The 115343-nt window shown below is 47.1% G+C and carries 105 protein-coding genes (2 of these 105 cut by a window edge); 10 read left to right on the top strand and 95 right to left on the bottom strand.

Annotation, left to right across the window (positions count from 1 at the left end; all coding sequences use genetic code 11):
- A protein-coding gene (pfkA, locus tag ACKPBX_RS13670) for a 6-phosphofructokinase (protein WP_119093024.1) crosses the window boundary here: on the bottom strand, positions 1-220 show its beginning. It extends 743 nt beyond the left edge of the window; 220 of the gene's 963 nt are visible here — the first part of the coding sequence; its start codon is at positions 218-220; its stop codon lies off the left edge, out of view.
- 322 nt (positions 221-542) lie between these two features.
- Positions 543-3881, bottom strand: a complete 3339-nt coding sequence (dnaE, locus tag ACKPBX_RS13665; protein ID WP_119093025.1) for a DNA polymerase III subunit alpha — start codon at positions 3879-3881, stop codon at positions 543-545.
- A 143-nt stretch (positions 3882-4024) separates the two neighbouring features.
- Between dnaE and ACKPBX_RS13660 the strand changes: the two genes are divergently transcribed.
- On the top strand, positions 4025-4204 hold the full coding sequence (locus ACKPBX_RS13660) for a YjzD family protein (protein ID WP_068560596.1): 180 nt from the start codon (positions 4025-4027) through the stop codon (positions 4202-4204).
- A 220-nt stretch (positions 4205-4424) separates the two neighbouring features.
- Here ACKPBX_RS13660 and queA read toward each other — a convergent pair whose 3' ends face one another.
- From queA to ACKPBX_RS13540, 24 genes are all read right to left on the bottom strand, one after another.
- Positions 4425-5453 carry a tRNA preQ1(34) S-adenosylmethionine ribosyltransferase-isomerase QueA gene (gene queA / locus ACKPBX_RS13655; RefSeq protein ID WP_319995636.1) on the bottom strand — a complete coding sequence of 343 codons (1029 nt, stop codon included), beginning with the start codon at positions 5451-5453 and terminating at the stop codon, positions 4425-4427.
- Between the two features lie 16 nt (positions 5454-5469).
- Positions 5470-6483, bottom strand: a complete 1014-nt coding sequence (gene ruvB / locus ACKPBX_RS13650; RefSeq protein ID WP_086628071.1) for a Holliday junction branch migration DNA helicase RuvB — start codon at positions 6481-6483, stop codon at positions 5470-5472.
- Positions 6484-6488: 5 nt separating this feature from the next.
- Complete coding sequence (gene ruvA, locus ACKPBX_RS13645) at positions 6489-7100, bottom strand: Holliday junction branch migration protein RuvA (RefSeq protein WP_086628072.1); 612 nt, start codon at positions 7098-7100, stop codon at positions 6489-6491.
- 169 nt (positions 7101-7269) lie between these two features.
- Positions 7270-7695: a peptide-methionine (R)-S-oxide reductase MsrB gene (gene msrB, locus ACKPBX_RS13640; protein WP_086628073.1), complete on the bottom strand. Its 426-nt coding sequence runs from the start codon at positions 7693-7695 to the stop codon at positions 7270-7272.
- A gap of 255 nt (positions 7696-7950) precedes the next feature.
- The gene (locus ACKPBX_RS13635) at positions 7951-9351 is read right to left on the bottom strand and encodes an ISLre2 family transposase (RefSeq protein ID WP_319995042.1); all 1401 of its coding nucleotides are present in this window, start codon (positions 9349-9351) and stop codon (positions 7951-7953) included.
- A 150-nt stretch (positions 9352-9501) separates the two neighbouring features.
- The gene (locus tag ACKPBX_RS13630) at positions 9502-10107 is read right to left on the bottom strand and encodes a DUF937 domain-containing protein (protein ID WP_119093027.1); all 606 of its coding nucleotides are present in this window, start codon (positions 10105-10107) and stop codon (positions 9502-9504) included.
- A gap of 74 nt (positions 10108-10181) precedes the next feature.
- Positions 10182-12212, bottom strand: coding sequence for a DNA mismatch repair endonuclease MutL (mutL, locus tag ACKPBX_RS13625; RefSeq protein WP_319995635.1), 2031 nt, complete (start codon positions 12210-12212; stop codon positions 10182-10184).
- Between the two features lie 5 nt (positions 12213-12217).
- On the bottom strand, positions 12218-14812 hold the full coding sequence (gene mutS / locus ACKPBX_RS13620) for a DNA mismatch repair protein MutS (protein ID WP_119093029.1): 2595 nt from the start codon (positions 14810-14812) through the stop codon (positions 12218-12220).
- Positions 14813-14845: 33 nt separating this feature from the next.
- Positions 14846-15220, bottom strand: a complete 375-nt coding sequence (locus ACKPBX_RS13615; RefSeq protein ID WP_319995634.1) for a YlbF family regulator — start codon at positions 15218-15220, stop codon at positions 14846-14848.
- The gene (locus tag ACKPBX_RS13610) at positions 15217-16023 is read right to left on the bottom strand and encodes a TIGR00282 family metallophosphoesterase (RefSeq protein ID WP_319995633.1); all 807 of its coding nucleotides are present in this window, start codon (positions 16021-16023) and stop codon (positions 15217-15219) included. Before ACKPBX_RS13610 ends, ACKPBX_RS13615 begins: the two co-directional genes overlap by 4 nt.
- 142 nt (positions 16024-16165) lie before the next feature.
- The gene (gene rny / locus ACKPBX_RS13605) at positions 16166-17725 is read right to left on the bottom strand and encodes a ribonuclease Y (RefSeq protein ID WP_086628079.1); all 1560 of its coding nucleotides are present in this window, start codon (positions 17723-17725) and stop codon (positions 16166-16168) included.
- A 241-nt stretch (positions 17726-17966) separates the two neighbouring features.
- The gene (gene recA, locus ACKPBX_RS13600) at positions 17967-19037 is read right to left on the bottom strand and encodes a recombinase RecA (protein ID WP_319995632.1); all 1071 of its coding nucleotides are present in this window, start codon (positions 19035-19037) and stop codon (positions 17967-17969) included.
- Positions 19038-19141: 104 nt separating this feature from the next.
- Positions 19142-20398, bottom strand: coding sequence for a competence/damage-inducible protein A (locus ACKPBX_RS13595; protein ID WP_319995631.1), 1257 nt, complete (start codon positions 20396-20398; stop codon positions 19142-19144).
- A 153-nt stretch (positions 20399-20551) separates the two neighbouring features.
- A complete protein-coding gene (gene pgsA, locus ACKPBX_RS13590) occupies positions 20552-21130 on the bottom strand; it encodes a CDP-diacylglycerol--glycerol-3-phosphate 3-phosphatidyltransferase (protein ID WP_086628082.1) in 579 nt (192 codons plus the stop codon).
- Between the two features lie 29 nt (positions 21131-21159).
- Entirely contained in the window at positions 21160-21963 is an 804-nt protein-coding gene (locus ACKPBX_RS13585) for a helix-turn-helix domain-containing protein (protein ID WP_319995630.1), read from the bottom strand.
- A 158-nt stretch (positions 21964-22121) separates the two neighbouring features.
- Positions 22122-22847 (bottom strand): elongation factor P 5-aminopentanone reductase, encoded by a 726-nt coding sequence (ymfI, locus tag ACKPBX_RS13580; protein ID WP_319995629.1) that lies wholly within the window; start codon positions 22845-22847, stop codon positions 22122-22124.
- A complete protein-coding gene (yfmH, locus tag ACKPBX_RS13575) occupies positions 22844-24145 on the bottom strand; it encodes an EF-P 5-aminopentanol modification-associated protein YfmH (protein WP_319995628.1) in 1302 nt (433 codons plus the stop codon). Before yfmH ends, ymfI begins: the two co-directional genes overlap by 4 nt.
- Entirely contained in the window at positions 24138-25406 is a 1269-nt protein-coding gene (yfmF, locus tag ACKPBX_RS13570) for an EF-P 5-aminopentanol modification-associated protein YfmF (protein WP_319995627.1), read from the bottom strand. Before yfmF ends, yfmH begins: the two co-directional genes overlap by 8 nt.
- Positions 25407-25568: 162 nt before the next feature.
- Positions 25569-26528, bottom strand: a complete 960-nt coding sequence (locus ACKPBX_RS13565) for an ABC transporter permease (RefSeq protein WP_319995626.1) — start codon at positions 26526-26528, stop codon at positions 25569-25571.
- A gap of 1 nt (position 26529) precedes the next feature.
- Positions 26530-27603 (bottom strand): ABC transporter permease, encoded by a 1074-nt coding sequence (locus tag ACKPBX_RS13560; protein ID WP_086628088.1) that lies wholly within the window; start codon positions 27601-27603, stop codon positions 26530-26532.
- Positions 27596-29170, bottom strand: a complete 1575-nt coding sequence (locus ACKPBX_RS13555) for an ABC transporter ATP-binding protein (RefSeq protein ID WP_119093038.1) — start codon at positions 29168-29170, stop codon at positions 27596-27598. Before ACKPBX_RS13555 ends, ACKPBX_RS13560 begins: the two co-directional genes overlap by 8 nt.
- Before the next feature lie 268 nt (positions 29171-29438).
- Positions 29439-30527 (bottom strand): BMP family lipoprotein, encoded by a 1089-nt coding sequence (locus tag ACKPBX_RS13550; RefSeq protein WP_319995625.1) that lies wholly within the window; start codon positions 30525-30527, stop codon positions 29439-29441.
- Positions 30528-30683: 156 nt separating this feature from the next.
- Positions 30684-33134: a DNA translocase FtsK gene (locus ACKPBX_RS13545; protein WP_319995624.1), complete on the bottom strand. Its 2451-nt coding sequence runs from the start codon at positions 33132-33134 to the stop codon at positions 30684-30686.
- Positions 33135-33343: 209 nt separating this feature from the next.
- Positions 33344-33640, bottom strand: coding sequence for a DUF1033 family protein (locus tag ACKPBX_RS13540; RefSeq protein WP_086628091.1), 297 nt, complete (start codon positions 33638-33640; stop codon positions 33344-33346).
- A gap of 150 nt (positions 33641-33790) precedes the next feature.
- On the opposite strand from ACKPBX_RS13540, the gene ACKPBX_RS13535 reads away from it, so the two are divergent.
- Positions 33791-34066 carry an acylphosphatase gene (locus tag ACKPBX_RS13535; protein ID WP_086628092.1) on the top strand — a complete coding sequence of 92 codons (276 nt, stop codon included), beginning with the start codon at positions 33791-33793 and terminating at the stop codon, positions 34064-34066.
- Positions 34067-34128: 62 nt separating this feature from the next.
- Positions 34129-35061, top strand: a complete 933-nt coding sequence (gene yidC, locus ACKPBX_RS13530) for a membrane protein insertase YidC (protein WP_086628093.1) — start codon at positions 34129-34131, stop codon at positions 35059-35061.
- 99 nt (positions 35062-35160) lie between these two features.
- On the opposite strand, the gene ACKPBX_RS13525 is transcribed toward yidC, so the two are convergent.
- From ACKPBX_RS13525 to gndA, 3 genes are all read right to left on the bottom strand, one after another.
- A complete protein-coding gene (locus ACKPBX_RS13525) occupies positions 35161-36642 on the bottom strand; it encodes a HAMP domain-containing sensor histidine kinase (protein WP_168173169.1) in 1482 nt (493 codons plus the stop codon).
- Between the two features lie 22 nt (positions 36643-36664).
- Complete coding sequence (locus ACKPBX_RS13520; protein WP_086628095.1) at positions 36665-37366, bottom strand: response regulator transcription factor; 702 nt, start codon at positions 37364-37366, stop codon at positions 36665-36667.
- A gap of 172 nt (positions 37367-37538) precedes the next feature.
- Positions 37539-38975 (bottom strand): NADP-dependent phosphogluconate dehydrogenase, encoded by a 1437-nt coding sequence (gndA, locus tag ACKPBX_RS13515; RefSeq protein WP_086628096.1) that lies wholly within the window; start codon positions 38973-38975, stop codon positions 37539-37541.
- Between the two features lie 187 nt (positions 38976-39162).
- Here gndA and ACKPBX_RS13510 point away from each other — a divergent pair, with 187 nt between their 5' ends.
- On the top strand, positions 39163-39294 hold the full coding sequence (locus ACKPBX_RS13510; protein ID WP_233436791.1) for a DUF4044 domain-containing protein: 132 nt from the start codon (positions 39163-39165) through the stop codon (positions 39292-39294).
- A 63-nt stretch (positions 39295-39357) separates the two neighbouring features.
- Here ACKPBX_RS13510 and ACKPBX_RS13505 read toward each other — a convergent pair whose 3' ends face one another.
- From ACKPBX_RS13505 to rpmG, 6 genes are all read right to left on the bottom strand, one after another.
- The gene (locus ACKPBX_RS13505) at positions 39358-39792 is read right to left on the bottom strand and encodes a rhodanese-like domain-containing protein (RefSeq protein WP_086628098.1); all 435 of its coding nucleotides are present in this window, start codon (positions 39790-39792) and stop codon (positions 39358-39360) included.
- Positions 39793-39795: 3 nt separating this feature from the next.
- Entirely contained in the window at positions 39796-40944 is a 1149-nt protein-coding gene (locus ACKPBX_RS13500) for a YqgU-like beta propeller domain-containing protein (RefSeq protein ID WP_319995623.1), read from the bottom strand.
- 48 nt (positions 40945-40992) lie between these two features.
- Complete coding sequence (locus ACKPBX_RS13495) at positions 40993-41961, bottom strand: ROK family glucokinase (RefSeq protein WP_086628100.1); 969 nt, start codon at positions 41959-41961, stop codon at positions 40993-40995.
- A gap of 29 nt (positions 41962-41990) precedes the next feature.
- A complete protein-coding gene (locus ACKPBX_RS13490) occupies positions 41991-42689 on the bottom strand; it encodes a rhomboid family intramembrane serine protease (RefSeq protein WP_319995622.1) in 699 nt (232 codons plus the stop codon).
- A 35-nt stretch (positions 42690-42724) separates the two neighbouring features.
- A complete protein-coding gene (locus ACKPBX_RS13485; RefSeq protein WP_319995621.1) occupies positions 42725-43270 on the bottom strand; it encodes a 5-formyltetrahydrofolate cyclo-ligase in 546 nt (181 codons plus the stop codon).
- Between the two features lie 100 nt (positions 43271-43370).
- A complete protein-coding gene (gene rpmG / locus ACKPBX_RS13480) occupies positions 43371-43520 on the bottom strand; it encodes a 50S ribosomal protein L33 (RefSeq protein WP_068560829.1) in 150 nt (49 codons plus the stop codon).
- 220 nt (positions 43521-43740) lie between these two features.
- Between rpmG and ACKPBX_RS13475 the strand changes: the two genes are divergently transcribed.
- Both ACKPBX_RS13475 and ACKPBX_RS13470 read left to right on the top strand, forming a co-directional pair.
- On the top strand, positions 43741-44106 hold the full coding sequence (locus ACKPBX_RS13475; protein ID WP_086941608.1) for a DUF6115 domain-containing protein: 366 nt from the start codon (positions 43741-43743) through the stop codon (positions 44104-44106).
- A 13-nt stretch (positions 44107-44119) separates the two neighbouring features.
- Positions 44120-44626, top strand: coding sequence for a hypothetical protein (locus ACKPBX_RS13470; protein ID WP_086628104.1), 507 nt, complete (start codon positions 44120-44122; stop codon positions 44624-44626).
- A 118-nt stretch (positions 44627-44744) separates the two neighbouring features.
- Here the strand turns inward: ACKPBX_RS13470 and ACKPBX_RS13465 are convergent, their stop codons facing one another.
- The gene (locus ACKPBX_RS13465) at positions 44745-46793 is read right to left on the bottom strand and encodes a peptidoglycan D,D-transpeptidase FtsI family protein (RefSeq protein WP_319995620.1); all 2049 of its coding nucleotides are present in this window, start codon (positions 46791-46793) and stop codon (positions 44745-44747) included.
- A gap of 263 nt (positions 46794-47056) precedes the next feature.
- Here ACKPBX_RS13465 and ACKPBX_RS13460 point away from each other — a divergent pair, with 263 nt between their 5' ends.
- Entirely contained in the window at positions 47057-49711 is a 2655-nt protein-coding gene (locus ACKPBX_RS13460; protein ID WP_319995619.1) for a YfhO family protein, read from the top strand.
- A 47-nt stretch (positions 49712-49758) separates the two neighbouring features.
- On the opposite strand, the gene ACKPBX_RS13455 is transcribed toward ACKPBX_RS13460, so the two are convergent.
- The 7 genes from ACKPBX_RS13455 to ACKPBX_RS13425 form a co-directional block, all read right to left on the bottom strand.
- Positions 49759-50526: a DUF1295 domain-containing protein gene (locus ACKPBX_RS13455; RefSeq protein ID WP_319995618.1), complete on the bottom strand. Its 768-nt coding sequence runs from the start codon at positions 50524-50526 to the stop codon at positions 49759-49761.
- Between the two features lies 1 nt (position 50527).
- A complete protein-coding gene (locus tag ACKPBX_RS13450) occupies positions 50528-52321 on the bottom strand; it encodes a DAK2 domain-containing protein (RefSeq protein WP_086628108.1) in 1794 nt (597 codons plus the stop codon).
- Positions 52322-52359: 38 nt separating this feature from the next.
- The gene (locus ACKPBX_RS13445; RefSeq protein ID WP_086628109.1) at positions 52360-52758 is read right to left on the bottom strand and encodes a DUF2177 family protein; all 399 of its coding nucleotides are present in this window, start codon (positions 52756-52758) and stop codon (positions 52360-52362) included.
- A 36-nt stretch (positions 52759-52794) separates the two neighbouring features.
- A complete protein-coding gene (locus tag ACKPBX_RS13440) occupies positions 52795-53472 on the bottom strand; it encodes an ABC transporter ATP-binding protein (RefSeq protein ID WP_086628110.1) in 678 nt (225 codons plus the stop codon).
- A 12-nt stretch (positions 53473-53484) separates the two neighbouring features.
- The gene (locus tag ACKPBX_RS13435) at positions 53485-54576 is read right to left on the bottom strand and encodes an ABC transporter permease (protein ID WP_086628111.1); all 1092 of its coding nucleotides are present in this window, start codon (positions 54574-54576) and stop codon (positions 53485-53487) included.
- 23 nt (positions 54577-54599) lie between these two features.
- Positions 54600-55055, bottom strand: coding sequence for a MarR family winged helix-turn-helix transcriptional regulator (locus ACKPBX_RS13430; protein ID WP_319995617.1), 456 nt, complete (start codon positions 55053-55055; stop codon positions 54600-54602).
- Positions 55056-55262: 207 nt separating this feature from the next.
- On the bottom strand, positions 55263-55871 hold the full coding sequence (locus tag ACKPBX_RS13425) for a superoxide dismutase (protein ID WP_119093065.1): 609 nt from the start codon (positions 55869-55871) through the stop codon (positions 55263-55265).
- Between the two features lie 142 nt (positions 55872-56013).
- On the opposite strand from ACKPBX_RS13425, the gene ACKPBX_RS13420 reads away from it, so the two are divergent.
- Positions 56014-56802: a DUF1189 family protein gene (locus tag ACKPBX_RS13420; protein ID WP_233436793.1), complete on the top strand. Its 789-nt coding sequence runs from the start codon at positions 56014-56016 to the stop codon at positions 56800-56802.
- A gap of 234 nt (positions 56803-57036) precedes the next feature.
- On the opposite strand, the gene ACKPBX_RS13415 is transcribed toward ACKPBX_RS13420, so the two are convergent.
- Positions 57037-58353 carry a DEAD/DEAH box helicase gene (locus tag ACKPBX_RS13415; RefSeq protein ID WP_370738852.1) on the bottom strand — a complete coding sequence of 439 codons (1317 nt, stop codon included), beginning with the start codon at positions 58351-58353 and terminating at the stop codon, positions 57037-57039.
- Positions 58354-58618: 265 nt separating this feature from the next.
- Here ACKPBX_RS13415 and zwf point away from each other — a divergent pair, with 265 nt between their 5' ends.
- A complete protein-coding gene (gene zwf, locus ACKPBX_RS13410) occupies positions 58619-60139 on the top strand; it encodes a glucose-6-phosphate dehydrogenase (RefSeq protein WP_086628116.1) in 1521 nt (506 codons plus the stop codon).
- A 65-nt stretch (positions 60140-60204) separates the two neighbouring features.
- Here zwf and ACKPBX_RS13405 read toward each other — a convergent pair whose 3' ends face one another.
- From ACKPBX_RS13405 to ACKPBX_RS13215, 39 genes are all read right to left on the bottom strand, one after another.
- Positions 60205-61167: a DHH family phosphoesterase gene (locus ACKPBX_RS13405; protein WP_319995616.1), complete on the bottom strand. Its 963-nt coding sequence runs from the start codon at positions 61165-61167 to the stop codon at positions 60205-60207.
- Between the two features lie 11 nt (positions 61168-61178).
- A complete protein-coding gene (locus ACKPBX_RS13400; protein WP_086628118.1) occupies positions 61179-62501 on the bottom strand; it encodes a DRTGG domain-containing protein in 1323 nt (440 codons plus the stop codon).
- 357 nt (positions 62502-62858) lie between these two features.
- Positions 62859-63680, bottom strand: coding sequence for a ZIP family metal transporter (locus ACKPBX_RS13395; protein ID WP_086628119.1), 822 nt, complete (start codon positions 63678-63680; stop codon positions 62859-62861).
- A gap of 43 nt (positions 63681-63723) precedes the next feature.
- Entirely contained in the window at positions 63724-64854 is a 1131-nt protein-coding gene (gene dinB, locus ACKPBX_RS13390; RefSeq protein WP_319995615.1) for a DNA polymerase IV, read from the bottom strand.
- Between the two features lie 25 nt (positions 64855-64879).
- On the bottom strand, positions 64880-65524 hold the full coding sequence (locus ACKPBX_RS13385) for a metal-dependent transcriptional regulator (protein ID WP_319995614.1): 645 nt from the start codon (positions 65522-65524) through the stop codon (positions 64880-64882).
- A 219-nt stretch (positions 65525-65743) separates the two neighbouring features.
- The gene (adhE, locus tag ACKPBX_RS13380; RefSeq protein ID WP_321381209.1) at positions 65744-68347 is read right to left on the bottom strand and encodes a bifunctional acetaldehyde-CoA/alcohol dehydrogenase; all 2604 of its coding nucleotides are present in this window, start codon (positions 68345-68347) and stop codon (positions 65744-65746) included.
- A 624-nt stretch (positions 68348-68971) separates the two neighbouring features.
- Positions 68972-69253, bottom strand: coding sequence for a post-transcriptional regulator (locus tag ACKPBX_RS13375; protein ID WP_086628123.1), 282 nt, complete (start codon positions 69251-69253; stop codon positions 68972-68974).
- Between the two features lie 34 nt (positions 69254-69287).
- Positions 69288-69635 carry a preprotein translocase subunit YajC gene (yajC, locus tag ACKPBX_RS13370; RefSeq protein ID WP_086628124.1) on the bottom strand — a complete coding sequence of 116 codons (348 nt, stop codon included), beginning with the start codon at positions 69633-69635 and terminating at the stop codon, positions 69288-69290.
- 77 nt (positions 69636-69712) lie between these two features.
- Positions 69713-70858 (bottom strand): tRNA guanosine(34) transglycosylase Tgt, encoded by a 1146-nt coding sequence (tgt, locus tag ACKPBX_RS13365; protein WP_086628206.1) that lies wholly within the window; start codon positions 70856-70858, stop codon positions 69713-69715.
- A gap of 142 nt (positions 70859-71000) precedes the next feature.
- Positions 71001-71756 (bottom strand): sugar phosphate isomerase/epimerase family protein, encoded by a 756-nt coding sequence (locus tag ACKPBX_RS13360; protein WP_319995613.1) that lies wholly within the window; start codon positions 71754-71756, stop codon positions 71001-71003.
- Positions 71757-71777: 21 nt separating this feature from the next.
- Positions 71778-72431, bottom strand: a complete 654-nt coding sequence (locus ACKPBX_RS13355; RefSeq protein WP_144339926.1) for a hypothetical protein — start codon at positions 72429-72431, stop codon at positions 71778-71780.
- Positions 72428-73414, bottom strand: coding sequence for a flotillin-like protein FloA (gene floA / locus ACKPBX_RS13350; protein WP_086628127.1), 987 nt, complete (start codon positions 73412-73414; stop codon positions 72428-72430). The genes ACKPBX_RS13355 and floA overlap by 4 nt, the downstream gene beginning before the upstream one ends.
- Positions 73411-74013, bottom strand: coding sequence for an NfeD family protein (locus ACKPBX_RS13345; RefSeq protein ID WP_086628128.1), 603 nt, complete (start codon positions 74011-74013; stop codon positions 73411-73413). Before ACKPBX_RS13345 ends, floA begins: the two co-directional genes overlap by 4 nt.
- Before the next feature lie 159 nt (positions 74014-74172).
- The gene (clpB, locus tag ACKPBX_RS13340; RefSeq protein WP_086628129.1) at positions 74173-76794 is read right to left on the bottom strand and encodes an ATP-dependent chaperone ClpB; all 2622 of its coding nucleotides are present in this window, start codon (positions 76792-76794) and stop codon (positions 74173-74175) included.
- 130 nt (positions 76795-76924) lie between these two features.
- Positions 76925-77269: a metal-sulfur cluster assembly factor gene (locus ACKPBX_RS13335; protein WP_168173172.1), complete on the bottom strand. Its 345-nt coding sequence runs from the start codon at positions 77267-77269 to the stop codon at positions 76925-76927.
- A 64-nt stretch (positions 77270-77333) separates the two neighbouring features.
- Positions 77334-78092 (bottom strand): prolyl oligopeptidase family serine peptidase, encoded by a 759-nt coding sequence (locus tag ACKPBX_RS13330; protein WP_319995612.1) that lies wholly within the window; start codon positions 78090-78092, stop codon positions 77334-77336.
- Between the two features lie 32 nt (positions 78093-78124).
- Positions 78125-78934 carry a Cof-type HAD-IIB family hydrolase gene (locus tag ACKPBX_RS13325; protein WP_319995611.1) on the bottom strand — a complete coding sequence of 270 codons (810 nt, stop codon included), beginning with the start codon at positions 78932-78934 and terminating at the stop codon, positions 78125-78127.
- A 36-nt stretch (positions 78935-78970) separates the two neighbouring features.
- Positions 78971-79405 carry a hypothetical protein gene (locus ACKPBX_RS13320; RefSeq protein WP_233442740.1) on the bottom strand — a complete coding sequence of 145 codons (435 nt, stop codon included), beginning with the start codon at positions 79403-79405 and terminating at the stop codon, positions 78971-78973.
- 126 nt (positions 79406-79531) lie between these two features.
- Positions 79532-79885: a 50S ribosomal protein L19 gene (rplS, locus tag ACKPBX_RS13315; RefSeq protein ID WP_086628133.1), complete on the bottom strand. Its 354-nt coding sequence runs from the start codon at positions 79883-79885 to the stop codon at positions 79532-79534.
- 159 nt (positions 79886-80044) lie between these two features.
- The gene (gene trmD, locus ACKPBX_RS13310) at positions 80045-80800 is read right to left on the bottom strand and encodes a tRNA (guanosine(37)-N1)-methyltransferase TrmD (RefSeq protein ID WP_140185935.1); all 756 of its coding nucleotides are present in this window, start codon (positions 80798-80800) and stop codon (positions 80045-80047) included.
- Positions 80800-81315 (bottom strand): ribosome maturation factor RimM, encoded by a 516-nt coding sequence (rimM, locus tag ACKPBX_RS13305; protein WP_140185937.1) that lies wholly within the window; start codon positions 81313-81315, stop codon positions 80800-80802. The genes trmD and rimM overlap by 1 nt, the downstream gene beginning before the upstream one ends.
- A gap of 159 nt (positions 81316-81474) precedes the next feature.
- Complete coding sequence (locus tag ACKPBX_RS13300; RefSeq protein ID WP_086628136.1) at positions 81475-81720, bottom strand: KH domain-containing protein; 246 nt, start codon at positions 81718-81720, stop codon at positions 81475-81477.
- 13 nt (positions 81721-81733) lie between these two features.
- Positions 81734-82006 carry a 30S ribosomal protein S16 gene (gene rpsP, locus ACKPBX_RS13295; RefSeq protein WP_068560440.1) on the bottom strand — a complete coding sequence of 91 codons (273 nt, stop codon included), beginning with the start codon at positions 82004-82006 and terminating at the stop codon, positions 81734-81736.
- Positions 82007-82098: 92 nt separating this feature from the next.
- Positions 82099-83511: a signal recognition particle protein gene (ffh, locus tag ACKPBX_RS13290; protein ID WP_319995610.1), complete on the bottom strand. Its 1413-nt coding sequence runs from the start codon at positions 83509-83511 to the stop codon at positions 82099-82101.
- Between the two features lie 20 nt (positions 83512-83531).
- Complete coding sequence (locus ACKPBX_RS13285) at positions 83532-83879, bottom strand: putative DNA-binding protein (protein WP_086628138.1); 348 nt, start codon at positions 83877-83879, stop codon at positions 83532-83534.
- A gap of 221 nt (positions 83880-84100) precedes the next feature.
- A complete protein-coding gene (ftsY, locus tag ACKPBX_RS13280; protein WP_219582328.1) occupies positions 84101-85114 on the bottom strand; it encodes a signal recognition particle-docking protein FtsY in 1014 nt (337 codons plus the stop codon).
- 31 nt (positions 85115-85145) lie between these two features.
- On the bottom strand, positions 85146-85958 hold the full coding sequence (yidA, locus tag ACKPBX_RS13275) for a sugar-phosphatase (RefSeq protein ID WP_086628140.1): 813 nt from the start codon (positions 85956-85958) through the stop codon (positions 85146-85148).
- 14 nt (positions 85959-85972) lie between these two features.
- Positions 85973-89533 carry a chromosome segregation protein SMC gene (gene smc, locus ACKPBX_RS13270; protein ID WP_407702555.1) on the bottom strand — a complete coding sequence of 1187 codons (3561 nt, stop codon included), beginning with the start codon at positions 89531-89533 and terminating at the stop codon, positions 85973-85975.
- A gap of 31 nt (positions 89534-89564) precedes the next feature.
- The gene (gene rnc / locus ACKPBX_RS13265; RefSeq protein WP_319995608.1) at positions 89565-90254 is read right to left on the bottom strand and encodes a ribonuclease III; all 690 of its coding nucleotides are present in this window, start codon (positions 90252-90254) and stop codon (positions 89565-89567) included.
- A 198-nt stretch (positions 90255-90452) separates the two neighbouring features.
- Positions 90453-92225: an oligopeptide ABC transporter substrate-binding protein gene (locus tag ACKPBX_RS13260; protein WP_319995607.1), complete on the bottom strand. Its 1773-nt coding sequence runs from the start codon at positions 92223-92225 to the stop codon at positions 90453-90455.
- 15 nt (positions 92226-92240) lie between these two features.
- Positions 92241-93077 (bottom strand): ABC transporter permease, encoded by an 837-nt coding sequence (locus ACKPBX_RS13255; RefSeq protein ID WP_370738856.1) that lies wholly within the window; start codon positions 93075-93077, stop codon positions 92241-92243.
- Positions 93078-93233: 156 nt separating this feature from the next.
- Entirely contained in the window at positions 93234-94196 is a 963-nt protein-coding gene (locus ACKPBX_RS13250; RefSeq protein ID WP_319995606.1) for an ABC transporter permease, read from the bottom strand.
- Between the two features lie 2 nt (positions 94197-94198).
- A complete protein-coding gene (locus ACKPBX_RS13245; protein ID WP_319995605.1) occupies positions 94199-95140 on the bottom strand; it encodes an ATP-binding cassette domain-containing protein in 942 nt (313 codons plus the stop codon).
- 1 nt (position 95141) lies between these two features.
- Positions 95142-96155, bottom strand: a complete 1014-nt coding sequence (locus ACKPBX_RS13240) for an ABC transporter ATP-binding protein (RefSeq protein WP_119093082.1) — start codon at positions 96153-96155, stop codon at positions 95142-95144.
- Positions 96156-96364: 209 nt separating this feature from the next.
- Entirely contained in the window at positions 96365-96604 is a 240-nt protein-coding gene (locus tag ACKPBX_RS13235; RefSeq protein WP_086628147.1) for an acyl carrier protein, read from the bottom strand.
- A 138-nt stretch (positions 96605-96742) separates the two neighbouring features.
- Positions 96743-97756 (bottom strand): phosphate acyltransferase PlsX, encoded by a 1014-nt coding sequence (gene plsX / locus ACKPBX_RS13230; protein WP_319995604.1) that lies wholly within the window; start codon positions 97754-97756, stop codon positions 96743-96745.
- Between the two features lie 27 nt (positions 97757-97783).
- The gene (recG, locus tag ACKPBX_RS13225; protein ID WP_319996439.1) at positions 97784-99820 is read right to left on the bottom strand and encodes an ATP-dependent DNA helicase RecG; all 2037 of its coding nucleotides are present in this window, start codon (positions 99818-99820) and stop codon (positions 97784-97786) included.
- A 122-nt stretch (positions 99821-99942) separates the two neighbouring features.
- Positions 99943-101613, bottom strand: a complete 1671-nt coding sequence (locus ACKPBX_RS13220; RefSeq protein WP_086628150.1) for a fatty acid kinase ATP-binding subunit FakA — start codon at positions 101611-101613, stop codon at positions 99943-99945.
- A gap of 43 nt (positions 101614-101656) precedes the next feature.
- Positions 101657-102019, bottom strand: a complete 363-nt coding sequence (locus tag ACKPBX_RS13215) for an Asp23/Gls24 family envelope stress response protein (RefSeq protein ID WP_086628151.1) — start codon at positions 102017-102019, stop codon at positions 101657-101659.
- A 342-nt stretch (positions 102020-102361) separates the two neighbouring features.
- Between ACKPBX_RS13215 and rpmB the strand changes: the two genes are divergently transcribed.
- Positions 102362-102550: a 50S ribosomal protein L28 gene (gene rpmB, locus ACKPBX_RS13210; RefSeq protein ID WP_068562155.1), complete on the top strand. Its 189-nt coding sequence runs from the start codon at positions 102362-102364 to the stop codon at positions 102548-102550.
- Positions 102551-102647: 97 nt separating this feature from the next.
- Here rpmB and ACKPBX_RS13205 read toward each other — a convergent pair whose 3' ends face one another.
- The 12 genes from ACKPBX_RS13205 to ACKPBX_RS13150 form a co-directional block, all read right to left on the bottom strand.
- Positions 102648-103316 (bottom strand): thiamine diphosphokinase, encoded by a 669-nt coding sequence (locus ACKPBX_RS13205; protein ID WP_168173174.1) that lies wholly within the window; start codon positions 103314-103316, stop codon positions 102648-102650.
- A complete protein-coding gene (gene rpe, locus ACKPBX_RS13200; RefSeq protein WP_119093086.1) occupies positions 103306-103965 on the bottom strand; it encodes a ribulose-phosphate 3-epimerase in 660 nt (219 codons plus the stop codon). Before rpe ends, ACKPBX_RS13205 begins: the two co-directional genes overlap by 11 nt.
- Positions 103966-103985: 20 nt before the next feature.
- Positions 103986-104882 carry a ribosome small subunit-dependent GTPase A gene (gene rsgA / locus ACKPBX_RS13195; protein WP_319995603.1) on the bottom strand — a complete coding sequence of 299 codons (897 nt, stop codon included), beginning with the start codon at positions 104880-104882 and terminating at the stop codon, positions 103986-103988.
- Positions 104883-104987: 105 nt separating this feature from the next.
- Positions 104988-107030, bottom strand: coding sequence for a Stk1 family PASTA domain-containing Ser/Thr kinase (pknB, locus tag ACKPBX_RS13190; RefSeq protein WP_319995602.1), 2043 nt, complete (start codon positions 107028-107030; stop codon positions 104988-104990).
- Entirely contained in the window at positions 107009-107776 is a 768-nt protein-coding gene (locus ACKPBX_RS13185) for a Stp1/IreP family PP2C-type Ser/Thr phosphatase (RefSeq protein ID WP_119093089.1), read from the bottom strand. Before ACKPBX_RS13185 ends, pknB begins: the two co-directional genes overlap by 22 nt.
- Positions 107777-107803: 27 nt before the next feature.
- Positions 107804-109168: a 16S rRNA (cytosine(967)-C(5))-methyltransferase RsmB gene (gene rsmB, locus ACKPBX_RS13180; protein ID WP_319995601.1), complete on the bottom strand. Its 1365-nt coding sequence runs from the start codon at positions 109166-109168 to the stop codon at positions 107804-107806.
- On the bottom strand, positions 109158-110111 hold the full coding sequence (gene fmt / locus ACKPBX_RS13175) for a methionyl-tRNA formyltransferase (protein WP_119093090.1): 954 nt from the start codon (positions 110109-110111) through the stop codon (positions 109158-109160). The genes rsmB and fmt overlap by 11 nt, the downstream gene beginning before the upstream one ends.
- Before the next feature lie 11 nt (positions 110112-110122).
- A complete protein-coding gene (priA, locus tag ACKPBX_RS13170; protein WP_319996438.1) occupies positions 110123-112492 on the bottom strand; it encodes a primosomal protein N' in 2370 nt (789 codons plus the stop codon).
- 178 nt (positions 112493-112670) lie between these two features.
- On the bottom strand, positions 112671-112886 hold the full coding sequence (rpoZ, locus tag ACKPBX_RS13165; protein WP_086628158.1) for a DNA-directed RNA polymerase subunit omega: 216 nt from the start codon (positions 112884-112886) through the stop codon (positions 112671-112673).
- A gap of 6 nt (positions 112887-112892) precedes the next feature.
- Positions 112893-113504, bottom strand: coding sequence for a guanylate kinase (gene gmk / locus ACKPBX_RS13160; protein ID WP_068562164.1), 612 nt, complete (start codon positions 113502-113504; stop codon positions 112893-112895).
- A 247-nt stretch (positions 113505-113751) separates the two neighbouring features.
- Positions 113752-114387 carry a V-type ATP synthase subunit D gene (locus ACKPBX_RS13155; RefSeq protein WP_140185961.1) on the bottom strand — a complete coding sequence of 212 codons (636 nt, stop codon included), beginning with the start codon at positions 114385-114387 and terminating at the stop codon, positions 113752-113754.
- A gap of 6 nt (positions 114388-114393) precedes the next feature.
- Positions 114394-115343: the 3' portion of a V-type ATP synthase subunit B gene (locus ACKPBX_RS13150; RefSeq protein WP_086628161.1), read on the bottom strand. The gene runs 427 nt beyond the window's last position; 950 of the gene's 1377 nt are visible here — the last part of the coding sequence; its start codon lies beyond the right edge, outside the window — the gene reads right to left on this strand; the stop codon is at positions 114394-114396.

The following is a 115343-nucleotide window of genomic DNA, read 5'->3' as shown; positions in this document are numbered from 1 at the left end:
GATAGCGGGCAGAATATAAAATTGTGCCCCCACGGCTGATTGTGTCTCCGACGTCGTCGATCGTCAAACGACGGAAATCTCCTGCTACCATACCTGCATAGCCATAATTGATGCCATATACTTCTAAACCGTCATAAATGCCTTTGCGCACAACGGCGCGAATGGCGGCATTCATTCCTGGTGCATCTCCACCACTTGTTAATACTGCAATACGTTTCATTAGACTTCACCTCATCAATAAAGTTAAAAACTCTCAATTTCCAAAAAAATCCATGCATTAAATATTTTTTGAATTTGTCCTTCACTATCTTATCATCTTTTTATGAAAATGTCTTTTAATTTCACGTTTTTTTGATTGTTAAAAAAGAAACAATGAAAAATAATGGCTTCTTGTCCGGAATATAGCCACATTTGGGCAAATTGTTATTACTACCGCCCGTATTCAACTAATCCGATACAGACAGGCTCAACCAAAACGGCTGAACTAGTCTGGGCAGCTTTGGCTTTTATGAAAACAGTATATGGATATCAACTTGTTGCTTTCATTTGACAGCAACATTCCCGCTCCCAAAAATAGCCTGCAGTGCATCAAGCAGATCGGCCGAAATGTCGACCCAGTTTTCAGCCGTCAACCGCATCGTTCGTTTTGTGGCTTCATTGTAGAGGATGACAGGATGATCCCCTGGTTGTTTGTTCAGGATCCGATACATTTTTCCGAACAATTCAGGCGTGTTGTTTTCTGCCGTCAGACGGATGAAGACATTCTCCTTTTTTTGACCCATCATTTCCTGGTAGGCTTCGGCATCCCAGATGTGCGTGACCAAAAAATTCGTTTTGTCGGCTTGTTTCGACCGCTCCAGCTTGCCTTCGATGACGAGCAACTGGTTTGCCTTCAGCAGTTTCATGAACCGTATATAGTACTCTGGGAAAATCGTGACGCTGATTTCGCCGGTGCTGTCTGTCATGTTTGCGAATGCCATTGGATCGCCTTTTTTTGTCTGGATTCTGCGGATGTCTTTGATCAATCCCATCGTGCGCATTTTTTTGTCGTATGCCAACTCGGTGACGTACACAACTGCACCTTTGTTGTACAATTTGCCGAACTGGTCGATCGGATGGCCCTTCAAAGAATGGCCCAGTGCCGCTTCCTCCAAATCGAGCAATTCCAACAGGGGCAGTTCTTCCTTTTCGACATATTTCGGTTCCAGTATCGAAAAGAGATCGATGTTGTTTCCGCTGTAATCGATGCTGTTCAGCATACCCGGCAGCGACTCCAACAGCGTCGCGCGCGAATGTCCGAAATTGTCGAACGCCCCACTGTAGATGAGCGGCGTGATGTTTTCGTTCTTCAGCCACTTCGGATGGATCCTTCTCAAAAATTGAACGAAATCCTTGTAGTGCCCATGACCTTGGCGTTCTTTGATGATTTCTTGGATAAAATCGCGTCTGAGGCCTTTGATCCCGCCCAAGCCGAATTGGATTGTCTCCTGCTGCAGTGCAAATTTCCAGTTGCTTGTGTTGATGTCCGGATAGGAAATGCTGATGTTGCGCCTTTTCAGTTCGATGAAATACTCCCTCATCTTATCCGAGTGTTGGTTGACGGAATTCAGCAAAGCGGCAAAAAATGCTTCCGGGAAATGCGCCTTCATGTAGGCAAGTTGATAGGCTATGAAAGAATAGGCGACCGAATGCGAACGGTTGAACCCGTAATTGGCGAATCGCTCGATGTAGTCGTACACTTGCTCGGCAGTCTGCTCGGAATAGCCTTGCTGCAGCGAACCTTCAATAAAGTGCCTTCTTTCTTCATCAATGGCCGATTTTTGTTTTTTGCCTATCGCTCTTCTGAGGATATCCGCCTCCCCCAAACTGAAGCCAGCCATCCGGGAAGCCACTTGCATGACCTGTTCCTGATAGACCATTACCCCGTATGTTACCTCGAGGATCGACTTCAGATCAGGATGGAGATAATCGATTGCGGCCAACCCTTTTTTCCGCGAAATGAAGAGGTCGATTTGTTCCATCGGACCCGGTCGGTAAAGCGCATTGACTGCGGCAATATCTTCGATCGATTCCGGTCCGAGCTTGCGCAACACATTTTTTATGCCGGGGGATTCAAACTGGAACACCCCGTTCGTATCCGCTCTTCGGAATATATCGAGGGTCCGCTCATCATCCATCGGTATTTCCAAAATGTTGATGCTCTCTTTGAGCGCAGCGCTGGCCAACTGCACAGCATCGTTCAGTATCGTCAGATTTTTCAGCCCCAGGAAGTCCATTTTGAGCAGGCCGATTTCTTCGATGTTGCCCATCGTGTATTGCGTCAGATACAGCTCGCTGTTTTTCTTCTGCAAAGGCACAATCTCCCTTAACGGATTGTCGCTGATGACGACGCCTGCCGCATGAGTGGAAACATGCCGCGGAACGCCTTCGATTTTTTCGGCAGTCTCATACAGGAGGCGATTCACATCGTTCGTGCTGATCAGATTCTGCAGTTCTTTCGATTTCTGTCTTGCCTCCGCCAGACTGATGCCCAATTGATTCGGGATCGCATTCGACCAGGCTTGCGCCTCCGCCACCGTGAGTCCGAATACCCGTGCAGTATCACGCAAGGACATTTTAGCCGCAAGCGTCCCAAATGTGGCTATCTGGGCGACGTGGTCCGAACCATATTTGTCCCTGACATAATGCAGAATGTCGTCCCTTCGGTTATCCGGGAAATCCAAATCGATATCCGGCAGGTTGTAGCGTTCTTTGTTCAAAAACCGCTCAAACAACAGGTTGTATTCGATGGGATCGACATGGGTGATGCGCAGGACGTATGATACGAGCGAACCGGCCGCAGATCCCCGGCCGGCTCCTGGCATGATCTTCGCTTTTCGGGAATACGCCATCACATCCCAAACGATAAGGAAGTAATCATCGAAGCCCATTTCATGGATGACTTCCAATTCGTATGCCAAGCGTTTTTCATATGCTGCATCCGGGGCAGCGATCCGCTGATGCAGCCCTTCTTCGCAGAGCCTCCTGAGGTATGCTTGGGGTGTCGTCCCGGCAGGCAGCGGGTAGCGCGGCAACAGTGACTGATGCAGCGGCAGCTCGATTTCGATTTCGTCGGCAATTTTCTGGGTCGTTTCAGCTGACTTAATCAAATCAGCTTCCTGGAATTTCCGCTCGATTTCTCCGCAGGAGGGCAAGTAATACGTACCATCCAAAGCTTCCGACTGCAGATCAACCTTTTCGTTCGCTTCGATTGCCTTCAAGACACGGCAACTGAAATTGTCGCTCGGCTCCAGATATCTGACGTCATGCATAGCTGTAGTCGGAATATTTGTCTCCTGCGATAAACGCTTCAGTCCCGGAATGATCGGTTTCATTTTCTCGTGGAGCTGAACGCCCAAATAAAAATTGCCATGGGTGAAGATTTTTTTCCAGGCCAAACTGGCTGCTTTGGCGTTCTCCTGGTCATTTCCGTTCAAAAAGCTTTCGATTTCGCCCTTTTCTCCTGGGGTGATCGCGATGATGCGGCTTGAATCATCCTCCAAAAGGGAAAGCAACTCCCTATCCGAAGCGTCCTGATTCCTGACCGTCGACAAAGCCATCAACTTTTTGTAGCCCTCAAAATCCTTTGCCAACAAAACCAACGGAAAAGTGCGATCTTTACTGATGACTCCGGGCAAATCCAGTTGGATCCCCAGAATAGGTTGGATAGCGTACTTTTTGCAAAGTTTGAAGAAGTCGACTTGGCCATAAAGGACATTTTGATCCGTCAATGCGATGGCCTGATAGCCTTTTGCCTTGGCGCTGCGCACCAAATCCTCTATTCGGGTAGTCGTCTGCAAAAGAGAATAGGCGCTGATGACCTGCAAATGCACAAAAGACATGTCTGAGACCTCCTTTTTCTAATCAATATTATCATTATAGCGTACCCGTCCTAATCCAAGAAGCGAAAAAGTCGTTGGGCAAGTAATGCTTGTCATCTCCAAAAAAAGTGATAAAATGAATTTCGAGAAGAGGTGTAAACGACATGAAATATATTGCAATCATTTTTTGGGGATTTATCTTAGGGCAAGTATCTGTTTATCTGGGCAGCGCCTTATCCGGCGGCAGCTATGACTTTATGATCGCAACCATGACGGGTATCTTTACCGCGCTGATCGTAGTTCTTGTTTCTGCGTTGATGCCGAAGACGGCCTCCCATAAATAACCGATAATTCGTTCTAAAGACGGCATCAAAAACGAAAAAACCTTCAGGGATCAATTTCCTGAAGGTTTTTTTGAATTGAAAAGTATAAAATTGATGGCCAGCTTCACGGGTTAGCCCTTCGGAAATTAGATAAATCGTACCTATTGCGCTCTACGATGCTCAGTCGGCACGATTTCCTAAATTTCTTTCAGGGCTGAACGAACCCGTTCCGCTTTTCTATTTATTTGATGAACATCGCATCTCCAAAGCTGAAGAATCGGTACTTTTCTTTGACTGCGTGCTCGTAGGCTGACAGGACGCTATCTCTGCCGGCAAAAGCACTGACCAGCATGACCAAGGTCGATTTCGGCAGATGGAAATTGGTGATGATGCCTTGGACAACCTTGAATGAATAGCCTGGCGAAATGAAAATTTTGGTCCATCCGCTGTCCGCTTTGATTTCCCCATCAAATTTCGTGCCGATCGTTTCCAGCGTCCGTACGGAAGTCGTGCCCACAGCCACTATTTTGCCTCCATTGGATCTGACCTCATTCAGCGCTTGTGCTGCTTCTTCGGTCAGTTGGTAGAATTCCGAATGCATTTCGTGGCTGGCGATATCATCGACCGATACCGGACGGAAAGTCCCCAAGCCCACATGCAAGGTCAGATAGACGATCTTGACGCCTTTATTGGCTACTTCCTCTAGCAGTTCGGCCGTGAAATGGAGCCCAGCTGTCGGGGCAGCTGCGGAGCCGACTTCTTTTGCGTAAACGGTCTGATAACGTTCCTGATCATCCAGCGTCTCCTTGATGTATGGGGGCAAAGGCATTTCGCCCAGCGATTCCAGTATTTCCAAAAATACGCCGTCATATTTGAAATTCAAAATGCGGCCACCGTGGTCCAACGATTGCGTCACTTCCGCAGTCAAGCGTCCATCCCCGAAAGAGATGACTGTCCCGACTTTGACCCGTTTTCCTGGTTTGACGAGCGTTTCCCACTCATCCCCTTGGAGATTGTTCAAAAGCAGGACTTCGATATGCCCTCCGGTATCCGGTTTGACGCCATGCAGTCGCGCAGGCAGCACACGTGTATTGTTCAGCACCAGCGCGTCGCCTTCTTGAAGCTCCTCCACCATGTCGGTGAAATGTTTGTCCGTGATTTCCCCAGTCTTGGAGTCCATGGAAAGAAGCCGGGATGATGAACGATCCAGCAGCGGTGTCTGCGCAATCAGCTCTTCCGGCAAATAAAAATCAAAATCACTTGTCCTCATTGATAAAATACCTCGCTTATTTTTCTGTATCATACTTGATCCCCAAATGGTCGTATGCCATAGGGGTCGCTACCCTGCCGCGCGGGGTGCGCTGCAGGAAGCCCAATTGGAGCAGATAGGGTTCGTACATATCTTCTATCGTTTCCATTTCTTCGCCGATGTTGGCGGCTATCGTTGAAAGACCGACGGGGCCGCCATTATAGAATCGGATCATTGTCGTCAATATTTGCCGATCCAAATCATCAAGCCCTTTGTTGTCCACGCTCAAAATGGACAAAGCTTTGTCGGCGATTTCCTTCGTGATCAGGCCATCGCGATAGACTTGGGCGAAATCGCGCACCCGGCGGAGCAGCCTGTTGGCAACACGCGGGGTGCCTCTGGATCTCAAGGCGATTTCGACAGCGCCTGACTCATCGATTTTCGTGGACAAAACATCCGAAGAGCGATGGACGATCTGCCGGAGATCCTCGAGACTGTAATATTCCATCCTCGAAACGATCCCGAACCTGTCACGCAAGGGGGCCGAAAGACTGCCGGCTTTGGTCGTGGCACCGACCAGCGTGAACGGCGGCAAGGTAAAGTGGACCGGATGGGCTGTCGGACCTTGCCCGATGATGATGTCCACATAATAATCCTCCATTGCAGAGTACAACACTTCTTCCACGATCCGCGGCAAGCGATGGATCTCATCGATGAAGAGGACATCCCCCGCTTCCAGTTCGTTGAGCAATACCATCAGATCGCCTGGCCGCTCGATTGCGGGTCCGCTCGTGCTGTGGATGCGGACATCCAATTCGTTGGCGATGACCATCGCCAGTGTCGTTTTCCCCAACCCGGGCGGTCCGTATAACAGGACGTGATCCAAGGCTTCACTACGCGCTTTCGCGGCCTGGATATACACTTTCAGTTCATTTTTCACTTTGTCTTGCCCGATATATTGCGCCATCATTTGAGGCCGCAATGTTTTTTCAATCAAATCTTCTGTTAGATCTTCCGTATTTCCGGAAACGATTCTGTTTTCAGCTGTCATCTATATCACCCTTTTAAAAGTAGCTTGAATGCCGTACGAAGCACTTCTTCGGCGCTGGAATAGTTTTCTTTTTCCAATAGCGGCAGTATTTTCTTCACTTCACGGTCCGAATATCCCAAACCGGCCAAAGCTTCCAAAGCTTCCGTCAATACAGCGGACTGTCCGCCAGCTGTTTCGTGGACCGGATGTTCTTCCATCCAATACGTATCGGGCAGCAATTCGCCGAGTTTGCCTTTCAAGTCCAAGATGATCTGCGAGGCCGTCTTTTTGCCTACCCCCGGGAATTTCACCAAATACCCCACATTATCCGTTTCGATCGCTTGGATCAGACCCAGATGATCATCGCTCGCCAATATCGACAAGCCACTCTTCGGTCCGATTCCGGAGACGCTGATCAGTTTCAAATACAACTGCTTTTCCGTGTAGTCCTTGAAACCGAAGAGTGTGATTGCATCCTCGCGGACTGCCTGATAGATGTAAAACGTCATCTCCTGGTTCAGGCTTCCGGAAAAGCGGAAAGGATTCGCGACCAGCAACTGGTAGCCGATGCCACCGTTCTCCAGCACCACATAAAGCGGCCCCACATAGACTAATTTACCTTTTATATATTCGTACATCATTTGGCTCCTACTCTTCATTTCCTGATTGTCATTCATTTTCTATCATAACATAAAACCGAACGGAAATGACAGCCGCTGCGTCATCTTCTGTGCGGGAACATTTGTTTGGTAGGTGCAAGCAAAGAAAAATCCCAGGACCGGTAGCCTTGGGACTTTTCTTTGCTGCTTATTCGAATAATTGTTTGTATTCAGAGTAGCCTTCCGCATCCAATTGATCGTAAGGGACGAAGCGCATGGCTGCCGAATTGATGCAATAGCGCAGACCGCCCAACTCTGCTGGGCCGTCCTCAAAAACATGCCCCAAGTGGGAGTCACCTTGAGGGCTCCGGACTTCCGTGCGTTTGCGCATCAGTTTGCGGTCCTCCAGCTCCTTCAGAGTGGAAATCGGTTTTGCAAAAGAAGGCCAACCGCAGCCTGCATCGTACTTGTCTGCAGAACTGAACAACGGCTCTCCGCTCACGACATCAACATAGATGCCTTTTTCATAAAAATCATCGTACTCGCCGGAAAAAGGTCTTTCCGTAGCTTCGTTCTGTGTCACTTCATATTGTAAAGGCGTCAAGCGCTTCAATTGTTCCTCTTTATTGTCCATAGTGAGATCAGACCCCTTTCTTTTCATTGCTCCAGTATATCAAAAAATGAAAAAAAGCAGAACAAAAAAGTCTTGTTCGTATGTGTCAATCTTTTCTATGCAAAGTTCAGAAACCTTACTTGTAGTGCCAATTTGAAATTGTTTTAATATTGTCCCTGAAGCTTTGGCGCGCGTCGCTTGCCCTTCCCTCCGGGAATACAGTGAATCAAAAAGCGTAATTCACTGTATTCCCGGAGGATTTGAAGAAAATTCTGATTAACTCGCAAATATTTTCTTCATCATTCCCATGCTGCAGGTCGCGTTCATCGCTGGTATACCAGCCTGTCTAGCGGGTGTCCTCTCTCTGCCAGAATGTTTCTTTAACGCATTTCTGACTGCGAATTTCAGTTTTACCGCTAAACTTTCCGGAACGGTACGTACTGGCTCCGTTAACGCTTTTTCTAGGGTTCCCATCTTCTTACCTTCAATGATGGAGACCATCGCCCGAGCGCCATCATGGCTCCAGTATTTCCCATTACCTTTCATTCGGTAGCTGTAAGGTCGATGATTACTTTCACAGCTTCCAATTCCCCGGATTCCTTTGCAGGATTCGATTTCTCTTAACGGACGAAGATACGCCCAGTTTCTTTCTAGGTAGGCTGCCAAAAGTCGTAACTCCTCTTTTTGATCTTTCTCCTGTTCTAGCGAGATTTTACTTTCAATCGTATCCAACACAATCGCAATCGAATCCCAATCATAGGACCATAGGGCCTTTTTCAGCGGCAGTTCCATCTCTGGACACCAAGAAAGACGGCTCTTAATCTTTTTGTGAACGTGATAGCGATCCACCTGATGGATATGTTCCTTACACACACCAATTGCCATGGCACAGTCCTCTGCCCGATAACCTGAGCCACCATCGGTGTTCGAAATGACTACCGTATTTTTGAGATCGTAATGACTCCCTAAATAAATCGCTGCTTTCTCCCATGCATCTTTCGCTGATTTCAACGATGACACAAATATCGGATTTTTCAGTTTCTTTCTTTTCCCGCTTGTTGTGACGCCTTCTGCTATTTGGACTCGGTGGATCTCTTCTTTTCTTTTCCCCTTGCCTTTAATGACGATCCCATCGCCTTCTACCAAGAGAAAAGGTACTTCTTTCTGTTCTTCGGGTAAGGCCACTTCGTATTCTTCTAAGTTTTGTTTCTCCCACTGCGCTTGCTTTTCTCCTACCGATTTCACAATATTGCCCACTGTTCCATGGCTCATGCTGAACGAAGTCAGTTTAGTGACGGCTTCGGCCACACCGCGGTAGACGCTGCCAGTCACAAGTTCGGCCACTTGCTTTTGTAAAAGGGTAGAGTAGCGCTCGCTTTTATTGAAGCCACAGATGTTATCCAGTGGGAAAAAGCTCTTTTCACCTTTCTTCTTTAAACGTCTACGCATAAACTCGACTGTACCGAATGTGAAAGTAATCGTGCGTGAATCCCTGTTGGCGATACGCCATCCTTCCGCTTTAAACGGAACGTACAACTCGCTATCCAAGGCCTCTAAGGCCTCCTTCATGAGTTGACTTACAAGATCTGAGAAATAAGCCTGAAGCGTAGTTTCTGCATCAAGCACATGATTTGAATCCTTTATTATGTGGTGAATTTCTGCTATAATTTTTTCCATGAAGACCTTCCTCTACACTAAATTGGCTACCAACCTTTAGTTGTATTGTAAGGTCTTCTTTTTGACTATTTCAACAAAAGAATAGTTTTGCATAGAAAAATTATACACTTAGGTCTTGTTCTGCTTCGCACGCGCTATTCCAGGTTTGGATCAGAATAGATTCCCCAAAATGCTACCCAGAATACCGCCCAATCCGCCCGTCGCTGCTGGCGTCGTCGTTCCGGACTGCTTAGGGAAAATATCGGTTATGTCGAAATTTTTCGTGGCTGCTTCTTCAGCTTGTTTCGAGAAGATGTCGGTCTGTTTGGCCACACCGTCGGCATCCAAGCCATCAGCATCCTTTTTGTCGGCCAACATGCCCAGAATCATCGGCGCCATGGAAGCCAAGACCTTGGCAACCTCGGATTTACTGATGCCTGTTTGGGCAGCAATCTGATCCACAACCTTGTCCTTGTCCCCGAAGGCATGATCCAATATTTTATCGCCATCGTCCGTATCGGCTTTCTTGACCACATCTTCGATCGAGGATACGTCTTTGGTCTGACCTTTGTGTTTTTCCAATGCATTTGATAAGGAATCTTTCCCTGCTTTTGACTCTGCGTTTTTGCTTAATGCCCGAAGGATCAAGGGAATTGCAACTACAGCCAATTTCGGCAAAATGCTTTCATCAACGCCCGTTTTGCTGCCTAAAGCCTGGATCGAACTTTCTTTGTTCAGCTCGCCCATCATTTCGGAAATGTCATTGATTTGCACCATTTTTTCCACTCCTATCTGTTATTTAACTATCCTGATTTTACAATAGATAAGCAGAAATAAGAAATGATACGCTTTCAGTGCGGGTCCTGGATCCGTTTGAACATCTTCTCCATATCCTGGTTGGAGAATTGGATCAGCACCGGTCTGCCGTGCGGGCAATTGTAGGGATTATCCGTTTTGGCAAGATCGGCCAACAGTTGGCGCGCTTCTTTATCGCTCAGGAAATGATTCGCCTTGATCGAGCGCTTGCAGCTCATCATGATGGCCGTTGCTTCACGAAGCTTTTTGATGGAGATATCGCCTTCAGCCAAAAACATCTCCACCAGTTCCTTCAGAATGTCTTCCTCTTCACCCGGAGTGAACCAGGCAGGATGCTTTTCGACGATGAAACTGTTCTGGCCAAATGGTTCGAGGAACAGGCCCATCGATTCCAACACATCCCGATTTTCCTGGATCAACTGGAATTCATTCGCCGGATAATCCAGCATGATTGGTATCAACAAACCTTGAAGATCGGTGGAAACCTTGCCGATTTCCTCACGGTAGTATTCATATTTGATGCGTTCCTGCGCAGCATGCTGATCGATGATATAGAGGCCATTTTCATTCTGCGCGAACAGGTAAGTCCCGTGCATCTGGCCAAAAAAATGCAGCTCCGGGAAAGGCCGCTTGCTCGCCTGTGCCTTCTCTGCCTCCGCTTCGACTTTCTGGACGGTTTTCATGATCGGTTCTTCATGGGCAGCCGGATTAATTGGTTCAACAGACAGGTAAGGCGCGGTTGGTTCATTGCGGTCCTGTTTTGGTTGGTCACTGAACGGAACAACGTACGCTTCTTGTTCTTCACTTGGAAGGGGAAGGTCTTCCGAAGGCGCGGTTTCTTCAGAACCCATATAAACTTGTTCGCGTTCCGCATTTTCATTATGAACCGGCCCGTTGTCCCACGACGTCTCCAAAGATCGGAAATCCTCATTTTCGCTGATCGCCGGCAGCTTCGTTTCCGTTTCTTGCACGAGCTCTTGATCGAATGACCGGAAAGAGACGCTCAATTGCTCGGTCCGGACCGGTTCAGCCGGACTCGGGCGTTTGAATTTCAGATTTTCGATGCCGCTCGGGATGCGTTCTTCCGTCCGCAAAACAGCAGCGACTGCGCTTTCGATCAATTCGCCGAGCTCTTTTTCTTTGCTGATCCTGACTTCCTTTTTCGAAGGATGCACATTCACATCCAAAAGCAGGGAATCCGCATCGATCACGATGACGGCGAGCGGATACCTTCCGACCATCAGCTTGGAGCCATAGCCATCGATGATGGCTTTGTTCAAGGCGTAATTTTTTATGAAACGCCCGTTCAGTATCAAGGTGATATAGTTGCGGCTTGCCCGCGTCGTGTCCGGCAAACTGATGTAGCCATTCACTTTGAAGTCCAGATTTTCGTTTTCGATCAGTTTCATCTTCTTGGCGGTCAATGTGCCGTAGACTCCAGCGATGGTCTGACGCAGATCGCCATTGCCTGCTGTATGCAGAAGTTGGTTGCCTTCATGATGCAAACGGAAAGCAATCTCCGGATGGCTCAATGCGATCCGGTTCATGATGTCTGTGATGTTCGACAATTCGGTCTGCAGGGAACGGATGTATTTCAGACGGGCTGGCGTATTGTAAAAAAGGTCTTCAACGATGATCGTAGTCCCTTTACGGGATTTGTTCGGCCTTTCCTCGCCGATGACGCCGCCCTTTATGGACAAGTAGGTGCCGCTTTGATCAGCGACAGCCGTTTCGATCGAAACTTTGGCGACGGAAGCGATACTGGGCAAAGCTTCACCCCGAAACCCCAGCGAGTGGATGCGGAAAAGATCATCCTGCGTGTATATTTTGCTGGTCGCGTGCCGCGTAAAGGCAAGTTTCACCTCGTCCGCCGCGATGCCGTCGCCGTTGTCGGTGACCTGCACTTTCCTTAATCCCGCCTCTTCAATGAAAACATCGATTTGCGTACTGTTCGCATCGATGGCATTCTCCACCAATTCCTTAACGACCGATGCCGGCCGTTCGATCACTTCCCCAGCAGCGATCTGGTTCGTCAATATTTGGGAAAGTTCCCTGATTTTGGCCATCGTTCTCACCTACTTTTTTGCGATTTCAGCAACTTTTTCCAACTGTCTATCATCAGCATGGCTTGCATCGGTGTGCAATCCTCCAGCGCCAAGTCCGACAATTCATCCAGTACGTGCTTCTCGTTCGGAAGCATCGCACTTTCTTGGAACAGCGCCAATTGTTCGACCGTATCATCCGGAACAGGTGCGCCCGTTCCGGAGTGCAGCACGTGCTGTTCATTCAATGAATTGAGGATGACCTGCGCTTCGGCGATCAATTCATTGGGCATTCCGGCTAATTTGGCCACATGCAAGCCATAGCTTTTGTCTGCTGGACCCTGCATCAGTTTATGCAGAAACACCAATTCTCCGTCTTTTTCGATTGCCCCTACATGAACATTTTTTGTCCCCGCCAAATCGGCTTCCAGTTGGGTCAATTCATGGTAATGCGTCGAAAACAGCGTCTTGCCTTTGATTGTGCGATCGATGTAACGCAGGATCGCTTCCGCCAAGGCCATGCCGTCATACGTCGCCGTTCCCCTGCCGATTTCGTCGAACAAAATCAGACTCTTATCGGTGGCGAATCGCAGCGCTTGGTTCGTTTCGACCATTTCGACCATGAACGTGCTCTGTCCGGAATAGAGGTCATCAGCCGCGCCTATCCGGGTAAAGATTTGGTCAAAGATAGGCAAATGGGCTTTTTCCGCCGGCACGAAACAACCCATCTGGGCCAGGATGACAATCAGCGCAACCTGACGCATGTAGGTGCTCTTGCCTGACATGTTCGGCCCAGTGATCAGCAGAATATGGTTGTCCTTGTCCATGGAAATGCTGTTGGGCACAAATTTATCTTTGCCGATGACGCGTTCCACAACCGGATGGCGCCCTTCTTTAATGGACAGATTGCGGTCGCTGTTGCTCAATTCGGGCTTGGAAAAATGATAGGCTTCGCTGACATGGGCGAACGACTGAAGGACATCGATCTCCGCCACCAGTTTGGCAAGTGCCTGCAACTGTTTGCTGTATCCTTTTATCTCTTCCCGCAAAGCGACAAACAGCTCATGCTCCAATTCGACAGACTTTTCCTCAGCTTCCAGAATAAGCGTCTCTTTTTCCTTCAATGCAGGCGTGACGAAACGTTCCGCATTGGCAAGCGTCTGTTTGCGCTCATACGTGCCCTCAGGCAGCGCCGCAAGGTTCGCCTTCGTCACCTCTATGTAATAGCCAAAAATGCGGTTGTAGCCGATTTTCAGCGTTTTGATGCCGGTCTTTTCTCTTTCCTCTTTTTGCAGCATCGCTATCCAAAGCTTCCCGTTGTTCATCGCATCGCGGTAGCGATCCAATTGCTCATGGTAGCCGTCACGGATAATGTTGCCTTCCGTGATCTGGATTGGCGGATTATCCGTGATCGCCCGCTCGATCAGTTCGATGACTTCTGGGTAAGCTTCCAATTTGTCGATGACAGCCTGCCAAACATCCGGTTCATCGATTGCAGCGATGGCTTGGACCAATCCTGGGATCTGCTGCAGAGAGGTTTTCAGCTGGATCAGATCGCGGCCGTTGATATTGCCTAGTGACACTCGGGCGACCAAACGTTCCAGATCATAAACCGATGTCAAGGCGTCATTGATGTCCATTCGTTCAAAGTAGTGGTTGACCAATGACTCCACTTTCCGTTGCCTTTCGAGTATGTCGCTCAGGTTGATCAACGGCTTTTCAAGCCATTGTTTCAGCATGCGCCCGCCCATAGCCGTTTTTGTTTCATCCAGCGTCCATAGCAGGCTGCCTTTTTTCTGCTGCGTCCGGATGGATGCGGACAACTCGAGGTTGCGCCGCGCGTAGGTATCCATCTTCAGGAAAGCGTCCGTTTGATAGGCGACGGCTTTCTGAAGATGGGACAAGCTGCGCTTTTGGGTATCCGAAAGATAGCTCAACAACAAAACAAGCACATCTTTTTCCGACTGTTGCGGCAATTCCGCAACCAGATCGTGGAAGTCCGTTTCCGGAATCAGCTTCGCCTGAATGGAAACAAGGATACCGAAATGTTTTTCCAACTTTTCCGTCAGGCCGTCAGCCGTTTTTGTGTCCAGGACGATTTCTTTGAAAGGCAAAGTCTGGAGCTCGTTGAATACGGCGTCTTCGTTGGTCAGGAGCGTGACTTTCAGCTCCCCCGTTCCGATATCGACATATCCCAGCCCATACCCGCCTGCTTCGTTTTGGATGACACTGGCCAAGTAATTATTTGTTTTGCTTTCGCTGCCGTTCTCATTCAGAAATGTACCGGGCGTAATGACCCGCACGACTTCCCGCCGCACCATGCCTTTCGTTAGCTTGGCATCCTCCATCTGTTCGCAAACGGCGACCTTGTGCCCCATTTCTACGAGTCTCCGGATGTATTCCGCTGCAGCATGATAAGGGACCCCGCACATGGGAATCGGCTCATCGGCATTTTTGTTGCGGCTCGTCAGCGTGATTTCCAGTAATTTTGCGGCCTTCATGGCATCATCATGGAATAATTCATAGAAATCGCCCAAGCGATAAAACAAAAATGCATCCGGATACTGTTCTTTTATGGATAAGTATTGCTCCATCATGGGCGTATTTTTAGTCTTCTGTGGCATTCTTTCACCTCAATTAATAGATCTCTTCAGTCTTCATGCTTCATCTTTTTCGATAGCGTCATCGACGCCGCGTTGGATGATGCTGATGACATTTTCCAATAGTTCGTTGGCATCCCATAAAGCTTCGCGGTATTGTTGGACCGCTATGCTGTCCTTCAACTGCTTGTTCAGCTCCGCTAATTCAGCGGCTGTTTTTGCTGCCGCTGCCGGCTTGGCATAATGTTCAAAAGCCGCGGCTTCTTTTTGCTTACTTTTGATTGTTTCGACCAATTGTTCCAGCGCCCGATTGTCTTTTGTGTTTTCTTCGGCCTCTTGATAGCGGACGATCACTTCATTTTTTCCCAACATTTCGATCAGTCTGTTCAATTCTGCTTCTGCCGGGCCTTCGATAGGCAGTTCTTGGGTCAATAGAATTCCCCTCCAAATGGGCGATCTTCATTGATCACGATGTTCTCGATTTTTACGCACTTGCCGGTCTGATCATTGATTTCAATATAGCAACCGGAAAGCAATTTTCTGCCTTTTTCAGGCACTTCATGCCGAATCGGCATTTGCGTCAGAAATTTCTGGATGATGATCTCTTTTTCGACGCCCAAAATGCTGTCGTAAGCCCCGGTCATTCCGGCATCCGTCAGATAGCCTGTCCCTTCCGGCAAAATACGCGCATCATTTGTCTGCACATGCGTATGCGTACCGACCACAGCAGAAACGCGACCATCCAAATACCAGCCCATCGCTTGTTTTTCGCTGGTCGTTTCGGCATGGAAATCGACAAAGATGCAATTCGTTTCTTTCCGTACCTGCTCCAGTATTTCATCCGCTTTGCGGAAAGGGTCATCCAGACTGTTCATGAAGACACGTCCGTGCAGGTTCACAACAGCCAATTTCAGTTGGTTCACTTTTATGATCGTCCAACCGATGCCAGGAGTCCCTTCCGGGAAATTAGCCGGACGGATCATCTTATTGGCTGTTCCGATGAATTCGAATATGTCACGGTTATCCCACGTATGGTTCCCCATGGTGATGACATCGACACCGGTCTGCAAAAATTCTTTGTAAATTTTTTCTGTTATCCCTCTGCCGCCTGCCGCATTCTCCCCGTTCACGATGGTCACTTGCGGACGGTAATGTTTCTTCAGTTGCGGGAGTGTGTCCTGCAGCATCTGTCTGCCGATTGAACCTACAACATCTCCAATAAATAATACTTTCATCTTCAGCCTCTTCTCTAAATTCTAGTCTTTTTATAGTAACATATTTTGTCCGTTTAGATAAGCCGTTGGGCCCTTGCCCATCAACCGGGATATCCATAAAAAGCAAAAAACGGGACAAGAAGCTGTCCCGTTTGGTTTTTAATTATTTGGCATATTCAATTACTCTTGTTTCGCGTATAACCGTAACCTTGATGTGTCCCGGATAATCTAGTTCTTCTTCGATTTTCTTTCTAATCTCGCGAGCTACACGAATAGCTTGAGAATCGTCAAGTTGGTCTGGCTTGACCATGACGCGGATCTCTCTTCCTGCTTGGATAGCAAAACTGCTTGCTACGCCTTCAAAACTGTTCGAAATTGCTTCCAGTTTCTCCAAGCGGCGGATGTAGTTTTCCAGAGATTCACTTCTTGCGCCCGGACGAGCAGCAGATAAAGCGTCAGCAGATGCGACCAATACTGATATGATTGAGTTTGCTTCAACATCGCCATGATGTGAGGCAATTGCATTGATGACAACCGGATTTTCTTTGTATTTCTGGGCGATTTCTGCGCCGATTTCAACGTGCGAACCCTCTATTTCATGATCGAGAGCTTTTCCGATGTCATGCAGCAGACCTGCACGTTTGGCCAGATTGATGTCTTCGCCTAGTTCCCCAGCCATTACGCCGCAAAGTTTTGCGACTTCGATGCTGTGGTTCAGGACATTTTGTCCATAACTAGTGCGGAAATGCAGACGTCCCAAAATTTTAATCAGATCAGGATGCAAAGAATGGATGCCAACTTCAAAAGTTGCTTGTTCGCCGATTTCTCTTATGCGTTCATCCATATCCTTACGGGCTTTCTCAACTGCTTCCTCAATTCTCGCAGGATGGATACGTCCATCTTGAATTAATTTCTCCAAAGCCATTTTCGCAATTTCTCTTCGGATAGGATCAAATCCGCTTAACACGACAGCTTCTGGCGTATCATCGATGATCAGGTCAATACCTGTCAAGGTCTCCAAAGTCCGAATGTTTCTTCCCTCGCGGCCAATGATGCGGCCTTTCATGTCATCGTTAGGCAGTGTAACAACTGAAACTGTTGCTTCCGAAACTAAATCGGCTGCACTTCTTTGGATCGCCTGCAGGATAATGTTTTTCGCATTACGATCTGCTTCATCTTTCGCTTTTTGGTCGGATTCTCTGATCATGACCGCAATTTCATGCGAAAGTTGATTTTCCGTTTCATCCATGATGATGTTTCTTGCATCTTCACGTGATAAGGTAGCGATTCTTTCCAGTTCATGTTGTTGCTCTTCCACCAATGCTTGAATGCGATTTTCCTCAGAAACTAAAGCGTTTTGTCTTTTGACAAGATTATCCTCTTTTGACTCGATAGATTGTTCACGTTTCGAAAGACTGGTATCTTTTCTATCCAAATTTTCTTCCCTTTGGATCAATCGATTTTCTTGTTTTTGAACCTCACCGCGTCGTTCGCGCAATTCATCTTCTATTTCTGAGCGGTATTTGTGGTTCTCATCCTTCGCCTCTAACATAGCTTCTCTTTTTGTTGTTTCTGCTTCTTTACGAGCATCTTCAAGAATTTGGGAAGCGGTATTTTTGGCACCAGCTATTTCTTTTTCGTGATTCGATTTTCGATATAAATATCCGACAACGACACCAAAAATTAAAGCTATGATAGCGAAGGCTAAAGTCCATATATCCATAGTTTCACCTCCGTATCTATTTAATTTTGTTGTCAAAAAAAATGAATAAAAATTAGTTTTACAATGTGCAGAATGAAGCGATACACATAAATTCATTCTAAACGTAGAATACTGACATGTCAACGATAAAACGGTAACATAACCAAAATACATTCAAACCTGTTTCGATATTGCCCTTTTTTCCGATTTTGAAAAAAGAAAGAGGCCCGGATTTTGGTCCCGGCCTCTTGAAAAATATTTTTTACTCGTCCAACAGATCGACCGATTCAACCGGCTCGCTTTTTTCTTTTTCTTTTGCCTCTACCGCTTTTTTATCGCCTATGCCGTATTCGTCACGGACAAGCTTCTCGATTTCAGCTCTCATCTCTGGATGCTCTGTCAGGAATTTTTTTGCATTTTCGCGGCCTTGGCCGATGCGTTCCCCTTTGTAGGCATACCAAGCGCCACTCTTGTTGACGATATCCTTCTCTGAGGCCATATCGATGATTTCGCCGACTTGGGAAATGCCTTCCCCGTACATGATGTCCACTTCAGCTGTCCTGAATGGCGGCGCAACTTTGTTTTTTACTACTTTGATTTTTGTGCGGTTACCCATGATTTCTGTTCCGCTCTTGATCTGTTCCGCTCTTCTGACTTCCAGACGGATAGTAGCGTAAAATTTAAGCGCTCTTCCTCCTGGCGTCGTTTCCGGATTCCCGAACATGATGCCGATTTTTTCACGGACTTGGTTGATGAAGATTGCGATCGTTTTTGTTTTGTTGATCGATCCGGATAGTTTCCGTAAAGCTTGGGACATCAGACGTGCCTGCAGACCCATATGGGAGTCTCCCATTTCGCCTTCTATTTCAGCACGCGGTACCAATGCGGCAACCGAGTCGATGACCACGATGTCGACAGCCCCTGATGAAACCAAAGCATCCGCGATTTCCAGGCCTTGTTCACCTGTATCCGGTTGGGAAAGCAACAATTCGTCGATATCCACACCCAAAGCTGCAGCATATTTTGGATCCAAAGCATGCTCAGCATCGATGAATGCAGCAACGCCACCCTTTTTTTGCACTTCGGCAATCGCATGCAGCGCAACGGTTGTTTTACCTGATGATTCAGGACCATACACTTCGATGATACGGCCTCTTGGATAGCCGCCTACGCCCAACGCAACATCAAGAGCCAACGAACCACTGGGTACAGTGGATATTTGTGTGTCCACTTTTTCGCCAAGCTTCATGACGGACCCTTTGCCATAATTTCTTTCTATCTTTTTCAGAGCCTCATCCAAGGCTTTTTGTCTATTTTCATTTAAATTAGCCATCAATTGTTTCCTCCAAGCTTTCATTTGCATGCATTAACACCACAACGTAATACTATCCTTTTCCGGACAAAAAAGCAAGAATAAAGTGAACAGATGTTCGTTTTTTATTTTTCGAAATCAGAATCCATCAAATACCGTCGAATCATATCAAACCCCTGCATGACTGCCTGTTCCCTGTTCCCAAGGCGATCGCGGGAAAATTGGAAGCCTTGGACAGCAGTCGGTCCATTTTTTTGGCTTAAAGCAATCCATACCGTCCCGGCTGGCTTGTTCTCCAGTTGATCAGGCCCGGCAACGCCCGTGAAAGAAATGGCCAACTGAGTATCAAACAACTCGCGCGCACGTTCTGCCATCGCCATCGCGCATTCCGCGCTGACCATCCCGTATGTCTCGAGAATGTGTTCCGGAACGCCAAGGACCTTTTGCTTAGCGTTTTCTTGGTAAGAAACGATGCCGCCCGCGAAAACTTCGCTTATGCCGGGAACCTTGACGAGTTCGGCTTGAAAAAGCCCTCCGGTCAAGCTCTCAGCCGCACTGATTGATTGTTTGCCCTCCAATAATTTCTTCCCCACCACTTCGGCAAGGCTGGATTCGTCACCGTCGCCGTAATAATATTCACCTACAAGCGCCAATATTTCCGCTTTTTTTTCATCCAATAGTTCACTGCAGATCGCCTCTGTTGCAGCGTTTGCGGTGATTCTCAAAGTCACTTCGTATTTCCCGGCATATGGGGCTATCGTTGGATTGGTCTGATTGCGGATCAAGTCATCCAAAAGCGTTGTCAAGCTAGACTCGCCGATTCCGAAAAAGCGGAGCGTCTGCGATGAGATGACTTGCTGATCTTCATACTTGCTGGAAAGGAACGGCTTCACAAATTGCAGGAACATCTGCTCAAGTTCTCTTGGCGGGCCCGGCAGCAGCAAATAACCTTTCCCATCCTTTTCGGTATAGGTGCCCAGCGCTTGCCCAATCGGGTTCGGGAAGACAATACCGCTCCTGAACACTAAAGCTTGAAGCTCATTGTTTTCAGTCATGCTCCTTCCCGAACGTTCGAACCATTGCCGGATATGCGCCAAACCCGCTTCATCCATGGCGAGTTCTTCCTCGAGGTGATTCGCCACAGTTTGTTTGGTCAAGTCATCCCGGGTGGGTCCGAGCCCTCCTGTGAAAATCAACAGGTCGCTTCGTGATTCAGCTATTTTGATCACGTCTTTTATTTTTCCCGGATTATCGCCGACAACTGTCTGATAATAGGAGTCTATGCCCAGACCGGTCAGTTCCTTGGCGATGAATGCCGCATCCGAATTCACTATTTGCCCCATCAACAATTCCGTTCCGACTGAAATGATTTCTGCATTCATATTTAATCCCTCACATCCATAGTATTCGCTCAAATAATACAAAAGCTTCAATCACATAAAAAAGATAAAGAAAAAAGAAGGGCACAAAAGAATCGCGTTTCCTTTTGTTCGGATTGCACCCTGATGCAACCCAGCCCTTCTTATTTATAAAAACTACATGGATCCGACAAAAACGTGTTTATTTTTGACGAAATAATCCACCCCTGAGTAGATGGTGAAAACTAAGCAAACATACAACATGATGTCCGCAACCGGAATGCCGGTTGCCTGAAAAGGAAAGTTATCCACGAACAACAAAATGATGGCTACCATTTGTGTCGCCGTTTTGATTTTCCCCGGCCACGCCGCTGCCATGACTTCGCCTTCCTTCACAAGCAAGAGGCGCAAGCCTGTGACCGCCAACTCCCGGCTGATGATGATGCTGACGACCCACGATGGAGCCAAACCTTGGCCGACAAGCACGATCAAGGCAGTGGCGACAAGCATCTTATCCGCCAAGGGATCAGCAAATTTCCCGAAGTTGGTCACCAAGCCGTCCCTTCTGGCGATATATCCATCCAGCCAATCCGTAAAACTGGCGATGGCAAAGATAGCGGCTCCGACCAGTTGATTGACAGCAATCTGTGATTGGGCAATTTCAAGCGTGCCCCAATCGAAAGGAACCAAGGTGATGATCATGAACAACGGAATCATAAAGATCCGCAACGCTGTCAATTTATTAGGTAAATTCAACTTCTGCAACTCCTTTAATGTACCCTGACTTATTCTGCACCTTTGACGGTAAAGGATAAGGTTTGGGTCTGAATCTCTTGATGATCGGCTGGCATTGTGACTACTGTGCCAGCCAGTTCGATGATCGTTGCCGGCATTACGCCGACTATCACTTCGATCTCGCTTGTGTTCAACGGCAAAGCGACCGTCAGTGGGTTTTCACTGTCCACGATGCCGGAAGGCTCTTGGACGATCCCGTTCACGCTTACGCTGATCCAGGAACTGCCTCCTGCCACCGCCGAGATTTTCAACTCTGAGGGCAGCGACAAGCTGGTGATGTCATATTCCGCATAACCATCGGCAGACGAGACCAAATTCACCTGCGCTGTTTGTTCTGCGACAACGGCACTGTCTGCCTGCTCTATGTCGCTTGAAACCGTCGCTTGCGATGCCATAGTTGTTTGGCTGATGTTCGAAGCCACTTCGATCTGAACCTGCTCATCGTCATCGTTCAATGTAGCCTGCCAGACCACAAGTACGATGGCAACTACCGCCACAACCAACAGAAAAGTCGGCAGCTGGCTTTGGACGGAGCCGCCATAATTAAAATTCGTCTTTTTTGAAGCTCTTTTAGTTTCGGAGCGACTGGGAGAAAAAGAACCGGAATCTTCCGCTTGGCTGCTCCCATGTATTTCCGGAATCACACTTGCATGGTCCCCCAATAAGCGGTCGCCATCCAAGCCCACAGTATCTGCATATTGCTTGATGAAGGCACGCACATAGAAATTGCCCGGCATAATCTCAAAATCGCCTTCTTCTATCGCAATCAGATACCGCTTCTGTATTTTAGTCATCTGCTGTAGATCATCCAATGTGTATCCCTTGGAAAGTCTAGCACTTTTTAGGATTTCCCCAATTTGAACCATTTCTTCACCTGCCTTCACTTGCAAATCCCGAAGTTACCATGGATATTATACCATAAAATTCCCTCACCAGGAGTTCCAATGCTGTTTTACCTGAGCCATCCACCGGATACGTAAATGGCCTGCCCCGTCATGTAGCGACTGTCTTCCTTCAGAAGTTGGGATACCCAGAAGCTGATTTCATTCGGTTTTCCCATCCTCCCCAGAGGGATTTCCTCAAGAAGAGCCTCTTTTTCATCGTTTTCAAGATGGGCATTCATTTGCGTGTCGATTGCTCCCGGACAAATGGCATTGACTGTTACTCCCAGTGAGGCCACTTCCTTGCTGTAGGCTTTCACGAAGGCAATCTGCGCCCCTTTGACGGTACTGTACAGCACTTCGAGCCCGCTGCCGACTTCTCCATAGACAGAGCTGATGAAGACGATGCGGCCGTTGCGCGAGCGGGCGATTTTGTCCTGTAGCGCTTGGATGATCAGGATCGGCATTTTGACGTGCATTTCCCACAAGGCATCCATTTGCTCGGAAGTCATATCCTGAAGCAACCCATATTCCGTCGTGCCGTGCGCAAAAACAATCGCTTGGAGCGAGAAAATATGGTCAGCAAGTGTCGAAACGCCTGCTTCATCGGTAAAATCCAGGCAAAGCGGATAAAATTCCTGTTCGGGATAGGCCGATTGCAGTTCTGCCAGCATCAGATTGATTTTTTCTTGATTGGAATGATAATGCAAGTAAAGCGACCAGCCTGAACCGGCCAAATCCCTTGCGATGGAAGTCCCGATGTCACCGGAAGCACCCGTCACCAAAGCGGCTTTCATTGCTGTTTTGCTCCCTTCTGGAGGATTACGTAGGTGCTCATATTTTGTTCTTTGAGATAGCCTTCGGCGAAGCTGCGGATGTCCTCCAGGCTAGTTTCTTCGATCAACGGAACAACTTCAAAAAGTTCCGCTCCGGAAAACAGCAGCGTACTGTAGTGATTTGCGATGTATTCCAGGGAATTGAAAGCCTGCAATTGTTCTCCGATCATGCTCTTCTTCAGCAAATCAAATTTCTCATTCGTCAGATTAGCATCGGTTTCCCAATCCAAGAGAATCCGTTTCAGCTTATCTTCCAGCAGTTTCGGTTCTTCCGTGTCCGATTCGATCGCCATAAAGTTGAAGGAACGATCCAAATTGAAGGAGTAGCCAAAGCTGTCATCGATCAAACCGTTGTCGTAGAGATCAATGAAATGCGTGGAGCTCCGGCCGAAAAGCAATTCCAGCAACAGCGAACCATAGATTTTGTATTTTTCGGCTTGGTTTCCGGTCACATCCGCATCCAAACCTTTCACACCAAGCATCACTTTCGGACGTTGCACATCCATTTCGATCTCTTTGTATCGAATGATGTCCTGGATCGAAGCCTGCGGCAAAGTGCGCTGGATCGGTTTAGCAGGAAGAAACGTCTTGCCTGCTTGGTTTTGTCTGATCGTTTCCATCATTTTTTCGGGAACGAAATTGCCGATCATCAATAGGTTCATGTTGGACGGATGGTAGAACGTATCATAACAGGTTTGCAGCAATTCCGGCGAGATTGCTTGGATGCTTTCCACCGTTCCAGCTATATCGACGGAAAGCGGATGTTCGGGATAAAGGTTACGGAGCAACCCATAAAAAAGTTGCCAACCCGGGTTATCTTCATACATGCGGATTTCTTGAGCGATGATGCCTTTTTCCTTTTCAGTGCCTTCCTCCGTGAAATGCGGGTCTTGAACGAAGTCAAGCAGGCTGTTCGTATTTTCTGAAATGTTGTCCGTTGCCGAAAAGAGATAGCTTGTCCGCGTGAAGGAAGTGAAAGCATTCGCTGAAGCACCGTATTTCGCGAAGTCCTCAAAAGCATCATGGTCTTCGCCTTCAAATAATTTATGTTCAAGGAAATGTGCGATGCCGTCCGGAATTTTGATTTCCTTGTCTCCGTTTATCGGCACAAACTGGTTGTCGATCGAGCCGAAATCGGTGGTGAAGATGCCATAGGTTTTTGAATACTTATTTTTCGGAATCAATACTACCTGCAAGCCGTTGTCCAATACTTCCGTATAGACGGTGTCGTTAAGTGCCTCATAATGTACTTTATTCATCTGTAGCCTCGCCTTTCAAGAAAAATATCGCCTGCAAAGTCATTTTTTCCGCAACAGCAACGATCTGTTCCTTCGTCACCGCGTTCAAACCGGCGATCCATTGCTCCTGCGAAAGAGGATTTTCTATGATCAGGAAATCCTGGTACTGTTTCGCCAAACTTCTGCCCTGATAATCATCATTTTGTTTGTAGTGGTTGATCAGCATGCTTTTTGTTTGAGCGATCAAGGCGTCCGAGAAATCCCCTGTTTGCATGTCTTGGAGTTGCGCCAGAACGATTTTCTCGACCTGCTCGCGTTTATCGAATTCGATGCCGGTACCGACAGTCATGACACCGCGCAGAAAGTCCAAGCCGCTTGAAGCCGAGTAAGCCAAGCTCTCTTTTTCACGGACATTCTGGAACAGTTTCGAATGAGGGAAGCCCCCAAACAGTCCATCAAAAACCAAGCCGGCAAAATAATGGTCATTCATGTAATAGACGGGTGAGGAAAAGCCGAAAAACAACTTGCCCTGATTGATGTCTTGAGCTTCGCTTGAAGTGACGGGTTCCGTGTTCTTTGCGCGTAAATAGAATACATCTTTTTCGATTTCTTTCCTGTCCGAAAGCTTCTGGGCAGCCAATATGTTCAATATCCTTTTAGGCGCTACATCACCCGAAACGAGTATATCCAGCTGATTCGACCCGATCATCTCCTCATAGCATTCGAACAGGCTGCTTGAGGTGATATCCTCAAGGAAGCCGGCATCACCGATGCCTTGATACGCTTGATCTGTCCCCTCGAACAGCACTTGGTTCAAGCGCGTACGCGCATAAGCCGATTTGTCTTCGATCAGAGACTCGAAATAATTATTCAGATTTTCCTTTTCCCTCATAAAAGTCTTCTCGTGGAACTTGCCGTCCTCGGCATTGGGCCTGAAGATGATTTCTTCCAGGAAAGCGAACGCCTCTTCCAAAAGTGTATCGTCTCCTCCGATGAATTTATCATTGACGACGGATAGACTCAACGTCACGACATGCTGCTTGCCGAAGCGCTGGGATTGCGTATGCAGCGTCGCACCGTAAAGGCTGGCCATTTTCAGATCCATCTCGTTTTGGCTAGGATACTGCTTGCTGTTCGTTTCAAGCATGTTCTTCACTAAAGAACGTTCGGTTGCAGTTTTTCCGCCGAAACTCGTCCTGAATTTGTACTGGATCAATACGGTTTTGTATTTGTCGGAAGGCTCGATATAAGGCGTAACACCTTGCTTTAATTTATATTCCATCCATTTCACGTCCTGTAAGCTATTTTATATGTCGATAGGGAAAACTATACTCTAGTTCGGGTGTTTTTTCAATTAAGCCATTCCTTGTCCACTCTGATCCCTTGCCTGAACCAAAAAGAAAAGGCTGACTCGTGTTGAGCCAACCCTTCTTGTCGTCAGAGATTACTTTGATTTGATGTAAGTTGTACCGTTAGCGGCTGGGCCTCTGGATTTACCGATAAAACCTACAAGCACAATGATCGTAATGACGTAAGGTGCAATCTGGAGATAGACGGAAGGGATATTCTGGATGACCGGAATATAGCTGCCGATGACCCCCAAACTCTGGGCGAACCCGAAGAAAATTGCCGCTCCCATCACTCCGATCGGATTCCACTTGCCGAAAATCATGGCAGCCATGGCGATGAAACCTTGACCGGCAATCGTTGATCCGGAAAAATTCAGGCTGATCGACTGAGAGACGATGGCGCCGCCCACACCGCCCAAAAAGCCGGAAATCGATACGCCCGCGTAGCGCATCACGTAAACATTGATCCCCAATGTATCCGCAGCTTGCGGGTGTTCCCCGACCGAACGCAGACGCAAGCCGAAAGTCGTCTTGAAGATGATGAAGTAGCAGACAAGCGCCGTTGCGATAGCTGCATAAGCTGGAGCTGATGTATTCGTGAAAAATATCTGACCGATGATCGGAATATCCTTCAATATGGGAAAACTGGTCTTCCCGAAGTTCTGGATGATGAAGGCGGTTTGGCCTTTCCCTTCATAAAGAACCTTAGTCAAAAATACCGCCAACGCAGGGGCAAGCATATTTAGTACGGTTCCGGAAACGATGTGGTTCGCTCTTAAATTGATTGTGGCCACTGCATGGAGGATCGAAAAGAAGATGCCGACTGCCCCCGCGACCAACAACGCAACCCATGGCGTCATTTTGCCAAGATTGTCGGCGTAGTTCAGATTAAAGACTATGGCTGAGAATGCTCCCATGACCATCGTGCCTTCCAAGCCTACATTGACGATACCGCTCCGTTCCGAGAAAGTTCCGCCAAGACCGGTGAAGATCAAAGGTGCTGAATAAATCAAAGCCGAAGATACGATGATCGACAGAATCGCTAGCATGTCCATCTCACGCCACCTCCTTTTTATTGACTTTGGACAGCTTGTTCAGCAAAAGTCGGATGATATAGCTCGCTCCGACGAAGAAGATGATAGATGCAATTACGATGTCCACAATTTCTACGGGCACGCCTGACATAAGTGGCATGCTCGTTCCGCCGATTTTCAGCGTGCTGAACAGAAGTGCAGCAAAGAGGATGCCGATTGGGCTACCGATGCCCAACAAGGCTACGGCCATGCCATCGAATCCAACTGCCGGCATCGCACCTTGAACAAACATGTTTTGGAAATTCCCCAGACCTTCCATCGCGCCACCCAAACCGGCCAAGCCGCCGCTGATCAACATGGCCAAAATGATGTTCTTCTTGGCGTTCATACCTGCGTAATCGGCTGCATCAGGATTCAAACCGACTGAACGGAATTCGAAGCCATATGTTGTTTTCTTCATCAGCACCCAAACCACCGCAATCATGATGAGGGCAATGAAGATGCCGGCATGCAATGTCGAATTGCGCGTTACTTCCGATAAGAACGGCACCCTTAGACTGGCATTTTCTGTGATCCTGGCCGTGGAGTCGCCGGAATCCGTCAAAACATTCCTGACAATGTGGTTGTTGATGTATAAGGCCGTATGATTCAGCATGATGGTGACGATCACTTCACTTGTATTGAAATAGGCACGCAAGACTCCGGCGATGCCCGCCCACAGAGCTCCGGCGGCTACACCAGCCAAAATGCATAATGGCAACAATGCGATTTTCGGCAATTCAGGCAGCATCTGGGCGACGCTGACGGATGCCAACCAGCCAAACAAGGTTTGACCCGCAACACCGATGTTGAAGAACCCAGCTGTGTTGGCTACCGCAAAGCCCAATGCGACCAGAATCAAAGGGGTAGCTTCACGCAATAACTCACCTACGTAAAACGGCGATCCGAACGCTCCCTTCAGCATTGCCGAATAACCCGCGATGGCATCGTAACCGAAAGACCACATGACGATTGCGCCGATCAGCAGACCTAATATGACTGAAAGTAAAGGTACGATAATCCCCTGGATGCGAGTGGCTCCTTGTTGATTACTCATGAAGGCTTCCCTCCTCTTCCTTGTTTTTTTCCAATTCTTCCCTGGCCTTTTCCAATGAAGACCCGGCCATCAGTAAGCCCAGTTCTTGTTCGGAGGTTTCCTCCGGCTTGACGTAGGCCACGATTTCACCTTCGAACATCACAGCGATGATGTCGGAGAGATTCAGGATTTCGTCCAATTCGAAGCTCATCAGGAGGATGGCTTTGTCCTTATCCCTTTGCTCGATCAAGCGTTTGTGGATAAATTCGATCGCACCCACATCCAATCCTCGGGTCGGTTGGGCTGCTATCAACAACGAAGGATTCCGATCGACTTCCCTGGCGATGATCGCTTTTTGTTGGTTCCCGCCGGACAACGAACCTGCTGTCGACTTCTCGCTTTGCGTACGTACATCAAACTCTTTGATCAGTTCGATGGCATGGTTTTCGATGGCTTTGTCGTTCAGGAAGCTGTTTTTGCTGTAAGGTTCCTGATAATAAGTCTGCAAGGCGATGTTCTCGTCCAAACGCATCGGGAGGATCAGACCGAACTTTTGTCGGTCCTCAGGGATATGTCCCAATCCTGATTCAGTAATTTTACGTGGAGCCAAGTTCGTGATGATTTCGCCGTTCAGCTTGACGGTTCCGCTCTCAGCCTTCCGCAAGCCAGTGACGGCTTGGATCAATTCGCTTTGTCCGTTCCCGTCGATCCCGGCGATGCCGACGATTTCACCCGCCCGTACCGTCAGACTCAAATTGCGCACGGCTTCCAGTCCGCGGCTCTCTTTGACCGTCAATCCTTCAATTTCCAAAACAGCCTGCTTTGGCTGGGATGGTTTTTTTACTGTGCGGAACAGAACGGAACGTCCCACCATCATATCCGCAAGTTCTTGCTGAGATGTCTGCTTCACGTCGACAGTGCCGATGCTCTTGCCTTTACGGATTACTGTGCAGCGATCCGCAACGGCTTTGATTTCATCCAGTTTATGCGTAATCAGGATGATCGACTTGCCTTCTTTCGTCAATTCCCTCATGATCGCCATCAATTCGTCGATTTCTTGCGGTGTCAATACTGCCGTTGGTTCGTCAAAAATAAGGACGTCCGCCCCACGGTACAATGTTTTCAAGATTTCGACCCTTTGTTGCATACCGACAGTGGTATCTTCGATTTTGGCTGAAGGATTGACTGCCAAGCGGTATTTGTTTGACAGATCCGTAATCACATCAGCGGCTGCCTTTTTATTTAAAACACCGAGTCTGCTCGGCTCGCTGCCTAAAATTATGTTCTCCGTAACCGTGAAGTCCTTGACCAACATAAAATGCTGGTGCACCATTCCGATACCCAATTTATCGGCAACACCCGGGGAACTGATTTTGACTTCTTGCCCTTTGACCTTAATGGTTCCGCTTGTAGGCTCCAAAAGACCGGAAAGAATATTCATCAAAGTTGACTTGCCCGCGCCATTTTCACCCAACAAAGCGTGAATTTCACCTTTTTTCAAGCTTAGAAAAATATCATCATTCGCTTTATAATTGCCGAAAGCTTTTGTTACGCCAATCATCTCAATGACATAATTTTCTTCTGTCATGCTGATTCCACCCCTTACTAATATTGAATGCATGCAATCCCTCATGCAGCAGTGAGACACGCTTATAAAATATAATACCGTAAAACACCATTTCACACCTATTATAAAGTATTTCCAAAATCCTATCCACTTTTGTTTATCACGAAAGATAAACATTTGTTCCTTTTTCGGAACAGTCTTTGTTGGGGGACTATGCGCGAAAAAAAAGAGAAGCAACTCAATATCCTTAACCGGAATCAAGTTGCTTCTTTAAAGATTTTAAAAGTGATTAATTTTCTGGAGCTTCAGGAACCACAAGCGTTCCGTCCAAAATTTCTGTTTTCGCTTTAGTAACAGCTTCCAAAGCATCTGCGTTCAATTGACCTTCAGTCAAATCGACGCCTTCTTCAGCCAACCCGAAATTCAAGACTTCTCCTGCCGGGAATTCGCCGTTCATTGTTAATGTAGCGATATCCTTAGCTGCAGTGCCTACACCCTTCAACGTTGAAGTCAAAGTAAGGTTTCTTTCAGTGCCGTCATCAAGAGTCAACAAGCCTTCTTCTGTTTGGTCACGGTCAACACCGATTACCCAGATTTCTTTTGAAGGATCAGCTTTTACGATATCCTTAGCTTCTGAGAATACGCCATTTCCGGAATCTCCAGCAGCTTGATAAATGACATCAATTCCGCTTGCGTACATTGCGGCAGCTTTAGATTTCCCGCCTGCAGCATCGCCGAACGAACCGACATATTCAACTTTTACATCTATTTCAGGATTTACTGATTGGGCACCAGCTATGAATCCAGCTTCAAAGCGATCGATTACGACGCTCTCTTGTCCGCCGATGAAGCCTAATTGGTTGGTTTTGGTTGTTTTAGCAGCAGCGACACCAGCCAAGAAAGCAGCTTCGTTGTCTTTGAATGATACTGAAACTGTGTTCTCGCCTTCGATGACATCATCGATGATGGCGAACATCGTATCCGGATTTTGTGTTGCCATATCCTGCATCGCTGACTTCAATTTATATCCGATACCGAACACAAGGTCAAAATTACTGTTTACGGCAGTGTTCAAGTTCGTCACAAATTCCGAATCGGCATTTGATTGGATATAATCATATCCATCGATCCCTTTTTCTTTGCCGTTCTCTTCGCCCCATGCAACAAGGCCTTCCCATGCGCTTTGGTTGAATGATTTATCATCCACGCCGCCGACGTCGGTAACCATCGCGATAGTAAAGTTGTCTTCCGTTCCCTCTGCTGTGCTGGAACCTGTTGCACTGCTGTCAGCCGTGTCGCCGTTGCCGCCGCAAGCTGCCAAGATTGTGCTGACACCTAAACCTAATGCCAATAAACTAACATATTTTTGCTTCTTCACCATGACCCCTCCAATAAACTTCAATTTTTTGAACTTGTAAGTACAAGCTTCTTACAAAAAATATCATATCATGTATTCCCGAAAAAATAAACGATATTGATTTTTTTGTAATCGTTTTTTCATTTAATATCCATATATTTGCCGGAATGGTTCTAGTTAAACCTCAGAATCATAGGGCATATCCGCATCATTCTCATATATCCCCTCGCTAATGTTCACCTTTCTGGGCTTGCTTCCATCAGCGGGCCCGACGATCCCTCTTGCTTCCATCTCGTCGATAAGTCGCGCTGCCCGATTATAGCCGATCCGGAATCTCCTCTGCAATTTGGAAATGCTCGCCGTTTCATCCGATCTGATGAATTCCACAGCTTCCCCGAAAAGATCATCTTCCGGCTCTTCGCTTGCAGCCGCGACAGTTTCGGTCGGCATCATTTCCTCGACATAGTTCGCTTCTTGCTGATTTTTGACGAAAGTGACAATGTGCTCGACTTCCTCGTCGGAAATGAACGCTCCTTGCACACGGATTGGTTTATTCTCCCCCATCGGACGGAAGAGCATATCGCCTCTGCCCAGCAGCTTCTCTGCCCCGGAGCCATCGATTATCGTTCTGGAATCGATTGAACTGGACACAGCGAACGCGATCCTGGAAGGGACGTTTGCTTTGATGATGCCGGTGATGACATCGACACTCGGTCGTTGTGTAGCCAAAATCATATGGATTCCCGCAGCCCGCGCCATCTGCGCCAATCTGGTGATCGCGTCCTCGACTTCGTTGCTGGCCACCATCATCAAGTCGGCCAACTCGTCAACGATGACCACTATGTATGGCAACGTAGGATTGTTTTCCCCGTTCTCCAGATTGTATTCAACAATCAGATTGTTGTAACCGTCGATGTTGCGCATGCCGGTACCGGCAAACAATTCATATCTTCTTTCCATTTCCGTAACGACTTTATGGAGCGCTTGCGCCGCCTTGCGTGGATTCGTGACAACCGGCGTAAGCAAGTGGGGAATCCCGTTATAGACGTTCAATTCCACCATTTTCGGATCGATCATCATCATCTTCACTTCGTTCGGTTTGGCTTTCATCAAGATGCTCGTGATGATGCCGTTGATGCAGACGGATTTCCCGCTGCCGGTCGCACCTGCAATCAGCAAATGGGGCATTTTCGTCAGATTCGCGCTTTGCACAACGCCAGAGATGTCCCGTCCTAACGGCACCTCCAACAGCTTGTCGGTGTGCTTTTGCCCTTCCATGACATCACGGAAGGAAACAACGCTGACTTCACTGTTTGGCACTTCTATGCCGATGAAGGATTTCCCGGGTATCGGAGCTTCGATACGGATATCCTTTGCCGCCAAGGCCAGAGCCAAATCATCACTGAGACTCACAATTTTGCTGACCTTCACCCCGACGGCTGGCTGGATTTCGTATTTTGTCACGGCAGGTCCGAGGTTCGCTTTCGTGACTTTGGCCTCCACACCGAAGCTTGCGAACGTCTCTTCCAGCTTTTTGACATTTTTTTCTATTGTCGCATATTCATTGGATTGATCGATCGCTTTGATTTCGTTCAATAAAGTGACTGGAGGCAAGTGGTAATCCCTGTTTTCCTGCTCGGCAGTGATTTCGAATTCCAGCTCGCCCGCATTGTCTTCCTCGTTGCCTCCGAACGTTGTTTTTGCAAGGCTGGCCTGTTGGGCTGAAGCGCTCTTTTCATTGTCCGCATATTTGTGTTCGGCTGCTTTTTCAAGTTGTTTCTGGAAGCTGTCGATTTTCAGCTGAACGGGTTCGCGCTCTTTTTCGGCAAGTGTCTCTTTTTCTGCTGCTTTCAAAGTTTCCGCTTCTTCCTTCATCAATTTCTTCGCTGCCGATTCGCTTTTTATTTGATTTTTGGCTTTTTCGACTATTGAAGGTTTCTTGTCTGTCGGAACGCTATTTGACCTGGTCGGTTTCTTCACTGTTTTCGAATCAATGATCGAGCTGGCCACTTTATCTTTCGTGTAAAGCACCGCTCGTTTACTATTGTGCCCGAAAATCAAGGCAACTTTGCGCACGACTTCCATGACATCATGCGTCGTGAATCCGAAGATGACCGCCACACCAAAAAATACAAGCAGGCCGATGATGATATAAGTGCCCCATTGTGAAACCAAAAAATGGGTTCCAGTATAAAAGGCTGCCCCAATCAAGCCGCCGCCCATCTCAGAAGCTGTATCTGCTTGCCTGACATCGGTCAAAAAACGTGCAAGCGTAACGGATACGACCGACGTCCCCTCCGTGACGACTGCCTCAAAAGCCTGTGAATGGAGATAAAGCAGTGCTGCCGAATAAAGCAGGATGCCGCTGATCAACCAGTTCTTTCTTATTTTTGGTTCTTTCCCTCTCAAAATCAGGTACAGACCATAGGCGCCAAATAGCGCCAGGCTGACCGGATAGGTTTCGCCGACAAAAAAACGGAAAAAATTCGCCAGCGCTATACCGGCAAACCCGAGTTGCCCGATGCCTAAGGCTGCACTGAAAAGCAACAGCACGCCGATAAGCTCATAGGATATCTTCTGCCCGGTCGCCTTCTTTTTCTTTCTTGTTGTCGTCGTTCGTTTCGCCAAACATGCCAACTCCTTTTTATCATTTACTCAAAACCACTGCCCGTCTGCATAAAACAGCGGTCCATAGATTGTTCGTTTGATTACCCGTATCGGTTCATTATACTACAAAACGAACCCTTTACGAGGCTATTTTTCAATCAATCCGCGCGGACAAAAAGCTTCTGTTTCCCGTCAACGCAGGCAACAGAAGCTTTTTGGAATTTGGTCCGTCATTCTTGAATAAGTTTTTTCCTGTCCTGCAGAAGCATCAGTCCATGATATAATTGCACATCGTCATCGCAATTCTCACAAAACCGGATTTCTCCGTCTGACCAGTAGGCAGTCAGGTAGGGTTCCTTTGATTTTTGGAATGGGTAGACTGCCGATAGTTTTTCCGCTGCCCGTTCATAGGCAGCGACTGCCTCCTGGAAATCGGCATACTCCGTCGATTCCACAATGAAATCCATCCAATCTTCAAAAAACCACCAGGGTTCATATTCTCCCTCGGTCCGTATCACCTGGTACATGCTATCACCTTCTTTGTTGCAAAAAGTATAGCACAGCCCGGAAAATTATTCCCGCACAAGGTATCGGGATTGACCCTTCTCGACCAAGACTGTAAACTGAATTAAAAAGCTAAAGCGCATGCTCAGCCTAAAATCTGGAGGGGATTTATCATGAAAAAAATCAAGATGACAGTAAGTGGCAGGGTACAGGGCGTTGGGTTCCGTTACATGACAAAAATGGTGGCTGACCAGATAGGCGTTTCGGGAATCGTCAGGAACGAGGATGATGGGAGTGTCTATATCGAAGCCGTCGGACCCAGCGATAAGATCGATGCCTTCATCGCGGCGGTCAAACGCAGTCCTTCGCCAAGCGGAAGAGTCGACACCTGCACGCTCGAAGAGGACGCCAACGTTGAGAATTACATAAGTTTTCGTGTAACCAATTGAATATATTTTTCCCTTCATGTATAGTAGTAATGTTATCGAAAAATTGTAAAGGAATGTGAATAATGAAACTTAAAAAGAAGGTATTGCTTTCCGCGGAAATGATGTCCTTGTTAGTGGTTCTGACAGGCTGCATGCAATATGATGAGAATAAAAACCCAACCGGCTTCATATATGACTATTTGGTGGTGCCTACAGGCAAATTGATCGTTATGCTGGCGGAAATGCTCAACGGCAATTACGGTCTGGCCATCATCGCCATCACAATCATTGTCCGCTTGGCCATCATGCCCTTGAACTTTAGCCAGATCAAAAAAACGATGGTGCAGCAAGAAAAGATGAAGTATATCAAACCAGAATTGGAAGACATCCAATTCCGTCAAAAAAATGCCCAAACTCCTGAAGAAAAAGCCGCGGTTTCGCAAGAAATGATGGCACTGTACAAAGACAACAACATCAGCATGACAGGCGGCGTCGGTTGCTTACCGATTCTGATCCAGATGCCGATCTTTACCGCTATGTATCAAGCCGTCAATTTGACGCCGGAAATTTCTGCAAGCACCTTCCTTGGCATCAACCTTGGTGTCAGCAGTCCGTTGCTGGCGATCCTGGCAGGTGTGGCTTATGTGATCCAAGGCTACGTTTCCACAATCGGCATGCCTCAGGAAACCAAATCACAGATGAAATCGATGATGCTGATGAACCCGATCATGATTCTGATGTTCTCGTGGTCTTCACCAGCAGGTTTGGCGCTGTACTGGCTGGCCGGCGGTATTTTCGCAGCAGCCCAGACTGCGCTTCAAAATCATATGATCAAACCTAAAATCCAGAAGCTGGTTGAAGAAGAAATGAAGGATCGTCCGGTCAAGAAGAACGTGAAAATGGCTAAGCCGTCTTCTTCTTCAGCACCTGCGCAAGCGGTTAAAGCTTTATCCGCCACGAATCAACAAACGGATGGCAAAAAAGGCCGCAACGCAGGCAAACAATCAAAATCCTAATTGAAACTACAAAAAAGCAGGAAGCAAACTCATGTGTGAGCCGCTTCCTGCTTTTTTGTAGTTCATTTTTTTGGTAAGGCGCGTTCTCCTGTTGATTTCCTACAATTCCTCATCCGGCACATAATTCTTCAGAATCGGCAACTGGATGCGGAAAACAGATCCGTGGCCCAATACGCTTTCGACGGTGATATCGCCTTTATAGCCTTCCAATAGTTCTTTCGCGATCGAGAGACCCAAGCCGTTCCCGCCCTTATTCCGCGATCTGGCTTTATCGACGCGGTAAAAACGCGAAAAAATCTTCTGCTGATCTTCCTGGGACATCCCCTCGCCAAAATCTTGGATCGCGATCTGGACATAGGACATGGATTCGGAAATAGAAAGATGGATTTCATGCCGGTCTGTCGAATATTTGACGGCGTTGTCCATCAAGATCACCAATATTTGCTCAAAATGGTTGCGATAAATGTTCACGTAAATCTCGCGATTCAAATCATCATCCAAATTGAATACGAAATCCGGATACAGCATCTTGAAATTATGGAACGTATGCAGCACGACATTCCGGATCGGGGTCACTTCATTTTTATAGTGCATTTCTACTTGTTCCGCACGGGAGAGATCCAACATCTCCTGAACCAAAGTCTTCATTCGCTGGATTTCGGTCAATGAAGCGGCAAGGGATTCATCGAGTATTTGTGGATCTTCCTTACCCCAACGGTTCAGCAATTTCAGGTGGCCTTCAACAATGGCGGTAGGAGTCCTGAGCTCGTGCGAGACATCCTCCACGAACTGCTTTTGTTGGGTGACGTACAGTGCCATCTTATCCAGCAAGCCGTTGATGTGGACGGAAAGATCGGTAAATTCGTCCTTGCTTTTGGATATTTTGATGCGGGTCTCGGATAACGTATCCTCTTCTATCGCATCCATCGTATCGACCATCTGTTTGATTGGCCTGAAGAAATAAATGGCGATGCCGTAGCCGGCTGCCGCCGACAAAACGAACACGATTGCCGTGACTAACCAGAAATACTGCGTCATCTGTGAGACGACCTTATGATAATCATTCAGTCGGAAAACGATTTGGACATAGCCCAACAGGAAGGAGTCCTCTTGGCTGAGGATCGGACTGCCTGCCACAAACGCTTCAAGATCATTCAGTTTTGTCTCGCGCAAATAAGTATCGGGATTTTTGATGAATGTCGTATAGCTCTTCTGCGTCTCATAGAGCAACTGTCCATCTGTATCAAATACGCGGATGTTCGCCCCTCTGTTCTTGAGATCCTCCAAAAACGGGTAGTTTCCTACAGATTGGAGCCCCTTCGTCACAGTGGAAACAGAAATTTTCTCGAACATGCTTTCGACGCTGTTGACTGAAAGCTTCGTATCGATCTCAGACAACGCGGATTGGACCGAAGAAAGCAGCTTCTCGGCGTCATCTTTTTGTTCGTCGTACTGATAGCCTTTGTAGACATTCAGCATCAGCAAGGCGGACAGAAAGTACAGCAGGAAGAAAGCTATACTTAAAAGAAAACCCCATTTCCACCGAATGGACTTGGGATTTCCTCTTTTTTTGGTTGGCATATAATTGATTCTGCGCATAGTATTATGAGCGCATGACGTATCCGGTGCCACGTACCGTTTGGATATAACTTTCTTGGCCGGCTACATCGATTTTATTGCGCAGATATCGGATATATACATCCACTACATTTGTTTCCACTTCCGTTTTGTATCCCCATACTTTATTCAGCAATACATCCCTTGAAAGGACAACGTTGATGTTTTCCATCAGGATCAACAATAATTCGTATTCGCGTTTGGTCAATTCGATGTGCTCGTCGCCACGGCGCACGACACGGTTTTCTTTTTCGATTGTCAAATCACGATAAGTGACGGTCGTTTGCTTCACCTTGCGTTGCTCTTCTTCGATGTCGATGCGGCGCAATAAAGCACGGACCCTTGCCAAAAGTTCTTCGATGGCAAATGGTTTCACGATATAGTCATCGGCACCGTGGTCCAAGCCGGATACACGATCGATGACGGAGTCGCGGGCGGTCATGATGATGATCGGCGTATCTTTGACCGGACGCAGACGACGGCAAACTTCGATGCCGTTCAATTCAGGAAGCATCAGATCCAAAAGGATGACATCCCAGTCCTGGTTCATGGCAGCTTCAAGGCCAGTTCTGCCGTTGTAGCAAATTTCCGTTTCGTAGCCTTCGTGTTTTAACTCAAGCTCGATGAAACGCGCCAGATTTTTTTCATCTTCGATAATCAATATTCTTTGTTTGTCTCTATTTTCCATAGAATTCTCCCCTAATGTCTCATTTGAATGATAACAACATGCCATTACAATTTCATTTTATTTTAACATACTGTCGGGAATTAGTCTTAATTAAATGATTCTGATAGTAAAATGTCATCCGAAGCACGGCTTCGGATGACATAAGTGTAGGCCAGAATGGCGCTGTATCCCTTTAGTCTTGTGGGACTTCCACTTCTTTATCCCACTCGAAGTGATAAGAACCAGCTTTGTCTGTGCGTTCATACGTATGCGCTCCAAAGTAATCGCGTTGCGCTTGAATGATGTTTGCAGGCAATACAGCTGAACGGTAAGAATCGAAATAAGCTACTGCAGATGAGAATGTCGGTACAGGCACGCCTGCAACCACAGCTGTTGCAACCACTTCACGTACAGCACCTTGATATTGTTTCGTGATTTCCACGAAGTAGTCATCCAACAACAGGTTCTGCAGGTCAGCATTCTTCTCGTAAGCATCCGTGATGTTCTGCAGGAATTGCGCACGGATGATACAGCCGGCACGCCAAATTTTAGCGATTTCGCCATAATTAAGATCCCAATCATTTTCTTCGCTGGCAACACGCATTTGAGCGAATCCTTGTGCGTAGCTCATGATTTTGCTGAAATACAATGCCTTGCGGATACTCTCCACAAATGCAGCTTTATCAAGACCCTCTTTAGCTGTAACAGCAGGGGCACTCAGAATTTCGCTGGCAGCGACACGTTCTGTCTTCAAAGCGGAAATGTAGCGGGCAAAAACGGATTCGGTGATCAACGGCAACGGAACACCCAAGTCCAACGCACTTTGGGAAGTCCATTTACCCGTGCCTTTATTGCCGGCGCGGTCCAAGATGATCTCGACCATTGGTTTGCCTGTTTCAGGATCGTATTTAGTCAAGATGTCAGCAGTGATGTCGATAAGGAAGCTGTCCAACTCGCCTTTGTTCCATTCGATGAAGACAGCAGCAATTTCTTCCACTGACATGCCAAGGTACTTGTGCATGATGTCATAGGCTTCTGCAATCAGTTGCATATCCCCGTACTCGATTCCGTTGTGGACCATCTTAACGAAATGTCCGGCGCCACCTTTGCCGATGTAAGCTACACAAGGTTCGCCATCCGGAGCTTTAGCGGAAATCTGTTCCAAAATCGGTGCAACCAGATCGTATGCGTCGCGTTGTCCGCCCGGCATGATTGATGGACCTTTCAATGCGCCTTCTTCACCACCGGAAACGCCTGTTCCGATGAAATTGATGCCTGAGTTTTCCAATTCTTTGCTGCGGCGGATCGTATCTTTGTAGAAAGTATTCCCTCCGTCGATCAGGATATCACCTTTATCCAAATGAGGCAGCAACGATTGGATCGTTTTGTCGGTTGCCTCCCCAGCTTTTACCATCATCATGATTTTTCTTGGCTTCTCCAAAGACTCGACAAATTCTTCAATCGTATAAGTAGGAACCAGTTTCTTTTCTGGATTTTCCGCGATAACTTGCTCAGTCTTTGAACCTGAACGGTTGAATACAGACACGGAATAACCTCTGCTTTCAATGTTCAATGCTAGATTTTTGCCCATTACGGCCATCCCGACAACGCCGATTTGCTGTTTTGACATAAATAAATTCTCCCTTCATGATAAACACATCATTCTATAATCTTAATCCTAACAAAAATCCGCCTAAATGGAAAGCAAACAATTGAAAATAATGGCTTTCTTTTCTTTTACCGGATTCCCCAACGTTTACTTTTAGATGTTATTGTTGTAAACTATGCCATGTAAATTACAAAAGGTGGGAATAATATTGACTAAGAAAACTGGTACTACCTCATCAAAAATCAATAAATTCAGTAAATTCATCATTTGGATCATGCTTTTGGCCATGGTCGGCGGATCGATCCTTTCAGTCCTGTACTCTTTGTTCATAAATATGTGAGAAACAACATTCAAAAAGGTTCCCGGAATCCACTAGCTGATTCCGGGAACCTTTTTAATTGACTCAGATGCCTTTTTTGACTTTTCCGTCCCAGCCGGCATAGCCGCCCTTCAGGATGAAAATGTTTTTGTAGCCATTTTTTTTCAGAATAGCTGCACAGCGTCCGCTCAACATGGAATTTTGATCATACAGATAAATCGGTTGATCTTTGCGGATTTCTTGGTAGCGTTGTTTGAAAGCCGAATAAGCGATATTTCTCGCTCCTAATATGTGGCCTGCATCGAACTCGGTTTTTTCGCGGACATCGATCAATTGCGCTTTCCGCAGATCTTTTTTGAAATCCTCTGCAGTCAGCGTCGTCGCTGCATTCTTTCTTTGGAAATAAAAATAAGCTTGATAAATGGCATATCCGATGATGAATATCCATAATGCGATATTAAAAATATCAATTCCTGTTAAGTTCAAATAAATCCACCCTTTCCATACTCTTACTCTCATATTTTACACTTGTGGAAGGCGCATTGCTACAGTTTTAACGACTTTTTTCTGTTCCGTCAATTGTATCCAGCCATTGCGTTCCACATCGTACAGATGCTCATAACGCTTCCCGTAAAGCAAGTAGCTCCCATCCGGCGATGCCAAAATCGGATCCATTCGCTCGACCTCAGTCAGCATCTCTGAAACGTTGCCGGAAAAATCGACCTTCGCAAGTTCGAAGCTGATGCCAGCAACGCTCTCCGGCTCCTGTTTTGGGATGACCGCAAACGTTTCATCCGAGTCATTTCCTTTTGTAAATTCCGGGATGACAAGTCCGCTTCCATCGATGATGTGCGGAAGGCTAATATAACCCTGGGTAATCAAAAGCGGATAGTAGGAAATGACAAGCAACTCTTTCTCATTGAAATCTGAAGGGGTCACTACCCATACTGATTCGCCTTCCAGTCCATAAGCGAGGATTTCCCGATCGATGACCGTATCTTTGCCAGGAAGCCGGATGTCACTCAATACCAACGCAGAAATGCCATCAGTCCCAGTTTTTTTGTGGAGGTACATATTTTCTGAATACCAAACCGGCATTTCTTCTGTATCCGGCATTTCTTCTGTATCCGGCATTTCAATCCATTCGCCATTCGACATATCCCACAGGTAATTGATGGGCCTGTCTACTGTTTTTTGGACGGAAACGAACAACTGCCCTTCGTTTGTCGGATTCCAGGAAACACCCTTCAAAATCCCTTCAGAAAAATGAAACTCAGCCAGTGATTTCCCTGACTTGTCGATCATCATGATATTATTTCCTTGTTGCGTTGCGACCTGGACCAGCATCCGCTGACCGTTTGCGGAAAGCGCAGCAAAAACAAGCCGATCTGAAAAAGCCCGGATCAGCTGTTCTTCCCCCGTGAGCAGGTCATGGCTGTACAAACCGTATTCTCCATTTGATTCCAACGCGACAAGAATAGTCCTTTCGTCCAGCCAACCCACAGCATAAAGGAATTCATCCTTGGAAATCGTTGAAAAGCTACTGCCGGAGGAAAGGTCCGGCTCACTTGCGTCAGGCCGATCAGGATACGTCAATCGTTGTGCACAGGCCGCCAGAATCAGAACACTTGAGAGTGAGAGAATGAGCCATGCTAATCGCCTTTTTCCCATGCCATCCTCCATCCTCCTGCATTTCCTTTTCCCGAAAATGTTCAGGCCCTATTTGCTGATCTCCGTCAGTGCAAGATAAGCTGCGCCAACTATTCCGGCATCGTTTCCAAGCGCAGCTAATTTTATATGCGTAGTCTTCTTGACGTTCGGGAATGAGAATTCAGCAAAATAAGTTCTTACTTGCTCCAAAAGGTATTCCCCGGCTGCTGATACACCGCCACCGATGACGATATAAGCCGGATTCAAAAGATTGCCGATATGGCTGCAGGCCAAACCCAGATAATAGGCAGCGCGATCGACTACTAGTACAGCCAACTCGTCTCCCTCTTTTGCCAAATCAAAAATCATTTTGGAAGTAATCTCCTGGCCATCGTCGATGATGAATTTCAGCTGCGCGTTGCCGGCATATTCTTCAGCATGCTTGCGGGCCAATTTGACGACGCCTGTTGCGCTGGCGACGGTCTCCAAACAGCCTTTCTTTCCGCACGTACAGTCAAATCCGCCTGGTTCTACAGTCATGTGGCCGATTTCGCCGCCGGAACCTGCAGTACCATGGATCAGATTGCCTTCCGCTATGATTCCCCCGCCGACACCTGTGCCAAGTGTCACAAATACGACGTCACGATCATCAGCACCGGCGCCTCGCCATTTTTCCCCAAGCGCGGCAACGTTTGCATCATTGTCAATAAAAATAGGGATGCCGATTTCACGCTCGATCGCTTCACGTACAGGCTGAGGCGTTTTCCAGTTCAGGTTGAAGGCGCCCTCGACAGTACCCGCTTCACGGTCCACTGCTCCCGGAGATCCCATGCCGATGCCCTGAAAATCCTCAGCAGTCATTTGGTAGAGATCCAGATGGTGTTTGATTGAAGCTATGATATCAGTTACGATGTGCGTCCCCTCATCATTTATGTTCGTAGGGATGCTCCATTTTTGCTGGATATCCCCTTCTGCTGTTAAGATAGCCAATTTCACTGAAGTGCCGCCTAAATCAATACCGATAAATTTTTTATACACGTCATTTCCTCCAATTGTTCAATTTGTATCTAGTATAACGCAAAACCGGTCCGAATTAAACCCGAATAAGCAAAGAATATAGCGCTCACAAAATAAAGGACCAGAAAAAGAAGCCTCAATCCATTTTGGCTTTTGGCAGTGCGCGGCATCGCGATGAACACGGCCGAAAGCGCCCCGCCAAGTGCCCCACCAAGATGCCCGAAATTATCGACTGCTGAGGAAAAAAATCCGAAGAAGAAATTCAGGAAAATCAACATCGTAAAATTCCGGGCCATTAACTGGATCCCAGCGTTGTGCGGAAACTGACGGCCCAGAACGATGGCTGCGGCAAACAACCCGAACAGTGAGGTGCTTGCGCCGGCTGAAATCGAGTCATTGAAGGCAAAACTCATGAGATTCCCCATCAATCCGCTCAGGAGATAGATGAGCGCAAAACGCAAAGAGCCATAGAGACTTTCCATCTGTGTGCCCAAATAATACAGGGTGATGCTGTTCACCAGAATGTGCGTGAAGCCTATATGGATGAACATGGGCGCAATCAAACGCCACCATTCCCCTTGCGCGATGGCTGGGTTGAATTTGGCGCCGAACAGGATAAGCGTCAGTACGTTGGTGCTTCCCCCGTTCACGGTCATCAGCAGGAAAATGACGATCTGAATGGCCAAGAACAAGTGTGTTACAGAGAATTGATCCGGTAAATAGGATCTTTTGGTATTATATGCCCGCATCGTGACACTCCCTTCCATTATTATCCTATTTTATACTAGAATGCTGTCGTCAACAACTTTTGGACCGGCACATCAAATGCCTCGATTTCCCAATGAGGATCCTTGAACAATTGGAATGGGAACAGCACAGACAAGGTGCGCCAGTTGTATGCAGCCAGATAGCGGTCGTAGTAGCCGCCGCCGAACCCGATGCGGTAACCCGTTTCCGAAAATGCCAATCCGGGAACAAGCAGCAGATCGATTTCTTCGGACGGTACCGGGTTTCGCTTATCGACAGGTTCCATGATGCCGAATCGGCTCCTCGCCATGGCGGTATCCGGCAAGTATTCATGAAAAGTCATGATGCGGTTCTTACCGGAATAAGGAACGACCATCCGCTTGCCTTCTTCAAGCCCCTTTTGGATGATTTTGTGCGTATCGATTTCCGGAAAATTCGACCATGTGACGCCTATCGTCTTTGCATCATGCCACTCCTCGCTGCTGCAGACTGCTGTCGTCAGCTCTTGCTCCATCCGGATCCGATTTTGGGAGGGCAAATCCCTCAATCTCCCCAGCATCTCTTTTCTTATTTGTTCTTTCATCAGAATCCCTCCTTAAGCGGTCTCTCTCACCGTTTCTACTCTGTAAAACATCCTTCCGGATAAAATAAAAAAACAACAGGATATCCTGTTGTCGTTTTAATTATTTTGTTTCACGATGCAAAGTCACGCGTCTTTCACGTGGACAATATTTTTTCACTTCAAGACGGTCCGGGTTGTTACGTTTGTTTTTCTTTGATAAGTAATTACGTTCTTTACACTCCGTACATTCCAATGTAATATTTAACCGCATATTCTTCCCTCCAAACATAAAAAAATTGAAGATCGAATCATCTTCTGCGTTTCTCATTGTATCACTTATGGAAAAATTATGCCACTATTTTTTGAACAACTTCTGCGCAAGTCCATTTTTTTGAGCATTGAGCCAATTAAATCCCAGATAAGGTTGCAGAAACAAGCGAATTTCATTAGAATGTTATCAGGCGTCAAAAAGAAGAATCGAGGTGACAAAGATGGAACAATGGACCATCGTGATTGTCTTACTGACAATCGCAATCATATTGCTGTTTGCATCATTTTTCGTCAAGGATAATGATCGCAAATTCGCCGATGAGATGAGTGAATACACTTTACAATTAACGGAAGAAATCCATGAATTGAAGCAAAGACTCATCGCTGTGGAGGAAGAATTGGGAAAAGAAGTACCCGTTTCCGAAGATTCGCAGACCGTCAAAAAAGTACACAACCTGACTAAGCAACACATCATCACTTTGTATACAAGCGGAAGAACATTTGATGAGATTGCAGAGCAACTGTCCGTCCCTATCACCACCGTGCAACTCGTTGTCGATAACTACATAGAGCAATCAATCGTATAGAGGAGAAAATAAAGTGAATAAACAAAAACTGCGTTTTTTATCCATCGGTTTTTTGTTGTCTGCCGTACTGTTGGCCGGCTTCCAGCTCTTCTATCCGGAAGCACTCCCCGGCAGCACATTCAACGGAGAAGCAACTGCCGATTCAACGGATTATCAAGAGAAATATGAAAGTACTTTGGCGGAATTGGAATTGCAGAAGCAAATTAATGAAGCTTCAATAAGCAGCGCCCCTGCCGAAGGAACTGCAGTGGCCTCCAGTGCTCCAGCTGAAACAGCGAGCATTGCCGAAAGTTCAGCTGCCCCTGCACCAAATACACCAGTCACGTTTGTCATCACTTCCGGACAACCGACGTCAGTCGTCATCGACAATCTGGTCAGCGCGGGACTCATTACCGATCGGGCTGTATTTGAACAGTACCTGAATGACCGGAATCTTGTCATGAAAATCAATATCGGAGAGTACCAATTGTCCCAAGACATGGGCTATGAAGTCATCGCCGATATGATCACACTGGAATAATAACCCAGCCTACAAAAAAAAGAAGGTGCCTGAACAAGGATATTAAAATCCTTGTTCAGGCACCTTTTTTGTGTATGTTTGGCGATAATCAGCAGTTAGTCACTTCCCAGTTGACAGGTTATTCGGCTTTAATTGCGTAATCCCCAGTGTTGAAATAAGCATCAAAAACTTTCTTGGCTATCGGTGTAGCCCGGCCCGTATCCGTGCTGAGATAAGGAACAACTACGGTTACGGTGATTTCCGGATTGTCGAATGGCGCATATCCGACGAAAGTTGAGTTGAAGACACTCTCACCCTTCAGATTATCATTGGTGCCACCATAGATGGCCTCCGCGGTCCCTGTTTTGGCGGCGACGTCGTTCGGATCTTTCCCGAATGTCGAATAAGCCGTCCCGTTCGCGCTGTGGGTTACTTGGTAAAACCCTTGCTGGACACGCTCCATCGCTTGCGCATCGACATCAACCAGATTCATCACTTTTGTCTCCAGAGTCGTTTCCAAAGCCCCCAGCGCTCCGTTCGCATCCGTACTGCGGATTTCTGAAACCAATTGAGGAGCGTATCGGGTACCGCCGTTGGCGATGGTATTGATGTATTGCGACAATTGCAGGGTCGTGTAGAGATCGTACTGTCCGAATGCTTGGTCGACAACGTTAACTGCTGTTTGATCGAACCCCACCAATCCGCTGCCTTCATTCGGAAGGTCAATCCCCGTCTTCACACCCAAACCGAACTGGGCGAAGTAGCTGCGCAGCTCATCGATCAGGTCTGCGGAAATATTCAAGGTGTCTCCTGATTCATAGTTTACTTGTCCCCCCATCATCATCGCCAATTTGACCATGTAAATATTCGACGAGCGGGCCAATGCCTCGATATCGTTTATGGCCACTTGGCTGCCGACGTTCGGGTTGAAAACAGATTTTTTCAATTTCGAACCTGGGAATTGCAGCGGTTCGTCGACGATGACATTGTTATCCGTACTGATGACACCGCTCATGTATCCGGTCAGCACCATCGCGCCCTTAATGGCCGACCCCATTCCGTAACTGGCATTAATGACACCCAATGCATCATCCACAATTTCGTTTGAGGTCGAGCGCTGTTTGCCGGTCATGCCCAGAATCTCGCCTGTATTCGGATCCGATGCCACTATATACACCCGGTCGTTGTAAGAATCGACATTGCTGTTCAGGAAATCGGTAGCGATCTGTTCGATTTCCTTTTGAAAATCGATATCGATGGTCAAGACCAGATTATCCCCGGCTTTTCCTTCATAGGATTCCTCCCGCGTCACTACTTCACCTGATTGATCCGTGATCGTTTCCCACTGTGATTTCGTGCCTGAGAGCACCGATTCGTATTCTTGCTCCAAATAGGAGTTTCCGACGCGGTCATTCCTGGCGTAGCCTTTTGCTAAATAGGTGGACACTTGATCGCTCGGCAAACCAATCTTTTCGCTGGTCACCCCACCCAAAATACTCTTCAGCAAGTCGGATTCTGGATAGATCCTGACCCAATCTGTCGCGACATCCACGCCGGACAAGCCGGACAGATTTTCGCTCACCTGTGCCAATTCTTCATCCGAGACATCCTTGTTTTTGATGCTGGTGGTCGACAAGGCATACGCGCTGTTCATCCGCTTGAAAATGGCGGCGATTTCTTTCTCTTCATCCGAATAAGCGACGTCCTCTGCCGTTATTTTTTCCAGCTCCACTTCGTACAATTCGGAACCCGGCAACAGTTTTTCGTCATCCGATAGGCGTTCCAACATGATATCGTTGTTTATGGCCATCCAATAATCCTTCAAATCACGTTCCGTCAGTTCTTCAATGCTGACGTTTATCAGACCCGCCAATGACGAGGCGACCTTCGCCATTTCCTCGGCCGTTGTATTTGCTCCTCGGGTGTAGGTTATGGAATGCTGCGGTTCATTGCCTACAAGGATGTTGCCGTCTCTGTCATATATCAAACCGCGCGGTACGGATTCCGTCACAAGTGTCGTTTCTGTACGTTTCACGATGGCTTCGAATTCATCTCCGCGAACGATCTGCAGGTATCCCAACCGGAATATCACTGCGGAAAACAGCGAAAACACGATAAAAAAGAGCAGGTTCAGGCGAAACGGGATATGCGACTTTCTCTTTCTTTTACTTTGGGTATTATCTTCCAATTTTACACCTTCCTAAAACCATAGTTCGACAACCTATTATAGCAAAAAAAGCAGGCATTACAAACGACGCAACAAATTTTTAAAGATGTGCCTTCGCTGGCTGTGCCCAGACAACCTCGGATTCTTCATAAAACCAGCTGGATATGCTAAAATAGCAGAAGCACTTGTGAAATTTTCGCTTCAACTATCCCGAGCGTTCATTCATGGTCAGGTGACTCTGCAGCAACGTCAAAAAAATTTCATTTTAAGGAGGAATGTGCAGCATGCTGAAGCGTTTCACAACCCTATCCCCACAAAAAAATATGCTTTTCCTTTCGTTCTTACTGCCCTTGTTTGTGATGATGACCATTTATGCCACCATGGGCGTTTATCCTTTCGGCAACAGCAGCTTGCTGACTGTGGATCTCGGCCAGCAATATGTGGATTTTTTCAGTTATTATCGCACTACCTTATTGTCCGATCCTTCCGCCCTTTTCTTTTCTTTCACAAAATCATTCGGCGGCGAGATGTTGGGGCTGTGGGCTTACTATCTGATGAGTCCGTTCAATCTCATTTTTCTGCTTTTCCCGCAGTCTCAGTTGCCCTTGGCGGTGACCATCTTGATCCTGATGAAGATTTCGGCGTCAGGACTGACTTTTGCTCATCTGTTGATTTCCCGGTTCGAAGGCAAAGGCTTGTTGGTCCCGTCCTTCGCCTTGAGTTATGCCTTGATGGGTTACGTCATCGTCAATCAATTGAATGTCATGTGGCTGGACGGGCTCGTTTTCCTGCCTCTGATCATTCTTGGTTTGGAGAAACTGGTGTCGGGTGAAAGTGGTCTGTCTTACAGCCTGTTTCTCGGAGTGATGCTGATTTCCAACTATTACATCGGATTCATGATCTGTGTTTTCTTGGTCTTCTATTATGTGTTCGCATTTTCCAGACAAGAAGTTGTCGGTATGAACAACCTGAAGGCGCATCTGAAGCACTTCTTCACCCAATCAGCCCGATTCATCGGTTATTCCTTGTTGGGAGCTGGCTTTGCCGCCGTCCTGCTGCTGCCCACCTTTTATTCGCTCTTGGGAAGCAAGGCAAGCTATGCCAACATGCTAATCGATTGGAGTTTCGCCTATGATCCCTTCGAAGTCGTTTCGAAGTTTTATATCGGAGCGTTCAATTTTGACCAGATGCCCAGCGGACACCCCAATCTCTTTATCGGAACTGTCGCGCTGACAGCCTACATCTATTATTTTTTCCATCCCGCCTTCTCAAAAAAAGAACGGTTCACCTCGCTTGCGTTGACCGCCCTCTTTTTTCTGGCGATGAACGTCCAGTTTCTGAATAAAATTTGGCATGCTGGACAATATCCGATCTGGTACCCTTACCGTTTTTCGTTCACCGTTTGTTTCTTTTTCCTGTTGAACGGTTTTCGGGCGTTGCGTTCCTATCGTCCTTTTCCCTTTTCGCTGGCCTGCTGTCTTTTGATCGCGAATGCGGCCACTGCCATCTATGTCCTGAAAAAGGATTTTGAATTTCTGGAGCCTGTCCAAGTACTGATAACGGCAGTCGTTTCTGTCCTCGTGCTGGTATTGCTGATGCTTAGGGACCAGCCCCGAAAATGGCTGACCTACGCTTTGCTTTTCGTGGCCACCGCAGAGATGACGGCAAATGCAGCCATCGACCTGTTTCGGTTGGGCTACGTCAAGCAGGACGAATTCGCCGATTACCAAACGAATCTGAATACGATGTTGGCGGATGTGCGGCCATCCAAGGATACATTCTACCGGATCGAAAAAACGTTCCAACGCTCCAAAAACGACAGTTTCCAAGCCAATTATGCAGGAATCAATCATTTCAGTTCCACTTTTGAAAAGGAGATTCCTGCCTTGTTCGGCTCACTGGGCTTTCCTGACGGGAACGGCTTCATCGTATACTCAACCGGGACATTATTCACGGATGCTCTGTTCGGTGTGAAGTATTTCATTCAGGACAAGAAGTTGCCGGAAACCTTTTATGACCTCAATGACGGCATATACCGTTTGAACCGCAACTCCACCCGCCCGGATTTGACCCAGTACAGTTTCTATTCAGAAACGGATAGATCCACCACCTTTGAAAATCCCTACGCGTTGTCATTGGCATTCGGGGTTTCGGAAAGCGTTTTGGATCTCGAATTGATCGAGGATCAGCCCATATTGATGCAGGAACAGTTGTTGGATGCCTTCAACAATCAAGAAAGCATCGAACCTTATTTCTCGTTGCGTCCGTTCGATTCCAACGTCTTCCAGAATGTTACATCCGCTGCCGGGGATGCACAGAACACAACCTACTATCGGTCTGTGGATGGGGCAATCTCGAGGATCGAATTCCAGTTCACCCCTACCAGCGACAATCCTTATTATCTGATTCTGGATGCGGGCATCGACGACGATGACGCAACCCTTTATGTGAATAATGTGAAGTTGGATTATTATACGACCTTCCGGAACGATCAGGTCGTCAACATCGCAAGCAACCAGCAGGGTGAAAACATCACCTTTACGATCGAACTGCGCGAGGACTCGATTCGGGTTCAGGACCTGAAACTTTATGAATTGAACAAAGCTCTGTTCAAGGAAACCATTTCAGATCGTCAGGCTGAAGGCATGACAATCACTTCTTTCAACCAGACGCACATCACGGGTTCGGTCACGATCACGGATGAAGATGAAATATTGTTGACGACGATTCCCTACAGCGAAGGCTGGGAAGTGACGATTGATGGGGCAACTGCAGAAACAACCACCGCTCTGAACGGCCTGCTGGCGGTGCCGATCAGCTCAGGTAAGCATACAATCGCGTTTACGTACCGCACCCCCTATCTGATGTCCGGCTTGTCCATCAGCGGGGGTTCAATCGCGGGTGCCTTGCTATTCAGAAAATATCGTAAAAATAAATAAGAAAAGCGGTTGGGATTTTGATCCCAACCGCTTTTCTCATTTGTCCGTTATTTAGGGAACCAAGGGAAAAATTTATTTGTCCGTTTGGAATAAGCTGCGAAATCATCGCGGTCTGCATACTTCTTCTCAAGCAGCGGGACACCTGATACGAACAACAGCAGTAACGTCATGACGATCGGACTGATGATCATGTACAGGCTGCCCCATCCATCCAAAGCTACGATGAAAATGCCCCACCACATCGCGGCCTCTCCAAAGTAATTCGGATGGCGCGTGTACTGCCACAGACCCTCCATCATCAGCTTGCCCTTGTTGCTTGGATCGGATTTGAACCGTTTGAGTTGCGCGTCCCCGATCGTCTCGAAGAGAAAACCGACAATCCATAACCCGATGCCCACAAAATGGAACGGCGCCAACTCCTGATTTGCCGAAGTGTTCGTAACGATGATCGGCAAAGATACTGCAAAAGCCAAAACCCCTTGCAAAATAAAGACATTCGCGTAAGCTTTCAGACGCACAAAAGATGTTCCCCATTGTTTCCGCATGTTGATGTATCGGTAATCTTCAGGTTTGTTCCAATTGCGGACCGTGATGTACAAAAAGAGACGCAAAGCCCATACCGCAACCATCGTAAACAACACGATCGCCCGCAGACCGATGACATCCGATGTCAGGAAGGTCACGATTGCGACCAGCAGGAAAGCCGGTCCCCAAAAACTGTCCACTATCGAATTATTATTCAGGTACTGCGCACCGATGAACACAATCGAAAAAAATATCCAAAGCGCCAGAGCACTTAACAGAAAAGCACTCATTTTATGATTCCTCCTCACACATGTAGGAAATTGCCACAGTCCCTACCCCCGCGCTCATTCCAACAATCGTAGAAATATTCATGATATATTCCGGTTCCTTGCCGAATAAGGCGACGCTGCGCTTACGGTACGCTTCTGCTTTTTCGGGATTATTGGCATGCACAATCGCATACCTTGAAACCTTCTGCTGTTCATTTACTTTTTCCAGCAGTCTGAATAGTTTCTTTTCATTGCCCTTTTCGCTGAAGGCCTTCTCGGCTATCGAACCTTTGCCTTTTGCGTCGATGGATACGACAGGCTTCAGATTGATCGACATTGCGGCCATCCCCGAAACTTTGCTTAAACGTCCGGATCTCACCATGTATTTCAGGTTGTTGACGCTGACGAAGATGTTTGTCCGGTCCCTCAAGCGCTCAATCGTTGAAACAACGTCATCAAAAGGCGTTTCCGCCGCGATCATTTCCGCAGCTTTCATGACAAGCAACCCCTCCGCACCGGAATTCCGTTTCGAATCGATCACGGCGATTTTTTTGCCTTCATGCAGTTTTTTTGAAACGGCATTCTGGAACACGCTGTTGGTTCCGCTCTGCTCTTTCGCGACAGTCAAAATGATGACCTCATCGTAATGGGAGAGCACCGTTTCCAGATATTTCTCGACAACGCTCGGATTCGGCTGTGAACTTTTCGGGTATTCAATGGCTTCTTCCAACAAAGGATAGAAAAGTTCTGGCGTCATCGTCACTTTGTCGAGATAGGAAGTGTTGTCAAAATTCAGATTGAGCGGCAACATATGCACTTGATAGCGATCAAGCATTGTCTGCGGAATATCCGCAATCGAGTCCGTGATCAGTGCGGTGGCGTATTTTCGATCAAAAGCTGATTCGTTCTGTCTGACCATATCATCCGCCTTCTGCTGCAGAATGACGCCTTTTTTTCGCAAAACTTGGAATACCTGCTCCGGCGCATTGGCATGGATATGGATCCTGGCTTTGTGGTCGTTGCCTGCCACAATCAAGGAATCCCCGTAGAGTGCCAGTTCCGCTTTCAATGCTTCCAGATCAATCGCATCCCCTGACAACAGCGCTTCGGTGCAATAACGGTGGTGTATCTCCCCTTGGCTATGGATCAATTCCTCATTGAAGGCAAGGTCTACCGGTTCATCGCTGACCTCCAAATCCACCTTTCCGGTGCGCAAAAACGTCGCAAATCCTTGCAGAAAGTAGACAAAACCCTTCGCGCCGGAATCGACGACTCTGGAATCCTGGAGCACTTTCAGTCTCGATGTCGTCGCTTCCAAAGATTTGTTGGCCGTAACCAGCGATTTTGAAAACAATTCGGAAAATGTAGCTGAAAGATCTCTATGGCTGTATACCGCATCCGCCCATTCCCGGATGACGGTGATGATTGTCCCTTCCACCGGATCGGAAATAGCCTGATAGGCATAAGGGACCGCCTTTTTGACTGTTTCTGCAAATGAAGGGATTGTTATCATCTCCTCATCCATCAGGCTCAGGAAGATCCCATTGATGTACTGGGCAATGATGATGCCGGAATTCCCCCTGGCCCCAGTCAAAGCAGCATCGGCTATGCTGCTCATCGTTTCCTTGACTGATCCGGAAATTTTCGCCTCCAGGATGATCGCATGCATGGTTGAAGAAAGGTTACTCCCGGTATCCCCGTCAGCGACCGGAAATACGTTGATTTCATTCAGGTTGTTTTTGTTCTTGATGACCTCCTGCGCACCTGACACAAAAGAATAGTAAAGCTTTTCGCTGTCCAATTTTGAAATGTCCATTGGTCTTCCCCAATCCGCTCGTAGGCTATTTTGGTAGCTCAAAGAAATCTTTGGGCTGCAATATACGTTATGCCGGCAGTTGCCGCATTCAAGAAAGTCCCCCAAACCAAATCGATCACTGTGATCATGATCGGCCAATCCTTCAAAGTCGCCAGATTGGTCAAGTCATATGTCCCATATGCGATCAAACCGAAAAACCCGCCAACCAAAATGGCATATTGCAGACTTTCCTTCAAAAGGGCCGGTTGGATCACAAAAAATACGAGGCCCCCTATGAATAGCAGATAAAATACGATTGCCGCAACCCAGTTGACATTCGGGGACATGAGATGACCCAAATACTTGCTGTAAATATTTTTGGATACCACACCCAACCAGACAATATCCACCAAAAAAAACACAAAAAATGTCAGTAAATACAATTTGATGCTGTCCATCTTTTCTTCCTCCCTTTCCATGATCCGTCGCTGAATTTAGTCGCTTGTTCTTTCGGATAAAATGCCATCTTCCATCACATATACTTTATCACAATATTCAATCAAACGCTCATCGTGGGTCACCATGATGGTCGCCTTTTTCTTTAATTTTGTTTCTCGGGCAAGAATTTCAACCACTTCGAATGCCTTCTGTGTGTCCAGACTGGCGGTCGGTTCGTCAGCAAGTATGACTGATGGGTCATGGTAAAGGGCACGGGCGATGGCAACACGCTGCCTCTGCCCGCCGGAGAGATCGCTCGGGAATTTGTCCTTCAATTCGAAGATGCCCAATTCTTTCAACAATTCATCCCGTTTTTGTTTGTCCACTTTGCTTCGCTCGACTTTATTGGCCAAATGCAGTTGATCCTGAACCGTCAGAAACGGGACCAGATTCGAGGCTTGCAGAATAAACCCGATCTCTTCAAATCTTAGTTTGGCGCGTTTTTTCTCGGTCACCTCACTGAATGGTTTCCCATTGATCAAGACCTTTCCGGAAGACGGTGTCTGAAGACCTCCTGTGATGGTCAAGAAAGTGCTCTTGCCTGATCCGCTCGGGCCGATGACGGCTACAAACTCACCGGCCTTTATGGAAATATTCGTTGTTTTAAGCGCTTCTATCTTAAGTTCCCCTTCCCCGAATGACCGGGAAACATCTATCATTTCAATTAATTTCATCTGCTGACTCTCCTATCCGATTGCCTTTAATGGGTCTATTTTTACAACTGCCCTTACGGAAAATACTCCACCGATCATGGCCATGATGACCAGCAAGCCGGCTATGCCACTCAAAAAATATAAGTTTGTGCGGTAAGGAACAGCGGCCGGCAAGACTAACGCTGTCACACCTGTCAATATCAACCCGATGCCGACTCCAATAGCCGCCAACAGGAACGTTTGGATGACGACTGATTTTGCGATATAACCGCTTGAAATCCCTTGTGCTTTCATGACCCCAAACATGCTCGATTTCTGCATGGTAAGGACATAGATGAAAATACCGATCACTACTGACGCAATGACGACCAAAAATCCGATCATCAAACCGAATGTCAACACCTGAGCAGTGTATCCTGGAATTTCATTGATGTAATCCGCAATCGGATATACGTTCAGATCTTCGTTTCCAGTGTCCACCGCTTCAATCGTGTCATCGATTCCCCGCACTACGATTGCACTGATGCGCCCTTCCTCAGACTCATCAATCTGTTCAAAACGCACATCCTGATAGGAAGATACAGTCGTGTACAAAACCGGCGCGACACTGAACTTAGCGTCTTCAGTGAACCCGACTACTTCTACTTCCTTGTCCGATCCCGCCAACTGGAGCGTGTCGCCAATGACTACGCCCTCTTCTTCCTTCAGACTGATGTCTGCAACGACTTCATCATCATTTTGGAAAGCTCTTCCCTCGATCACTTCAGGCATCAGGAATTGATCCGATTCGATACCAAAAAAAGTTGTATTTATTTTTGCATCATCGCCTGACGTCCCTTTTTTCCTGATGACATTAGGAGCTATTCCGATTACAGCCGCTTCGTCAGCATCCACTTCATCAATGGCTCCTCTTGGCATCATGGACATATTGATATTCGTGTTCGACTCGTCAGTCAGAATGATGCCGTCCGCATCCCATTTATCAATGCTGGTCCGATTATCCTGTGCCAACCCATAGGCAAGGCCAACCAAGAAGAACACCAAATACGATACCAGCACCATTACTCCAATTATCAAAGAAAATCTTGTTTTTGAATGTTTAATTTCTTTCCAAGCTAAAAACATTACTCCACCCCTTTATTTTTGTTTTACAGACTGTTCTGGTCTATGCCGCCCATTGATTTGTTCAATATTTTCAACTGTTTCATCAACAACAGTCCATCGATGCCTTCCAGGCTACAGGCGTTCACTTCCGACAAAATAGCCAAATTGATTGCTTTCTTTGAAGTGATGCCTTTTTCACTCAAGGTAACGATCGTAGCGCGCTTGTCCAAAAGGGACGGTTCCTTCGTGATCCACCCCTGTTTCTCGAGGCGGTTCAAAATGGGGTTCAACGTTCCGATACCCATCCCTAACCGCTCCCCGATGTGTTTGATCAATATATTGTCCTCATCCCATAAGGCCAGCAAGACCAAATACTGCGGGAATGTCAAATGGAAATCTTTCAATGCACGGTTATACATTTTGCCGAAACCATTTGCAGCCCGATAGACCTCGAAACAAAGCTGATCCTCAAGCGGCCTTTCAAAAATAGATTCATCCATCCTGATACCGCCTCCTTTCCAAATTCGCCTCAACGACCAATATACATCTTACAAGATATATATTAATCGATAAAATCTGGAAAGTAAAACAATCGCACTTGGAAGTGCCGCAAACCGAAAAAACTAGAACAGCAATATTACGATAGCAAAAAAAGGACTCAGAGCGGGTGCCCTGAATCCTTTAAGTGGATTGCAATAACTTTATGCTTATTTTGCCGCAGCTAAACGACTGTTGACTTCATCCCAGTTCACAAGGTTCCAGAATGCTTTGATGTACTCCGGACGCACGTTCTTGTAGTTCAGGTAATAAGCATGTTCCCATACATCAAGACCCAAAATCGGCGTTTTGCCTTCGCTGATAGGCGAATCTTGGTTTGGTGTGGAGGTGATTTCCAATTTACCATCGGAAACTACCAGCCAAGCCCATCCGGATCCGAAACGACCTACTGCTGCTGCTGTGAATTTTTCTTTCATGGCATCAAAGCTGCCGAAAGCCTCTTCGATTCCGTCTTTGACAGCTCCTGTAGGTTCTCCGCCCGCATTAGGCGCCAAAACTGTCCAGAATAAGCTGTGGTTTGCATGTCCGCCGCCGTTGTTGCGGACAGCCGTACGGATGTCCTCCGGAACGCTGTTCAAGTCAGCCAATAATTCCTCGATCGTTTTTTCAGCCAGCTCAGGGTGTTTCTCCAATGCTGCGTTCACATTCGTAATGTAAGTATTATGATGTTTCTCATGATGCAAATGCATCGTTTCCTCATCGATGTATGGTGTCAAAGCGTCGTACGCGTAAGGTAATGCTGGTAATGTAAAAGCCATGTTAAATTCCTCCTAAAATAGTTTAGTGATTCCTGACTGATTTCACTGTATCATCAATCGCTCACTTTATCAAAAATAAAGCCTCGAAGCCGTAGCAATTTTTGATTGCTAAATGAATCCATTTTCGATAGACTGGACAAGTATGATGCAGAAAGCGGTGATCAAAATCTCAATCGTTAGTTTAGTCAAAGACAGTTTTATGGATCCAAAGCAATTGTTGGGTGCCAAGACATTAAAAAAAGGCCCTGCCTTTTTGCTCTTCATCTTGCTCTCACTGACCGTCAGCATCCCCCTGTTTTTGGATGGATATGCTACGCTTCAAAAATTTTCGGCAGATGCGGGCGTGATAGCGGATAATATACCTGCATTCACCATTTCGGACAGCGCATTGCGGTTGGAGGATCCCACGGAAAAAGGTTTCATTTATAAAACCGACACAGTCCTATTGGCTTTCGATAGTCAGGAAATTTACACGCAGAGAGAAATCGAAAAAGAAATGTCATCCCCTGTTTTGATTTTGAGCCTCGTATTTTCAAAGGATGCCTTCACCCTCTACGCTCAAGACGTCCCATTCCGGTTGCCTTACGAACAGGCTGATGACATTACGGACCAGACGTTCAAAAAGTTATTGCGTAATTTTTCCAGCGATCAGCTTTTTTCCAGTGTGATCATGCTCTTGTTCAGTCTTTTCATTTCATCGTTCAGTGTCCTTCTTACGCTCTTGATAATCGCGCTGTTCGGGAATGTATTGACAGGATTCATGCGGAAAAAACTCCCTTTCCGAGAAATACTTAGGATGGCGCTGATAGCCTCAGTCGTCCCAGTGGTTTTCTTTAGTCTATTGAACGGATTCGGCCTCTACCCGATGATCCAGGATGAAGCGATTGCCCTCATCGGTATATTCTATTTCTACAAAGCCCTCAAAGAATAGCAGGAAGGCCGCAACCTTTTCGTAAGCGTCCGCTTCCTGCCCAAAAAGAGGCCGCAGCATATGATCGAAGGATCATCTTGCTGCGGCCTCTTTTTTTATATTGTTGGCTAGCTTCACGGGTAAGCCCTTCGGAAATTAGATAAATCAGTCCTATTGCGCTCTACGATGCTCAGTCGGACTGATTTCCTAAATTTCTTTCAGGGCTGAACGAACCCGTTCAGCTTTTCTTATCTTTTATCCGTGGTTGCGGGTTTTGCTTGCTCTTCTTTTGCGTTTCTGTTGGCTGGCGATATTTTCTTTCAGTTTGCGTTTGTAGCCAGGCTTCACTTGTTTCTTAGCCTTGTTTACCATTCCGCGGATGCGGTGATCGGGTTCCAATTGACTCGGAGCGTTTCTCATCTCACGGCGTTTTCTTTCGTAAGTTTCGACAAGTTGATCTTTTTCGATAGCTACCGGTTTGAAAACAACCCCGTACTTCTCCAGATCGTCGATTGCCTTTTCCTCACCTGGTGCGTACAAAGTGATCGCAGTTCCTTTTAAGTTGCTGCGTCCCGTTCTGCCCGTACGGTGTACGAAGAATTCCATGTCCTTCGGCAGTTCATAGTTGATGACGTGTGAAACGCCTTCGATATCGATGCCGCGTGCAGCCAAATCGGTAGCCACCATGAATTGGTACTCCAGATTATGGACTCTTCTCATGATGCGTTTGCGTTCACGAGCAGGCACATCGCCATGCAAGACCGCCGGCTGAATGCCACGTTGTCTCAGTCCATCAGCGATTTCCTCGGCATTTTGTTTTGTATTGGCAAAAATCAATGCCAGATACGGTTCTCCCATTGTCAACACTTGATACAGAACATCAATTTTTGCTTGTCCTTTAGTGGACAGCAACAGATTATCGATTGCCGGTGCAATGATATGTTCCGGTTTCAACTGGACAACGACAGGGTTTTCGACGTATTTCTTCAAGAAACCCTTCAGTTTCTCTGGGATCGTAGCGGAGAATACCAGCATCTGGAGTTTCTCCGGCAAACGGCCGGCAATCTGATCGACATCATGCAGGAAGCCTAGATCCAGTGTCATATCCGCTTCGTCAATGACCATTTTGGATGCGGTATGGATCTTCAGAGCTTGCTCATTGATCAAGTCAAGGATCCTGCCGGGAGTTCCGATTACGATATGCGGTTGGTTGTTGACTAGTTTCGACATTTGTCGTTTTTTGTCTGTACCGCCTACGTAGCTGACGATACGGATTTCTTCGGGCGCGTTTGAGACCAGTTGGCTGGCTGTCTGATACAGTTGTTCTGCTAGCTCACGGCTAGGTGAAGTGATGACAACTTGGACTTCATTTTTTGATGGGTCGATTGCATCAATCAAGGGCAGCAAGAAGCTATGGCTTTTCCCTGTTCCTGTCTGAGATTGGCCAATCACGCTCTTTCCGGTTCTAATGATCGGGATAATTTGTTTTTGGATATCGGTCGGTTCTTTGAAATTCAATTTGCTGATTGCCTCCAGCAAAAATGGCTTCAATTGAAAGTCTTTAAATTCCACGTTTACACCTCTTGTTTTTCTTCTGCGTATTTTATGCCTTACCATTATAACACACGCGCAAGGTTTAAACCTTAATTTCAGATAAGAATTTGAAAATTGAGCACGTAAATTTATTCGCAATATATTTACATACGCAACCGAAAGTACCCCGTCAAAGAAAGCGTCATCGTGAAAACAGACGCTTTCTTTCATTGCTAACCGTAAATGATAATAGTATAATGATATAATGAATAGAATCTAATAATAATAAAAAGGAGGGCATGTAATGATTACCCAAAATACTGCTCTGTTCACTATTTTCGGAGCAACTGGTGATTTGGCTCACCGCAAACTGTATCCATCATTATTTCGCTTATACAAAAAAGGATTCATCAAAGATAATTTTGCCGTCATTGGAACAGCGAGACGAGACTGGACTGATGAATATTTCCGTGAAGTGGTCTTGGATTCCATCAAAGATTTGACTGAGGATAAGGAAGATGCTCTATCTTTTGCAGCCCATTTCTATTACATCGCCCACAATGTCAACGACTCGGAACACTACATCAAATTGAAGGTCTTGTCCGAATCCTTGGATGCCAAGTATTCGCTGTCAGGGAACCGCATCTTCTATCTGGCGATGTCTCCGGAGTTTTTCGGCATCATTGCTGAAAAACTGAAAGAACAAAAATTGATCACAGCAGACGGATTCAACCGTTTGATTATTGAGAAGCCATTCGGACGCGATTTCGAATCCGCGGATGCACTGAACACTAAGCTGCGCAAATCGTTTGATGAGAACCAAATCTTCCGTATCGATCATTATTTGGGCAAAGAAATGGTGCAGAACATCTCAGCCGTCCGTTTTTCCAATATGATTTTCGAGTCGCTGTGGAACAACAAGTACATCGACAATGTTCAGATCACCCTCTCCGAAACTGTGGGCGTGGAAGAACGCGGCGCTTATTACGACAACAATGGTGCTTTGCGCGATATGGTGCAAAATCATATCCTTCAGATTGTTGCCTTGTTGGTTATGGAACCACCTCTGTCCTTGCAAGGCGAGGATGTCCGTTCCGAGAAAATTAAGGCGCTTCGTTCCCTGCGTCTGTACAACACGCCGGAAGAGGTCAACCGCAACTTTATCCGAGCCCAGTATGCCGGAAATCCTGCCAAAGCTTTGCAAGCATATCGGGAGGAACCTAACGTCAATCCTGCTTCATCAACAGAAACCTTTGTTGCCGGCAAAATACTAGTCGATAATTTCCGTTGGAAAGGCGTTCCCTTCTACATCCGGACCGGTAAACAAATGGCTTCAAAAGAAACATACATCCATATCCAGTTCAAACATGTATCGATGAATATCTTCCCTACAGAAGGTGTCGACGAAATCGCTGAACCGAATGTCCTGACCATCCATGTTTCGCCGCTGGAAGGCTTCTCCTTACGTCTGAACGCCAAACGCGTCGGTCAAGGTACCGAGATGAAGAACATCCGTATGCACCACATCTACGATGAGGAGACGCAGGCAAACAGCCCTGAAGCTTATGAACGACTCTTATTGGATTGCCTGAACGGCGATCCGACAAACTTTTCCCACTGGGATGAAGTCGCACAGTCTTGGCACTTCGTTGATGAGATCCGCAAAGTTTGGGATGCCCAAGAAGATTGCACGGATACCCTTTTCGCGTATGAGAGCCACTCGATGGGACCAAGAGAAAGTGACGCTTTGCTTGAGCAGGACGAATTCAGCTGGACTGAATTCAACTGGAGTCAAAGTTATAAAGAAAAACAGGAAAACGAATAAACTAAAGGCCGGACAAAAGCGAAACGACGCTTTTGTCCGGCCTTTTTTGGTTCCCGTCTGCTACATCAATGCGTATTCTGCCATTCGATCGCCAATTCTTCCAATTCCAAAATGATGTCGTTTATTTCCGATTCATCCTTAGCGTTCGCTCCGCTCGCAAGCGGGTGGCCGCCTCCGCCATGCCGTTTGGCGACTTCATTGATGATCGGGCCTTTTGAGCGCAATCGGCAACGATAGGTACCGTTCGGTTGCTCCACAAAAATTCCCCAGCATAAAACGCCCTCTACTGTACCCGGCAAAGGGACAACCGGTGCGGTGTCGCTGTCGACGGCACCAAATTTCCCAAGGATTTCTTGGGAGAGGATGATGCTGGCAACCCCGACGTCATTGATTGTCAAACTCTGCAGGACGAACCCTGATAAATTGGCCGTTTTCAAAGAATTTGTGTTCATCATTTGACTGATATCCGACGCGGAAAAATCAAACTGCATCAATTTCGAGGCTACTGCCATTGTCACTGCCGTAGTCGCCGGATAGAGGAATCTGCCTGTATCACCGACGATGCCGGCATACAACAGACGCGCTGCTGCAGCGTTCATCGGCAGCGTACCTTCAGTTGAAAAGGAAATTTTGGCGATGATTTCGCTGCTGCTGCTGGAGTGCGTCTCCACAAGGCAGATATCTCCGTAGGGGTCTTCATTCGGATGGTGATCGATTTTGATCAGATACTCACCTTTGACAAAACGTTTGTCGCTGACTCTTGGCTGATTCGCAGTGTCCGTGACAATCACCAAGGCACCTTCATAGGCCTCATCCGGAATGCTGTCCATGCTGCCGAGGTAGGAAAGGCTGTCTTCATTTTCGCCTACAACGTATACTTTTTTCTCAGGATAAGCTTGCCTGATCAGGCTGGCAAGACCGTTCTGCGAACCCAATGCATCTGGATCCGGTCGTAGGTGCCGGTGGATGATGATGGTGGAATACACTTGAATTTTATTGACTATTTCTGCATAAATCGGACTTCCCACTTGCTGACCTCCTAGGATTTTTCCATCAGTTGGCAAATGACGATTGCTTTGCTGACCAGTGAATTTTCTAAATAGACTTCGACATCCAATTTGGATGATCTTCTGCCCAATTCCAATATTTTTGAACGTATCTCAATGACACTGTCTATTTGGATCATCTTCAATTGATAGATGTCCATTTGTTCAATGACAGCATTCCGTTTCTGCAACGTATACAAGATTTTTTTGGTTGTGCTCGCCAACACCTCGCTCAGCACTCCGAACGATACAGTCCCCAGACTGTTCGTCATTTGGGGTGTGATCCTGAAGCGATAAGCGGGCAGGCTGTCTCCTTCTTCAGCGTTGGTCAACGATAGGTTTTCTACAACTTGGTCCTCGATCGTGTTGCCGACTTGCGGCTGACGCTGCGCCAGCTGCATGGCCTTCATGACATCCTGTCGCGAAATGATGCCGAGCAGCTGCAGGTTATCTTTAACCACTGGCATCACTTCCAAGCCATCCCAGATCATCCGGTGCGCCACGCTCGCTACACTCATGTGCGTTTTCGCGACTATCGGGTCCCGGGTCATTACCCGCTCAAGCGAAAGCGTATCTGCTTTACCAAGGATGTCCTTCGCCGTGATGATGCCCACTAGACGCATATTATGATTGACGATCGGGAAACGCGAGTGGGTGCTTTCGGTGTTGAGGTTGCGGTATTGGAACACAGTGTCGTCCAACGAGAGGAATTTTGTCTCATCAATCGGGGTGTAGATGTCCTCCACCAGCATAATTTCCTTTTTGATCAGTTGGTCCGTCATGGCACGGTTGATCATTGTCGCTACGGTAAACGTGTCATAGGTCGTTCGTAGTATCGGCATTTCGACCTGATCAGCCAAATGGACGATGCTCTCATCCGTATCGAATCCCCCCGTAATCAGGACCGCTGCACCTTTCTCCAATGCGAATTCTTGGATATCATTCCGGTTACCGACGATCATAAGTGACCCGGGTGATATGTATCGCTCCATCGCTTCGCGTTGCATCGCGCCGATGATGAATTTGCTCAAGGTCTTGTCCAAGCCTTTCTTGCCGCCCAAAATATCCCCATCGATGATTTTGCAGATCTGGCCAAAAGTCAGCGTTTCGATGTTCTCTTTCGACTTGCGTTCGATCCGAATGGTGCCTACACGCTCGATGGTTGAAACCAATCCGATATTTTCGGCATCCTTGATGGCGCGGTAAGCCGTCCCTTCAGACATGTTCAAATTCTTGGCTATCGTACGGACGGAAAGCTTTTCCCCGACCGGCAGCGTTTCGATATATTGAATGATTTGCTCGTGTTTCGTTGCCATAGTGTACTCCCTTGCTTTCTCTATTGTAATGAAATGAAATCTCCAGGTTGCATGATGAGTCAGATGCCATCATCCAGTGGGTACAGAAAATCATTCGGATCCTGGTTGATCAACGGAAACGTGTTGTAGTGGATTGGAACTGCAGTACGGTCCCGCTGCTCCAACGCATAAGCAGTATTGCCCGTGAAAAGATATCCTCATGCGGTTCCTCACCTTTCTCTGTGACAAAAAACTGTGTTATTCAGTGTTCATCGTATCATGAAACAGATTATTAGTACAACTGAAATGAACGATATTATTTTGTTATGCACACATAAAAAGGCCTTCTGTGCGGAAGGCCTTTTTACGGATTATTCATCATCCTAAAGCGACGTCAAGGATCATCATGACTGTGAAGCCGACCATAAGTCCCATCGTGGCAATATCGCTGTTTCCGTTCGTTTGCGACTCCGGTATCAGTTCCTCGACAACAACAAAGATCATCGCACCGGCAGCGAACGCGAGTGCGTATGGCAAAATCGCGCTCATCGATATGACGGCAGCTGCCCCGATGACTGCCGCAATCGGCTCAACGATGGCAGAAAGCTGGCCGTAATTGAAGGCCTTCATCCTGCTGTTTCCATCAGCCCGGATCGGCATTGACAAGGCCGATCCTTCAGGTATGTTCTGGATGCCGATACCGATTGCCAAACCAATGGCACTCAATAGTGTATTATCTTCGGATATGCCGGCTGCGACCGCTCCAAAACCGACTCCGACTGCCAAGCCTTCAGGAATGTTATGGATCGTGATCGCAAGGAACAACAACAGATTGCGGGAAGCTTGGGTCTGCGGACCTTCCCGGTGTTCCATCGGTTCACCCAAGTGCAGATGGGGGACGATTCTATCCGTCATGCGCAGGAACACGCCACCCAGCAAAAAACCGATCGCCGCCGGAACCCATGACAAGCCACCGTAGCCGCTCTCTTCGGCATGGGAAATGGATGGAGCCAACAATGACCAGAACGATGCGGCTATCATGACCCCGGCAGCAAAGCCGCTCATGACGTCAAGGACTTTGCGGTTGACCGATTTGAAGAAAAACACAAATGAGGCACCTACGATGGTACAACCCCAAGTGAATAATCCCGCTATGAACGCTTGCATAATTGGATTTAATTGACCGAATGACTCTAACATGATTTTTATCTCCCCTTTGTGATGAAATGATGAATGATTTCTGTTACAGATGCGTCGTGTCCCATAATGGCAATTGAATGTTCTCGTAGTGGATCGGGTCGAGCTGGGTTACGGTTATCCCCAATAAACGCACGTGCCGTTCTATCGTACCGTGGTCCAACCACAGTTCCCAGGCATGACGGAAAATATCCTCCGCTTGGGAAAAATGATCGATACGGGTTTTCCTTCTGGTTATCGTATCGAAATCAGCGTAGCGGATCTTCAACACAATCGACCGCCCGTGCAATTTGTTGTTATGCAGCGCTACTTGGACAGCCAGAGCGATTTGTTTCAGTTCCAACCTGACCTGTTCCTCATCAGTCAAAAACAGGGTAAAGGTGTGTTCTTTCCCGATCGATTTCCTTTCCCGTTCAGGCTCCACAGGTCGGTTATCGATGCCTCTGACCCGTTGATAGAGGATATATCCGTGCTTCCCGAATTGTGAAAGCAATTCAGATTGATCAAAAAGATAGAGATCGTCTCCGGAATGGATGCCCAACAGTTTCATCTTTTCGACTGTCTTCTTGCCGACGCCATAAAACTTTTCGATAGGCAGTTCGCGCAGAAAGCGGGCTGCATCATTTGGCGTGATCACAGTCATGCCAGCCGGTTTCCGGAAGTCGGAAGCAATTTTAGCGATGAATTTATTGTAGGAAACACCTGCCGAGCAAGTCAGACCCGTTTCCTGCCAGACTTCCCTTTGGATGTTCCTGGCAATCACTGTCGCACTGGACAGATTCCGCTTGTTCTTTGTGACATCGAGATAGGCTTCATCCAGAGACAAAGGTTCTATCAAATCGGTGTAGCGCGCGAATATTCCCCTGATCTGTTGGGAAACAATCTTGTAATGGCTCATCCGCGGAGGAATGAAGATGGCTTCCGGGCAGAGTTCAAATGCTTTTTGCGCACTCATCGCCGAATGGATCCCGAATTTCCTGGCGGCATAATTGGCTGTAGTCACGACCCCTTTGCGACCGGTATCTCTCGGATGATTCGCAATGACGATCGGTTTGCCGCGATGTTCCGGATGGTCCCTTTCTTCGATTGAAGCGTAGAAGGCATCCATATACACATGGATGATCTTTCTGCTTTTATCATTTTCGGGTTCCTTAAAGGTCAAGATCCCAATCTGCATACTGTTCTCCTTGCTTTGCACTGATTCATTGAACGTGAATTTTACTTGCCGCTTTGAAGCTGATTTGGTAAGACTGATGATTCTGGGCCTCAAAGGTATATGGGCCTTCGTACGGCTCCACATTTGTCAACAGATAAGGGACGCTTAACTTTACGCCCTTGTTGAGCAGATACGCCAGAAATTCCTGATCGTCATCAACTTCCCTGATGATGAAGCGGCTGCCGACTTCCAACTCTATCAAAGGTTTGCTCTCATAAACTTCGATCCGACCCTCTTTGTCGGGTATCACGCCCCCATGTGGATCATACTTAGGAAAACCTAAATAGGCATCCAAGCTATCGATCAAGCGATCCGATGAGACATGCTCCAACAATTCCGCCTCGTCATGCACTTCGTCCCAGTTGAAATCCAATTTTTCCGATAGGAATACTTCCCAAAGTCGATGTTTGCGGATCAGCTTGTTTGCAATCACTTGACCTTTGTCGGTAATCTGCACTCCTTGGTATGGGATATGGCTGATAAAGCCATCCTTAAGCAACTTGACGGACATTTCGGTTACAGAAGCGGCGGATACGGATAAAGCCTGCCCAATCTGCTTATTATTGACAAGCTGTTTGTCTCCACCCAACTCCATGATTACTTTCAGATAATCCTCTTTGTGCGGCGTCATGCGCTCCCTCCTCTTTTAGGTTAACCTAAACTATATTTTATATTATACGACAAATCCACTTGATTACAAGCCTAAAAACCACAATATTCCGTTCACTGTCACTATATAACCCACTTCTGCAATGGGAAAAGAGGGTTGGCGACAAATTGGCATAAACCTAAAATGATTTTCGAACAACAAAAAAGCCGGGAGCATGTCCCGGCTTTTCCTTATCTACTATTAACCTTTGTAGGCTGCGTAGATGATTTCTTTCAATTCTGAGATTAATGGTTGTTTAGGGTTAGCTGTTGTACATTGATCTTCGAATGCCAATTCAGCCAAGCGGTCTGCATCGCGTTCAAGCATTTCATCAGTGATGCCTTGATCGCGGAAGTTCATCTTGATGCCAATATCTTGACCTAATTTAGTGATTTCAGTAGCCAAAGCTTCGACCAATTCAGCAGTCGTGTTGCCTTTGAATCCTAGGTAGCGAGCGATTTCAGCGTAGTCTTCGTCTGCACGGAAGTACTCGTATTTAGCCCACAACGCATGTTTTTGCGGATCGATTGCATTGTAGCGGATGATATGCGGTAACAGGATAGCGTTCGTACGGCCGTGGATCAGATCCCATTGTCCGCCGATTTTGTGTGCGATCGAGTGGGAAATACCCAGGAACGCATTCGCGAAGGCCATACCAGCCATAGTAGAAGCATTGTGCATTTTCTCGCGAGACTCTTGATCGCCGTAGTTGTATGAGTTTCTAAGGTTTTCGAATACCAGTTTGATGGCTTGTAAGCTCAAACCTTTAGTGTAGTCGTTTGCCAATACGGAAACAAAAGATTCGATGGCATGCGTTAATACGTCCATACCAGTATCTGCAGTTACAGATTTAGGAACACTGTATACGAATTGTGGATCCACGATGGCAATATCCGGAGTCAATGCGTAATCAGCCAATGGGTACTTGATGTGTGTTTCGCTGTCTGTGATAACCGCGAATGGCGTTACTTCCGAACCAGTACCTGATGTAGTAGGGATGCAGACAAGTTTCGCTTTTTCCATGTCCTTGATCTTGTAAGTACGTTTGCGGATATCCAAGAATTTTTGTTTAGCGCCGAAGAAGTCGCTTTCTGGGTGCTCATAGAACAACCACATCGCTTTGGCAGCATCCATTGGAGAACCTCCGCCGATTGCGATGATTGTATCCGGTTTGAAGTCGCGCATTTTTTCAGTACCACGGTTTACAGTGTTTGTTGTCGGGTTAGGTTCAACATCTGAGAAGATTGCGTAAGATACTTTGTTGTTGCGTTGTTTCAATTGTTCGATGACTACATCCACATAGCCGAATTTGACCATGCCGTCGTCGCAGACGATGAAGACTCTTTCGACATCTTTCATGTCACGTAAGTATCTAACTGAATTTTCTTCGAAGTAAACCTTCTCTGGCAATTTAATCCACTGCATGTTATTTCTCCTTTTAGCAACAGTTTTCACGTTCAATAAATCTAATGCAGAAACGTTATGAGAAACTGAGTTTCTGCCGTAAGATCCGCAACCCAAAGTTAATGAAGCGATATTATTGTTGTACAAGTCACCGATACCAGCTTGAGAAGATGGAGAGTTGATAAGAACGCGGCAAGCTTTCATTTCTTTTCCGAATTGCTCAATCAAATCATTGCGGCGAGTATGCAGTGAAGCCGAGTGACCTAAGCCACCCAAATCAAGCATTTGTTTGCATAGTTGGAAACCATGCTCTGCGCTGTCTGATTTCATCATAGCCAATACTGGAGATAATTTTTCTCTTGACATTGGGTATTCTGCTCCGACGCCCGGTAATTCAGCGATCAACATTTTAGTGTTTGCAGGAACGTTCAATCCAGCCAATTCAGCGATTTTACGAGCGTGCATGCCGACAACATTCGGTCTCACGCCAGTTTTGGCATCATTCATCACGACGTCTTCCAATTGTTGAATTTCTTCAGGTTTAGCGAAGTATACATTGTGCAATTGGAATTCTTTTTTGACTTCATCATAGATTTCGCTGTCGACGATTGCAGCTTGTTCTGAAGCACAGATCATACCGTTGTCGAACGTTTTTGAAACGATGATGTCGTTTACAGCACGTTTGATGTTTGCTGATTTTTCGATGTAAGCCGGAACGTTACCAGGACCAACTCCCAATGCTGGTTTACCAGTAGAATAAGCAGCTTTAACCATTGCAGCTCCACCAGTAGCCAATACGACAGCAACTTCTGGATGGTTGATCAATTCAGCTGTTTTTTCCATTGATACGCCTTCTACCCATTGGATACAGTCAGCAGGTGCGCCTGCTTTGATGGCAGCATCGTAAACAACTTTTGCAGTTGCAGCCGAACATTTTTCTGCGCTTGGGTGGAAAGAGAAGATGATCGGGTTTCTTGTTTTCATACAGATCATTGCTTTGAAGATTGTTGTCGAAGTTGGGTTGGTTGTTGGGATGATACCGGCAACAACGCCTACAGGAGCGGCAACCTTCATGATTTGATCAACTTTATTGTCTTCGATGATTCCGACTGTTTTATTTTTTCTGATTGAATGCCAAATGTTTTCAGCGGCATACATGTTTTTGATACATTTATCTTCATAAACGCCTCGACCTGTTTCTTCAACTGCCATTTTTGCAAGTGGCATATGTTGCTCCATTGCAGCTAATGCCATTTCGTGGACGATGTGGTCGACTTGTTCTTGGGTATAATCTTCAAATAGAGTCAAAGCTTTTTGGGCTTTTCCAGTGTAGTTGCTGATTTCTTCTTTTGCAGTCATCATGGGTTTTTTCTCCTCTAAAACTACTTTTTCTTTACTCATGTGAGATCCTCCTAAAAATGTATGTTATCCTTTTCACATGCTTATTATATTTCATGGGATTTCGTTTGTAAAGCGGATAAATGTGATATTCTTCACTTATTTTCCATACAGGCCCTGTAAGCGTGTTCAGAATAGGTTTTTATCTCTACTTGTTTTCACAAATAGTTAATGGAAACATTCTATTTCCCAACCTTTTGATTGTGAAATTATTATCATTGTTCGGAATATATGCTGAAAAAAGTTTTTTTGGAATTATTTTTATTACGGAAAAATACATGGTCGTTTAACGTCCCTGTCCTGTCGATATCTGCAATCTCGAGGCAACCAACCCGAATAAATCCGCTTACTAATAGTAGAACCCCCCTTTTTTTTGTATTTAGCGATTCATATTCAAGCGATAAAATAATTCCGCTTGATTTTCAGGGCTAAAATCGTCCCGCTTCGGTGGAGTCATCAAAAAGCGATCGACTCACAAGGATATTATACGAAAATATGTTTGCTTTTCCAAATCGTACGTTAGTATTTAACTTCTATCAATGAATCAAGATCAATAATGAATGTCATAAAGTCAGCTGCAAAAAAAGCGCAATACTCTGAAGTATTGCGCTTTTTGCGTGTAACTATTTACAGGAAGTCATCAAAATTGATTTCATCCAATGAAGAGACCTTGTAGACTTGCGCTTCCAAAGCAACAAAGTCGAAATAGTGGTTTACCGTCGTCTTCATGATATCCCGGATCTGTTGGTAATAATGCGGAGGGACAGTATGCTTCCAAGAAAATTCCTTGAAATAGCGATAGATATCGTCGACTTGGATGTTATCGTAGCCCAGTTGATTGAACTCAGTTGCTTTTAGTTTGAACCAAGGCTTCAATTGATCATATTGTTTCTCTGATATATTCGACAATCGCCGTCCCTCCTTTCCGATGAATCAAATCGCTTTACTCTTCGCTTTTGTTCTCTTGTTCTTGCTCTGATTCGGTTGCTGAATAATCTTCGACAATCGCATCATCAGTTGTGATTGTGGCAACCTTTGAAATACGTGAAATAGAGCGTTTTTCAAAAGTCAAGAAGATCCCTTCGCAATCCAATACAACTGTGTTATCAGCGGAATTGACTTCTTCGACAATTCCGTGCAGGCCGCCGATGGTCACCACTTTATCCCCTGGCTTGATTTGACTCAGCATATCTTGCGTTTTTTTCGCTTGTTTCTTTTGTGGTCTGATCAGGATGAAATACATTACGCCGAACAACACCCCATAAAAGGCAATCATGATTACTGTATCCATACATTTTCCTCCATCTGTGTATTATTTTTATCTATAATCCACTTTACCAAACTTTAAGATAGACTACTACCCAAAACCTAAAACTTCTTCGGATTTTCAACATTGAAGCCATACTCTTCCACGAATGCTTCCCTGAATTCCAACAGATTGTCATCCATGATGGCTTGGCGCACATTTTTCATCAGGTTTATCAAGAAATGGAGATTATGATACGAAGTCAAGCGCAAGCCAAATGTTTCATCAGCTTTGATTAAATGACGGATGTACGCACGTGTATAATTTTTGCATGTGTAGCAATCGCATTTTTCATCCAACGGACGGAAATCCCGTTCATATTTCGCATTTTTGATGACCAAACGACCGCTGCTTGTCATACAAGTGCCGTTCCGCGCTATACGGGTAGGCAAGACGCAGTCGAACATATCGATTCCGCGGATGACTCCGTCGATCAAGGAATCCGGTGCCCCTACGCCCATCAGATACCTTGGTTTGTTCTCGGGCATGACTGGCGTCAGATAATCAAGCACACCATTCATCTCTTCTTTCGTTTCACCGACCGAAAGTCCACCGATCGAATAGCCTGGAAAATCCAAGGAAATCAATTCTTTGGCGCTCTGCAGCCTTAAATCCTTGTAGCCTGCTCCTTGGATGATACCGAACAAGCCTTGTTGATTGGGCTTTTTGTGGGCTTCAAGGCCACGCTCTGCCCATCTTGTCGTTCTTTCGACCGATGCTTTGATGTAATCATAGCTTTCGCTATAAGGAGGGCATTCATCAAAACTCATGATGATGTCGGCACCCAATTGATTTTCGATATGGATCGCTTTTTCCGGTGACAGGAACATTTTCGAACCGTTCAGATGATTCCGGAAATGTACGCCAGCCTCGGTGATCTGTCTGTTCTGGCTTAATGAGAAGACCTGGAAGCCGCCTGAATCGGTCAAAATCCCTCTGTCCCAATTCATGAATTTATGTAGGCCTCCTGCCTCTTCAACCAAGTCGGAGCCCGGTCTAAGCCACAAGTGATAAGTGTTGCTCAGAATGATCTGTGAGCCCATCGTCTTCAATTCTTCAGGAGACATGGTCTTAACGGTTGCCAAAGTCCCTACCGGCATGAACATGGGTGTCTGAAAAGTGCCGTGGGGGGTGATAATCTCTCCCAAGCGAGCACCTGTGTGTTTTTCTTTTTTGATAAGGCGATAACGAATCGCTGGTTCAGTCAATGTATTCACTTCTTTCTTATAGATATCCGGCAATCAGTATACCACAGTCGCACACTATTTTCTTGTATTCGCTATTAAAAAAATGCAATCCCGATAATAAGGATTGCATTCCTGATTCGTAATGATATCGGCAAAGGACCGATCACCAGGATCGGATCTTTTTGTAATCAGCGATGATGGTTTTTGTCGCTTCATCGCCGACTCCGCATGGATATTCGATGCTGGCCGGCACTGAGTCCGGGAACAACGACAAAAGACGGCGCATATCCACCAACCCGGATTCCAGGCCGGATAACGTAATTCCGTTCTCCGTAACGGCAACGTTTTTGATATGGATGTAGCTTACGACATCGCGCATTTCCTTAGCTGCAACGAAAGGATCGCTGTCGATGTAAATGAAATTGCCCGTGTCAAAAGTCAGTCCGATGTCCAATGAGGCTTTACGGGCTTCAGCAATGAAACCCATCAGGACAGCCGGGCTGCCCTTCTCTGCGCTCTGATCATTCTCTATCGTCAAACGGATGGGATAGGCAGTCAACAATTGCCGTACTTCTTCAGTCAGCTTGGCTGTGAATCCTCGGAATTCCCCTAACGTCACTTTCAGCTGGACCGCGCCCAGTAGCGAGGCCTCCTCAAAATAGTTGCCCATTTGTGCATTCAACACGCCTGCTGTAAAGAGTTCCGTCGGGACGGAATAGAACACCTTCAAGCCAGACGCCGAGGCTCGCTGAGCTATTTCCTTCATTTCCGTTTTGCCGGACAGGATGTACTCTCTTCTGACTTCCACAATCGGGAAACCCATTCCCTTGATTTCCTGCAATATTTCTTTTTGTTCCACTTTACTGTCCGCAAATCTATGCATGTACGCTAAAGTGTTCAATCCAATCTCTCTTGCCATCCATCTGTCTCCTTCAATGTCCTATTTGCGGTCAAAGTCCGGCCTATCGAGTATTTCTTTGGCAATGACGGCTCGCATCAATGCTTTTTGATTGCCGGAATATTTTTTCTTGTTCTGAATGGTGGATTTCTCCATTCTTTTAGCGGTCTTCAATTCCTTCTTGTCTTCAGAAAAGACGGTGAAGTCATCAGCCAACCCCACGGCAGGGTCCATATTATAATCCGTAAACTCTTGTACTTCAGCGGTTTCATACGCAGTTTCCGTGTCATTTTGGTCGCTGCCTGTTTTTGGCGTATTCGCCCGCAACAGCAGCTGCCACAGATTTTCGCGGTTAACGAAAATCAGGATTTCCCTTCGCCAATTTCGGTTGGCCAAAATCCGGCTGACTTCCCGCAGATATTTTTCGGGCAGACGCTCCTGGAAAAAGCCATAGACCTGCTCAGGCTTCAATGTAGCCAGTTTTTTGATCAGTTGCTTCGCATTCTCATTTCCGGCACCATCAAACGACTGGCGAACTGTCTGCTGCATGGCAGCTGCTTGGGATGTACCCGCTCGAAGTCTGGCGTTCTCAGCTAGCCGGTTTATCCGTTTGACTATCGAGATGAGCACAGAGAGAAAGAACACTAGGAATAGGATCGGCAACAGGATCGGTAAAAGAAAGGTTAGGCTAGTCATTCCGGTTCGCTTCTATCTGCCGGAAACTCTGAAATGCTGCTCCTCATTTCAGTATCCGCTATAATATTTTTCATTTTATAATAATCCATCACGCCTATGTTTCCGTTGCGCAGTGCTTCAGCCAACGCCAACGGCACCTCAGCTTCGGCTTCGACCACTTTCGCCCGCATCCTTTGCACTTCAGCAATCATTTCCTGTTCTTCTGCGACCGCAAAAGCACGGCGTTCTTCCGCTTTTGCTTGGGCTACACGCTTGTCTGCCTCCGCTTGCTCCGCCTGCAGTTTTGCGCCCACGTTACGGCCGACGTCAACATCGGCGATATCGATGGACAGTATCTCAAAGGCGGTACCCGAGTCCAGACCTTTTTTCAGGATCGTTTGGGAAATGGAGTCCGGATTCTCCAGTACGGAAGTGTGCATCTTTGCAGAGCCGACGGTAGTGACGATCCCCTCGCCGACACGGGCGATGATCGTTTCTTCGCCAGCACCACCGACCAATCGTTCAATGTTGGCACGTACCGTTACTTTTGCTTTGGCTTTCACTTCTATCCCGTTCATGGCGACACCCGCGATGATCGGTGTTTCGATGACTTTTGGGTTAACGCTCATTTTCACTGCTTCCAATACATTACGACCGGCCAAATCGATGGCAGCCGCTTTTTCAAAACCTAAATCGATATCGGCACGCTGCGCTGCAATCAGCGCATCGATGACCATATTGACATCTCCGCCAGCAAGATGATGTGCCTCCAATTCATTTATATCAATTATCAGTCCCGCTTTTGTGGCTTTTATCATCGGTTGCACGATCATAGAAGGTATTACCCGGCGCAAGCGCATGCCGACCAGATTTGAAATTTTGACTTTCACTCCCGAAAAGTAAGCCGTGATCCATAGACCAACCGGCACAAAACGGAAAAATAAAGATAAAAACAGTACGACAAACAATGCAATAAAGATGAGTCCTATCAATCCTTCTGTCATTCTCCATCCAACTCCTTGACTGTAATTTTGACCCCTTCAACCTGGATAACCTGAATCTGCTTTCCTTCAAATATGATCTTCCCATCACTGACTACGTCGAGCACCACACCTCCGATAGCGACTTTCCCGGCCGGCCGCAGCGTCGTCGTGGCTGTGCCTATCATTCCCAAGAATTCGGAATAGTCTTTGCTGGACGAATACCCGCGCTCCCGATTCAGGGAAGTGTCCAAAATCAATTTGCTGCGGTCCGGCAAGAATTTATAACCTTTTTTCAACAGCACTGACGTCGCCACACCGGAAATGATGATTGCTAAACTGACATCCAGCACACTTTCCAAAATGCGTTCATTGTTCAAAAACAGGCCGGCTGCGACCATCAGGAAACCCGCGATCCCCACCAGCCCGAAATCAGGTATGAACAATTCAACAATCAACAACATTATTCCGAACAGGAACAGTAGCAAAGTCAGCCAGTTCCCGCTCCCGAAATACAGGAAATACAACAAAAAACTCAGGACGGCCGCAGCTCCGAAGAGATAATACTTCGAAGTGAACAACATAAAAACCAGACACAGAAATCCGATAACCAAAAACAGCAAGATGAACGCCTCCTTCGGCTTCGTTCCGATAGCAACAATAAACAGTCATATCCTTGAAGATAAAGATAAGAAAATTTATATTATCATTTTACCGCAAATACAAAAATAACAAAAGGAAATCCCTTTCAGGACTTCCTCTTTGCTAAATGACTTGTCAAATTATTGTTGAAATTCAGCAAGATCGACGGTCTGGAATCCAACTTGATTCCCAACCAAAGTCACCGTCACCGACTGATTCTCATGGATATCGCCCTTTATGATGGCGCGTGCCAATGGATTCTCGATCTCAGCTGAGATGAATCTTCTGAGCGGCCGAGCGCCGTAAATCGGATCGTAAGCATTATCCGCTATCCAGGCTGCAACCTCATCAGAAACGGCGAGCTGGATCTGTTTGTCCGCCAGCCGATTGGATAGTTCCTTGACCATTTTGACGATGATCTTTTTGACATCCGCTTTGCTTAATGGCGTAAAGAGGATGGTATCGTCGATCCTGTTCAAAAATTCAGGCTTGAACGACCCTTTCAATACCTTCATGACCTCATTGGCCACCTCTTCCGGGATGGTTCCATCGGATTGGACACCTTCCAGCAGGAGCTGAGACCCGATGTTGCTGGTCATGATCAAGACAGTGTTTTTGAAATCGACCACGCGCCCTTTCGAATCGGTCAAACGGCCATCATCCAATACTTGCAACAGAATGTTGAAGACATCCGGGTGCGCCTTCTCGATTTCATCCAAGAGAATGATCGTATAAGGGCTTCGGCGGACCGCTTCCGTCAACTGACCGCCTTCTTCGTAACCGACATAGCCAGGGGGTGCCCCGATGAGCCGGGAAACTGAAAATTTTTCCATGTATTCGCTCATATCGAGTCGGACCATATGTTCATCTGAGTCGAACAGATTTTCCGCCAAGGCTTTCGCCAATTCCGTTTTCCCGACTCCAGTAGGCCCCAGGAACAGGAAAGACCCGATTGGACGGTTAGGCGACTGCAAGCCGGCACGCGAGCGCAGAACGGCATTCGTGACGCTCTCCACTGCTTCCTCTTGCCCGATGACCCGCTTATGCAACGTTTCCTCCAATTTCAGGAGTTTGTCCCTTTCACCCTCAACCAGCTTCGTAACCGGGATGCCGGTCATCCGTCCCACAACTGTTGCGATTTCGTTTTCGGTGACCGATTCCTGGACAAGGTTGCCTTCTTTACCTCTCCGGGCTGCATTCTCCTTTTCGAGAGCCGCCAATTCCTTTTCCATCTGCGGGATACTGCCGTGGCGCAAAACTGCCGCCCGTTCCAGGTCATAGTCGGCTTCCGCATCCTCCAACTGTCTGCGCGCGTCCTCCAGGTCCTCCCGTTTGGCACGCAGCTTTTCGACCTCTTCCTTTTCATTGCCCCATTTCATGCGCAATTCATTTGATTCTTCGCGCAGATCGGCCAACTCGACTTGCAGAGTCGCCAATCTTTTCTTGCTCTGATCGTCGGATTCCTTCTTCAGGGCTGCCTCTTCGATCTCGAGTTGCATCAGTTTGCGGCTCACTTGATCCAATTCGGTGGGCATCGAATTCATTTCCACTTTTATGTTTGCGCATGCCTCATCGACAAGATCGATTGCCTTATCCGGCAGAAACCGGTCAGTGATGTAGCGATCGGATAAGGTCGCGGCCGCAACGAGGGCATTATCATGGATATTGACGCTGTGGTGGATTTCATACCGTTCCTTCAATCCCCTCAAGATGCTGATTGTGTCGGCAACTGTGGGTTCTTTCACCAATACCTTCTGGAATCTCCGCTCCAAGGCCTTGTCCTTCTCCAGATTTTGGCGGTATTCATCCAGAGTGGTCGCTCCGATACAATGCAATTCACCTCTGGCCAGCATAGGTTTCAGCAGATTGCCGGCATCCATACTCCCCTCGGTTTTCCCAGCCCCGACGATCGTATGGATCTCATCAATGAACAGGATGATGCGGCCGTCGCTTTTCTTCACTTCTTTCAATACTGCTTTCAGGCGTTCCTCGAATTCCCCGCGGTATTTGGCTCCCGCAATCAAAGAGCCCATATCCAATGAAAAGATCGTTTTGTCCTTCAGGTTATCCGGCACGTCTTTTTTCACGATCCGTTGGGCCAAACCTTCCACGATGGCGGTTTTGCCGACGCCCGGTTCACCGATCAGGATCGGGTTATTTTTTGTTTTTCGCGACAAAATGCGGATGACATCCCTGATTTCTTCGTCCCGGCCGATGACCGGATCTTGTTTTCCGCTCCTGACTGCCTGCACAAGGTCTATGCCATACTTTTCCAACGCTTCATATTGATCTTCCTGATTTTGCGAAGTCACGCGTTCTCCCCCTCTCATATCCTTGATTTTTTCGGCGATCATTTTTTCCGTAAGACCTTGATTTCCCAGAAATTTGGTCAAAGGATGATTTTTCAGTGTCATCAAGCTCAAAAGCACCGTATCCGTGGAGATGAAATCATCCTTCAACTCCGACCGCTTGCGGTCTGCTTCCAGAAAGAGATTGTACAGATTTTGGCTGAATGTTTGCCCATACTGGACGGAAGTGCCCTCAATCACCACTGATTTATCCAGTTCCTTGTCAACTGCCGATTCAAATGCCTCGACCGCCACCCCTGAATCGATATAAAAATTGCGCGCAAAACTATCCGGCTGCAGAAATATTTTCCACAGATGGGCGACATCGATGGTCTGGTGCTTGCGCACCATGGCGATACGTTGCGCTTCTGCTATTGCCTGCTGCAGGGCTGTCGTCATTTTTTCCATTTCCATGCTAGGACCTCCTCGAAATTCTACTGCATTCATGCTTTATAGGACAAGTATACGACTATGGTCAGAATTGGTCAAATTATAACGCGAAAAAAAAGAACAACAAAGGTGATTTCCTTTGTTGTTCTTTTCATCATCGGATTCCTAACGCGATGCGTGCATAGCGGGACATTCTATCTGTCGTCCAGGCAGGATACCATACCAATTTCACTTGCGTTTCGGTTACTTCAGGAACAGCTTTCAACGCACGATGAATTTCATCGGTGATGACATCCGCCAATGGGCAGCCCATCGTTGTGAGCGTCATTTTGATCAGGCAGAAGCCATCCTGTTCCAATTCCACTTCATAGATCAAACCCAAATTGACGATATCTATCCCTAATTCCGGATCTATCACTTGCTCAAGCGCCGCCAAGACGCGTTCTTTTATGCTTTCCAATTCTTCTTGCGAAAATTGGGGATTTATCTCTTCAGTCATTGCATACACCTCTACCCTTTCTGGATTAATTTGATGATAACAGTTTGTGCATAGAAATTCAATGCTAATATACGTTCCCCAAAAATGCAGCCATTTCCTCAAAAATAGCGTAAGGAACCTTATGCCCGGCCCCCTCTGTTGACCGGAAGCAAATATTATCCGCAAAAGCTTCCCCACTGATTGAGCTGACGAACTGAGCCATCTGTTGGTATGGAACACTTTCATCGGCTGTGCCATGCCAGATATAAAACGGCGTGTCCACGAGCGCTTCCGGATGTTCTTTGAGGCTCAGGCTTTCAAATGGCGCCATCAAGGCATTGACTTTCTCATCATCAATCGGCGGTAGGCCCTCCACCCAACGGGACTTCAATGCCCAATGGGACAAACCGATCGGATCCGGGCTGCCCATCAGACAGGCTGCCGAATGGATCCAAGGGTATTGCGTCAAGGCGATGCAGGCCGTGATGCCTCCCATCGAAAGGCCTGTGACCGAGACTTTTTCCCTTTTTGCCAACCCCGCTTCAACGTAGACCGCTACAATATCGGGAAGTTCTTTGATGTTTTGCAGGACGACCGACCAGAATTCTGCCGCCGGTTCGCCAGCATAGGCTTCATCTTTGCGTTCACCATGGCGATAGGCATCGGGGATGACCACCCGCATACCGTTGCTGGCTAACGCATAACCGGGCTCCAGGCCTCGCTCTTTTTGGTTCGTGATGCCATGATAAAAGAATGCGAGCGGAATGGCCTCATTTTTCTTAGCTTCTTCAACGATTTCCAGAATCGGTATATTATGAATGATTTTTCTTTCGATTACGATCAATTGGATCCCTCTTTTTCAGCTCTGATCTGCTGCTATAGGCAAAAATATTTTTCCAGATAGATTGCCAAACCGTCATCATGATTCGTATGCGTCGTTACATCGTCGGCAATCTTCTTTAATGCCGTGATCCCATTCTGCATGACGACACCATGACCAGCATAGCGGATCATTTCCATATCATTGTCCTCGTCACCGAAGGCAAGAATATCTTCCCGCTTGATGCCGTAGTTATTCGCGACCACTTCAACGCCAAGTGCTTTTTGGACGCCGGCGGAGACGATTTCAAGGCAGGGCATCGTGCCACCCCACGTCCGGATTTCGATGGAATTCCCATAACGCGCCAAAATCCGATCCCGGATGGCTTCCAAATTCCGTTCGTCCGAAAACACATTCATGGAAGTAGGATTTTCCGACAGCGTATCCTTCGAAGTGATTTGCGTCGCCAACAAATTTTTCGGGAAATATTCGTTTGACGGCAGCGTTGCGGTGGATGCGAAAAGCTTGTTCTTGCCTTCTATGCAGATAAAATCGATTCCCATTTCTTCACGTTGTTCGATCAGATCCATCGCAAAATCTTTGTTCAGCGTCTTGTGGTAATAATTACTCCAATTGTTGTCAGTGGGATTATGGCATAAGGCACCGTTGAAGTTCACCAATGGAGTGGTCATCTTGAGCGTCTCATAAAATTCTTTGCTGTTTCTGTAGGGACGGCCAGTTGCGATCATGACCAGATGGTTATCCTTTTGCAACCTTGCCAGCACATTTTTGGTCCGATCGCTCAACAACGACTGATTGTTGAGTGTGGTTCCATCCAAATCTAAAGCGATTAGTTTTTGTTTCATAGTTCCTCCTGCGTTTTCCGCGTCAGAGACGAATACTCATTCGATCCCAAGCGACGGAAATTTGCTTTTTAATTCTGCTGTCATGACCTTTGCGATATTCGATCCGATCACGAGCATTTCATATAGTGGTTTGACATCGGTTGTCGAGCGGCCCAAAAGCCGAAGGAAAATCTCGCCATCCCCCGCCAGGCAAAGTGTATAATAAAAAGTCTTGGTTTGGTTCAATTCATTGATCAGTTCCAACAGGTTCACTTTATCAGCGTAATTATTCAGGTAAGCCAATTTTCTGTAGCTGATCTGAAAATCACTTTCGGCCTCATCTTTCGCGATGACTACACCGAACGGCAAGGAATGTTCTTTATCGAGATTGAATTTCCCCTGATACAAATACTGACCATTTTGGATGGGATGACTTTTCAGTGGCATGCCTTTTTCTTGGAACTTTTGGTCAAGCGCTGCTAATATCGTCAAAACTATCACTCTTTTCATATATGGTGCTACTAGTATAGCACATTTTCCCCAAGAATTACGCTTATCACGATATACAAAAAAGGTCCGGAACCGAAGTCCAGACCTTTCCATATGTCATGCGGAATATTAACGACGTTTTTCTCTGATACGAGCAGCTTTTCCGTGTAATGCGCGCAAGTAATAAAGTTTTGCACGACGCACTTTACCGAAGCGAACAACTTCGATTTGAGCTACACGAGGTGTGTGCAATGGGAATGTACGTTCCACACCGATACCGTTGGAAATTTTACGTACTGTATAAGTTTCGCTGATTCCGAATCCGCGACGTTTGATGACTACGCCCTCGAATAATTGGATACGTTCTCTTGTTCCTTCGACTACGCGAGCGTGGACGCGAACAGTGTCTCCAGGACGGAATGTAGGAATATCACTACGTAATTGTCCTTGTGTAATTGCTTCAATCAATGGTAATTGACTCATGTTTTTTTCTCCTTCCAACCGACATTCATACACAATCTTTCAGCACAGCGGAATATCGTATTATGTGGAGCAGTCTCTCTGCTCACCTGTAGAATTCTACCACAATAATTTTGACGTGTAAAGTATTTTTCGTTTACATTGTTTGAATTTCAAGGCGCACTATTGCGCTTCATTATCTGCCTTTTCTTCAAGCAGTATCTCCGCCAACCAGGCTTGCTGCTTTTTCGACAAAGTGATCTTTTCCAACATTTCCGGACGTCTCAGCCAGGTTTTGCGCAAAGATTCTTTTTCTTGCCAATCAGCGATTTTTTGGTGGTTGCCGCTGAAAAGCACTTCAGGGACGACATCCCCCCGAAAATCGCGTGGTCGCGTATATTGGGGATGCTCGAGCAGCCCGGTCGAGAATGAATCGGTCTTGTTCGATTGCTCATTGCCCAATACTGCCGGCAACAGCCGGACAGTCGCATCGATCATGACCATCGCGCCCAATTCGCCGCCCGTCAGGACGTAATCACCGATTGAAACTTCATCCGTCACATGTTGTTTGATGCGTTCATCGAAGCCTTCGTAATGGCCGCAGATGAAGACAATGTGCTCTTCCTCGGCAAACTCTTCCGCCAGTTCCTGATTGAAGGTTTTTCCGGATGGATCCAAAAGGACAATCCTTTTTTTGGTTTCGGGAGATTGGACCTCGATGTCCGTCAGCGCATCCACAATCGGCTGCGCGCGCAGCAGCATGCCTGCCCCGCCGCCGAAAGGATAATCATCGACGGAATTGTGTTTATTTTCGGAATAATCGCGGAAGTTCGTGCAAGTGATCGAAACACGACCGCTCTCGATCGCTTTTCCGATGATCGACTCGGACAAAGGGCCTTCGAACATCGCCGGAAACAACGTCAATACATCTATCTTCATCAGTCCATCATTCCTTCTAGAATGTGGATTGTGACCTGTTTATCTTCCAAAGATACCTTTTCCACTACGGAAGCGATATACGGAACCAATAAATCCTTTCGGCCTGGTTTGGATACAACCCACACATCATTCGCCCCAAGCGGCAAAATTTCTTTGATGATACCCAATTCTTCGCCGGCATCACTGACGACGGACAATCCGATGATTTCATGATAATAGAACTCATGATCCGAAAGATCCTCCAACTGCGATTCGGAAACTCGCAGGATTCCCCCTCTGAACGGTTCGACCTCTTCGATCCGGTTATACCCCTCGAATGTCAGCATATTGAAATTCTTGTGCACACGGTGGCTGGCTACCTTCAGAGTGATTGGCTCACTGTTTTCGCGGAACAAGTAGAGCGTAGCCCCTTTTTTATAGCGTTCATCCGCAAAATCAGTGCTGGAAATGACACGCACTTCACCTTTAAGCCCTTGCGTATTCACAACTTTTCCGACATCATAAAATTTTTCCATTTTTCACCTCTCCTTACATAAATCGTGCTGTCAACGTTTCTGTACATAATAAAATAGAAGGGATAAGTGCTACAATTGTATCATCATCCGCTTCTATCTATTCGCTATTAAGTTAGGCATCCACCGAGTGGAAAAGACCGGACCCGCAATTGGAGCGGATTATTCGGCCCCTTCGATCACAAGGCGGACACGTTTTGTGCCTTTGGTTCTGACACTGTATACAATTGTACGGATCGCCCTAGCGACACGTCCCTGTTTCCCGATCACACGGCCGACATCCTCGGCATCAAGATGCAAGTGATATTCCATGAACTCACTTGTCTCTTTGATTTCGATGGACATCTTATCATCGTGGACGATTAAAGGTTTGACAATTGCCAGGATTAAATCTGAAATTTCAGGCATTTAAACCACCCTTTTATTTAGCTAACTTAGAGTCGTGGAATTTTTTCATAATACCTTGTTGAGAAAGTAAGTTACGAACTGTATCAGAAGGTTGTGCACCTTCAGCTAACCATTTCAAAACCAACTCTTCGTCAAATTTAACTTCAGCCGGTTCAACAACTGGATTGTATGTACCTACTTTTTCGATGAAACGTCCATCACGTGGAGAACGTGAATCAGCTACAACGACGCGGTAAAACGGGTTTCTTTTAGAACCCATACGTTTTAAACGAATTTTAACTGCCATTTATATAACACCTCCATATATCTATATCTCACATTTTTATATATTACCAGTTTTCCATTTGCTTGTAAAGTGTTTTCTCTTTACACTTGGAATTATTTTTTCTTTTTCTTCTTTTTGTTCATCCGTCTGGCCATTTGTTGCATGGCCATTTTACCCATTTTGCCTTTCGTGCCTTGACCGAGGAGGCCTTCCATCCCTGCAAAATTGCCTTTGGACATCTTGTTCATCATATCCCTGGATTCGTTGAACTGCTTGATCAGACGGTTGACTTCCGCCAACGATCTTGCGGAACCTTTCGAGATCCGTCTGCGTCTGCTCTGGGACAGGAGTTCGGGATTTTCGCGTTCTGCGGGCGTCATCGAAAGCACGATTGCCTTCATATGGGCCACATCTTTGGGATCGATCTTCATTTTGTCCAGTCCCGGAACGTTGCTCATACCCGGAATCATCTTCAGGAGGTCTTCAAGTGGCCCCATGTTGGTGACTTGATCCATCTGCTCGATGAAATCATTGAAGTTGAAGGTGTTCTCGCGGATTTTCTCGGCCATTTCTGCCGCTTTTGTCTCATCAAAATCCTGTTGCGCGCGTTCGATCAACGTCATCAGATCGCCCATGCCCAAGATTCTGGAAGCCATGCGTTCAGGATAGAATGGTTCGAAATCTTCCAATTTTTCGCCTTGACCCGTAAATTTGATCGGTTTCCCGGTTACGGAACGGATGGAAAGCGCCGCCCCGCCGCGTGTGTCCCCGTCCAGTTTGGTAAGGATGACACCAGTTATGCCGAGCTGTTCATTGAAGGATTGCGCAACATTGACAGCGTCCTGACCGGTCATGGCATCCACCGTGAAGAGGATTTCTGTAGGATTGACGGCAGCTTTGATGTTCTTCAATTCTGTCATCAACACTTCATCCACGTGCAGTCGTCCCGCCGTATCGATGATGACCAGATCGCGTCCATCTAGTTTGGCTTGTTCAACGGCTTGCTTCGCTATATCGACCGGATTTGCTTCGGTACCCAATGCGTACACCGGGAAATCCAATTGTTTGCCCAAGGTCTGCAACTGATTGATCGCTGCCGGACGATAGACGTCGGCGGCAACCAGCATCGGGCGTTTGTTTTCTTTTTTCTTCATGTAATTGGCAAGCTTTCCGGCAGTTGTGGTCTTACCGGCACCCTGCAGGCCGACCATCATTACGACAGTCGGTGGTTTGGCAGAAAATTGGAACGGTTCCTGCTGCCCGCCCATCAATTCAGTCAGTTCTTCGTTGACGATTTTGATGACTTGCTGTGTTGGCGAAAGCGACTCGAGCACATCAGAACCTAACGCTCGTTCATTCACTTTTTTAACGAATTCTTTCACGACTTTAAAATTCACGTCAGCTTCAAGCAAAGCCAGACGTACTTCACGCATCATTTCCTTCAGATCGGCTTCCGTAATTTTACCTTTTTTGCCGATTTTGGTCATCGCGCCCTGGAGACGCTCGGATAACCCTTCAAATGCCATATTTGCCACTTCCTTACTGTTTATTCGTCTTTGTCATCCAGTTCTTCCAGATTGTTGATCAAGCTCTGCAAAGTTCTGTCTGCGGGATATTTTTCTTCGGCATAGTTCGCCAATTCGTCCAATTTTTTGTTTCGGAGGCTATAGTTTTGCGCCAATTTCAATTTCTGTTCGTAATCCATCAGAATTTTTTCGGTGCGCTTGATATTATCGTACACTGCCTGCCGGCTGATCGCGAATTCTTCAGCAATCTCGCCCAACGAGTAGTCATCGCCATAATACAAAGAAAGATAGCCTTTCTGTTTGTTGGTCAACAGGACATTATAGAATTCATAAAGAGTATTCATATTATTGGTTTTTTCCAGTTCCATCAGAATACCTTCCTTCTCGTACGGATTGTCAAGAAAAAATCTTTACACTTCATTAGATTAACGATTTTGCCTAGCTTAGTCAACCATAAATTGCACTGAAGCAGTGTTGCCGCAACAAAAAGTAAGGTCAGGCCGGCAATCGCATCGGGATTGCCGGCCTGACCATGCTGCTTTCGTTTTTCTTATGAAGCGTGCCTCATCGGGAAGGACAAACCGCTTCGTTATTTTTTCTCAAGCAGGTCTTTTACCAGTCCGTAGATGTACTGTTCCGGATCGAACACCTGCAGGTCATCCAAGCCTTCACCCAAACCGACGAATTTGACGGGTATATCCATTTCCTGGCGGATCGCGAGGATGACGCCGCCTTTCGCTGTGCCATCCAACTTCGTCAGGATCAAGCCGGTGACATCAGTCGTCTCCTTGAATTGCTTAGCCTGTATCAAAGCGTTCTGACCCGTAGTGGCATCCAGCACCAACAACGTTTCGGTTGCGCCGCCGGGGATTTCCCTTGCGATGATCCGATTGATCTTCTCCAATTCCTTCATCAGGTTCACTTTGTTCTGCAATCGTCCTGCTGTATCGATCAGCAGATAATCGTAGTTTTCTTCTTTGGCTTGCTTCAACGCATCATAAACGACGGAAGCGGGATCGCTTTTAGCATCGCTCGTCACGACCGGCACACCGACACGCTGTCCCCAAACCTCCAGCTGTTCGATAGCGCCGGCCCGGAAAGTATCTCCGGCCGCCAACAAGACGCTGTTCCCTTGGTTCTTCAACTGATAAGCATACTTACCGATGGTCGTCGTTTTCCCTACGCCGTTTACGCCCACAAACAGGATGACGGTCGGCCCGTTTTCATTTTTTTTGATGGTAGGCAATTCCGTCTGGCCTTTTTCATAGATTTCGACCATTTTTTCGATGATGACATTCTTCACCTGTTCTCCGGTGCGCACGTTCTTCATCTTGACTTCATCACGCAGCACATCCGAAAGTGCCAATGTCATATCAAACCCGACGTCTGCGGATATCAGCGTTTCCTCCAAGTCGTCAAAAAACTCTTCATCCACCTCTCTGAAGCCGGCGAAAAGTTCATTCATCTTCTCCGAAAAGCTTTTGCGCGTCTTCTCCATGCCTTTGTCGAATTTGTCGATGACGATCTTAGTTTCTTCGGTTACCGGTGTCTGAACGACATCTTCACCTGTAAATGCGCGTTTTATTCGATCAAATAATCCCATCTGAACACTTCCTTTCTTATGGCAGTCTTTTTTACGCGAAGACGAACGTTTCGATTGCGTGTGCGACGCCATCTTCCCCGTTTGTCTTCGTGACGAAGCTTGCCCGTTCCTTGATCTTATCGGGAGCGTTGCCCATCGCGACGCTTACGCCCGCAAAATCCAGCATCGCCAAATCGTTCTCTTCATCTCCGCAAGCCATGACCTCATCGGCAGTGATGCCCAAATGCTTGCATAAAGCCGCGATGCCGTTGCCTTTGTCGACTTCGGGATGCATGACTTCGAACAGAAGTGGACGTGATTTCATCATCGAATATTTGCTGTAGAAGTCCGCCGGTATTTTGGCGATCGCTTCATCCAAGACAGCAGGCGCGATACAAAAAACAACTTTATTGAACGCATGCTGCGCTTGAAAGTCTTCGATCTTTTTTTCAACGAACGGCAAACTCGAACTCTGCAGGCTCTTGTACAAGGACTCCCGGCCTTGCGGATACTCCGGTTCGTATACTGACTCCAGATCCAACATGTTCATCGGGATGTTCAGTTCTTTGCTCAGATCATAGAGTTCCACGATCTGCCCATAGTTCAGCACCTTTTGGGAAATGATTTCCGACGTTTTATTCTTTTGGACCAATCCGCCGTTATAGGTGATCGAGTAATCTTCTGCTTGAAGCAGGTCCAGTTCATCCACATAAGCTTTGATTCCCATGAGCGGGCGTCCCGTACAAAGGACAATCTTCACGCCGGCTTCCCGGGCGCGGTGGATTGCCTGTTTATTCGCATCGCTGATTTTTTTATCAGGATTCAGCAACGTGCCATCCAAGTCGAGTGCTATCAATTTAATCATTAATCTTCATCCCCTTAACCTATGTCTTCGTAATCTTCAAATTTGACTGATGCCAGGCGGGATACGCCGGAATCCTGCATGGTCACACCGTACAATGCATCCGCCTCTTCCATCGTGCCTTTGCGGTGGGTGATCACGATGAACTGGGTCAATTCGGTTGATGCTGCCAGGTATTTCCCGAAACGGGATACATTCGCTTCATCCAAGGCAGCCTCCACTTCATCCAAAATGCAGAACGGCACCGGTTTGACCTCGATGATGGCGAACAGGAGCGCAATCGCAGTGAAGGCTTTTTCCCCTCCGGAGAGCAGGCTGAGCTGCTGGAGTTTCTTGCCTGGCGGCTGCGCGACAATTTCAATGCCGGTCTCCAACAGATCATTCGGATCCGTCAGCTCCAACGTCGCTTTGCCGCCGCCGAATAATTTCGGGAAGGTTTTTTCGAATTGCTTTTTGATCTGGATGAAAGTCTCCTTGAAACGCAAGCGGACTTCATCATCCATTTCGTTCATCGTATTGAGCAGATTCCCTCGGGCAGACAGCAAGTCCGTCTGCTGTTCCGAAAGGAAAGTGAACCTTTCGGAAATACGATCATATTCCTCGATTGCACCCATATTGATCGGACCCAGCTCTTCAATGTCTTTTTTCAGCTTTTTCACTTGGCGGGCTGCCTCTTCGGGTTCTTGGGTCAACTGATGCTCTTGTTTCGCGGCTTCAAAACTGAGACCGTACTCCTCGCTCAAATGCGCAAGGTGATGGTCGATGGCGATTTCATAGCGCCCGGCATTCGTTTCCAGCTTGGCGTGCTCACTCCATAATTTTTGGAGATTTTTATTTTTTTCGTTCTGTTCGGTTTCCTGGACGGCGCGATTCTGTTCGGTTTGCTTTTTCCGCTCCCGCAACTGTCTCAAATCTGCATCGAATCCAGCTTTTTCTGCAGTCGTGGACTTCAGCTGCGTCGTAATTTCTTGGATGGTCAGCGTCTCCGTATCGGCCAGTTTGGCGACTTGATCTTGTTTGCCTTTCAGCGAGCTGATGGCCTCCTGCTCCGTTTGGATGCGCTCAGTCGACAGTTTCACGTCACGCCGCAATTGCTTTTCTTGCTCCTGCAGGACCGCAAGCTCTTGGTCTGCTTGCTGCCGGTTCGACTGGACGTCCTGCAGCAGTTTCAAGCGCTCCTCTTCATCCAGGCTGGATTCCGCTATATCCTTCTGAAGCTGGTCGATTTCGCTGTTTAGGACGAGCAAATTTTGTTGGGCTTGGGCCAATCGCGTTTGTCTGTCCTCTTTCTCTTCATAGAACATGCGCTTTTCATATTCATGTGCTGCCGATTCTTTTTCTTTCGTTGCGATTTCAGCTGTCACTTGCTGCAGGGAAGTTTCTCTTTGCTGCAGTTCGAACTGTTTGATTGTCGCTTTTTGGCGTTTATCATCCAGTTCCTCCTGCAGACTTTGTTGCTGCAGCGACCATTTCTCTTGCTCTTGTTTCAGCTGATTGTATTGGATGGACAACTGTTGCACATAGTCGGTCAGTTTGTTCAGATTGTTTTTGCGGGCCAATAAGGATGCTTCTTGTTGACGCCTTGTCGCGCCACCCGTCATCGATCCGCCGGCATGGATGACATCCCCTTCCAGGGTTACGATCCGGTAACGGCTCTGCAATTTCTTGGAAATCTGCAAACCGTCCTGGATATTTGACGCTACAATCGTTGTCCCCAACAAACTGCTGACGATCGCGTTGTACATTTCCTCATGACCGATCAGCTCATTCGCGACGCCGATATATCCGGGACTGTTTGCCAATGTCGTCCGCACAGCCGCTGGCAAAATCTTGCCTTGGATGACTGTCATCGGAAGGAAAGTCGCGCGACCCAAGTGTTGGGCTTTCAGAATGCCGATACATTGGGATGCAGTGCGTTCATCGGCCACCACAATATGTTGCATCGTGGCTCCCAGAGCGATTTCGATGGCTAATGTATATTTTTCGGGAACTTGGATCAATTCAGCAACGGGACCACGGATACCCGGAACGCTGTCTCTTCTCCTCAGCATTTCCTTTACGCCTTGATAATAACTGGCATAGCTGTCGTCCAACTCCTGCTGGCTCTCACGGCGGGCTTCCGCCTGCTGCAGATTCCGGGTTACGGTATCCAGCTCAGCGTTCAGTTGTTGGAGTTTGGAAACAAGCTGGAAGCTATTTTGTTTGCAGTCCTGCAGTTCCGATTCCAGATTGGCATTCTCTTCAACAAACTGGACGTATTCCTCATTCAAAGATTGCTGTTTCGCCTTTAGTTGGCGCAGATTCTTCCTGAGTTCGTCACCTTTCGAAAGGAAACGGTGCTCCTGTTCGGTTGCAAGCGTCATTTCTTTTTCGAGATGGACGGTTGTGTTCCGGTTGCTGGATTGTTCCTGCAGCCTGTTGATGTAATCGTTCCGGAGTTGCTGGACAAGCTCTGCCTTGTTTTGCGTCAGTTGCGCTTCTTTTTCGGAAAGGCTCGCTCTTTTTTCCGAAAGTTCCTTCCTCGCTTCCACTTTCGCTGCAAGCTCAGTCCGCAAGGCCGCCAGATTGGCTTTTTCAGTCTTTATCAGCGCCTCTTTTTCAGCGATGATCTGGGCTTGCTCTTCTTGATTCTTTGACGAGTACAACGCCCTTTGCTGGAAAACCTGCTTTTGCCCTTCCAGCTGTTCCAATTTCTGGATGACAGTGACGTAGCCGGTCTGCAGGGCTTCCAATTGTTCGTCGCACCCATCCAACTTTTGTTTCAGTTCCCGCAAAGCAGTCTGGGTGCTCGCAAGCGACCGTTCTTCCGTGCTGATTTTCCGGTCATAATCGGCCAGTTCTCGTTTGCTCGTTTGCCACTGCACATTGAGCCGTTCAATTTCGGAAGCGGTCAAAGCGATTTCGATCTCGCTTAATGACGCTTTTTTCTCCTTGTATGCCAAAGCCGTTTTCCTTTGGAGTTCCAGAGGCGCGAGTTGACTGTTGATTTCGTGCAGGATGTCCTCAATCCGATTCAGATGCTCTTCCGTTTGGGAAAGCTTCCGTTCGGCGCTCGTTTTGCGGTTTTTGTATCTGGCTACCCCGGCTGCCTCTTCAAGGATGATCCTTCTGTCCTCGGGTTTATTCTGAAAAATCTGTTCCACTTTCCCTTGCGAAATCATGGAAAAAGAGTCTTTTCCGATGCCCGAATCCATCAATAATTCCGTTATGTCTTTCAATCGGCATGGCTTTTTGTTGATGAAACAATCACTGTCGCCATTGCGGTTGTATCTCCTGGTGATGCTCACTTCGCTGAATTCCAGCGGCAGGAATCCGTCCTCGTTGTTCAGGATGAGGGTAACTTCCGCAATGTTGACAGGCTTGCGTGTCTGCGATCCGGCAAAAACGATATCGTCCATTTTTTTCCCGCGCAGATTTTTTGCGGATTGTTCCCCCAATACCCAGCGGACAGCTTCCGAAAGGTTGCTCTTGCCGCTTCCGTTCGGCCCTACTACCGCTGTCACACCTTCATCAAATTCGATTACGGTTTTGTCGGCGAATGATTTGAAACCCGACATTTCTATTCTCTCAAGATGCAAAGATAACATCCTTTCCGGTGAAACTTGCTATTCATTTTTTTAAAGATTCCAAAGCGTTTTGTGCCGCTTTCTGTTCAGCAGCTTTTTTGCTTGGGCCTTGCCCTTGACCCAGCACTTTTCCGAATGCACGCACTTCCACATCAAACCGTTTTGCATGCGCAGGCCCGTCTTCGTTCAGAAGGATATATTGGATATCCACGTCCCCATTTTTTTGCAGTTCCTCCTGGAGACTGGTCTTATAATCCATCACATGTGAAAAAGCATCCTCGTTTAACTTCGTGACCATGACTTGGTTGATGAATTTTCTGGCGGCTTCGATTCCTTGGTCAAGGTAAACGGCCCCGATGAACGCTTCAAATACATCACACAACAAAGCCGGACGTTGCCTTCCGCCCATATTCTCTTCCCCTTTACCCAAACGGATATAAGAGTCGAAATGACAGTCCTTCGCGAAAGCGGATAAGCTTGGTTCGCAGACAATCTGCGCACGCAGACGGGTCATTTTGCCTTCATGCCACGTATCATAAGTATGAAACAAATAATCGGAGATGACGACCTCCAAGACCGCGTCGCCCAAAAATTCCAATCGTTCATTGTCCTGCAATGCCAGATGACGATGCTCATTCACATAAGATGAATGGGTAAAAGCTTCATGCAAAAGTTTCTCGTTCCTAAAAACAATCGAGAAGTCAGTTGCTATTTGTTTGACTATTTTTTCCAATTCGTTCCCTCCTTTCCTTGTATGGACTCCTTACTGTCAAGCTACTTTTGAAAATTTAGTCCTTTTTCATTATACGACAAATGCGTTCCATAAGCACGCAAATTTAGTTTCCAAACAGTCTGTCCCTGCCGACGCGAAAAGAGGCCCGGACAAAATCCGGGCCTCTACTTCATTTCTGATAACCAAACGGAACGCGCATTACCTGACCGGTTCTTCAGATGTCAGTTCGATGGTTTCCCACCCTCTAGTTGCGCCATAGCGGATATTGAAGTTCTTGACGCGGTTGTTGACGGCAAAAATCTGCGTACGCCAGAAAGTGGGGATGACTGGTGCTTCCTCGAACAGCAACGCTTGCCATTCCTGATAGATTCCCGTCCGCGTGTTTTCGTCCGCGGCAGCCGCCGCATTGATCTGATCCAACAAAGCATCATTCTTTTCGTTTGTCCAACGGGTATAGTTGAGAGCACTGGTACGACCGAACATTTCGGTCGGATTGGGATCCATGCCTGTCCCCCAAGTTGCCTGATAGACATCAATTGCCGGACTGTCGGATGCAAGCATGTCATGGAATTTCTGATATTCAATCAATCTTCCTGTGGCGAGCGAAACATCCAAACCGATTTCTTCCCATTGCTGGATATAGTAGGCAACAACCGCCTCCGTTGCGTCTCCGCCTGCTACGGCCGCAAAGTTGATTTTGAGCGGCTCTCCGTCAGGCATTTCCCGAAAACCGTCTCCGTCACTGTCCAGATAGCCGGTCTCATCCAGCAGACTTGATGCCTTCACAGGATCGTAACTGAAGCCAACTGCCTCCTCATCACTGATTCCTTCAAACGCTGGTGGAATCATAGTGTTTGCCGGTTGCCGCAGCCCATCGAAAAGGACCGCAGCTACAAATTCGTTGTCGAGCGCATATGCCATCGCTTGCCGCAATGCCGCATCCGCCATTTTTGAACTCAGATTAAGGCTGTTGGCGCCTGATTCAACGTCTTGGGATCCCAGTTTGAACCCGATGTAAGTTGTCGCCAATTCTTCTCTGCCCAACAAGGTTATATTGTCGAAATCTTTGTAGCTTTCGTAAGAACTTGCCGGCATGACAGCGACGTCGTAATTTCCCGCTTCCATTTCGGATACGATCGTTGTTGAACCGACTACTTCAACAAGAATATTATCCAACTTCGGTTTCCCTTTCCAATAATATTCATTGGCTTCAAAAAGGACCGACTCGCCCGGAACGATCGCCTTGATCCGGAACGGACCCGACCCGACAGGTTGCTCACGCAGTTGGGACGAACTCATCATTTCCGATACAGGGATACTTTCCAGTTGGTGCCTTGGCAGCGGTTGGCTCCATAAGGCACCCCCCGCCTGCAAAAGGGATGGATTCAATTCTTCGAAAGCGATGGTGAGGTGCGTATCATCCAAAACTTCGATACCGATAATCGAATCCGCAGTGCCTTCATGGTATTCGGTCATGCCCACGACATTCGCGAAAGAGTCTCCATAAAGGGGACCGGCATAGTCCGGATGCCCGATCACCTCATAGGCATACAGGATATCGTCGACAGTAAGCGCCGCTCCATCCGACCACTTCAGGTTATCCTGTAAAGTGATCGACACCGTTTTTAAATTTTCATTGCGTACAAAAGTGGCCATGCCATCTTGCGTAAGCTGAAACTCTTCATCATACGAAAAAATGGATTCATGTGAAAAACCCATGAGTTCTTCATCATACGCATCCTCTGAAAAAACAGGGTTGAATACACCCTGGAAGGATGATTCGGCAACCAGAGCATATTTCAACACTCCGCCGGCGATGGCGGGGGCATCGCTGTTCATGACAGTATCGAATTCCTGTATGACAGCTGATGAAGCAGGCAAGTCCCCGTCCGTTTCCAATAGAACCTCCTTGTTTCCACAGCCAGCCAGCATCGCAGCAAACAAAAAGGGAACGATCATTTTATTCAGCATAGCTCAGTCTCCTTATCATGCTTGCATTTGTTTAGCATCTGCCGCACGCCGCAATGCCTGTCCGACATAAATGATGCACCACAACACCGCGAAGATGAGTGTGGATGCTGGTAACCATACCCATGTATAGTTTTCAAAAACTTCAGGGGCAATTGCATAACGCAGCAAATTGCCTATACTCGGCACGTTGGGCGGCAAGCCTAAGCCGAGAAAACTCAAGCCTGTCTCCATCCCGATATTCCTTGCCAAAGACATAGTCGTATTGATGATGACCAGTGAACTTAAATTAGGCAGTATTTCACGGACCATGATCAGCAAATCGTTTGACCCTGCAGTTTTGGATGCCCGCACATAGTCACGTTTGGCCTCCGCACGCGTCCGGTTACGAAAAACCTTTGATTTCCCTGCCCAATTGAATGCGCTCATAAGCAATATGAATGTAAAGAGATTGTATTCCGATACGATGGATACGAGCACGAGAACAAACACGCTTGCCGGAAGAACCATGATGGATTCAACGGAGCGCATAAGCAGGCCATCCAGGAAGCCACCGTAATAGCCGGACAGCAGACCCAAGCCGATTCCGATGAATCCGGTCAAGACTGTCACGGCGGTCCCGGCCAGCAGCGAGGTGCGCGCTCCCAGCAACAGCTGGCCCAGCACATCCCGTCCCGCTTCATCCGTCCCCAACAGATGGTTTTTCCCAGGCGAAGCATACCTGTTCAACAGATCCACCTTCATCACTTGGCTCACATCAAAAAAAAGGGAGCCGACAAAGACCAGCAACAAGAGCAAAACGAGCGTACCCAAAGCTATGACCGCCAACTTGTCTTTTCGGAATTCTCCAAGCATGCCTCGGAAATCGACTACAGTTTTTGTTTCCTCATTCACTTCATGGCTCAAACGGTTCTCACTTGCCGCAACGGAGGCAAGCTCCGTCTTCAACTCTTCCATTCGTCCTGCTTTCTTTTCTTCCTCCGTATTCAACATATCCCCCCTTTCCTCTTGCTATCTCATTCTGACGCGCGGATCCGCAACGGTCAAAATGATGTCAGATACTACTGTGCCAATCAAAGCAGCCAGCCCATAAATCAGCAACAAGGCAACGATGACACTGAAATCGCGTGATTCTAAAGAACTGATGAACAATCGGCCGATTCCCGGATAGGAAAAGATGTATTCGATAAAGATGCTGCTCCCTATGAAACCGGTAATGTCATAGCCCAACAAAGAAGTTACCGGCATACTCGCGTTCCTGAAGATGTGTCTCCGATACACCATGCTCTCCGGAACGCCTTTTGAGCGGGCTGTCAGTACATAATCTTCTTGCTTTGCCTCGATGATGCCCGACCTTAAACGTTGGATGTTGCCAGCGGATGCCGAGAGGGCAAAAGCCAGTGCCGGCAACGCTAAGTGGTGGAGCCTATTCCAAAGAGAGGCAAATATACTTTGCGTTTCCGGCAACAAGGGCATCCCCCGCGTAGGAAACAATTCCAGTTGAAATCCAAAAAGCCAAACCAGCAGCAAGGCAACAACAAATATCGGCAAGGCAAAACTGATCCTGTTCAAAAACCGAATGATTTTATCTCCCAAAGAGCCATTAAAACGCCCTGCATAAATGCCAAGCGGAACAGCGATCAGATACGACAACAAGAGCGAGGCCGCTGCCAACCAGAGCGTGTTGCCAAGCCTTGCCCCAACCAGAACAGCCACAGGCATCCGGTAAGTGTAACTGAGGCCGAAATCCCCTCTGAGCATATTTGTTATCCATTGCAGATACCGAATGTACCAAGGGTTATCCAGAACCGCGCTCGCCTGGATCGCGTCAACGCTGCCCTGGTCCATCCCCGGGACGATCAGCCCAGTCAGAGGATCTCCGGGCATCCATTGTGCCAGCGCAAACACCAATAAACTGAACGCCAACAGTTGCGGAATGATAAAGAAGAAGCGTCTCAGAATTCTGTTCCACATCTTTAACGCTCTCCTTTCGATGGTTTTCCGGCAATGCGATGTGTTTTCGACAACGGGATCAAATCCCCAACACGACCGTCCTTTGCCAGATAACTCTCCATGCTTTGTTTATATTCTGATTCTATTTCCCGCCGCAAACGCTTGTGCAACTCCCGGTTGCCCGGATCCAAGTTCGGAATTGCGGAAAGGAGCCTTTTCGTGTAAATGTGCTGTGGGTTGAGATAGATGTCCTGCCTGTCTCCGTATTCCACGAACCTTCCTCGGTACATGATGGCCAATTCATCGCACATCTGCTTCACGACGCCTAGGTCATGAGAAATGAACAGGTAGCTGAGTTTATATTGTTCTTGGATGCGTTTCATGTAATTCAGCACCTGCGCCTGAACGGAAAGATCCAATACCGAAACGGGTTCATCAGCTATGACAAACTTTGGCCGCAGTGCAACCGCCCGTGCCAACGCTATGCGTTGCCTCTGCCCACCGGTGAATTCGTGAGGATACTTCCGCAGCGCAGCTTCCGGCAACCCAACCATTTCCAGCAGTTCCAGCACGCGTTTTTTTTCTTCCTGCTGGGAAAGCTGCTCAAAATTATGCAAAGGTTCGGAAATGATTTGGCCGATTTGTTTTTTCGGATTCAGACTCGCACCCGAATCTTGAAAAATCATCTGGACATTGCGTTTGTGGTCTGATTTCCGCCTGGCTATCGCAGCGGTTACGTCAGTGCCTTCATAAATGATTTGGCCGGCAGTTATCCGCTCCAATCCGACGATCGCCCTTCCGACAGTTGATTTTCCGGACCCTGATTCGCCCACCAAACCGTAATTTTTACCTGCTTCCAAGGAAAGACTGATGCCGTCGACGGCTGCAAGGCTCTTTTTGCTGGATAAGAAGCCGCTCTTGAGCGGGTAGTGAACCTTCAAATCCTTGATTTCCAAAAGTCCCATCTTACTCACTCTCCCCTTCAAAACGGAAGGACTCATGGCACGTGCACCTGACAAAATGCCCTTTAGAAACCTCATGCATTTTGGGTGATGGTTCATGCGCGGAAAATGGAATCCATGGAATCCGTTCGGCAAAACGACAGCCCTGCTTAGGCAACTGCTGCAGGGAAGGGACATCGCCTTGAATCACATAGAGGTCCCCGGAATCCGATTCGAGGGTGCCATTCGCTTGCGGCATCGAACGCAACAAAGAACGAGTATATGGATGCTTCGGATCCGTGAACAGATCAACGACATCGGCTGTTTCGACAATTTGGCCCGCATACATGACGGCTACTCTGTCCGCAATCTCGGCTACAACACCCAAATCATGGGTGATCAGGATGATTCCGGCACCCGTGTCGTCCCTCACTTCGCTCAACAGATCCAATATTTGAGCTTGAACAGTGACATCCAAAGAGGTCGTCGGTTCATCCGCGATGATGATCGGCGGCTCACAGGCGACAGCAATGGCAATGCCGACCCGCTGACGCGCTTCACCTGATAGCTCATGCGGGTAGCGTGTGGCTGTCCCTTCCGGATCCTCCACTTTAACTTGGACCAACAATTCACTCACACGCAGCGAACGTTCCTCTTTGGTCATCCTGGAATGGTAAAGCAACACTTCTTCTATCTGTTCATTTACCGTCATCAAAGGATTGAGGGCCGAAAGAGGATCTTGAAAAATCATTCCGATATCGTTTCCTCTAATGCGGTTATAGAGCGTTTCATTCAGATCGATTAGATTCAGGTTCTGATAGATGATCTCTCCCGAAATTCGGGTATTCACCTTATTATGGAGTCCGACGATTGTTGTGGCCAGGGTACTTTTCCCGCAGCCGGACTCTCCTACAATCGCTAAAATTTCATTTTTTTCCAGACTGAAGGAAACATCATCCACTGCATCGTAATAGTTATCCTGCATTCGGAATGCGGTGTGCAATGCGTTTATCTCCAGCAAAGGTCTTCCAAGTCCCATCGTGCGCCTCCTCCCATGTATATATAACAAACTTGATGAAATATCTCCTAACATTATACGTTTAAGCACATGCAAAAACAACCGCTATTTCATTCATTTTTAATGCATTTCATATTTATGCCATAATCCGTCCTCTTGGCCTGAAAAAAAAGCAACATTGGCTTTTGAAAACCGTCAACGTTGCTTCTGTCGTTAAATTATTGCGATTCTTATTTTTGAGAATCGATGTAGTCGACTGCGTCTCCTACTGTGATTATCCTCTCAGCATCTTCATCGGAAATCTGTACAGCGAAGACATCTTCCAGTTCCATAACGAGTTCAACAATATCCAATGAATCCGCCCCAAGGTCGTTTTGGAAAGTCAACTCTCTCGTAACCTTTGCTTCATCGACACCGAATCGTTCAATAACCATCTTGGCTACTCGCTCAAAAGTAATTGTATCTGCCAAGCGTTACACCTCCATTATCGTTCCATAACCAATTACATCACATTTACTGGAAATATTTTGTAAAGGCTCACATCTATTTTACCCATACACTAATCTTTTGTCTATATTTTTTTATTCCTGCTCGGTTTTACTTACGGGCTAGGCATTCATTTCATCAAAGTGCTTCACGACATCATCGATGACGTGGGAACTGATGATTTTGCGGATCTGTTTCACTGTGTGATAGACAGCGACTTTATCCGCAGATCCATGCGTCTTGACGACCGGCGCACGCAATCCGAACAACACTGCTCCTCCATGCTTCGAATAATCCATCGTATCCTTGATTTCCGAAAAGGAATCCTTGATAAGCATTCCACCGATTTTTGTCTTCAGGCCGCCTGAAAGCAATTGGGTTTTGATCAACTTCAGCAAGGACATTGCCGTACCTTCCATCGTCTTCAGGACAGCGTTCCCGGTGAAGCCATCCGTCACGACGACATCCGCAGCTCCAAGTAAAATTTCCCGCGCTTCAACATTGCCCGTGAAATTGAGTTCGGAATCTTCTTCCAATAACACATAAGCTTTTTTGGAAAGTTCACTGCCCTTCGTTGCTTCGGAACCATTGTTCAACAAAGCGATCCTTGGGTTGTCTATGCCTTGCACAAACTTGGCATAATACGAGCCCAAAAGCCCGAACTGGTAGATGTTTTCCGGTTTGCAGTCAGCATTTGCGCCTGCATCCATCAACAGGAACTGTTCATTCTCTTTTCCGATGACTGGCAGAATCGGCATCAAGCCGGGTCTGTCGATCCCTTTGATCCGGCCGATGATCAATAATCCGGCTGCCAGAAGCGCTCCGGTATTCCCTGCCGAAAATAAAGCGTCGGCTTCTTTGTTCTTGACTGCTTGAGCAGCAAGCACCATGGAAGCTTGTTTTTTTCTGCGGATTGCCTTGACGGGTTCATCGTCGCTCTCGATCTTTTCGGTCGTATGAACGATCGTGATTTTCCCATCTTCGGCATATTGATTCCCTAAAGCTTTGCGTATTTTGGCTTCGTCACCAAAAAGCAAAAATTCTAAATCATTAAATTCTTTGGCAGCCATTAAAATGCCCTCTACTATAGCTTGGGGCGCAAAATCCCCGCCCATCGCATCGACAGCGATTTTCATAGATCATATACCTCACTTTTATTAGTTTCACTGCAATCTCTTTAACTTCTCTTTTTCGCGTTCGACTGCTTCCCGCAAACTTTCGTAGGCTGGGTTACTTTCAAAGTCTTGTTCGCGTGTGATTTGGATAGCGTCATTGTGTGCACTATCCAAAATGACGGCATCCCGCACGATATCTCCGGATTTGAAATCGGGCAAGCCGGATTGTTTGTTGCCGAAAAGATCACCCGGTCCGCGCAGTTCCAAATCCCGTTGGCTCAGGTAGAAACCGTCAGTCGACTCCACCATGATGCGCATGCGTTCCTTGCCGTTATCGGTTTTCGGATCGGCAACCAGCACACAATAGGATTCTTTGTCTCCCCGGCCCACTCGCCCCCGCAATTGGTGGAGCTGTGATAATCCGAATCGGTCGGCATCTTGAATGACCATCACTGTTGCATTCGGCACATTCAGCCCTACCTCGATGACTGTCGTCGATACCAGAACCTGCAGCTCGTTGTTTTGGAAACGGCGCATGATCTGATCCTTTTCTTCCGACTTCAGACGGCCATGCAACAGACCGATCTGATATTTCCCTTTGTAATAGGCCGTCACTGCTTGATGCACATCTTCCGCGTTCTTGACGTCCAGTGATTCGGATTTCTCGATCAGAGGTGTGATGATGTACGCCTGCTGTCCATTATCCATCTGTTTCCGGATGAACTCAAGTACATTTTCAATCTTGTCCGATTTGTTCCAGATGGTTTTGATCGGTTTTCTGCCGTCGGGCATCTGATTGAGCACCGAAACGTCCATTTCGCCCATCGTGGTTATCGCCAATGTCCTCGGGATCGGCGTGGCGGTCATATACAATACATTCGGGTTATTCCCTTTTTCGTTCAACTTGTGCCTTTGTTGAACACCAAAGCGGTGCTGCTCATCGGTGATGACCAAGCCAAGGTCGGCAAAAACGACATCCTCTTGGATCAGTGCATGCGTTCCGATGAGGATATGCAAGTCCCCTTCAGCAAGGCGGTGCAACAATTCTTTTCGGTCCTTTGCCTTCGTGCTGCCGGTAAGCAGGGCAACGGAGACATCGGTATATTCGAACAGGCTCTGCAGGGTGCGATAATGCTGTTCCGCCAAAATTTCAGTGGGTACCATGAAAGCTCCTTGGTACCCGCCTAGGACGGTAGCCATCAGGGCGACCACCGCTACGATCGTTTTGCCGCTGCCGACGTCACCTTGCAACAAACGATTCATTTCATAAGGTTTGCGCAGATCTCGACAGATCTCGTTGACGACCTTCTTTTGCCCATCCGTCAATTCAAACGGCAAAGTCGCTATGAATCCCTTCAGCTTGTCCACATCATACAGAATCGGAATGCCTCGATTGTTGGTTTTGCGGCTCAACTGCAGCAATTGCAGGCGCACCTGGTAAAGGAAGAATTCCTGATAGATGATTTGCCGTCTCGCTTGCTCCGATTCTTCATCATTTTTGGGAAAGTGCATCGCTCGGATGGCTTCCCTATGGCTCATCAGATGATACGTCTGCAGCAGATGCTGCGGAAGAATCTCGGGAATGACCGGGGCATAAAGTTCGATCGCCTGTTTGATCAGATTCAGGACGGTCTGCTGCTTGATCGCCTTATTGACGTGATAAATGGCGGCATAATCATCCTGTCCGTTCGAACTGCCGAGGATCTTCATCCCAGCCAAAGATTGGCGTGCGCGTTCCCATTTACCGAAGATCGCAACCTCATCCTCAAGCTGGAGCTTTTGTTTCAGGTAAGGCTGATTGAAGAAGGTTACCGAAATGATGGCATCTTCGATGGCTAATTTGAATGATAACCTGCTTTTTTTAAAACCGTAATGGTGTACGACCGGAGCCGTCACGACTTGTCCTTTCAGCGTCACTTTGTCCGAATCCTCGATTTCGTCCAATGTTTTGACTTTTATGTCCTCATACCGGAAAGGAAAATGTGTGATCAGATCATAGATCGTATCGATGCCCAACGAATGCAGCGCCTCAACCCTCTTCGGTCCTACATGGGGCAATTCCCCGACTGGATCATAAATATCCAATTGCTTGTTGTCTTCCGCTTCCATCCGTTCGCCTCCTTTCTTCCGGGAGCAGGACAGTTTCTTTGACCAACCGTTTTTGAAAAAGAAAAGCCGAACAGAGAAACTCGTTCAGCTTTTTCAGATTATTCTACAGAAAGAAGATAACTGTATACCGGTTGATTGCCTTCTTGCACTTCCACTTCCAAAAAGTCATATTCCGCTTCGATGACCGCTGCAATCTCTTTGCTTTCTTTCTCATCGCTGTCTTCCCCGAAGATGATGGTGACGATTTCGCTATCATCCGTGATCATTTTTTTCAGGGTTTCTATCGTTGCGGCTTTTCTGTCCTTGTCGGCCGTCAGGATTTTCCCGTCGACGATTCCCATGAAGTCGTCTTTGGTGATCGCCAATCCGTCGATGACTGTGTCGCGCACCGCATTCGTGATCTGTCCGCTGACAACATTTTCCAGTTCAGCAGTCATGTTGGCTTTATTCGTTTCCAGGTCCACCGATTCATTGAAGGCAAGCATGGCTGTCAGACCTTGTGAGATCGTCTTTGAAGCCACTACAACCACATCCGCATCAGAAACTTCGGCAGCCTGATCTGCAGCCATGAAAATATTTTTGTTGTTCGGCAAAATGATTGTTTTTTCGGCATTTGTGCTTTCGATAGCCTTAAGGATATCTTCCGTGCTTGGATTCATCGTTTGCCCGCCATTGATGATCGTGGAGACGCCCATACTCTTGAACAGGGCATGCACACCTTCACCGGCAGCAACAGCTATCACGCCATAAGGAATTTTTTCAAGTTTCTTGGCGGGTGCATCGGCTTTTTCAAGGACTGCATCATGTTGCATGCGCATGTTGTCCACTTTGATTTTCATCAGTGAGCCGAATTTTTGGCCGTAGTTCATGACTTCCCCTGGATACTCGGTATGCACATGGACTTTCACGATTTCGTCATCAGCGACGACCAATAGGGAATCCCCGATTTCGTTCAGATGATTACGGAATGTATCGTAGTCAAATGTGTCCGTCACGGTTTCGCCTTCGCCTAATTTGACCATGATTTCTGTACAATAACCGAATTCAATATCTTCTGTCGCAATGGAATGCGAAACGTTATGATAATTTTCCTGGTGAGCGATTTCGGTTACATCCGCTTGTGAGATGACTTTTTCCGCGGACGGCACTTTTTCACCGGTCAAGGATTCCATGAAACCTTCATAAATGTACACAAGGCCTTGTCCGCCGCTGTCGACGACGCCTACCTCTTTCAATACCGGCAACAGATCCGGCGTCTTATCCAACGCAATCTGCGCGACTTTAAGGACTGTTCCCATCAATTCAATGATGTCATCCGTATGTTCGGCTTTTTTAACACCGGCTTTTGCGGATTCGCGCGCAACCGTAAGTATGGTGCCTTCCACAGGTTTCATGACCGCTTTATAGGCTGTCTCGACGCCGTGGGAAAAAGCCTCAGCAAAGTCAGCTGTATTCAAAGTTGCTTTGCCTTCGATCGCCTTTGAAAAGCCGCGGAACAGCTGGGATAAAATGACGCCTGAGTTCCCTCTCGCCCCCATCAATAAACCTTTAGCCAAGTCCGATCCTAATTGATCTATTTTTGTAGCATTCGACAGCCTTACGCGTTCAGCGCCGGATGTGAATGACAGATTCATGTTTGTGCCCGTGTCTCCATCCGGAACAGGGAACACATTCAAAGAATTCACATATTCTGCATTCTCGCTAAGGCGTTCGGCGCCGATTGCGACCATCGCCTTAAAGTCTTCCGCTGTTAATTCAGTTTTCTTCACCTTATAATCCTCCTTCACCATAAAGCATGGTGATCTGTAATCTTTAGTCCTTTAATACTCTAACGCCTTGGACGAACACATTCACTGTATTTGCGGAAAAGCCCAACATCATTTCAAGATTATATTTGACTTGTGTTTGAACATTCCGGCAAATTTCAGAAATTTTTGTTCCGTAGAGTACAATGATATAGACATCAACAGCTACTCCATTTTCTTCTTGGCGAATCACGGCACCGCGTGAATAGTTCTCTTTTTTCAATATTTCACTGATATTGTCTCTGATTTGATTTTTGCTGGCCATGCCGACAACTCCATAATTATCCGTGGCGGCGCCGCCCACTACCGTAGCGATCACGTCGTTCGATAAGTCAACCAGCCCATATTGTGTTTGGATTTTAACTGCCATTTTTAATAGCCTCCTTTATGTGTGCACACAATCGTTAATTACAAATTATGATAGCATATTTTATACAAAAGAAATAACTTTTTGCGATTAAATTTCTCATTTCCGCTCGATTTACGGCAATTCTGACTATTTTCCGATATATTTTCAGCGTTTTCTCATCTCCCCTTCCTCTCTTTTTGAGGATGGTCAAATGCGGATATTTGATGAGGACAGGATAAAAAAAACAGCTGTCAAGTATTTTTCCTTTAAAACAGTTGCATTCACTTTTGAATTATGATAAATTAATCAAGTGTATGAATTGGAAAGAAGCTTTGCTTCTGTAACAGCAAAGGAGGAAAGAAAATGTCAAAAGAATGTTTCGTAACAGGACGTAAAAGCCGTTCAGGTAATAACCGTTCCCACGCTATGAACTACACAAAACGTACTTTCAAACCAAACTTACAAAAAGTTCGTATCTTAGTCGATGGAAAACCTAAAAAAGTATGGGTTTCAGCTCGAGCTTTGAAATCTGGTAAAGTTGAAAGAGTATAAAAATATAGATGAGCCCCGGGACCATGCCATGATTCCAGCTCATCTTTTTTTTATTTATCGTTAAAAAATAAAGGAAAGCGGCCGCGGCCGCTTTCCTTTATTTGCGTTTGTCAGCACTTTGGATGACGGCCAAAAGACCGGATTCAAAAGAAAAATGCATCTCAGCCTTAGACTCTTCAAACTCATTGCTGACCAAAGCTATCGGGTAATCGTAATCTTTTCCGTTCAAAGGATAGACAACCCCGGTCAGCGTCAACTTTTCGATGGGGGTCATGCCTATGAATGACAAATATTTTTTATCACTTTCTTTTTCAAGAGCGTAACTGCCGGGCGGATAAAACCGCAAGGTATTATGCAAATCCATCAGGCTGATTTTACCTGCCATCTCTTTCACGAGCGGATGGAATGCCAACCACAAATTACTCATCAGATGGTCCAAACGCCCTCCGAAAGCACCCAAAAGAATGATTTCTTCCGGATTGAACGTTTCGATCGCATAGGCAATGGCCGCCTCAGTGTCCGTTTCGTCTTTTTGCGCAGGAAGGATGCGGCAGACACGGCTTTTCTTTTTGATTTCTTCCATTTCATTCGGGGTGACAGAATCAAAATCACCGATGGCCGCATCGAAATGTGTGCGCAGCTCGGCAAGCGTCAACGCTCCCCGGTCTGCACCGACCAACCGATGGCTTTCCGAATAACGCAGGACCAAAGCATCGACATCCGTCTGGTCGCCGCCGACCACAATCACCACTTTCTCAGACTGCATTATGGCAAGCATCCTTCAGTCGGCTGATTGCCGCTGCTGGATTTTCATCGTCATAAATATAGGACCCTGCTACGAATACATCCGCACCTGCCTGAATGCACTTGACGATCGTCTCATGGGTAATGCCGCCATCAACTTCGATTTCGTAATGATAACCATGCTTTTCGCGCAAGAAAGCCAGTTCTTGGATTTTGTTCAGGGTGCTTTCGATGAAGCCTTGCCCCCCGAAGCCCGGGTTGACGGTCATGACGAGCACCATGTCGACATCGCCCAAAACGGGTTTGATGACGTCTACGCTTGTGCCTGGATTGATGACGACGCCGGCTGCAATGTTTTCATTTTTGATCATCTGGATCGCGCCATGGATGTGGGCAGTTGCTTCCGCGTGAATCGTGATGATATCGGCGCCGGCCCTGGCGAAAGCCGGGATCAGATTTTCAGGTGTATTTACCATCAAATGGCAATCCAACGGTAATTTTGTGTGTGGACGGATTGCCTGCACAACATTTGGGCCCAACGTCAAATTGGCAACAAATTGGCCGTCCATGGCATCGATATGGATATAATCGGCACCAGCTTGTTCGACCAACTTGACGTCCCGCTCTAAATTCGCAAAATCAGCACTTAATATGGATGGAGCAATTTTCATTTTCACACACACCTTATCTCTTATTTTTTTTTATTGTACATCGGTTTGCGCCCGACGATTTCCTCATGGAACTGCAGATAGTGTTCGTATCTGTATGGGGCAACCTCTCCGGAGGCAACTGCCTCTTTCACCCTGCAATTCGGCTCGTTGATGTGCATGCAGCCGCCGAATCGGCATTGATCGCGCAGCGCTTCAAAATCCGGGAAAAAGGAAGGCAGATCGACCGCTTCAATGTCGATCAAGTCGATTGTACTGAAACCAGGCGTATCAGCAATCAAAACCTCCCCTACAGGATGCAACTCGACATGTCGCGTCGTATGGCGGCCTCTGCCCAAGGCGGTCGAGATTTCGCCTGTCAGCAAATCCAGTTCGGGCATCAGTTGGTTCAACAAAGTAGATTTTCCGGCGCCGGATTGGCCCATAAAAACCGCCATCCCTTTGCCCATGCTCGTGACCAATTCTTCCAAGGAAGAAGCTCCCTCAGGATAATCAGACAGAATCATCGTGTATCCGATCGATTCATAATAGGTTTTGTACTGTAGCATCTCCATCTTGGCTTTTTCATCCAACAGATCAATTTTCGTAACGTAGATGATGGGACTGATGTTGTTTGCTTCCAGGTAAACCAAGAAACGATCCACCAGATAAGAAGAAAAATCGGGTTCGATCGCCGACATCACAATGACGCCAAAATCGACATTCGCCACAGTCGGGCGAATCAATTCATTTTTCCTTGGGTAGATGTCCAGCAGAACGCCCTCCGTTAAGTTGTCACTTTCGAAATCGACAAAATCCCCAATAAGCGGAGCCATGTTTTTCACGCGGAAGTTTCCTCTTCCTCTCGTCTGATACGTTTGACCATCCACATACACATAATAAAATCCGCTTATTGCTTTCCTGACTTGTCCTTTTTGCAAATCGACAACGCCTCCTAGTTTAGTTCTTTCTCTCTATTCTACACTGTTCTACAAAAAAATGACAAACCATTTTGATGTTTGTCATTTTTTGCAGCCTATTTGTTTCTATTGTGTTAGTTCAGAAGCTTCGTTGATGACTTCGCCATCTCTTTCGATCCGGTAGGAAGCGGAGCTGCCTTCCAGAATACGGAAATTCAATGTCACGAGCTCATCCGCTGCTATATCGAACTCACGGAATACGTCACTGAGCGCATGATCTTCGTCCTGCACATAAATGACGATATGGTTCGGCTTGTTGGAAGAACTGCTGGCAGTTCCATTGCTGTTGGCATTTTCATTGCCTTGACTGTTGCTGCTCTCAGAACTGGGTTCCGAAACGGCTGCAGCGAGATAGGGAATCGTGATGGTACGGCTGAAGGAAATCACTTGCGGCTCTTCAGGTCCAAGCGAAATCACCACACTCAGGGCATCACCGGATACAAAAGCGGATCCATCTGCAAGACTTTGGCTTATGACCAGACCTGCTGCTATCGTATCGGAATAAGCTTCAGTGACCGTCAATGCGAGCCCGTATTGCCCTGCATAATCCTCGACGCTTTTTCGCGTATATCCTGATAGGTCGCGCATCGTATAGGATTCATTTCCGTCGCTCACCAGAAACGACAGCGTAGTTTCGCTTGGTTTCACTTCTGAGCCAGGCTCTAAACTTTGGCTGATGATGTTACCTGCAGCGACTTCGCTGCTGAATTCATGTGTCCTTTCGATCGTAAACCCTTCTTTACGCAGGTCTTCCAGAACACTTTCATATTCTTGGCCTTCATAGTCGAGAAGCGTGAACAATTCCTCGCCCAGACTGATGATCAGGTCGATTTCATCACCGGCTTCAACGGCTGCACCGATTTTTGGTGACGTTTCAATGACAGCATCAGCTTCGACCTCATCACTGTGTTCTTCCGTTATATCCCCCAAAGTCAAACCTGCGTCCTCCAATGCGAGGCGTGCGCTGGCTTGATCCATATTGGACACATCCGGTACTGTCAGCGCATCTGCTTCCTGGTTATTGTAAAAGAAGAGGAAAAAGCTGGCGATCAGACCCAGCAGCAACACCCCGAAGAGAACGAATGTCCACTTCTTTCGTTTTTGCTTGCCTCCAGCGGCCTCTCGCCCTGACTCGTATTCCTGGATCGGTTCAGCTTTCACGCTTGGTGGCGGAGATACAATCGTGTTACCGCTGTCCGCTTTGGCAACTACTTCAGCGGACAAGGGAGTGAGTACTTTGGTTTCCTGCAACAGCGATACCGGCATGAAAGGTGCTTCGTGCAAGCGTTCCTCATACAGGCAGGTATCAAGATCCGCCATCATTTCTTCACAGGTGGCGTAACGGTCTAAAGGTTCTTTCGCCGTGGCTTTCAGAATGACATTTTCCAAACTTTGAGGAATCTCCGGATGGCTTTCCCGGATGAAAGGCATCGGTTCCTGAAAATGCTTCAGCGCGACGCTGACAGCCGACTCCCCATCGAAAGGAACCTTACCACTCAGCAATTCATACAGGACAACCCCTAAAGCGTAGATGTCTGATTTTGAAGTGGCCATGCTGCCTCTGGCTTGCTCCGGAGACAGGTAATGAACGGAGCCCAACAGCGTATTCGTCTGGGTGATCGAAGTTTCCGACAGCGCAACCGCAATGCCGAAATCGGTAATTTTGATGCGATCTTGATTATCGATCAGAATATTCTGTGGCTTGATGTCCCTATGGATGATCCGGTTTTTGTGGGCCAATGCCACAGCCGACAAAACTTGGTGCATGATATGGATCGACTTCTCCGGCGAAACCCTGCCTTGAATGTCGATATATTTTTTCAGATCCGTGCCATCGATGAATTCCATTACGATATATTGCAAGCCATCTTCTTCATCCACATCATATACACCTACGATGTTGGGATGGATCAATTGCGTGGCTGAGAGGGCTTCACGCTGGAAACGGCGCAGGGCATCCTTGTTGTCGCGGAAGTCAAAGCGCAATACTTTGATGGCGACTGGGCGATCCAAAATTAGATCATGGCCCAGGTAAACGTTCGCCATCCCGCCGCTTCCGATATGTCGGACGATTTTATAGCGGCCGCCTAATTTCTTTCCTGCCTCCACAGCGGTTCCCCCTCTCTATCCGTAAAATCAGCCAAAAGGACTGTGATATTATCCAGGCCGCCAGCTACATTCGCTTTATCGACCAAGGAAAGGACTTTTTCTTCCAGAGGAAGCCATTCCTTCAGCATCTGGGCGATCTCTTCATCATCCATCATGTTAGTCAAACCATCGGAGCAAAGCAACAACAGATCGCCCTGCACAAGCGGCATAGCCAAGATATCGATATCCAGTTTCCGGGAAACGCCCAAGGAGCGCGTCAAAATGTTCTTTCTTGGATGATGTTGTGCTTCCTCCGGGGTTATTTCCCCTGATTTGATGAATTCATTCACCAAGGAATGATCCTCCGTGATTTGACGGAGTTTATAATTTCTGTAGACGTAAGCCCGACTGTCGCCGATATTGGCAATAATGACTTCCTTGCCAACGACGGCAGCCGCCACCAAAGTCGTACCCATTCCATCCAAGTCGCTGTAATCCAAAGATTTTTGAAAAACCAGATCATTGACGCGCTGGATGTTGGCGATCAGCCAGCGGGACAATTCTTCGCTGCTCGTGAAACGGGATCCTTTCCAGGCTGCCCCCAGATGGGATACCCCCATCTCACTGGCGACGTCGCCAGCCTTATGGCCACCCATGCCATCGCATACGATCATGAGCGGCTGCTGGGCTTCATTGACGAAATAACTCACATAATCTTGATTGATTGCTCTATTTTTGCCTCTATCACTTTTGAAGGCTATCTGCATTCTTTCCCCTCAATTCTTTCTTATCATTTACCTCTTTACCATACAACTGATGAAGAAACCATCAGTTCCGTAATCATGCGGATAAATCTGCACAAACCCTTCATGAGTGAAAGATTTTTTATCCAAATAATCGGAGCGTACCGGAACAATCGCAAATTCGGCATGATTTTCAATGAATGTCTGGACAGTCATTTGATTCTCTTCTTCAGTAAGTGTACATGTACTGTATACCAAACGTCCACCTTTTTTTAACAATGAACTGACGGAGTCGAGGATCCGAAGTTGTTCTTGATGCAGGTCCAGAAAGTCCTGCGCATTTTTCACATATTTGATATCCGGCTTTCTGCGCATCAACCCTAACCCCGAACAGGGTGCATCGACGAAGATGACATCAAAGGATTCCGGTGCAAATGCTTTGCCTGCTTCTTTCGCATCCAGCACCCGGGTTTCAATGCGATCGGATACGTGCAGACGCTCGGCATTTTGATTGATCAAGCCTATCTTGTGCTCATACATATCCAAGGCGATGACTTTGCCGTTTTCCGAAGCCGAGATATAACTGGCCATGTGCGTAGTCTTCCCGCCCGGTGCGGCACAGCTGTCCAATACGAGAAAGTCCTTTTCCAGTTCTCCGACTGGTGCGACCAATTGACTCGATTCGTCCTGAATTGTAAGGATGCCCTCTTTGAATAGCGGGGAGTCAACGATTTTCCCGCCGCGGATCCGGATGCCGGAAGGCGAAACTGGACTTGGGACCACATCGTAACCCTCTGCTTGCAACTGTTCGAGCGCCGCTTCCCGGGACATTGCCTGTGACTGCAGTCTGACCGATACAAAGGGATCTTCCAATAAGGAAAAAGCCATTTTTTCGGTCTCCTCGATACCGATTTTTTCAATGAAATAGGCGACGAGCCACTTCGGCATGCTGGCCCCCACGCTGATGCGTTTCTTGGCGTTGCTGATGGTTTTCCAGTCGCGCAGCCCATTGCGTTGCACATTACGCAGCACACCGTTCACATAACTGGCGACGCCCGCATGGCCCTTAGCTTTCGCTATCTCAACCGCATCGAAAAGGACGGCATGATCCGGAACCTTCGTCAAATAGACCATCTGATAGGCGGAGACACGCAATAAGTTAGTCACCCAAGAAAGTTGTTTTTTGGGATCTTTGATGTATCCCGAGAGGCCATAATCCAAAGTCATTTTCCGCTGGATGACGCCATAGACAATCTCCGTCAACAGGCCGGCATCCTTAGGGGATAACTTTTCGGATTGGATGACTTTGTTCAGCAACAGATTGGAATACGCGCCTTCCTTCTCTACGCTCTCCAATATATCGACAGCCAGATAACGGACCGTATGCTTGATTTTGTTTTTAAGTTTATTGTCCATCTGTATCAAACCTTGTACCTTCTTGTATTTCGCAGGCGCTGCCCCGCAAGTAATCCGCTGCTGACATGCGTTTTTTCCCTGCAGGTTGGAGTTCCGTCATTTTGAAAACGGTGCCCGCTCCGCAGGCTACATAAAGGGCTTCCTTGTCTGTTGCAAAAACAGTTCCGGGTTCATCGGTCGTACTCGTTTCGACAGCCTGTCCCGCCCATACTTTGATCCGTTGCCCGCCCAAAAGCGTATGAGCCACTGGCCATGGACGCATGCCTCGGACTTGGCAGGCCACTTGTGCAGCCGTTTTGGACCAATCGATGCGTTCCTCTTCGCGCTTGATGTTTGGCGAAAAGGTGGCTGCGGATTCATCCTGTTCTTGCGGCACGAGTTTGTCTTGGAAAAAATCAGGCAATGTTTCGATCAAAAGATTTTTACCCAGGTCGCTCAACTTCAGAAACATCGTCCCAACATCATCTGCCTCCGTGATGGGTATGGCTTTTTGCGCCAACACAGCCCCGGCATCCATTTTTTTCTCCATGTACATGATGGAGACCCCTGTTTCTTTTTCCCCATTAATGATGGCGTAATGGACAGGAGCGCCTCCGCGATATTTCGGCAACAAAGAAGCATGCACATTGATGGAGCGGAAACGTGGAGTGTTCAGCAGCTTAACCGGCAGAAATTGCCCATAGGCCGCTGTCACGATCAGGTCCGGCTTCAAGGCAATCAGTTCATCCATTTCCGGTGAACCGGAAATTTTTTCCGGCTGATAGACCGGCAGACCATGCTTCAGTGCGGCTTCCTTCACCGGAGAAGGCGTCAATATTTTCTTTCTGCCTACCGGGCGGTCCGGTTGTGTAACAACTGCGATCACGTCATACCCATGCTGCAATAAAGCCTCTAAAATGGGCACTGAAAATTCCGGGGTGCCCATAAAAATGATTTTTTTCATTTGTATACCTCCTAGAAGAAATTGACCGGCTCTGAATCGATTGAAATATAGAGACCGCGTGCATTTTCTTTTTGTGACTCATCCAAAATCTGTTTCAATGCCGGATGTAGTTTGGTTCCCTGTTTGTATTTCACTAATATCTGAAAATAATAGCGGTTGTTCACTCTCGCGATGGATCCCTTTGATGGCCCGAGCATGATTGTGTCAGGTTCAAGCTTTTTTTGAAGGATCTCATGGATTTCATAAATTTTCTTCTGCGCTTTCTTTTCATCCGGGTTGCTCACGGTGATCAGCGCGGTATAAAAATAAGGCGGATAACCCGCTTTATGCCGGAGCGACATCTCGGTACGGTAAAAGCCTTCGTAATTGTGCTGTTGGGCAAAAAGGATGGCATAATGATCCGGATTATAGGATTGCACCACCACCTCCCCGGACAACTCAGCGCGACCTGCACGGCCGCTGACTTGGGTCAGCAGCTGGAACGTCCTCTCCGAAGACCGGAAATCCGGCAGCCCCAATGAAGTATCCGCATTGATGACACCGACCAACGTGATGTTCGGAAAGTCCAATCCTTTTGCGATCATCTGCGTGCCCAGCAAGATGTCTGCCTCTCCTCTTCCGAATGCCGACAGGATAGCCTCATGGCCGCCTTTCTTGCGGGTGGTATCCACATCCATGCGCAAAATGCGCGCCTCCGGGAAGAGTGCCTGCAGTTCTTCCTCTATTTTTTGGGTTCCCGTACCGTAGTAACGGAAATTGTGGCCCTTGCATTTCGGACAGGTGTTGGGGATTGCTTCCTCATGGCCGCAGTAATGGCACTTCATCGTTTTGCTGTCCATATGCAAAGTCAGACTGATGTCACAGTTCGGGCACTCGAGGACGAAACCGCAATCCCGGCACATGATGAAAGAGGAATAGCCTCTTTTGTTCAGCATCAGCACAATCTGCTGTTTCTTATGCAGACGATCCGTGATCTTTTCCTGAAGCATCACAGAAAAGCTGCTGCGGTTGTTCGCTTTGAACTCCTCACGCATATCGACAATTTCGACTTGGGGCAGCGCGCGTTGATTGAAGCGTCCCTTCAATTCTACCAATGTGTAAACCTTTTTTTGCGCCCTGGCCCGCGACTCCAGCGAAGGCGTCGCGCTTCCCAGAACTACCGGACAATGGTTATGCTGACCGCGCCAGATCGCTACATTCCGGGCATGATACTTCGGATTTTCGTCCTGTTTATACGTGCTCTCGTGTTCTTCATCCATAATGATGATCCCGAGATTCTCAACCGGAGCAAAAATGGAAGAACGGGCTCCAACTACGACATCAGCATCGCCGCGGTGGATTTTGCGCCACTCGTCGTATTTCTCACCCGATGACAACGCACTGTGCATCACTGCCACGCGGTTACCGAAGCGGCTCTTGAAGTGGTTGACCATCTGCGGGGTCAAAGCGATTTCGGGTACGAGCATCAAGGCAGTCTTGCCTTGATTGATCACTTCAGCGATCAATTGAAGGTATACTTCGGTCTTGCCGCTTCCCGTTACACCTTGCAACAGAAAAACCGCATGGCGTTCTTCCTTGATGCTGGCACCCATCGTCCGGAAAGCTGCCGTTTGTTCGTCCGAAAGGGGCAGCGCTTCGGTTTTTTTGAACAGCCTATCCTTAAAGGGATCCCGGAGGATTTCCCGGTCCGCCGCTTTTAGCCAGCCCTTCTCTACGCCGGTCCTGATTGTGCTTGAACCGATATCGAATTGATCCTTGTATTCTTTGGACGTCAGCGGGGTTCCGTTCATGGACATGATTGCCGCCAACAAGGCTTGCTGTTGTTTGGCCGACTTTTTCAGGCTGCGGTATGCGTCTTCCAAACTGTCCATTTCCAGATCGGAATAATAGACCTGCACCGTTTTTGCCTTTGCCTGATTTTTCAGGATGTAATTGACTTCAATCTTCCCGGCTCGTTTCAATTCGATCAGTTGCGGCAAAATGCCGCGGTCGACGGCATCTTCCCAACTCATTTTGCTTTTCCCTTGAAAAAGTCCGTAGAAAGACTCCTCATCCAATTCATCGACAATCTCAATTTCTTTTTCGTACTTTGCCTTCATCAAAGGCGGCAACATCGTCTGATAACAATGGATCCGATAGGCATAAACAGTTTCCGCCATTTCCTCGCCCAACAGAAGCAGTTCTTCGGTCAAAGCTGGCTCGATATCCAAAGGTTGGATGATTTCTTTCAGTTCCCCTTCAAAATCGGTATGATCAGAAATTTCCGTTATGAACCCTTGGATCATGCGTTTGTTGAAAGGCACCTCAACCCGCATGCCCTTGCCTAATTTATGCTCCATAGCAGGAGGGATCGCATAGTCAAAGGGACGATTGGTCTGCATTGCAGGTATATCGACAATCACTTTTGCAATTTGCAAATAAAGCCCTCCCCCTTCTTTTTCTAACCATTATATTACTAAATTATGCCGATAAAGTCTTCCCTGAGATTTTCGGCATCAAAAAAATAAAACTACTGATTTTGAAGTTCAAAAACAGTAGTCTTTTTTCATTCCTATTCTGTTATCTTTCAGGGATGATGGATTTCGGATCGATTTCCAATTCGCCGGCAACTACTTCTTCCAGCGCACGTCCAACATTCTTGAATGACTGGTAAGTGTCCAATAAAGGCTCTGAGCGATCGTGCAATTGGTGCGCTCTTTTGCTTGAAAGAATGACCATTGAATATTTTGAATCCACTTGCTCCAACAATTTATCGATCGAAGGATATAACATCATAATAATTTACTCCCTTTCATCCGCACAGATGGTATCCAGAATCCGTGAAACTTTCAAGTGTTCGCTTTGGATGATGCCAAGCACTTTCTGTACCGCATTCTCTACTGTGTCGTTTTCTACCGCATAATCATAATAACGCATCAAACTAAGCTCTTCAATAGCCTTTTCCATTCTTTGCTTGATGATCGGGGATTCGTCCGTACCGCGATTTACGATACGTGATTCCAGTTCAGTCATATCAGGAGGCGTCAAGAAGATGAATATCCCTTCAGGCATCCGTTCCTTCACTTGCATGGCACCTTGAACTTCGATCTCCAGAAAAATATCTTTTCCCGTATCCAACGTTCTTCTTACATAGTCGATTGGCGTACCATAGTAATTGCCAACATACTCGGTATATTCCAACAGTTCATTATCGGCGATCATTCTCTCGAATTCTTCTCTTTCCTTGAAGAAATAATCTTTGCCATCCACTTCCCCTTCGCGCGCTTTGCGGGTCGTAGCGGAAATTGAATATATGAACTCCCGTTCACCACGAGAAAAAATTGCTTGTCTCACAGTCCCTTTGCCTACTCCCGAAGGTCCGGATAAGACAATCAACAATCCTTTTTCTGTCATTTAATGCCCACCATCCAATTATATTTTTACAGCATCGTACAGCCTAATGCGGCGTTCTGTTTATTATTTCATAGTTTAACACAATTTCGTCAAGGTTAAAACCTTTACCGGGGTCTTCCGCCAACATTTTATCATTTCCCGTTTTCAGCAACTGCACTGCTGAATCGGATACAGTTACCGCTCTGGATGGTCGGAAAGACAAAAAAGAACAAGACAAGGATATCCCTGTCTTGTTCTTTTGGCGGCATCATGAAGCACCCATGTCTTTGACTTTCATCATTCGGACGATGCTGGAGCGCTCGTTCTCTTCGAGTTTCATTTGGATGTAACGAATCGTCTCCTGCAACTGGGGAATCATTTTGTATTCCAATGCATTTACGCGCCTTCTTGTCTTTTCGATCTCATCGGCAAGAAGTTGGCATGTTTTTTCGATTTCCGATAATTTAAGCAATTTCGGAAGGATATCTTCGATCTTTTTGATCGCATCATCCAGTTCACCGTTTGAGTTTACGTAGCCGTACTGTAAATCCGTGGATTTATCGTTTTTGTCGGCTATCGAAAAGTTCATTTGGGGAACGACGACACTCATGATATTTTTTTCTTGGATGTCCAATTCAACCGCCGTAGCCGGTACAGCGAACAATTCTTCAATGAAAGCCTCATTCAGAAGCGACTTGGCTACCACGAAAGAACGCATGGAGGCGGTCAGTTCTTTTTCGACTTCATCCCTCAGGATGTTGTTTTCGCGGATAAGCAAGATGAATTGACGCATCAGTTCATCTTGCTTATCCTTCAGCAGTTTATGACCGCGGGTGGATAGTACCAGACGCGATTTCAAGTTGGACAGTTCCATCCGGGTTGGCTTTACATTCAATCTAGCCATGGACGATCACTCTCCCTTCGGCATAAACTCATCGATCATATCGCTCTTGATTCTCTTAAGTTCCGTTACAGGCAGGATGGACAACAGTTCCCAACCCAAAGCCAAAGTCTCTTCGATCGTTCGGTTCGTATAGAATCCTTGATTGATGTATTCTTCTTCGAAACGTTTCGTGAACTGCACATACAGTTTGTCTGTCTTGGACAAGGCGGACTCCCCTAGGATGACAGCCAATTCTTTTGCCTGTTTTCCTTTTGCGTAAGCCGCAAACAACTGGTTCATGGTTGGAGCATGGTCTTTTCTTGTCTTGCCTTCACCGGTACCTTTGTCTTTCAGACGGGAAAGCGAAGGCAACACATTGATCGGCGGCTTGATGCCTGAGTTGTTCAACTCACGCGAAAGGATGATCTGGCCTTCCGTGATGTAACCGGTCAAATCCGGGATCGGATGCGTAATGTCATCCTCCGGCATGGAAAGGATCGGGATTTGAGTCACTGAGCCTTTTTTGCCGATGATACGGCCTGCACGCTCATACAAGGTGGAAAGGTTCGTGTACAGGTACCCTGGATAACCACGGCGACCCGGCACTTCACGACGGGCTGCTGAAATTTCACGCAAAGCCTCACAATAGTTGGTCATGTCAGTCATGATTACCAGGACGTGCATGTCCTTTTCGTAGGCCAGATATTCCGCGACCGTCAAAGCCATTTTTGGTGTGGCAATACGTTCGATGGCTGGGTCGTTCGCCAAGTTGATGAACATGACTGAGCGATCGATCGCCCCTGTCTTGCGGAAATCTTCCATGAAATATTCTTTTTCTTCAAAAGTGATCCCCATGGCTGCAAATACAACCGCAAATTTTTCATCGCTGTTCAAAACCGTTGCTTGACGGGCAATCTGTGCAGCCAATTCTTTATGCGGCAAACCTGAACCGGAGAAAACAGGAAGTTTTTGCCCTC

Source organism: Trichococcus shcherbakoviae, assembly GCF_963666195.1.
Taxonomy (GTDB): Bacteria; Bacillota; Bacilli; order Lactobacillales; family Aerococcaceae; genus Trichococcus; species Trichococcus shcherbakoviae.
The sequence above is the reverse complement of the archived record's forward strand: the minus strand, read 5'-3'. Positions and strand labels throughout refer to the sequence as shown.

What these genes read in the sequence shown, in the direction of transcription:
- dnaE (WP_119093025.1), bottom strand. Translation starts at nt 3,881, where the DNA reads ATGTCTTTTGTGCATTTGCAGGTCATCAGCGCCTATTCTCTTTTGCAG.
- ACKPBX_RS13660 (WP_068560596.1), top strand. Translation starts at nt 4,025, where the DNA reads ATGAAATATATTGCAATCATTTTTTGGGGATTTATCTTAGGGCAAGTA.
- queA (WP_319995636.1), bottom strand. Translation starts at nt 5,453, where the DNA reads ATGAGGACAAGTGATTTTGATTTTTATTTGCCGGAAGAGCTGATTGCG.
- ruvB (WP_086628071.1), bottom strand. Translation starts at nt 6,483, where the DNA reads ATGACAGCTGAAAACAGAATCGTTTCCGGAAATACGGAAGATCTAACA.
- ruvA (WP_086628072.1), bottom strand. Translation starts at nt 7,100, where the DNA reads ATGTACGAATATATAAAAGGTAAATTAGTCTATGTGGGGCCGCTTTAT.
- msrB (WP_086628073.1), bottom strand. Translation starts at nt 7,695, where the DNA reads ATGGACAATAAAGAGGAACAATTGAAGCGCTTGACGCCTTTACAATAT.
- ACKPBX_RS13635 (WP_319995042.1), bottom strand. Translation starts at nt 9,351, where the DNA reads ATGGAAAAAATTATAGCAGAAATTCACCACATAATAAAGGATTCAAAT.
- ACKPBX_RS13630 (WP_119093027.1), bottom strand. Translation starts at nt 10,107, where the DNA reads ATGGTGCAAATCAATGACATTTCCGAAATGATGGGCGAGCTGAACAAA.
- mutL (WP_319995635.1), bottom strand. Translation starts at nt 12,212, where the DNA reads ATGGCCAAAATCAGGGAACTTTCCCAAATATTGACGAACCAGATCGCT.
- mutS (WP_119093029.1), bottom strand. Translation starts at nt 14,812, where the DNA reads ATGCCACAGAAGACTAAAAATACGCCCATGATGGAGCAATACTTATCC.
- ACKPBX_RS13610 (WP_319995633.1), bottom strand. Translation starts at nt 16,023, where the DNA reads ATGAAAGTATTATTTATTGGAGATGTTGTAGGTTCAATCGGCAGACAG.
- rny (WP_086628079.1), bottom strand. Translation starts at nt 17,725, where the DNA reads ATGGATATATGGACTTTAGCCTTCGCTATCATAGCTTTAATTTTTGGT.
- recA (WP_319995632.1), bottom strand. Translation starts at nt 19,037, where the DNA reads ATGGCTAATTTAAATGAAAATAGACAAAAAGCCTTGGATGAGGCTCTG.
- ACKPBX_RS13595 (WP_319995631.1), bottom strand. Translation starts at nt 20,398, where the DNA reads ATGAATGCAGAAATCATTTCAGTCGGAACGGAATTGTTGATGGGGCAA.
- ACKPBX_RS13585 (WP_319995630.1), bottom strand. Translation starts at nt 21,963, where the DNA reads ATGACTAAAATACAGAAGCGGTATCTGATTGCGATAGAAGAAGGCGAT.
- ymfI (WP_319995629.1), bottom strand. Translation starts at nt 22,847, where the DNA reads ATGAAAGCCGCTTTGGTGACGGGTGCTTCCGGTGACATCGGGACTTCC.
- yfmH (WP_319995628.1), bottom strand. Translation starts at nt 24,145, where the DNA reads ATGAATAAAGTACATTATGAGGCACTTAACGACACCGTCTATACGGAA.
- yfmF (WP_319995627.1), bottom strand. Translation starts at nt 25,406, where the DNA reads ATGGAATATAAATTAAAGCAAGGTGTTACGCCTTATATCGAGCCTTCC.
- ACKPBX_RS13565 (WP_319995626.1), bottom strand. Translation starts at nt 26,528, where the DNA reads ATGGACATGCTAGCGATTCTGTCGATCATCGTATCTTCGGCTTTGATT.
- ACKPBX_RS13560 (WP_086628088.1), bottom strand. Translation starts at nt 27,603, where the DNA reads ATGAGTAATCAACAAGGAGCCACTCGCATCCAGGGGATTATCGTACCT.
- ACKPBX_RS13555 (WP_119093038.1), bottom strand. Translation starts at nt 29,170, where the DNA reads ATGACAGAAGAAAATTATGTCATTGAGATGATTGGCGTAACAAAAGCT.
- ACKPBX_RS13540 (WP_086628091.1), bottom strand. Translation starts at nt 33,640, where the DNA reads ATGTACCAGGTGATACGGACCGAGGGAGAATATGAACCCTGGTGGTTT.
- ACKPBX_RS13535 (WP_086628092.1), top strand. Translation starts at nt 33,791, where the DNA reads ATGAAAAAAATCAAGATGACAGTAAGTGGCAGGGTACAGGGCGTTGGG.
- yidC (WP_086628093.1), top strand. Translation starts at nt 34,129, where the DNA reads ATGAAACTTAAAAAGAAGGTATTGCTTTCCGCGGAAATGATGTCCTTG.
- ACKPBX_RS13525 (WP_168173169.1), bottom strand. Translation starts at nt 36,642, where the DNA reads ATGCCAACCAAAAAAAGAGGAAATCCCAAGTCCATTCGGTGGAAATGG.
- ACKPBX_RS13520 (WP_086628095.1), bottom strand. Translation starts at nt 37,366, where the DNA reads ATGGAAAATAGAGACAAACAAAGAATATTGATTATCGAAGATGAAAAA.
- gndA (WP_086628096.1), bottom strand. Translation starts at nt 38,975, where the DNA reads ATGTCAAAACAGCAAATCGGCGTTGTCGGGATGGCCGTAATGGGCAAA.
- ACKPBX_RS13505 (WP_086628098.1), bottom strand. Translation starts at nt 39,792, where the DNA reads ATGAGAGTAAGAGTATGGAAAGGGTGGATTTATTTGAACTTAACAGGA.
- ACKPBX_RS13500 (WP_319995623.1), bottom strand. Translation starts at nt 40,944, where the DNA reads ATGGGAAAAAGGCGATTAGCATGGCTCATTCTCTCACTCTCAAGTGTT.
- ACKPBX_RS13490 (WP_319995622.1), bottom strand. Translation starts at nt 42,689, where the DNA reads ATGCGGGCATATAATACCAAAAGATCCTATTTACCGGATCAATTCTCT.
- ACKPBX_RS13485 (WP_319995621.1), bottom strand. Translation starts at nt 43,270, where the DNA reads ATGAAAGAACAAATAAGAAAAGAGATGCTGGGGAGATTGAGGGATTTG.
- rpmG (WP_068560829.1), bottom strand. Translation starts at nt 43,520, where the DNA reads ATGCGGTTAAATATTACATTGGAATGTACGGAGTGTAAAGAACGTAAT.
- ACKPBX_RS13475 (WP_086941608.1), top strand. Translation starts at nt 43,741, where the DNA reads ATGGAACAATGGACCATCGTGATTGTCTTACTGACAATCGCAATCATA.
- ACKPBX_RS13460 (WP_319995619.1), top strand. Translation starts at nt 47,057, where the DNA reads ATGCTGAAGCGTTTCACAACCCTATCCCCACAAAAAAATATGCTTTTC.
- ACKPBX_RS13455 (WP_319995618.1), bottom strand. Translation starts at nt 50,526, where the DNA reads ATGAGTGCTTTTCTGTTAAGTGCTCTGGCGCTTTGGATATTTTTTTCG.
- ACKPBX_RS13450 (WP_086628108.1), bottom strand. Translation starts at nt 52,321, where the DNA reads ATGGACATTTCAAAATTGGACAGCGAAAAGCTTTACTATTCTTTTGTG.
- ACKPBX_RS13445 (WP_086628109.1), bottom strand. Translation starts at nt 52,758, where the DNA reads ATGGACAGCATCAAATTGTATTTACTGACATTTTTTGTGTTTTTTTTG.
- ACKPBX_RS13440 (WP_086628110.1), bottom strand. Translation starts at nt 53,472, where the DNA reads ATGAAATTAATTGAAATGATAGATGTTTCCCGGTCATTCGGGGAAGGG.
- ACKPBX_RS13435 (WP_086628111.1), bottom strand. Translation starts at nt 54,576, where the DNA reads ATGTTTTTAGCTTGGAAAGAAATTAAACATTCAAAAACAAGATTTTCT.
- ACKPBX_RS13430 (WP_319995617.1), bottom strand. Translation starts at nt 55,055, where the DNA reads ATGGATGAATCTATTTTTGAAAGGCCGCTTGAGGATCAGCTTTGTTTC.
- ACKPBX_RS13425 (WP_119093065.1), bottom strand. Translation starts at nt 55,871, where the DNA reads ATGGCTTTTACATTACCAGCATTACCTTACGCGTACGACGCTTTGACA.
- ACKPBX_RS13420 (WP_233436793.1), top strand. Translation starts at nt 56,014, where the DNA reads ATGATGCAGAAAGCGGTGATCAAAATCTCAATCGTTAGTTTAGTCAAA.
- zwf (WP_086628116.1), top strand. Translation starts at nt 58,619, where the DNA reads ATGATTACCCAAAATACTGCTCTGTTCACTATTTTCGGAGCAACTGGT.
- ACKPBX_RS13400 (WP_086628118.1), bottom strand. Translation starts at nt 62,501, where the DNA reads ATGGCAACGAAACACGAGCAAATCATTCAATATATCGAAACGCTGCCG.
- ACKPBX_RS13395 (WP_086628119.1), bottom strand. Translation starts at nt 63,680, where the DNA reads ATGTTAGAGTCATTCGGTCAATTAAATCCAATTATGCAAGCGTTCATA.
- dinB (WP_319995615.1), bottom strand. Translation starts at nt 64,854, where the DNA reads ATGCAGATTGGGATCTTGACCTTTAAGGAACCCGAAAATGATAAAAGC.
- ACKPBX_RS13385 (WP_319995614.1), bottom strand. Translation starts at nt 65,524, where the DNA reads ATGACGCCGCACAAAGAGGATTATCTGAAAGTAATCATGGAGTTGGGT.
- adhE (WP_321381209.1), bottom strand. Translation starts at nt 68,347, where the DNA reads ATGAGTAAAGAAAAAGTAGTTTTAGAGGAGAAAAAACCCATGATGACT.
- yajC (WP_086628124.1), bottom strand. Translation starts at nt 69,635, where the DNA reads ATGGATACAGTAATCATGATTGCCTTTTATGGGGTGTTGTTCGGCGTA.
- ACKPBX_RS13360 (WP_319995613.1), bottom strand. Translation starts at nt 71,756, where the DNA reads ATGGCAAGAGAGATTGGATTGAACACTTTAGCGTACATGCATAGATTT.
- ACKPBX_RS13355 (WP_144339926.1), bottom strand. Translation starts at nt 72,431, where the DNA reads ATGACTAGCCTAACCTTTCTTTTACCGATCCTGTTGCCGATCCTATTC.
- floA (WP_086628127.1), bottom strand. Translation starts at nt 73,414, where the DNA reads ATGACAGAAGGATTGATAGGACTCATCTTTATTGCATTGTTTGTCGTA.
- clpB (WP_086628129.1), bottom strand. Translation starts at nt 76,794, where the DNA reads ATGGAAATGGAAAAAATGACGACAGCCCTGCAGCAGGCAATAGCAGAA.
- ACKPBX_RS13335 (WP_168173172.1), bottom strand. Translation starts at nt 77,269, where the DNA reads ATGACTGAAGAGATAAATCCCCAATTTTCGCAAGAAGAATTGGAAAGC.
- ACKPBX_RS13325 (WP_319995611.1), bottom strand. Translation starts at nt 78,934, where the DNA reads ATGAAACAAAAACTAATCGCTTTAGATTTGGATGGAACCACACTCAAC.
- rplS (WP_086628133.1), bottom strand. Translation starts at nt 79,885, where the DNA reads ATGAGTCAATTACCATTGATTGAAGCAATTACACAAGGACAATTACGT.
- trmD (WP_140185935.1), bottom strand. Translation starts at nt 80,800, where the DNA reads ATGAAGATAGATGTATTGACGTTGTTTCCGGCGATGTTCGAAGGCCCT.
- rimM (WP_140185937.1), bottom strand. Translation starts at nt 81,315, where the DNA reads ATGGAAAAATTTTATGATGTCGGAAAAGTTGTGAATACGCAAGGGCTT.
- ACKPBX_RS13300 (WP_086628136.1), bottom strand. Translation starts at nt 81,720, where the DNA reads ATGCCTGAAATTTCAGATTTAATCCTGGCAATTGTCAAACCTTTAATC.
- rpsP (WP_068560440.1), bottom strand. Translation starts at nt 82,006, where the DNA reads ATGGCAGTTAAAATTCGTTTAAAACGTATGGGTTCTAAAAGAAACCCG.
- ffh (WP_319995610.1), bottom strand. Translation starts at nt 83,511, where the DNA reads ATGGCATTTGAAGGGTTATCCGAGCGTCTCCAGGGCGCGATGACCAAA.
- ACKPBX_RS13285 (WP_086628138.1), bottom strand. Translation starts at nt 83,879, where the DNA reads ATGGAACTGGAAAAAACCAATAATATGAATACTCTTTATGAATTCTAT.
- ftsY (WP_219582328.1), bottom strand. Translation starts at nt 85,114, where the DNA reads ATGGGATTATTTGATCGAATAAAACGCGCATTTACAGGTGAAGATGTC.
- yidA (WP_086628140.1), bottom strand. Translation starts at nt 85,958, where the DNA reads ATGATTAAATTGATAGCACTCGACTTGGATGGCACGTTGCTGAATCCT.
- ACKPBX_RS13260 (WP_319995607.1), bottom strand. Translation starts at nt 92,225, where the DNA reads ATGCTGAATAAAATGATCGTTCCCTTTTTGTTTGCTGCGATGCTGGCT.
- ACKPBX_RS13255 (WP_370738856.1), bottom strand. Translation starts at nt 93,077, where the DNA reads ATGCTTGGAGAATTCCGAAAAGACAAGTTGGCGGTCATAGCTTTGGGT.
- ACKPBX_RS13250 (WP_319995606.1), bottom strand. Translation starts at nt 94,196, where the DNA reads ATGTGGAACAGAATTCTGAGACGCTTCTTCTTTATCATTCCGCAACTG.
- ACKPBX_RS13245 (WP_319995605.1), bottom strand. Translation starts at nt 95,140, where the DNA reads ATGGGACTTTTGGAAATCAAGGATTTGAAGGTTCACTACCCGCTCAAG.
- ACKPBX_RS13240 (WP_119093082.1), bottom strand. Translation starts at nt 96,155, where the DNA reads ATGGGACTTGGAAGACCTTTGCTGGAGATAAACGCATTGCACACCGCA.
- plsX (WP_319995604.1), bottom strand. Translation starts at nt 97,756, where the DNA reads ATGAAAATCGCTGTCGATGCGATGGGCGGGGATTTTGCGCCCCAAGCT.
- ACKPBX_RS13215 (WP_086628151.1), bottom strand. Translation starts at nt 102,019, where the DNA reads ATGGCAGTTAAAATCCAAACACAATATGGGCTGGTTGACTTATCGAAC.
- rpmB (WP_068562155.1), top strand. Translation starts at nt 102,362, where the DNA reads ATGTCAAAAGAATGTTTCGTAACAGGACGTAAAAGCCGTTCAGGTAAT.
- ACKPBX_RS13205 (WP_168173174.1), bottom strand. Translation starts at nt 103,316, where the DNA reads ATGCAGTCTGAGAAAGTGGTGATTGTGGTCGGCGGCGACCAGACGGAT.
- rpe (WP_119093086.1), bottom strand. Translation starts at nt 103,965, where the DNA reads ATGAAAATTGCTCCATCCATATTAAGTGCTGATTTTGCGAATTTAGAG.
- ACKPBX_RS13185 (WP_119093089.1), bottom strand. Translation starts at nt 107,776, where the DNA reads ATGCAGATAGCCTTCAAAAGTGATAGAGGCAAAAATAGAGCAATCAAT.
- rsmB (WP_319995601.1), bottom strand. Translation starts at nt 109,168, where the DNA reads ATGGACAATAAACTTAAAAACAAAATCAAGCATACGGTCCGTTATCTG.
- fmt (WP_119093090.1), bottom strand. Translation starts at nt 110,111, where the DNA reads ATGAAAAAAATCATTTTTATGGGCACCCCGGAATTTTCAGTGCCCATT.
- priA (WP_319996438.1), bottom strand. Translation starts at nt 112,492, where the DNA reads ATGCAGACCAATCGTCCCTTTGACTATGCGATCCCTCCTGCTATGGAG.
- rpoZ (WP_086628158.1), bottom strand. Translation starts at nt 112,886, where the DNA reads ATGATGTTATATCCTTCGATCGATAAATTGTTGGAGCAAGTGGATTCA.
- gmk (WP_068562164.1), bottom strand. Translation starts at nt 113,504, where the DNA reads ATGACAGAAAAAGGATTGTTGATTGTCTTATCCGGACCTTCGGGAGTA.
- ACKPBX_RS13155 (WP_140185961.1), bottom strand. Translation starts at nt 114,387, where the DNA reads ATGGCTAGATTGAATGTAAAGCCAACCCGGATGGAACTGTCCAACTTG.